Here is an 85,414-nt window from a genome sequence, read left to right as displayed (position 1 = left end):
GAGGTGTGGGGGCGGACTCCGTGGTTCAATCGAGGGATATGTGGCCCTCGTCACGAACCTCCCGGCCGTGGCTTCGGTGGTATCAGGGCGGGGTGTCCCCCGAGCTCGACATCCCCGATGTGCCGGTCACTCGGCTGCTCGATGACGCGGTGGAGAGGCACCCGCGGAAGACGGCGTTGGTGTTCTTCGGGCACACGATGGACTACCGGGAGTTGCGCGAGGCGGTTGACCGGTTCGCGGCGGGGTTGCATCGGCTGGGGGTGCAGCCGGGCGATCGGGTGGCGTTGATACTGCCGAACTGCCCTCAGATGGTCATCGCGTTCTTCGGTGTGCTGCGGAGGGGCGCCATTGCGGTGCCGCACAATCCGCTCTACACGGAGGAGGAGATGGCGCAGCAACTCGCGGACTGCGGTGCGCGGGTGGCGGTGGTGGTGGACCGCGCCTACGGAACGCTGCGGGCGGTGCGGAACGAGGTGCCGCTGGACCATGTGGTGGTCACCTCGATGGTGGACTACCTGCCGCGGATGAAGAGGCTTGCGTTGCGGCTGCCTCTGTTGCAGACGCAGCGGATGCGAGCGAAATTGACCGCGGAGGTGCCCAATGAGCCGGGCACCATGCGTTTTGCGGAGTTGCAGCAACCGGCGCATCGGCGCGTACGGCAGTACCGGGTGGATCCGGGGACGCACCTGGCCACCATCCAGTACACGGGCGGGACTGAGGGACGGCCCAAGGGCGCGATGCTCACCCACAGGAATCTGGTGGCGAACGCGTTCCAGCAGCAGGCCTGGGATACGGGAAGCCGCGACGGGCACGAGGTCACGCTGGCCGTGCTCCCACTCTTCCACTCGTTCGGGCAGATGAGCTGCATGGTCGCCGCGTTGATGCGGGCCGGGAAGATCGTGCTGCTGCCGCGTTTCGATGGGAAGCAGATCGTCAAGGCGCTGCGAAAGTATCAGCCGACGATCTTTCCTGGCGTGCCGACGCTGTACGGGTTGGTCCTTGATGATCCGCGGTTGCGGGCGGACGATCTGGCGTCGGTACGGATCTTCCTGTCGGGCGGCACGGAGCTTCCCGAACGGACGCGGGATCGGCTCGAGTCGCTGGGCGGCGACCGGCTGGTGCAGTGCTACGGGCTGACCGAGGCCTCGCCGGCTGTGACCGGCAACCCGCTGGGCGGCGGCGCCAGGAACACCACGATGGGCGTACCGCTACCGATGACGGACGCCGTGATCGTCGACCATGAGGAGCCGACGCGGGTTCTGCCGTACGGGGAGCCGGGCGAGCTGGTGGTACGGGGGCCGCAAGTCTTCGCCGGGTACTGGAACGCGCCACTGGCTACCGCCCAGGTGCTGTCCAAGGGGTGGCTCCGGACCGGTGACATCGCGTTCATGGACGAGATCGGTTTCGTCACGATCCTCGAACGGCAGCGCGACATGATCAAGGTGAGCGGGTTCAGCGTCTTTCCGCACGAGGTGGAGGAGGTGCTGCGCCGCCATGCCGCCGTCTTGGACTGCGCGGTGGTCGGGCTTCCCGACGAACGGCGCGGTGAACGGATCGTGGCGTACGTGGTGGAGCACCCTGCCTACCCGTTCTCGGCGGACGAGCTCCGGCGTCATTGCGAACGCTCGCTGAGCCACTACAAGGTCCCGAGTGAGTTCCTCCCGCGCACCGAGCTCCCCCGTAACATCATCGGAAAGGTCCTGCGCCAGCGGCTCCGTTCTGGCACGGGCAGCCCCCGCTACTGAACGACCGACGCAGACGCTCGACGTACGCGCTCGACGTACGCGCTCGACGTACGCGCTCGACGTACGCTGACCGGCGTCCGACGGCGGGCATCCAACGCCGAGCGCCCGACAATCGACGGCCCGCGTGTAACGGCTCGCGGCCCAACGAGCCTTTAGCCTGCGCCGACTCCACCTCAGAGCGGCCCGAAGGTGTCGTTTAGTCGAGGCCTTCGGTTGACGTGTTGTCCGTATGTGGAAGGGCCTCTGACCTTATCCGGCACATCGCTGGCCGCATGCGGACCTCGCCGTCCCAATCGCCACGGACTTCCTCCATCGTTCCAAAGCAAGCGCCGTACCCCGGGGCTTGCATGGGGGCAGAGAAGGGGATTCGCCCGTGGCCATACGCATCTTTTCCCGCCGCAGAGCATCAATCTCCACGAGCCGCAGCGCATGGTTTTCCGCGCGTCGCTGGCCACTATTCTCCGTGGGCCGCAGATTGCCGATACCAACGCGCCGCGCACACACATCGCCAGTGTCCGCGCACCGCGCACGCAGATTGCTGACGGCCGCGCGCCGCGAACGCAGATTGCCGATGGCTGCACGCCGCGCAAGTAGGTTGCCGATGCCTGCACGCCGTACACGCTCATTGCTGACGCCCGCGCGCGGCGCACGCTCGTTGCTGAGGTCTACGCGTCGGAGGCCGTTCGTGGCCGCCGCGCTGAGCCTGGCCTTGCTGGGGGCGTTGCTGGTCGCCGGGATCGGGATGTCGCGGCCCGCCAAGGCCGCGGTGGTCCTTCCGGCCAACTTCCAGGAGAAGACGGTCTTCTCCGGGTTGAGCCAGCCGACCGCCGTGCGGTTCTCCCCGGACGGGCGCGTGTTCGTGGCGGAGAAGAGCGGGCTCATCAAGGTCTTCGACTCGCTCACTGACACCACGCCTGAGATTTACGCGGACCTCCGGCAGCAGGTCTTCAACGGGTGGGATCGCGGCCTGCTCGGCCTGGCCCTGCACCCCAACTTCCCCGCAGACCCCCGCGTCTACGTGCTCTACACCTACAACGGCGTCATCGGCGGCACCTATCCCAGGTGGCCCTCGGCCGACGGGAGTAACGACCAGTGCCCCGACCCTCCCGGCGCCAACAACGAGGGGTGCGTCGTATCTGGTCGCGTCTCCGTTCTCAGCCCTGCCGTGCAGGCGCGTGCCGGAGCCCTCAGCACTCGCGCCCAGGCAGGCCCGGTCACCGAACGCGTACTCGTTGAGGACTGGTGCCAGCAGTTCTCCAGCCACTCCATCGGCACACTGGCGTTCGGCAAGGACGGCAAGCTGTACGCGGGCGGCGGGGACGGCGCGAGCTTCAACTATGCCGACTGGGGTCAGAAGAACAACGCGTGCGGCGACCCGCCCTCACCCGCAGGCACCCCGCTCACGGCCCCTACCGGCGAAGGCGGTGCCCTGCGCGCCCAGGACCTTCGTACCGCCGGTGACCCTGCGACCCTCGACGGCACCATCATTCGCATCGATCCCGACACGGGTGCGGGCGCCGCAGGCAACCCGCTTCCCAACGGGGGCGTGAACGTGCGGCGCATCATCGCGTACGGCCTGCGCAACCCCTACCGGTTCACGATGCGGCCGGGCACGAACGAGATCTGGATGGGCGACGTCGGCTACACGACCTGGGAGGAGATCAACCGCCTCACCGAGCCGTTCACCACGATGCGCAACTTCGGATGGCCTTGCTATGAGGGTGCGGGCCGTACACCCGGCTACGACGCCGCCAACCTCAACATCTGCGAAAACCTCTACTCGGCAGGGGCAAGTGCCGTCACAGCGCCGTACTTCGCGTACAACCACAGCGCGAAGGTCGTGCCCAACGAGGCGTGCGGCACCGGCAGTTCGTCCAGCAGTGGCGTGCAGTTCTACGCCGGAACGACCTATCCGGCGCAATACAGGGGCGCGCTGTTCTTCACCGACTACTCGCGCAACTGCGTGTGGGCGATGAAGCCGGGCACCGACGGGCTGCCCGACAAGACGAAGATCGAGACGTTCGCGTCCGGCTCGGGTGGGATCGTGGACCTGCAGAGCGGGCCGAACGGCGACATCTTCGGCGTCGACATCGTGAACGGCCGGATCGTCCGGTACGTCTACAACGGCGTCAACAACCCGCCGGTCGCGGTCATCAAGACGGACGTGACCAGCGGCCCGACGCCGCTCACCGTTCACTTCGACGGGTCCACCTCCAGCGACGCCGACGGCAACGTGCCGCTGACCTACGCCTGGGACCTGGACGGCGACGGCGCGTACGACGACTCCGCCGACGCCAAGCCGACGTTCACCTATCCGACCAAGGGCCGTGTCACGGTCGGGCTCAAGGTGACCGACACGCGCGGCGCGTCCGACACCACCACGGCCTCGATCGTCGCGGGCTCGACGCCGCCGACGGCGACCATCACCACGCCCACGTCCGACCTCACCTGGAAGGTCGGCGACAAGATCGACTTCGCCGGTACGGGGACGGACGCCGAGGACGGCACGCTCAGCGGCGACTCGCTCAGCTGGAAGATCATCATGCATCACTGCCCGAGCGACTGCCACGAGCACGTCATCACCGGGCAGAACGGCGAGACCGGCTCGTTCACCGCACCCGACCACGAGTATCCGTCGTGGATCGAGCTGCGGCTCACCGCCACCGACTCCGACGGGCTGACCGACACCAAGAGCGTCGAGCTGCACCCGAAGACGACCAAGGTGACGCTCGCCAGCAACCCGCCCGGCATCCCCCTCACCCTCCTGGAGAACACTCAGGCCGCACCGTTCACCGGCACAACGATCACCGGGTCGACGGTCTCGATCTCCGCGCCCACCCAGACGCAGATCGTCGGCGACAAGGCCTACGAGTTCGTCGGCTGGTCGGACGGCGGGGCGTCCGCGCACAACATCGTCGCGAACGCCGACGCCACCCTGACGGCCAACTACCGGCTGAAGACCAACCTGGCGCTCAACCATTCGATCAAGGTCTCCAGCTTCGAGAAGGCCGGGCTGGAGGGCGCGAAGGCCGTCGACGGATCGACCATCACGCGCTGGTCGAGCGCCTTCACCGACCCGCAGTGGATCGAGGTCGACCTCGGCTCGGTCCGCAAGGCCGGCTACGTGCTGCTGCGCTGGGAGGCCGCGTACGGCAAGGAGTACAAGATCCAGACCTCGACGGGCGGCGGCGTCTGGACCGACGTCCACCATCGCACCAACGGCGACGGCGGGATCGACGTCATCCCGTTCACCCAGCGTGACGCCCGGTGGGTGCGCATGTACGGGATCAAGCGATCCACGCAGTGGGGCTACTCCCTCTGGGAGATGGAGGTCTTCGACCGCTGAGCTGACGCGCCGCCTACCGCTGGCCCACCCGGCCACCGCCGGTATGCCCGACCGCCGACCGGCCCGGCTACGGGGAACGCCGACCTGCCCGACTGCTGGGAAACCGGCTGCCAGCCCACCCGACCGCCGTCGCCCCGTCCCCGTCCGGGGCGACGGCTTCCCGGGCGCTATGCAGATGGTTGACTGTGCCAGTGCCCTCCCCCTCCCCCTCTCCCGACCCCTCTCCCGACCCCGACCTGCTTGCCGCTCTAACGGCCCTGGGCCGGGAACAGCCCGCCGCCCGCGACGGCGAGGCGTCGGTGCTCTACGACAGGCATGGCGTCCTGGTCGTACGGGTTGGGGACATCGTGGTGAAGGCGCATCAGGCCGACCGGGACGGCGGCCCCCTTCTCAAGCAGCGCATGGACCTGGCGGCGACGCTTCCCGAACTGCTCCTCCCGCCTCTGGGCGGCCCCCATGACGTCGACGGGCGCGTGGTCACTCTCTGGCCGTACGCGAGGCCGGTCGATCCCACGCAGGCACTTCCCTGGGCCGAGGCAGGCAGCCTTTTGGCCCGCCTGCACAACTCCCCGGTTCCGGCCGATGCCCCACCCTGGGGCCGTCCCACCCGCGTAACCCGCCTAATAGCCCGCCTGACCAGCCCCGCAGAGTCCCCCGAGGTTGCTGGCTTTGCCGCGTCCAACGTTCCTGCGGATCCTCCCGAAGTCCTCGGAGCCCCCGGAGCACCTGCTCGGCCGAGCAAAGCCTCCCGTTCGGCTGGCTCCGCCCAGGCCGCGATGTCCAGCCGCCCTGCAGAAGCGACCGGACCAGGCGATCTGGCAAGCGTTACTGCCCCCAACGAACCCGCCGCCCCTGCAAAGGCCACGGAACCCAGCCGGGCCAAGGGTCTTGGCCGCTATGCCTCGGCCGTTGAGGCGGTTGTTGGCGCGTACGCGACGCTGCCCGAGCGAATTCTTACCGGAGCGCCACTTTCGCCTGAACGGGCGCGGTTGCTTCACGGGGACTGGCATCTGGGCCAGATGGTGAACGATGACGGGGCGTGGCGGCTCATTGACGTTGAGGATCTGGGGGTCGGAGACCCGGCCTGGGACCTGGCCCGCCCTGCGGCGCTCTTCGCGGCCGGAGTGCTTCCGCCGGACGACTGGAGCCGCTTTCTGACCGCCTACCAGGAAGCGGGCGGTCCGGCGGTACCTGTGAACGGGGACCCCTGGCAGGCCCTTGACCTGCCCTCCAGAACTCTGGCGATCCAAATCGCCGCCACGTGCGTCATATCCGCGCGGGAGGGGGACCGACCGCTCGACGAGCCCGAAGAAGCGCTCGTCGAGGCGTGCACCAGAATCTCCAGGTCGAGGGCGCCCGGCATGACGTGACGTCCGGCCTGCTCTAGATTTACCCTCTACCAGGGGATTCCTTACGGAAGGACGACAAGGCGATGCACTGCCCTAAGTGTCGTGGCGTGATGCGGACTTACACCCGCAACGGCGTCCACATCGAGCAATGTGACAACTGCCGGGGCATCTTCCTCGACTACGGGGAGCTCGAGGCCTTGAGCAACATGGCGGCCCAGTACGCTCCGCCCCCGCCCGCGGCTCCTTCGTGGGGCGCGTCTCACGGGTCGGTGCACCACCATCACCACGGCGGCCACCACCGGCCGCCGCACCACGGCAGCGTCTTCCACATGCTCTTCTCCACCTGATCCGGACCCCGGATACAGCATCCGGACCCCGGATATGGAATCCGGACCACGGATACAGCGGCGCACCGGAGACAAGCGGATCGCCTGGAGAATCAGCTCAGCTGATGACGCTCCAAGGGGCAGCCTTCCCGTCCAGGAGGGCTGCCCCTTGAGCATGCTCACCCCTCAGGTGACGTCCCGCCGCGCGGTGACCGTCACGGCCACGATGGCGAACGCCGCCACGTAGCAGAGCAGCACGACCATCCCCGTGCTCTGGGAGAGCTCCGACCCCGGCAGAAGCCCTGCTGCTCGGCCGCTGGAGAACGGCAGCCACCGGCCCAGATCACCTATCAGCTGCCCGACGAGGCCCTCCACGAGCGCGATCCAGGCGAGCGCCGTGGCGATGGCGCCCGCCGGGCTCCGGATCAGCGCGCCGACCGCGACGCCGATGCCGGTGAACGCGGCGTTCCAGACGACGCCTCCGGCGAGAGTGCGCCACAGGTCGCCGTCGGACAGGTCGAGCGAGCCGCCCGCGATGGAGAACGCCACGGCGCTCGCGACCAGGGCCGTCGCCGCCAGCAGCACGCCGAAGATCACGCCCGCCCCCGCGTACACCGAGAGCTTGGCGACGATCACCCGGCCGCGGCGCGGCTCCGACAGGTAGGTGTCGGTGATCGTCCGATGCCGATGCTCGCCCGCCACGGCCAGGACCCCGAAGATCAACATGATCAGCGACATCAACCCGACGTGCGCGGCGGCCTTGCTCGCCGTCGCCGGATCGTCCACGTCCGCCCCGCCGGTCACCAACCCCGCGATCCCGATGACCACCAGCACCGGCCCCGCCGCGAACAGCAGCCAGGGCCCGCGCACGGTCCGCAGCTTCAGATACTCGTTCACCATGAGCACCCTCATCACGCCGACCTCCCCTCAGCCGCCTCGCCCGCCGCCCCACCAGCAGCCCGCCCGCCCCCGTTTCCGGCCGGGTCGCCAGTTGGCTGCCCGGACGTTCTCCACGTCGGCTGTCCGGCCGCGTGCTCAGGCGCCTTTTCGGAGGCTGTGCCGGACGGCTCGGCTGGGGTGCCTGTTAGGCGGAGGAAGGCTGCTTCCAGGTCGTCGAGCTCGGCCAGGGGTCCGGCGTGCCTCAGTTGGCCCTCGTTCACGATCACCACGTCGTCGGCGGTCTGGGCCACCTCGCTGAGGACGTGGCTTGAGATGAGCACGGCGCGGCCCTCGGCGGCCAAGTCGCGGAGGAGGCTGCGCAGCCAGGCGATTCCGGCCGGATCCAGGCCGTTGGCAGGCTCGTCCAGCAGCAGGATCTCCGGGTCTCCGAGCAGCGCGGCGCCCAGGCCGAGGCGCTGGCGCATGCCGAGCGAGTAGCCGCCCACGCGTCGGCCGGCGGCGTCCGTCAGGCCGACCTGGTCGAGTGCCTCGTCCACCCTGCGTGCGGGCATGCCGGTCACCTGAGCCAGCAGGCGCAGGTGGTCGCGGCCGCGCCGTCCCGGGTGCGCGCCGGTCGCCTCCAGCAGCGCGCCCACGACGCGGCGCGGTCTGGCCAGTTGTCCGTACGTCCGGCCGTTGATCAACGCCTCACCGGCGGTGGGCCGTATGAGACCGACCATCATGCGTAGCGTCGTGGTCTTGCCTGCCCCGTTGGGGCCGAGGAACCCCGTCACCCGGCCGGGCGCGACCGTGAACGTGAGCGCGTCCACTGCCCGCACCGACGAGCCGAAATCCTTGGTCAGTCCGCGGACCGACACTCCAGTCATCGTGTCCTCCTGCCCTTCGCTTCTCACCGCCGACTATCGGCCGCGACGGGTCCTGCAGTCGTCCGCCTGTCGCCCGGTTTCGCACGTACGGCAGACGCGGTACGAGGGGGCCCGGTCATCCGCGCCTGGAGTACCGCGACGGGACGATGCCGAGCGGAGTCGCGCGGCTTACGGTGATGGGGTGAAAGCCTTCGGCCGCCTGCAGATGGCCCTGCGAACGGGTCTGCATCTGGCCCTGCGAACGGGTCTGCATCTGGCCCTGCGGCGTCATCCGTTCGTCGCGCATGCCGCGCTGGCCGCCCTCCTGTTCGCCGCGACGATGCTGACCGCGGACGGCAACCGCAGCGTCGCGGCCTTCCTGGCGGCGGCCCTCGCGTACGGCTCGCTCCTCGCCCGGCGCCACCACCCGTTCCTCGTCCTCGCCGCCGCAACGGTCGGGGCGGGGGCGTTCATCGTGCTGACCGGGGCACGCGGGCTGGCGTTCGCCGCACCGATGATCGCGCTCTACAACGCCGCCGACACCACCGGCCGCCGCAAGTCCTTGATCTTCGGCTGGCTGGCGGTGCTCGGGCTGGCGCTGGCGCACGCCGCGTTCCGCCCCAAGCCGTTCTTCAGCTGGGAGAACGTCGCCCTCATCGCGCTCTGCGGGCTCGCGCTCGCCGCCGGGGACGCCGCCCGCAGCCGCCGCAAGTACATCGCCGAGGTGGAGGAACGGGCCCGGCGGGCCGAACGCGACCGCGAGGACGAGGCACACCGCCGCGTCATCGAGGAGAGGTTGCGCATCGCCCGGGACCTGCACGACGCGGTGGGCCATCACCTCGCGCTCATCAACGTTCAGGCCGGGGTCGCCGAACAGGTGCTCTCCGACCGGCCTGACCTGGCCAAGGCCGCGCTGGCACAGATCCGCCGTTCGGGGCGGGCCGGACTGTCCGACCTGAGCGAGACGATCGGGCTGCTGCGCGGACCGGACGAGCCGACCGCGCCCACCCAGCCGACCGCCGGTCTGGCCAGATTGGAGGAGCTCCTCGAGTCCCTCGCCCGCTCAGGCCTGCAGGTCGACCGCCTCGTCACCGGCTCGGAACACCGCCTGCCACCCGCCGCCGACGTGACCGCCTACCGAGTCGTTCAGGAGTCGCTCACCAACATCCGCAAGCACGCTGAAGGCTCCACCGCCCTCGTACGGCTCACCTACGAGACCGACGCCCTGCGCATCGAGATAGAGAACGGCGCCCGTACGGCACCAGCTCCCACTCCAGCTCACCCCGCCAATCCCACCTCCGCGTCGCCCGCGGCCGCTCCGGCCATCACCCCCGTTCTGGCCGCGGACTCCGTTCCGTCCATCGACGCCCGCGCCAGCACTGGCATCGGCACTAGCCACGGAAGCGGCGCTGGGACCGACACCGGAGGCGGACATGGCCATGGGATCGCCGGGATGCGCGAACGGGTCGCGGCGCTCGGCGGGTGGATGGAGGCCGGCCCGATGGCGGGCGGCGGTTTCCGGGTGGCGGTACGTCTCCCCGCGTCGACCGAGACGGGCTCGGTCTCGTGACCGTTCGGGTCCTTCTGGCGGACGATCAATCCCTCATGCGCGCGGGCTTCACCGTGCTCATCAACGCGGCGCCCGACCTGGAGGTGGTCGGCGAGGCCCGCGACGGTCTGGAGGCAGTGGCCCTCGCACGCAAGACGCGGGCGGACGTCGTACTCATGGACATCCGGATGCCCGGCACCGACGGCCTCGCCGCGACGAAGATGATCACTGAGGACGAGGACCTGGCGGGCGTCCGCGTCCTGATCCTCACCACGTTCGAGATCGACGAGTACGTCTTTCGTGCCCTCCGCGCCGGGGCGAGCGGCTTCCTCGGCAAGGGCGCGGAGCCCGTCGAACTCCTCGAAGCCATCCGGGTGGTCAGCCGGGGCGACGCCCTCCTCTCCCCGACCGCCACCCGCACCCTCATCGCCCGCTTCCTGGCCCAGCCGGACCATGCCGAGCCGCCCTCCCCCGAACGCCTGGCCGTCCTGACCGACCGTGAACGCGAGGTCCTCGTCCAGGTCGCGACCGGCCTGACCAACGACGAGATCGCGCGGCGCCTGGTCGTCAGCCCCGCCACGGTCAAGACCCACGTCAACCGCGCCATGGTCAAGCTCGGCGCCCGCGACCGGGCCCAGCTCGTCGTGATCGCCTACCAGTCCGGCCTGGTCCGCGCGCGCTGAGCTACGGGCCGCGCCGACTTAGGCACGGCCGCACAGCTGAGCCACGACCCCATGGGCTGAGGCACAGCAGCGCGGGATGAGCTACGGCCGCACGCCAGCGCCGCCGGTGTGGAACGTGACTTCAGTGGGATTTCATTGGGGCGGGTTACCTTCCGACGATGAAGACGCGACTGACGGCGGTTGCCGTCGGGGTCATGACCGCGCTTTCCGCCGGGCTCACCACCACACCGGCGCACGCGGATGAAACGACGTACTACGTGGCGGTGGGCGACTCGCTCTCGGTCGGCGCCCAGCCGGGCAAAGGGCCGACGGACGAGGGCTACACCGACAACCTCTACGCGGCGCTCAAGGCCAAGAATCCCGGCCTGAAGCTCGTGAAGCTGGGCTGCGGCGGGGAGACCACCTCGACGATGCTGAACGGCGGCATCTGCACCTACTCCGAGGGCTCGCAGATGAAGGCCGCCGAAGCGTTCCTCAGCCAGCACAAAGCGCAAGTCCGCTACGTGACGCTGGACGTCGGCGCCAACGACACGGCCTGCTTTCTCGACGGCGACATAGCCTGCGGCCTCAAGGGCATCGGCACCATCATCACCAACCTGCCGCAGATAGCCACTCGCCTGAAGAAGGCCGGCGGCGACGCACCCACATACGCGGCGATGACGTACTACGATCCCGGCCTCGCTACGTGGGTCACAGGCGGGCAGGCCATAGCGATCGCGTCCGTGCCGCTCGTCGACGTCTTCAACACCTGGGAGCAGACCGTCTATCGCGTGGGCGGCTTCAAGGTCGCAGACGTCAACGCCACGTTCGCCACGCATGACTTCGCCACCAAGGTCACCCTGCCGACCTACGGCGAGATCCCCCTGAACGTCGCGCGCATCTGCACGTGGACCTACCAGTGCGCCAAGAACGACGGGCATGCCACTCCGGAGGGGTATCGGCAGATCGCCGATACCTTCCTCCTGGCGGTGTCGTAAATCCCCTAGAGACGCGGGTCCACGGGCTCCGACTCCAGGGCCAGCACGCCGAAGACGGCCTGGTGGACCCGCCACAGGGGCTCTCCCCCGGCCAGCCGGTCCAGGGCCTCCATTCCGAGGGCGTGCTCGCGCATCGCCAGGGAACGCTTTCGGCCGAGCGACCGGCCACGCAGGCGCTGCAGGTTCTCCGGCTCTGTGTAGTCCGGGCCGTAGATGATGCGCAGGTACTCCCTGCCGCGGCACTTGATGCCCGGCTGCACCTTGCGATCCTCGGGGAACGGTCCCAACGGCTTGACGACCATGCCTTCTCCCCCTCCCGCGGTCAGTTTCTCCCACCACTCCACGGCTGCGTCGGTCTTCGAAAGGTCGACCACAAGCGACTCGGTCACAGCCACCAGCCCCGACGGATCGGCGGCAGCTAGGCGATCCGCGATCCCCATGTGCCAGCCATGCTCACGAAGCGATGCCCAGTTGTTCCCCTCGGCGGCGAGCACCTGGAAGGGAGCGAGCTTCAGCCCTTCCAGCCCGTTCACCGGCCAGCAGTAGCGGGCGTACGCGTCGCGGAAGAGCCCCGCGTTGACGGCTCGGCGCTCAACGTCCTCACGCAGTCCGCCCACATCAAGCCCTCGCGCGGCAGCACGACCCAGCACATCGGACGCCAGAGGCAGCGCGGCACGGGCTGCGGCACCCGTCGCGGCGTACTGCGTGCGGATCAGGTCCATCGCCTTGGCCGACCAGGGCAGCAGCTCGCAGTCCAGGGCCAGCCACCCCGTTTCCAGCTCGTCCCACAGCCCGGCCCCGTCCACGGCTGCGCGAAGAACGGAAAGGACCTCTTCCGTACGGGCCGGGTCGCGGAAGAAGGACCGGCCCGTACGGGTGAAGACCGCGCCCGTCGTACCGTCCTCAACCCCGAAGCGCGAAGCCGCGACGGTCGCGTCGCGGGTGATGACGGCCACCGCCCGCGAGCCCATGTGCTTCTCCTCGCAGATGACCCGGCTCAGCCCGGTGTTGAGGTACGTGGCGAAGGCCTCGGCCGGGTGCTCCAGGTATCCCTCCAGCGAGGAGGTCTCGGGCGGGGCCATCGTGGGCGGCAGGTACACCAGCCAACGCGGATCCGCCGCGAAGCGGCTCATCACCTCCAGCGCGGCGAGCGCGTTCTCCTCCCGTACGGCCACCCTGCCGAGCAGGCGTGTCTCCACCCCGTCGTTCGACAGAACGTCGGAAATCTTGAGCACGTCGCTCTCGCGATGCCCGCCCGAAGCCGAAGCCGAAGGCCCGGCACCCGACGCTTCTGCGCGCAGCGGCCTCGTCGGCTCGTACCAGACCTGCTTCGCCGGCACGGAGACCAGCTCACGTTCCGGATAGCGCAGCGCGGTCAGCTTGCCGCCGAAGACCACCCCGGTGTCCAGGCAGATCGTGTTGTTGATCCACTCGGACTCGGGCACCGGCGTGTGCCCGTAGACCACCATCGCCTTGCCGCGATAGTCGTTCGCCCACGGGTAACGCACCGGCAGGCCGTACTCATCGGTCTCCCCCGTCGTGTCGCCGTACAGCGCGAACGACCGGACGCGGCCCGACGCGCGCCCGTGGTAGGCCTCCTTCAGCCCGGCGTGCGCGACGACCAGCTTGCCGCCGTCCAGCACGTAATGGCTGATCAGGCCGTCCATGAACCGCAGCGCCTCGTCGCGGAATTCGTCCGGCTCGGCGCTGAGCTGCTCCAGCGACTCGGCCAGCCCGTGCGCGACCCTGACCTTCTTGCCGCGCAGCGCCCGTACGAGCTTGTTCTCGTGGTTTCCGGAGACGCACAGCGCCGTTCCGGCCTCGACCATGCCCATCACCAGGCGCAGCACGCCCGGCGTGTCCGGTCCGCGGTCCACCAGGTCGCCGACGAAGACCGCCGAACGGTCCGGGTGGCGCGCGCCGTCGGCCCGGCCGAGCGCGTCCCGCGAGATCTCGTAGCCGAGGTCGGCCAGCAGCTCCTCCAGCTCGGCGCGGCAGCCGTGGACGTCACCGATGACGTCGAACGGGCCGGTGACCTCGCGCTTGTCGGTCCAGCCCTTCTCGTAGGAGATGGTCGCCGCGTCGATCTCCTCGACGCTCGGCAGCACGTACGACCGCTTGAACTCCCGCCCGAGCGACCGCAGCCCGCGGCGCAGCTCACGCCGCTGCCGGGGCACGACATGATCGGGCAGAACACGTTCGGGCCGCCCGGCGTTGCGTTCCACCGCGACCCGCTCGGGCACGTCCAGCACGATCGCGACCGACAGCACGTCCTGCTCCTTGGCGATCTGGAGCAGCGACTGACGGGCCTTCTGCTGAACGTTCGTCGCGTCGACCACGGTCAGCAGCCCGCGCCGCAGCCGCGTCCGCACGATGTAGTGCAGCAGGTTGAACGCGTCGCCGGTCGCGCTCTGGTCGTTCTCGTCGTCGGACACCACGAACCGGCAGTAGTCCGACGAGACCACCTGGCTCGCCTTGAAGTGCGTGCGCGCGAAGTGCGACTTGCCGGAGCCGGACACGCCGACGAGCACCACCAGCCCCATTTCGGGCAGTCGGATCTCGGTCGTCATCGGGTGAACACCCCCAGCTGCGTCGGCGAGCCGACCTCAGGATCGTCGTCGCCCACGGGCACGTGCCGGACGCGGTAGCCGTGGGCGACGGCGACCCGTGCCGCCCAGGCCTGGAACTCGGCCCGGGTCCATTCGAAGCGGTGGTCCGGGTGGCGCATGGCGCCCTCCGCGAGCCCCTCGTACCGGACGTTGTACTCGGAGTTCGGCGTGGTCACGAGCACCACGCGTGGCCGCGCGTCGCCGAACACGACCCGTTCGACCGCCGGCAGCCGGGGCGGATCGATGTGCTCGATCACCTCCATCAGCACCGCCGCGTCGAACCCGCGAAAGCGTTCGTCCGCATAGGTCAGTGCGCCCTGCAGCACCTCCACCCTGGGCAGCCGCGCGGGCGAGTACTCGTCCGGCAGCCCGCGCCGATGCGCGATCAGCAGCGCCCGCTCGGACACGTCCACGCCCACGATCCGCTGGAAGTACCGGTCCTGCTTCAGCCGCGCGACCAGCTTCCCGGTCCCGCACCCAAGATCGATGACCCGCGGCGCCTCCTCAGCGTGCAGCGTCTCCAGAACGGCCTGAATCCGCCGCTCAGCCAGCGCCACCGGCACCCCAGCCGCGCCCTCGCCCGCCGCCGCGACGCCTTCCCGACCGACGCCCGCAACGCTCGACTCAGCACCCTGCTCAGCGTCTGCCGGGACGCTCGTCGCAGCGTCCGGCGCGGCGCTGGACAGGGCGCCCGGCGGAGCGTAGGGCTCGGTGTTGAGGTCGGCGCCGGGTTCGGCGGCTGTGGGGTCGAGGGGCGGTGGTTCTTCGTCGAGGGGGTCGCGGTCCAGGGCGTCCTCGGGGGCGTCGTCGGCGTCGGCGAGGCGGCCGAGGGCGGCACGGACGAGGCCTCGGCGGTTGGCCAGGTAGCGGCGGGTGATGCCGGCGCGGTCCGGGTGGGCGGCCAGCCAGCCCTCGCCGGCGCGGATCAGCTTGTCGACCTCGTCGGGGGCGAGCCAGTAGTGCTTGGAGTCGTCCAGGACGGGCAGCAGGACGTACAGCTGGTTCAGCGCGTCGGCCAGGCGCACCTCGCCGGTGAGACGCAGCGACACGTACCGTGAGTCGCCCCACTCGGGGAACTCCGGGTCCAGCGGAACGGGCGTCGCCTCGACCTGCCAGCCGAGCGGCTCGAAATAGGCGACGGCCCGTTCGGCGCCACCCCGGCATGGCAGCGCGGGCAGTGTGATCTCCAGCGGGAGCGGGGAATCCGCGAGCGAGGGGCGCGCGTCGCAGCGGCCGCGCATGGCCGTACGGAAGACACCGGCCATGGCGGAGGCCAGCAGCGACGAGGCCGCGTAGGGGCGGTCGTTGACGTACTGGCTCAGGGAGAAGTCCGGCGTGCCCCGGCGGCGCGTGCGCACGAGCTTGACCGGGTCGACGTCCAGGAGAAGCGCCACCGTGCAGCGCGCCGCCTCCGCGTCGGGGTAGAAGACGTGGGCGGTGCCGAAGGCCTGCGTGAACGACTGCACCCGGTCCGGATGCTTGTGCAGCAGGAACCCCAGGTCGGTGGCCGGGGACATCGTTGTCGTGATCGTCAGGAGCACGCCTCAAGCATGGCGGATCCGGCCCCTGCTCCCTCAAATGGTTTTGCTAGGGAACGGCGGGTCCGCTGATGAACTTGCCCCTGGTGTCGTAAGGCCAGCCGTTGATCCGGCAGCCCTTCAGGCCGAAAATCTGCTGTTGCATCACCGGCGCAAGGCGACCCTTACCCGCGCAGGTCATGTGCTTGAAGCCGAGGCGATGGCCTACCTCGTGGTTGATGACGAGCGCGTGGTAGTGCGCGGGCTGCCCTCTATAGAACGTGGTGAGCAGCAACCAGCGGCGGAGGTTGACCACGACCTGCTTGCCGACGCTGCAGTTGACCTCGCCGTCGGTGTCGAGACCGCCCGCGCCGCAGAGTTTGTCGACCGTTCCAGGCGCCGCCAGCCGCACCACGAAGTCATATGGGCCCGAGTCCACGCGCCGGAACGACCACTTGCCGCCCGCCGTCCAGCCGCGCGGGTCGGCCAGGATGCGGTCCACGCTGAGCGCGAACGCCTTGGGGCTCTGCCTCAGCCCGCCCTCCGCCTCGACCATGTAGCGCAGCAGCTTGCCGTGCCCCGTCGTACGCGCTCCGGCGGCGGCCGGGCGGATGAACTTGCCGGTGCCGACCTGCGGGATGTACGGCGGGACCTTGGGCGTGACGACCGGCGGGCGCGGCGGCGCGGAGTCCGCGCTGCCGTCCGAGCCGCTCCCGTCGGGGCTCTTGTCGGTGCGAGGCGAGGACGAACGCGAGTCCGACGTCGGCGCCAGGAAGAGGAAGCCGAGCGCGCCGAGCCCGATCAGCAGGACGACCGTCACCGCGAGCGCGATCAGGCTCCGGCCGAGAATGACGCTGCGCCCCGCGCCCTTGAACGCGTTGTCGAGGTCGCGCCCCATGCCGACGCCCGTGTCGTACATCCCGCGCGGCCGCGGCGGCGGGACGACGTCCGCCAGCGGATCGTGCCCGAAGTCCTCGTACGGATCACGCGAATACGGGTCCATCGGGGGAAGCGGCGGCGGCGTGCGCCTCCGATCCGTGCCGGACCGGCGGCGCCGACGACCCTGGCGCGATCGTGGGGGCTGCATGGCGGTGAAAAGCATGCCAGAAAAGCGCGCTGATGTGATCATTTTGCGCCAGGCGTTTGCGTCGCACCTCTGGACAGCGCCGAGATGCCCCTAAATGCACCCCCGAACCACCCCTGTTCAGCCCTTGACGGCGTTGGGGGGCGGGGTGAGCGTGACCGGGGCGCCGTACTGGGCGTAGTTGACGACGTTCTTCCCACCGGACTCGGCCATGCGCAGGGGGTACGGCTTGCCGGTGGCGGCGATGTACATCACCGAGTGGTCGCCGCCGTCCATGAGCCGGATCACCTTCTGGCCGCCGAGCATGGCGGGCTTCAGCTTGACGACCTTGCCCTTGGGCTTGAGGAGTCCCTTGGCCATCGCGCCCAGGGAAAGGAAGTCCGAGCCGGGCATGCCCTTGGCGTTCAGTACCTTCCACTTGTTGCCCATCTTGCGGACCATGGCCTTGCCTCCGGCGGCCATCCACAATTGCTGCCCGCGCACGTAGACCTTGCCGCCGACGAACACCATCTCCATGGTGACGTTCTTGCCGCCCATGGGGCCGCGCAGCTTTCCCTTGGCACCCTTGGCGGTGAGCGTCATGTCGACGGCGAGGAGTTCGCCGCCGTCCTTCTTGCTGCCCTTCATGCGCATCGACCCGGCGGCGCGTACGGCCTGGGCGGCCTGCGCGAGGATCACCTTCGGCGGCTTGCCGGCCAGCCCGTTGTCAGCCGCCGCCGCAGGCGCCCCGTTCTGCGGGGACGTGGGCTGCGTCGTCGGCTGGGTAGTCCCTGAGCCGTTGGATTTGTTGTTCTGTTTCTTTCCGGCCTTGCATCCCGCGACACCGGTCGACGACACGGCGAGGATCAGGGCGAGGCCCGCGTACTGCACGTACTGAACGCGTCGAGCCACAAAGGAACGGGACATGGGGGCTTCCTCCCGATAGCGGAAGGAAACACACCTACACCACGCGTCACACGTATGCGATCACTTCGGATATATCGGTCAATCCCCGGTGGAGGACCCTCCACCGGGGGCTGAATCGCTCCCGGCGGCACTCTCCGCGAACGAGGCGATGCCGCGCACGATGATGTCGAGGCCGAACTCGAAGCGCTCGTCGCCGCCGTCATCGGTGAGGTAGTCGACCATGCCGACGATGTTGGGGAAGCGCTCGACCGGCAGGCTGGCGAAGTACTTGCGGATCTGGCCGATGTACTGCTCGAAGTACTCGTGCGGACTCTCCCCGTCCTTCAGCTTCGACAGGTACATCGAGTCCTCGACGCTGTTGGCCTCCAGGTAGAGGCCCAGGGTGTCGACCGCGAGCGCGGCCACCCTCTTGGGCACACCGCCCACCCTCATGATGGCGAGCTGGTTCTCGGCGATGCGGAGCGCGTTCGGGCCGGTCGGCACCGTGCCGAGGCTCGCTCGCGCGATGTCGCGGTGCGCGGCGTACACCCGCTGCGCCGAGCGCATGACCTCCTTGACCTGCTCCTGCCAGCGCTCGGGATCGGGCTCGACGAGCTCGACCTCTGCCACGATCTGGTCGAGCATGAGGTCCAGCAGTTCCTCCTTGTTGGAGACGTGCGCGTAGAGCGAGGCGGGCCCGGTGTTCAGCTCCTGGGCGACGCGGCGCATGCTGACGGCGTCCAGGCCCTCGGCGTCCAGTACGCGGATCGCGGTCTCGACGATCAGGTCCTGGCTGAGCGGCTGCCGGGCCGGGGCGGTCGGGCGCTTCTTGCGCCAGGGCGGCGTCGGGATCTCATGCTCGTTCGCATCGGTCGCCGGCATGGCCACCCCTCTCAATCCGTGATCACACAGAGGCAAAAACGCGATACATCTTGACTTCCGGCTGACGCGATATATCTTCTCTACAGGAGAGAGGATCCGGCCGGCCTTCACTCTCGACCTCCAACGAACATCGTACTTGACACGATCACCGTTCCCAACGTAGAACGGTGTTCGTACACAACGAACACCGTTCTTAATCCTCCCGGGAGGCTCCGATGAGCACCTCGACCGACACCGCTCCGGCCGCCGGGGCCGGGCTCGGCGAAACCCTCTACAAGTGGCGCTGGGCCGCGCTTTTCGTGATCCTGGCCGGCGAGATCCTTGACCTGCTGGACGCGCTGATCACCACGATCGCCGCCCCGACCATCCGCGGCGACCTCGGCGGTTCGGCCGGCACCATCCAGTGGCTCGCCGCCGGTTACACGCTGGCGATGGCCGTCGGCCTGCTGACCGGCGGGCGCCTCGGCGACCTGTACGGCCGCAAGCGGATGTTCCTCATCGGCGCCGCGGGATTCACCATCGGCTCACTGTTGTGCGGGCTGGCGCAGAACCCCGAGATGCTGATCGGCTCCCGGATGCTGCAGGGCCTGTTCGGCGCCGTGATGCTGCCGCAGGGCCTCGGCATGATCAAGGAGATGTTCCCGCCGAAGGAGATGGGCGCGGCGTTCGGCGCGTTCGGCCCGATCATGGGCCTGTCCTCGGTCGGCGGCCCGGTGCTGGCCGGTTTCCTGATCGACGCCGACCTGTTCGGCGCGGGCTGGCGCATGATCTTCCTGATCAACCTGCCGCTCGGCGTCGCCGCCGTTCTCGCCGGACTGAAGTTCCTGCCCGAGTCCAAGTCCACGCACGCCGCGCGGCTCGACCTGGTCGGCGCCGTACTGGCCGCCGTCGGAGCGGCACTGATCATCTACCCGCTGGTCCAGGGCCGCGAGCACGACTGGCCCGCCTGGACGTTCCTCATGATGGCCGGCTCGGCCGCGGTCTTCGCCCTCTTCACCTGGTACGAGCTGCGCACGCAGCGCGCCGGCCGCGACCCGCTGATCATGATGAGCCTGTTCCGCAAGCGCGGCTTCAGCGGCGGCCTGGCCCTCGGCCTGGTGTTCTTCACCGGCATGACCGGCTTCGCGCTGGTGTTCGGCCTCTACACCCAGCTCGGCCTGCACTACTCGCCGCTCAAGGCCGGCCTGGCGCAGATCCCCTGGTCGGTCGGCATGATCATCGGCTTCGGCCTCGCCCAGGCGGTGCAGAAGTTCGGCCGCAAGGTCATCCACGTCGGCACCGTCATCATGAGCCTCGGCGTCGTCGGCATCGCCGTCACCCTGCACCAGGTCGGGATGGACGTCACGCCGTGGCAGCTGGCCCCCGCGCTGGTCGTCACCGGCCTCGGCATGGGCCTGCTGATGGCCCCGTTCTTCGACACCGTCCTCGCCGGCGTCGAGCCGCACGAGACCGGCTCGGCGGGCGGCACGCTCACCGCGATCCAGCAGCTCGGCAGCACCCTCGGCGCCGCGGTCCTCGGCACCGTCTTCTTCAACACGCTCGGCAACGACTTCACCTCTGGCGTGAAGTTCGAGCACGCGATGTACGTGACGCTCTGGGTCACGGTCGGCCTGCTCGCGGCGAGCTTCGTCGTCACGTTCCTCCTCCCCAAGCACGCCAGGACCGAGGAGGAGCTCGAGGAGACGGCGGCCTCACCCGCGACCTGATCCGCAGCCCTGATCCACGGCCTCACCCGCTGCCTGATCGCTGCCTCACCCGCTGCCTGACCGGCACCGCGCAGGAAGGCGCCCCTCGCGAATCTCGCGAGGGGCGCCTCTCTGCCATGTCAGAGCCGGTTGAGGACCTCGAAGGCCAGGAGCTCCAGGTGGTTGAGGTCGTCCAGGTCGAGGACCTGCAGGTAGACGCACTCGGCACCCAGCTCGCCGAACTTACCGATCTTGTCGACGATCTCGGCGGGCGTACCGGCCAGCCCCTCCTCGCGCAGGCTCTCGGGGTCCCGGCCGATCGCCTCGGCCCGCTTCCTGTACTCCCCCTCGTCCCGCCCGCAGCACACGACCTGGGCGACCGAGTAGGTCATCGGCTTGGTCCGCCCGGCCTCCTCGCACGCCGTACGGACGCGCCCGAACGCGAGCTCGGTGTCGTCCAGCTTGTGGAACGGCAGGTTGAACTCGTCGGCGAACCGGGCCGCCAGCCGCGGCGTCCGCTTGGCGCCGAAGCCGCCCAGCAGCACCGGCGGACCGCCGGCCTGGGCGGGCTTGGGCAGCGCGGGCGAGTCGGCGAGCGTGTAGTGCTTGCCCTCGAACGAGTAGGTCTCGCCCTTGGGAGTCCCCCATAGCCCGGTGACGATCTCCAGCTGCTCCTCCAGCCGCTCGAACCGCTCGTTCAGGCTGGGGAACGGGATCCCGTACGCGGTGTGCTCGGCGTCGAACCACCCGGTCCCGATGCCGAAGTCCACCCGCCCCCCGCTCATCTGGTCGACCTGTGCGACGGAGATGGCCAGCGGACCCGGATACCGGAACGTCGCCGCCGTCATCAGCGTCCCCAGCCGGATCCGGCTGGTCTCGCGGGCGAGCGCCCCGAGCGTGACCCAGGCGTCCGTGGGCCCGGGCTCCCCGGACATATCACCCATCTTCAGATAGTGATCGGACCGGAAGAACGCGTCGAACCCCAGGTCCTCCGTGGCCTTGGCCACCGACAACAATGTCTCGTAGCTAGCCCCCTGCTGGGGCTCGGTGAAGATCCGAAGACGCATGCCCCCATCCTGGTACCCGCGCCCCACCACCCCGAGCCCAACCCCCCCCCGACAACGCCAAACCCCGCCCCGCACACAGCGCGCCCAGCCCCGTTCACCACCCAGGACCGACCGTCGGCCACGCCTGATTGCAGCTGGCGGCAGGCGGACCTGGTCAGTCGTGGCGAGGGGTTTTAGACGTGGCTAGGCGCGGCCAACCGGAGTTGGCCGCGCCTAGTCGTGTTCAGCGCCTGATCGTGTTCAGCGCCTGATCGTGTTCAGCGCCTAGTCGTGTTCACTTTGCTCAGTCGCGGTCAGCGCCTGGTCGTGTTCAGCCTTGCTCAGTCGCGGCGGGAGCGGCGGCCGAGGCGGGTGAGGATGAGGCCGACGCCGATCAGGCCCAGGGCGCCGTCGAACATCGCGCCGGACTCGGCGCCCGTGCGGGGCAGCTCGTTCATGCCGCCGCCCGGGACGCCGCCGTGCCAGATCGGGGCGCCGGGACGCTGGGACGGGCGCTTGGCGGGGCGCTGGCCCGGGCCACCAGGGCGGTGAGCCTTGACCTTGCCGGGCTTCACCTTGTTGAGCGCCATGCCCGCCTTGGCTGCGGCGGGCAGCTTCAGCTTGGTCCGGGCGGTGGCGGAATTGTTGGCCAGGTTCAGCTCGATCGTCTTGGTCGTCACGTCCGACGGCCACTCGACGACCGCGCCGGGACGGACCTTCTGGCCCGGCCGGACCCTGATCTTGAACGTCCGCTCTTCACCTGCCGACAGCGAGCCGACGCTGCAGACGAAGCTCATGCTGCGCTGCAGGCAGCCGTTGCCGGACTCGATCACGTCGGTCGGCGACGAGGACTGCTCGGTGCCCGACTCGCCACGGCTGGACGCGCAGGCGGCGTGGTTCTCGTTGCCGTTGTCGACGGTGCCGTTCGACCCGGTGCTGTTCGGCCCGGTGCCGTTCGACCCCGTGCCGTTCGACCCCGTGCCGTTCGGTCCAGTGCCGTTCGGGCCGGTGCCGTTCTCGCCCGTGGTGCTCTGGCCGTTCGACGGCTGGCCGTTGGTGCTCTCACCGTTCGAGCTCTCACCGTTCGAGCTCTGACCATTGGGGCTCTGGCCGTTGGTGCCAGTGCTCGTCCCGGTGCCGTTCTGGCCGTTCTGCGGCATGCCCGCGCAGAACTGCGTGCCCGAGTGGTCGACGCCGGTCTGGCTCTGGCCGTGGACGCACGCGGAGTGGCTGCCCTGGCCGTTCGTGCCCTGGCCTGTGGTGCTCTGGCCGTTCGGCATCGACTCGCTCTCACCGGCGCAGACCTCGCCAGAGCTGTGCTTCACGCCCGCCTCACTGTGCCCGGTCGCGCACGAGCCGCTGACGTTGCCGTGCGGACGGCCGCCGCCGTGGCTCTCGCCGGCGCAGGCCTGCGAGCTCCCCCCGCTCACCTTCAGCGGCAGCGCGGACTGGACCTCGACACCCACCGCGGCGGACGGGCCGTTGTTGCGGACCGTCACCTCGTACGGGATGGCCTGGCCGGGGCGGATCGCCGACGGCGCGGTCTTGGTCACCGAGATGTCGGCGGTGTCGGCCACGGCCACCTGCGGGAACGCCTTGGAGACCGAGGAACGCGCCCAGCTCACGGTGGCGGCGGCGTTGATGGCCTCGCGCGGCTTGACCGCGGCGCCGACCTTCGCGGTGATGACGCCGGCCACCGTCTGGCCCGGCTTCAGCGAGCCGAGCTGGCAGACCGCCGTGTTGCCCGCGAACGAGCAGTTGGCCGCGCCGGAGACGAACTCCAGCGACTTCGGCAGCGGCGCCTTGAGGATCGCCGGTCCCGCGCGCATCGGCCCCTTGTTGGTCACCGCGAACGGCCAGTTGTACGTACGGCCGGGCAGGATCGGCGCCTTCGGGCCGGTCGTGTCGATGACGAAGCGACCGGGCCGCACGGCGTGGCCGTTCCGGTGCCGGTGCGACGCCTTGTAGTGCTTCTTGGCCCCGACCCGTACCGGGCCGTCGGCCCTGGCCGGTTCGTGGACGCCGAGCACCGGGATGACGATCCCGAGCAGCGGTGTCGCGATCAGCACGATGAGACCACGGGCTCGAGTGCGCCCCCTTGCCTTCTGGATCATGATGGTCCCCCCGTGACCTGGCCAGACAGCTTGATCGACTCCGTTCTAACCCGGCCCGGAATGATCTCCTAGCGCCGTGGCGGCGTGTCGTTACAGCCGGTGACGTCAACCTTTGGTCAAGCGCGGGGGCCCTGGTCGCGGGGTTCTTCCAGACTCTGGGCCGCCAGCCGGGCCGCATTGTGGAGAACGCGGGTCTGGATCTCCAGCTGATCGAGGATGCGCCGCTGCTGCCGGCGGATGTCCCACACAACCCTGACGACCACCGCGCCGAACGCGACGAAGACGGCGTCGAAGGCCAGGGCCGCATCGCCGCGGAGGGCGAGGGCCAGCGCGACGGCTCCCGCGCAGACCGCCACCAGAACACTGGCCGCACGCATCTCAGGCGCTCCTTCGGGGGGACTTCTGACCTGGACCGGCACTGGAAGTATGCCCCGGAGTCAGGAGCGCAACAACCGGTCACATCCGGAAATCTCACCCGACGCCGGAAATCAGCGCCCTTCGGGCTCCCCGTACAGCGCCCGCAGGAACGCCAGCGCCATCCGCCGCTTGTCGCCGGCGTCGGCCTGGAGATCGGCGAAGTAGGCGTTCAGCTCGGACAGCTCCCGCAGCGCCAGCGACATGTCCTCGCTCGCCGACGGCACCGGCTCCAGCCCCTCCCCGATCCTGACCAGGTCGCCGGGCCGCCAGTCCAGGGCCGCCTCGATCGCACTCCGGGTCCGCGCCTGCGGCCAGCGCTCGCCGGCCTCCAGGTTGTAGATGGTCTTGACCGTGACCCCCGCCCGCTCGGCGAGCTGCTCCTGGGTCAACCCCATCGACCCGCGCCGCGCCACCACGTACTTGGCGACCCGTTCACGGTCCAGCTCTCCGCCCATGCGACCAGGATGCCGGAAACATTAAGGAACATCCAGTAAGCGAGAGACGAATATTTCCTTCAAGCCACCCAACCCCGTCGCCCTATCACCGGCCACCCAAGATCCGGCCGCCGCACCCGGCACCCCGAACTCCACGACCTTCCTGACGACGAGCTCCGACAACGCTCCATCGGATATCCATTTCCCTCCACTTGCACGATGTTCAAGTAGAGGGGCCCAACTTGCACAATGTTCAATATCTTTCTTGAACTTTGTGCAAGTCAATATTTCTTCCTGTTTCTTACCGGTTACTACTTGAAATCTTACGGATACCTACCTAATCTCTGTTAATGGGTCCGCACGAAGGGTGGGGCGACGGTGACAGAGAAAGGACCGCTGACCATGGAACTGGCGCTCTCGGAGCTGCGCCGCGGGATCGACGTCCGATTGGCCGGTCTCGAGGGGCAACTGGCACTCTGCTGCCAGCGCAACGAGTTGAACGAGCGCCAGGCGATCGACCAGTCCAGGCTGGTCGACGAACTCGAGACCCGGCTCTCGACAGCCGAGCGAGAACAGGTCACGCGGGGCCAGCTCGACAACCGCTTCCGGCAGACCGTCGCCCTGCTCTCCCTCGTAGCCACCACCGCCTCCGTGGCGGCGGGCGTGCTCGTCGCACTCGTCGGCCGCTGAGCAGACTGCATTCATCCGCACAACGGCCGCACGATCGGTGCCGGGGGCCGCAGCGCCCCCGGCACCGACTCCCGCCGGGGACCCCTCCCCCGGCCCCCGGCACCGTTCAGCGCATTCGGCCTCTAGCCCAGCGCCCCACAACATCAGCCGCCCGACACCCGGTCCGCCAATGATCGAGACGCCTGGTGCCGAGCACTCCAACTCAACGCCGACGCCCAGCGCGCGGCTCGGCCCGGCCCAGAGCGCGGCCCGGCCCGGCCGCACCACGTCAGGCGCGCGGCGCCCGGCCACCGACGTTCGATCCATGGCTCCCCATGACCTCAGGCGCTCGGTGCCCCGATGTCCGGCCATCGATGCCCCCATCGACCCGATGTCCAATCCCAGCGACGGGCGGTCGGCGTCGCCTGTTCGACGTCTGGTGCTCGTCCGCGATGACCAGCGGGCGGTCAGCGGCGTCGCGAGCGGTGGCCGGGTGGCGTTGGGGGACGTCAGAGAGCTTTTTTCAGGTCTTATATTGACGCGTGAATTATCTCGTCTTACGCTCCGGGCGACCGTTAGGCGAGTCCCGTGGGGGCGGCCCGCCACCGCCTCGAGCCGTCCCGCTCCCGCTCGCTTGGCTGGGCGCGGACGGAGGAAGGTAGCCACTTCGATGGCCCTCCGCCTCACATGCCGCCGGTTCTTCACAGCCGCGGCCGCTCTCGCCCTCGCAGTTCCCCTCACCCTGTTCGGCGTGTCCGGTCCGGCTAGCGCCGCTGCGCCTGGGCCCGTTGTCTGGAACGACGACTTCAACGGGCCGGCCGGGTCCGCTCCTGACAGCTCTCACTGGGGGTACGACACCGGTGGCAGCGGCTGGGGCAACAACGAGCTCGAGTACTACACCAACAGCAGGTCCAACTCGGCGATGGACGGTGCCGGGAACCTCGTCATCACCGCCCGCAAGGAGAACCCCGGCGGCTACAGCTGCTGGTACGGATCGTGCCAGTACACGTCGGCTCGTCTCCTGACCGCAGGCAAGTTCACCCAGCAGTACGGCCACGTCGAGGCCCGCATCAAGATTCCGCGCGGGCAGGGCATCTGGCCGGCGTTCTGGATGCTCGGTAGCAACATAGGCAGCGTCGGCTGGCCGCAGAGCGGCGAGATCGACATCATGGAGAACATCGGCCGCGAGCCGGGTACCAACCACGGAAGCCTGCACGGTCCCGGGTACTCGGGCGGCAATCCCCTCACCGGCACCACCACCTTGCCCGGCGGCGCCGCTCTCGCCGACGCGTTCCACACGTTCGCCATCGACTGGGACCCGAGCGGGATCTCGTGGTCGCTCGACGGCAACGTCTACGAGCGCCACACACCGGCCGACACCAACGGCAACCAGTGGGTGTTCGACCACCCGTTCTTCATCATCCTGAACGTCGCGGTGGGCGGTAACTGGCCCGGCTCCCCCGACGGCAGCACGTCGTTCCCGCAGCAGATGCTGGTCGACTACGTGCACGTGAACGCGGCGTCCAGCAGTGGCACCCCGACCGGCCAGATCACCGGCTACGGCGGCAAGTGCGTGGACGTCTCAGGTTCCAACACCGCCGACGGGACCCAGGTGCAGCTCTGGACGTGCAACGGCACCGGCGCCCAGCGCTGGACGGTCAACACCAACGGCACCCTGAGCGCCCTCAACAAGTGCCTCGATGTCGCCAGCGGCGGTACGGCCAACGGAACGAAGGTCCAACTGTGGACCTGCAACGGCACCGGCGCCCAGAAATGGACCTACTCCGGCGGCCAACTCGTCAACCCGCAGTCCGGCAAGTGTCTGGACGCGACCGGCCCAAGCTCAGCCGACGGCACACCGTTGCAGATCTGGGCCTGCGCCGGAAGCGCCAACCAGCACTGGAACCTGCCCTCCTAACCCCCAACGCACGGCCCGCGCGGCTGGCCCATCTTCTGGCCCAGCCGCGCGGTCCTGCTGCAGGAAAGAACGCCCCCACCCGCGCAGCGTCAACGAGGGTCTGGTGAGAGGCCTGACCAGCCTCGGTCCAGCCATAGTCGGTGAGCCACCCCCACGTGCCGCCGCGCACCACGCCCGCCCACCTGGTCGCTGACCCGCATAGTGAGCTAGCGCGCATGTTCGCCTGCCCCGCATGATCCGACCCACGCCCCCGTTGGCCATACGTTCCTCGCCCGCATCGCCCCCGGCGCACTGGTCCCTAGCGCGCAGATCCCGGCCCGCACGGTCGCTGGCGCACAGGTCGCTGGCCCGCACCTTCGCTGGCGCGCACGGTCCCTGCCCGCACGCGCACGGTCCCTGGCCCGCATGGTCCCTGACGCGCGTGGTCGCTGGCCCGCACCATCGCTGACGCGCACGGTCGCTGGCCCGCACCATCGCTGGCCCGCATGGCCGCTGGCCCGCACCATCGCTGACGCGCATGGCCGCTGGCCCGCACCATCGCTGGCCCGCATGGCCGCTGGCCCGCACCATCGCTGGCCCGCATGGCCGCTGGCCCGCACCATCGCTGGCCCGCATGGTCCCTGACGCGCGTGGTCGCTGGCCCGCACCATCGCTGACGCGCACGGTCGCTGGCCCGCACCATCGCTGGCCCGCATGGCCGCTGGCCCGCACCATCGCTGACGCGCATGGCCGCTGGCCCGCACCATCGCTGGCCCGCATGGCCGCTGGCCCGCACCATCGCTGGCCCGCACCATCGCTGACGCGCACGGTCGCTGGCCCGCACCATCGCTGGCCCGCACCATCGCTGACGCGCACGGTCGCTGGCCCGCACCATCGCTGGCCCGCACCATCGCTGACGCGCACGGTCGCTGGCCGCGGGGTTGTTGGCTTGCGCGGCTGCTGGTTAGGAGGTGTGCCAGGGGTAGCGGGCGGTGTCGCGTTCGCAGTAGTCGGGGTCCATGTAGATGTGGAGGCGGTGGATGCGGCCGTCGGTGAACTCGAAGACGTCGCACCAGCGGCTGTTGTCCCAGGTGCCGCCGTCGGGGAGGGAGCCTGCGGAGGTGCCTTCCAGGACGACGGTGTCGCCTTGGGTGATGATGTTGAGGCCGTCCAGGTCGTGCTTGATGCCGGCCAGGCCGCTGCCCACGTCCGCGAACATGCGGCGGACCTCTTCGAGGCCGGTGGCCACGCCCCATTTGGGCAGGAAGACCACCGCGTCGTCGGTGAAGAGCTCGAAGAGGTCGCCGCCGGTGTCCAGGCGCCGCAGGTACTCGATCGCTATTTCCGGATTGTCCGCCATGTCCCGAGTCTGAACGGGACGCGTGGCCGATCAAGCGGCTGGCCGGAAGCGGATCTAGCCCTTGACCAGGGTCGCGAGGACCTCCACGTGCTGGGTCATCGGGAAGGCGTCGAAGCCCCGCAGGGACTCCAGGGTCCAGCCTCGTTCGCTGAAGTAGCCGAGGTCGCGGGCCAGGGTGGCGGGGTCGCAGGAGACGTAGGCGATCTTGCGGCCTGCCAGCCGGGCGATCTGGTCGACGACGTCCTTGCCGGCGCCGGAACGGGGCGGGTCCAAGACGACGATGTCGGCGCCGCGGACGCGGGTGCCGCGGTGGTGGCCGCCGCCGCGCTTGGTCTGGGAACGGTCGGAACCGTCGGCCTTGCCGAACTCCAGGTCGGCGATGACCTCCTCGACCTGGCCGCGTTCGATGGCGACGTTCTTGAGGTCCTTGAGGTTGAACTTGGCGTCACGGACGGCCTGGCCGTCGGACTCCACGCCGACGACGAGACCGTCGCGGCCGACTCGTTCGCCCAGGCCCGCGGCGAAGAGTCCCACGCCGCAGTAGAGGTCGAGGGCGATGTCGCCGGGCTTGGGCTCCAGCGCCTCGAGGACCGCGTCCGAGAGCAGCTGGGCGGCACCCGGGTGAACCTGCCAGAAGCCGCTGCCGCTCACCTGGAACATGCGGCCCGAAACCTCTTCCCGCACGTACGGGAGGGAGCTGCCGGGCTCGGGCTTGCCGCGGATCAGGCGGACCGGGACGGGCAGGCGGGGCACGCGGGCGCGGCGCTTGCCGCGTTCGCGGACGACGACCAGGCGGTCGCCGGTGGCGTTGGAGACGATGCCCTCGACGGAGGACGCGCCGGGCCAGCGGCTCGTTTCGATGCCCATCTCCTCGACGCCCGGGTGGGCGATCAGGCACTCGTCGATGGGCTCGATGGTGTGCGAACGGTGCTTGCGCAGGCCGACCGACCCGTCCTGGACGGCGAACTGCACGCGGGTGCGCCAGCCGAGGCCGGGGCCCGGGACGAACTCGGCCTCGACCGGGTAGGGCACCTCCTCGACCGTGACCGTGCGGGTGATGCCGGCGACGCGTTCGAGCTGCTCGGCGATCACCGCGGCCTTCAGGCGGCGCTGGGCCGCGAGCGAGGCGTGCTGCCAGTCGCAGCCGCCGCAGCGGCCCGGGCCGGAGAACGGGCAGGGCGGCACGACGCGGTCCTCGGAGGCCTCGATGATCTCCACGGCGTCGGCGCGCAGGAAGTTCTTCGTGCGGTCGGTGATCTCCGCCCGGACCCGTTCGCCGGGCAGCGTGTGCCGGACGAACACCACGCGGCCCTGGTGCCGGGCCACGCAGAAGCCGCCGTTGGCGACGTTGCCGACCTCCAGCTCCACAAGGTCGCCCACCTCGGGCTCCGGGAGGTCACCGGGACCGCGTTCCGCAGAGGCGCCGGTCGCCCGCTCCTGAGCGGCTCCCGCCTCGGGCAGCTGAGAAGCACCGGCCTCCTGCCCCTGAGAGGCAGTGGCCTCAGCCTCTTGAGAGGCGCCGGCCTCCCGCTCCGCAGAGGCGCCGGTCTGCCGGGCCTGAGGAGCGCCGGTTTCCTGCCCTTGGGGGGCGCCGGGCTCCTGTTCCGCGGGTTCGGGCAGGTCGTCGGGTCCGAGATCAGTCACGTTCCGAAACGATACCGCCACCAGCGCGCACCCCGTCCTGATCGGGGGTCAGGCGGGGCGGGCGGCGGGACGCGCCGGGGCCGGGCGGCTCGACGCGGCCCTTCAGGCGGTCGGAGGAGTGGAGCTGCCAGGCGACGCTGGTGACCATGACCCCGGGCTGGAAGAGCAAGCGGCCCTTCAGGCGCAGGGCGCTCTGGTTGTGCAGCAGGTGCTCCCACCAGTGGCCGACCACGTACTCGGGGATGAAGACCGTCACCACGTCGCGCGGGCTCTTGCGGCGCAGGCTCTTGACGTACTCCAGCACCGGGCGGGTGATCTCGCGGTACGGGGAGTCGAGGATCTTGAGCGGCACGGGGACGTCGAGGGCGTCCCACTCCTCCTGGAGGCGCTGGGACTCCTGGGCGTCGACCGCGACGGTGACGGCCTCCAGCGTGGACGGCCGGGTGGCGCGGGCGTACGCGAGGGCCCGCAGGGTCGGCTTGTGGATCTTGGAGACGAGCACGATGCCGTGGTTGCGGGCGGGCAGCGCCACGTCCTCGCCGGAGGGCACCAGCTCCTCGCTGACCCGGTCGTAGTGCCGCCGGATGCCGCGCATCAGCACGAACAGGACCGGCATCGCCAGGCAGACGATCCAGGCGCCCAGCGCGAACTTGGTGATCAGCACGACGACCAGCACGATCCCGGTCAGTGTGGCGCCGAACGCGTTGATGCCCCGGGAGGTCTTCATCCGCCGCCGCTGCGCCGGGTCCTCCTCGGTCGCCAGCAGCCGGTTCCAGTGCCGGACCATGCCGATCTGGCTGACGGTGAACGAGACGAACACGCCGACGGTGTAGAGCGGGATCAGCTTGCTGACGTTGGCGTCGTAGGCGTAGATCAGCAGCCCGGCCATCGCGGCCAGGATGATGATCCCGTTGCTGAAGGCCAGCCGGTCGCCGCGGGTGTGCAGCTGGCGGGGCAGGTAGCGGTTCTGGGCGAGCACCGAGCCGAGCACCGGGAAGCCGTTGAACGCGGTGTTGGCGGCCAGGAACAGGATCAGCGCGGTCATCGTGGTGACCAGCACGAACCCGGGGGTGAAGTTACTGAAAACGGCGTGCGCCACCTGCGCGATCACCGTGTCGGCGTCGGTGACCTCCTTGCCGCTGGTGTTGAACATGTGGCTGCCGAGGTCGGGCTCGGCGAACTTGGCGTCGGTGATGTAGGCCAGCGCGGTGACCCCGCCGAACATGGTCATCGCCACGATGCCCAGTAGCAGCAGGGTCTTGGCGGCGTTCTCGCCCTTGGGCTTCTTGAACGCCGGGACACCGTTGCTGATCGCCTCGACACCCGTCAGCGCGGCACATCCGGAGGAGAACGCCCGCAGCAGCAGGAACACCAGCGCGAAGCCCCCGACGCCCATCTCGGAGCCGCGGATCTCGTAGTGGGCGGTCTCGGCCTTCAGGTCGGTCCCCAGCCCCATCCGGGCGAAGCCCCACAGCAGCATGGCGATGACGGCGAACATGAAGAGATAGGTCGGGACGGCGAAGGCGAGCCCGGCCTCCTTCAGTCCCCGCAGGTTGGCGATGGTGAGCAGGACGACGATGAGGAGCGCCACCAGCACCTCGTACGGCTGGAGGAACTTCAGCAGCGAGCCGAGGTTCTCCACGCCGGAGGACACCGAGACCGCGACCGTCATGACGTAGTCGACCAGCAGCGCGCTGGCGACCAGCACGCCCCAGTTGGAGCCCAGGTTCTCGGTCGCGACCTCGAAGTCGCCGCCGCCGCTCTGGTAGGCCCGGACGTTCTGACGGTACGAGGCGACCACGGTGAGCAAGATCACCACCACTGCCGCGGCGACCCAGGGGGTGTAGTGATAGGTCGCCAGCCCCGCGACGCTCAGCGCGAGCAGGATCTCCTGGGGGGCGTAGGCCACCGAGGAGAGCGCGTCACTGGCGAAGATCGGGAGCGCGATCCGCTTGGGCAGGAGCTGTTCGCTCTGCTGCGCGCTGCGCAGGGCGCGGCCTAGGATGAGCCGCTTTACAAGGTCGGGTGCCTTTGACACGAACGAGACTCTAGCCTCTCGCCTTAACGCCACGTTTATGCGCCCGCCGCGCCGCGCGCCGGTCCCCCGAACCACTCCACGCCCGGGACCCGAAGTGGTGCGCCGGGGGCGTGGGTGGTGCACGGCCGAGGCCTGAGGTGGTGCACGGCCGAGGCCTGAGGTGATGGACGGCCGAGGCCTGAGGTGATGGACGGCCGGGGCTTGGGGTGGTGCTCTGCGGGGGCTTCGGATGGGCGTGGAGTGGGGTGTCGGGCCTGGCTGGGTAGTAAGTGGCTGGGCGGATGTGTAGTTTTGCAGCCCGGTAAGGATCATTCGGAACTGACGGATCCTCGGGCGCGGGGAAGGAATCGGGTCGTGCATATCGTGATCATGGGATGCGGGCGCGTCGGGTCGACGCTCGCCCACATCCTTGAGGACAAAGGCCACTCGGTGGCCATCATCGACCAGAGCCCCGAGGCCTTCCGCCGCCTGCGCAGCGGCTTCAAGGGCAGGCGGATCACCGGGTTCGGCTTCGACCGGGACGTGATCGCCGAGGCCGGGATCGAGCAGGCCTCCGCCTTCGTGGCGGTGAGCAGCGGCGACAACTCCAACATCATCTCGGCCCGGGTGGCGCGCGAGACGTTCGGCGTGGACAACGTGGTGGCCCGCATCTACGACCCGCGCCGCGCCGAGGTCTACCAGCGGCTCGGCATCCCCACGGTGGCGACCGTCCGCTGGACGGCCGACCAGATCCTGCGCCGCCTGCTCCCCGAGGGCACCGAGCCGCTCTGGCGCGACCCGACCGGCGAGGTCGTACTGGCCGAGCTGGACACCGGCCACATCTGGGTCGGCCAGAAGGTGGCCGCGCTGGAGGAGGCCGCAGGGACCCGCGTGGCGTTCCTGTCCCGGATGGGCGAGGCCCTGGTGCCGGCGCCCGACAGCGTCATCCAGGACGGCGACATCGTGCACATCATGGCCCGCGCGGACGATGTCGAGCGCATCAACACCGCGGTCGCCAACCGGGTCGAGGAGGATCACTGATGCGGGTCGCGATCGCCGGAGCCGGGGCCGTCGGCCGCTCCATCGCGCAGGAGCTGCTGGAGAACGGCCACGAGGTGCTGCTCATCGACAAGAGCCCGAAGGCCATCAAGGTGGAAATGGTGCCGCGGGCCGAGTGGCTGCTGGCCGACGCCTGCGAGATCGCCTCGCTCGACGACGCGGCGCTCGAACGCTGCCAGGTCGTGGTCGCCTCCTCCGGCGACGACAAGGTCAACCTGGTCGTGTCCCTGCTCGCCAAGACCGAGTACGGCGTTCCCCGCGTGGTCGCCCGCATCAACCACCCGAAGAACGAGTGGCTGTTCAACGAGTCGTGGGGCGTGGACGTCGCCGTCTCCACCCCGCGCCTGCTGTCGGCCCTGGTCGAGGAGGCCGTCAGCGTCGGCGACCTGGTCCGGCTGATGACGTTCCGGCAGGGCGAGGCCAACCTGGTCGAGCTCACCCTGCCCGAGGACGCGCCCCTGGGCGGCGAACGGGTCGGCTCGGTCACCTGGCCGCGCGACACCGCCCTGGTGGCGATCCTGCGCGAGGGCCGCGTCCTGGTCCCGTCCGCCGACGACACCCTGGAGCCCGGCGACGAGCTGATGTTCGTGGCCAGCCAGGATGTCGAGGACGAACTCGCCGAGCTGCTCAATTAGGTTTTGCGGCCTCGGCCCGCTCGCCTAGCGGCTCGCGGGCCGAACCGCAAAAGCGGCGAGCGCGACATCGCTTCGCGATCTGTCGCCGGGCCCTCGCCTTCGGCCTCGGGCCCGGCGGCAGGTAGCGCGCTCGCGTGCGTGGTTGATGCCCGGTGGTCAGCGGCTAGCGGTACTCGGAGAGGCGTGGGCGTACGGCTAGGAAGACCAGGCCGGCCACCGCCAGGAGTGCGGCGGGCGGGATCCAGGTCCAGGCGCTCAGGCCGTCCTCACCCGCGTGGATGGACTGGTCGAACGCTCGCTGGTTGATGTCGGTGACCTGCACCAGAGCCTTGTCGTACTGGTCGAACGCCCAGTTGGAGTTGCCCGGCTTGTAGCTGGTGTTGAAGTCGACCGCGCTCTTGAGCTGCCCGATTCCTACCCGCCGCCGCATCTCGCGGTCATCTCGCTGGTAGATCTGGAGGGCGGACAGGGCATCGTCGGCAGCCTCACGTTCTCCGGCGAAGGTGATGTTGTGGAGCTCCCGCCCCATCAGCCCGGTGAAGGCCACCTTGGGGTTGGCGGAACGGTAGAGCCCGATCGTCGTGGCGAATTCCTGGTCGTAGTCGTAGACGCTCCCGGCGTTCGGCAGCCCGAGCAGGTCCTGGGACTTGTCGTAGAAGGCCAGCTGGTACTGGGCTCGGCGGGCCGGGTCGACCATGAAGCGGCTTTCGTCGGCGTTGGCGTCGTAGCTGATCGCGCGGGCCCGGGCCAGGACGAGCACCGAGTCGAACGCGTCCTTCTTGGCTCGCCGCAGGTGTTCGGACTCGGATCCGAGCATGCCCAGCGCCGTCAATGTCAGGACCACGACGCCCGCGGTGGCCAGGGCCAGCAGCGGGTTGATCCGGCGCCGTAGCCGACGGGCGAGGTAGGCCTGCAAGCCGACCAGGACTGAGGCCAACAGCGCCCCTACGACGCCGGTGGCGATCATCGCGTAGTCCGTGGCGGTGTGCTTGCTCTCGTACGTGTGCTCCAGCGCGTCGGCGTTGGCGGTACGCAGCTTCTCGGCGGCGGGCAGGACCTGCTGCTTCATCATGTCGGTCGCCTGGCGGTAGCGGGCGAGGGCGTCGGCGGGCGGCTGGGCGGCCGGGTGGGGGTGCTGGCCGTCCAGCAGGATCGCCTCGGCGGCCAGGGCCTGGTACTTGCCGAACCCGTCGAGCACCGCCCGCAGCGCCTCGGCCGCGGCACGGTCGCCGCCCGCGATCGAGGACGCCTGCTGCAGGTCGCGGTCGGCCTGGGCGCGGCGCTGGGCGTAGATGTTCAGCGCCTGGTCGCGGCCGACGCCGAGCCCCTGCTCCTTGCCGACCAGGAGCACGTTGGCGACCTGCGCGTCCATGTCGTTCAGCGCGAAGTAGAGGTCGGAGGTGGCCACGACCTGCGGCCCGGCGCGATGGCCGATCTCTCTGAACGCGCCGCGCAGCCCGCCCGCGCCCACCTCGACGACGGTCGCGAACACCAGCGCGAGCAGCACCGACACCGCGGCCAGAACCCGGATCCTGCGCGGCGTCGTCCAGCCGCGCGGCCGTCCCGTCTCGGGGTCCCGCCGGACCGGCGGGACCGGGAGGTCGACGGCGTCCAGGTCGAGCGACGTCACAGTCATCGACGTCTCACCTTTCTCAGATCATCGTCTTCGGCCGCACGGCGTTGGCACGATCCACGAGCGCGAGGCGTTCGGCCGGGCCATGCGCCAGCCGGGCCAGTTCGCGGTATTCGCCTTCGAGGGCGGCGCGCAGGTCGTGCTCGTTCAGGCCGGCGCCCAGAACGGTCGCCCCATTCGCCGAGCCGCCCTGCGTCAGGACTTGGGCGAGGGAGCTTTCCAGCAGGAGTGCCGCTAGGCGCCCGTGGCGTTCGGGGTCGAGGCCCAGCAGCTCAAGACGTTCGGACGCCTCGACCAGCTCGTCCTGGCGGAGGTCCTTCGGCTTGCGTCCGCGCAGTACGGCGAGCACCGCGCCGACCTGCGCGTCCACGTAGTGGCTGGACGTCGCGGGCACCGACGCGAGGGCCTTGACGGCGCCGGCACGGTCGCCCTGCGCGAGATGTGCGCGTGCGAGCCCGAACGCGGCGCTGACGTAGGAACGGTCGGTACGCCAGACCAGGTCGTAGAAATGCCGGGCCCAGCTGTACTCGCCGCGCAGTTCGGCGCACACGGCCAGGCCCAGCTTGGGCGCGGCCTCGCCGGGCAGCAGGCCGTAGACCATCTCGAACCCGTGGGAGGCGAGGTCGGGGTTGTTCTCGGCGAGGGTGGCCAGGGCGAGGTACCAGTTCCTGCGCCAGTCGTCGCCGCCACCGGCGAGCAGCTCGCGGGCACGTTCCAAGCTTCCGGCCTCGATGTGTGCGCGGGCCAGCCGCAGCTCGACCTCCACCGACGACACCTTGGGCTTGGACAGCTCCCGGATGATGGCCTCGGGCCGGGCCGCGGCGAGGCCCGCCAGATAACCGGACGCCGGGTCGTCGCCGTCGACCAGCGGGAGCGGCAGGGCGGCCATCAGCTCCGCGGCCTCGGGCGTGGCGACACCGCGGGTCCCGGCGACGCGCAACTCGGGCCCGAACCGGTCGGAGACCGCGGGCCGTGGCCGCCCGTCCTCGCCCGCGAGCGTCTCGCGCAGCACGCCGGTCAGCTGGTCGGCCATCTCGGCGGCGCTGGAGAACCGTTCGGCGGGCTCGGCGTGGGTGGCGCGGCGCAGCAGGCGGTCGAACGAGCCGTACCGCGCCAGCACGTCCACGTCCTTGCGCGGCGGGAGCGAGAACTCGTACTGATGGGTGTAGCCGGTGAACTCGAAGCTCATCACCGCCATCGAGCGGGCCACGGTGTAGAGGTCGGACTCGACCGACGGGCCGACGTCGGCGATCTCGGGAGCCTGGTAGCCGACCGTTCCGTAGATGGGGCCGTCCACCTCGTCGATCGGCCGGACGCCACCGAGGTCGATGAGCCTCAGCTGCTCCTCGGTCTGGATGGCGTTGTCGGGCTTGAAGTCGCAGTAGACCAGGCCGAGATCGTGCAGGTAGCCGAGGGCCCGCAGCACTTCCAGCCCGTACGCGATGACCTGCGGGAGCGGCAGCGACTCCCCCGACTCGTGGCGCCGCTCCAGCAGGATCTCCCGCAACGAGCTCCCGCCGACGTACTCCATGACGATGTAGCCCGCGCCGCCGTGCTGAACGAAGTTGTAGATCTTGACGACGTTCGGGTGCTCGACGGCGGCGAGGAAGCGGCGTTCGGCCAGGGCGGCGGCCATCGCGTCGGGGTCGCCGGAGTCCAGCAGGCCCTTCAGGACGACCCAGCGGTCGCTGACGTTCTTGTCCTTGGCGAGGTAGATCCAGCCGAGGCCGCCGTGCGCCAGGCAGCCCAGCACCTCGTACTGCCCGCCGACCAGGTCGCCGGGGAGCAGCTTGGGCGCGAACGAGTAGGCCGCGCCGCACTTGGAGCAGAACCCTTCCGTACGGCCCGGACGGTCGCCGCGCCCGCGCCCGACCGCCGCGTCGCAGCTGCCGCAGTAACGCTTGTTCTCGGGAACCTCAGGATCGGCCATGACCGCCGCGGCCGGATCGCGATACGGCACGGACGGCACCTCGACCAGGCCCGCGCCCAGCATCCCCCGCCGCGACGGCCCGGACGTCCGCCCCGACGTGCGCCCCGACGTGCCGGTGCGGCCCGAACCGCGCGATCCCATGGACCCCGACCCTGCGAGCCCTGGCTTCGGCGGCGTTCCCGAGCCGCCGGAGCCGGCGCGGCCGGAGCCGCGGAAGCCTGGGCGCCATGGCGCGGAGACGCTTGAACCCGCGGTACGGGGAGCCGCCGCGAGCGCAGTCGGCGCAGGGGCGGGGATGCCGCAGACGTCGCAGTAGCCGTCGGCGATCCTGCCCCGGCAGCTGGGCTCGCCGCAGGGATCACCGGCCGGGGCCGGGGGCAGGCCGCAGGTGTCGCAGTAGCCGTCCTGCACGCTGCCCGGGCATCCCGGGTCGGAGCACCGCACTGGGCCGCTCACGTGCACTCACTCACCTTCCGGAAATGACCCGCGTGCGGGTCGGCGCACTCGACGATCACGTCGGGGACGGCGGAGGCGTGCGACCGCAGCTGGTCGATCACGCGGGTCAGGGTCGCGTCCACCAGGTCGGAACGGGCGGTGTCGAGGGACGCCGACAGCCGGTCCAGGCGCGGCGCGTCGATCCGGCCTCCGCGCCACAGCGAGAGCGGGTCGTTCGCCACGGTCCGGCGAACGTCGTCGAGTTCGGCGCCGAGCCGGTCGAGGTCGCCGCGTTCGCCCAGCTCGCCCGCGATCTCCTCGGCGGCGCGCCAGCTCTCCTCGGCGTCGACCAGCCGGCCGCTGAGCGCGCACCAGGCCGTGGCGGCCTCGGCGGCCAGGGCCTCGCCGCGGGCGTGGCAGGTCTCCATGCGGGCCCGCAGGCCTTCCAGGGTGCAGTGATCAGTGCGGCGCCGAGGACCGGTGGCCTCGCGCCGCGAGCCTCCTTCCCCGCAGAGCTCGGCGGCCGGGCCGGTCAGGAGCCTGGTGAGCTCGGCCAGTTCGGCGCGGCCAGGCCGCGGGCGGCGGCCGCGCACCTCCCACGCGTCGTTCAGGACGCGCTGGAAGGCCAGCAGGTCCACGCGCACCTCGGCGAGCGCGACGGTGACGTCCGCCCAGCGGCGTTCGGTGACGCCGGTGAGCGCGGAGCCGTCCAGGAGCTGGTAGCCCGGGTGTTCGCGCAGCTCACGCATGGAGCTGCGGATCCGGTCCTCCGCGTCCTGGAACCGTACGAGCGCACGGTCGATCTCGTCGCGGTCCATCATGGATCCGCGCATTCCCCGTTCAGTCATCTCAGGTCTTCGCCCCACAGCAGGACTATTCAGCGGTGATCGTAAATCCCGGATCCCCTGGTGCGCGCTTTTCTTTACGGCTCCCTAACGGGGAGAACGCCGCGCACTTCCGGGCGCAATTTCGCAGCACTGCGAGACCCCCGTGCGACGTGCGCACGGGCGGCTTGGTAGAGCTGGAGTGAGTGTGTGTGTTCCCTGTAACGCTGGGAGAGCGAGGGGGTCCTAAATGTGCTGCGGCGGATTCACTTCGCCTCCTGGTCGAGAACGTGGACCATCAATTCGCCGACCAGACTTCCCGGCACACCTAGGAGGACTTTAGCGCGCCCTTTGCGCGGCGCCTAGAGCCTTGATTTGGGATGATCGTCCCTTGTGATCGCCGTCCCGGACCGAAACCGGGGGCTCGACCGAAACCCGCCTGACCCGCCCTGACCCGCCTCGGCTCGTCAGGACGCGGGAGTCTCGGGGGCGGAGCCCGCGGTGGAGCCGCCGGTGGAACCGCCGCGCAGCGGGGTGCGGCCGCGGGCCAGCACCCAGATCATCGCGGCGAACGCGGCGACCTGCAGCGGCCAGCCGAGGGCGATCTTGCTCGCGCCCAGCCAGCCGACCTGTCCCGCCAGGTAGAGCGGGTACTGCACGACCACCCGGATGACGCACGGCGCCACCAGCAGCCAGGTGAGCCGCGAGCACAGCTTCACGATGCCGGGGTCGTTGCGCCAGGCGGTCGGGTCGCCGGTGACCGAGCCGATGATGAAGCCCACGATCGGCCAGCGCACCACGATCGAGAAGATCATCGCGACCGCGTAGGCGGAGTTGTAGAGGATGCCGGGCAGGAACGCGTCCTCGGCCTTGCCCGAGCGGAGCGCGAAGAAGGCGGCGATCGCGATGCCGACCAGGCTGTTGATCACGAACTGCGGGGTGGACTTCTGCGCCACCCGCACGATCAGCAGCACCACGGCCGCGACCACGCCGACGATCAGCGAGAGCTTCAACTGGTCGGTGATCACATAACAGAGCGTGAAGCCCGCCGTGGGGATCGCGGCCTCGATCACGCCGCGCACGCCGCCGAGCGCCTTGGTCAGCTGGGCCCGCACCGCCGCCTCGACGGTGTCGTGGGCGCTGAGCGCGTCCTTGGGCTGCTGCTCCGAGGGCTCCTGGGACGTCTCAGCCTTCCGGGACTCCGCGCGCTCGGCGGAGACCGCCGGGGACGCCGTGGCCTCGGCGGGCTTGCCCGCGGCGCCGACGCCGCCCCGTTCGCCGCCCGTCTCCAGCTCGCTCAACGCTTGCCCCTCCGTCTGCGATACGCCTTGTGCGGCACCCTGGCATGCCCGCCCGTCCCGCTCAAGGGTCCCAGGTCCTGTTACGAGGAGCCGCGGAGCTCGTAGCGGGGGTTGAACATGACCTTGCGGCCGTCCTGGAGGCTCACCAGTCCCTCGGCCCGCAGCCGCCGGCCCGGGTCGATCCCGGCGATCTTGCGGCGGCCCAGCCAGACCAGGTTGATCACGTCGGTGCCGTCGTACAGCTCGGCCTCGAGCGCCGGTGCGCCGCCCCGCGGACGCAGGGTCACCGTACGTAGCGTACCCGCGACGCAGTGACGCTTGCGCGCGGAGCAGTCCAGGATGGGCGTCGCGCCCTCCTCGCCGGTGGTCTTCTGGAGCTCTTCGGCCTCCAGCTCGGCCTTGCTGGAGGCCATGCGGCGCAGGAAGCGCCGCAGGCCACCGCGCCCGCGATCGGGTTCGGCGCCCTCATCAGTCTTCGGCGTCGCACTGGCCGAAACCTCGTCCATGATTTGAAGCGTAGGGCATCGGCAAAGGAAACGAACCGCCTGGCACCACCCCAATCGACCCGATCACCGTCAAGCCGAAGGATCACGGGCGGTAAGCGCTCCGGCGGGCATCGAATCCGGCTCACCCGCCCCACCCGAGCCGCCCACGCCACCTGGCGCAGCCGGGCCGCCCACGCCGCCCAGGCCACCCGCGTCATCCCGGCCGCCCGGCGCATCCGAGCCGCCCGGCTCGCCCCCGCTGTCCGGCGCGTCCGGCTCGGGGAGGTGGTCGTCGACGGGCTGGGTCGCGGCGGCTTCCTCGGCGCCGCGGGCGGCTGCCGAGCCGAGTTGCCAGGGAACGCTGGTCACCATCACGCCGGGCCGGAAGAGCAGGCGTGCCTTGAGGCGCAGCGCGCTCTGGTTGTGCAGGAGCTGCTCCCACCAGTGGCCGACCACGTACTCGGGGATGAAGACGCACACCACGTCTCGCGGGCTGCGGCGCCGGATCCGGGCGACGTAGTCCAGGACCGGCCCGGTGATGTCGCGGTAGGGCGAGTCCAGAACGACCAGGGGCACCGGGATGGCGCGCCCGCTCCACTCCCCCTCCAGCGCCTCGGTCTCGGCGGCCGACGAGGCGACCGTCACCGCCGTCAGGGTGCTGGGCCGCGTCGCGCGGGCGAACGCCAGTGCCCGCAGGGCAGGGGTGTGCAGCTTGGACACCAGCACCACGCCGTGGATACGGCTGGGCAGCGTCACCCCCTCGTCTCCAGGGGTCAGCTCGACCGCCACGCGGTCGTAGTGCCGCCGGATCGCCTTCATCAGCAGGAACAGCAGCGGCATCGCGATGCAGACGATGTAGGCGCCCTTGGTGAACTTGGTGATCAGGACGATGACCAGCACGAGGCTGGTGAGCGTGCCGCCCAGCCCGTTGATCAGCCGGGACCTCCGCATCGCCGACCGCGCCCGCCCCGCCGCTTCCGGGATCAGCCTGGTCCAGTGCCGCACCATGCCCCACTGGCTGAGGGTGAACGAGACGAAGACGCCGAGGATGTAGAGCTGGATCAGCCGGGTCGTACTGGCGTCGAACGCCCAGATCAGCAGCGCCGCGAGCAGCGTCAGGATGACGATGCCGTTGCTGAAGACCAGCCGGTCGCCGCGCCGCGCGAACTGCCGGGGCAGGAAGCCGTCCTCGCCCAGGATGGAGGCCAGGATCGGGAAGCCGTTGAACGCGGTGTTGGCGGCCAGCACGAGGATCGCCGCTGTGAACGCCTGCACCATGTAGAACAGCGGCGAGTCGTCCCCGCCGAACACCGCCGCCGCGACCTGGGCGATCACGGTCTTCTGCTCGTAGCCCGCCGGTATCCCGGTGAGCCGGCCCAGATGCTCGGCGCTCACGACCCGCACGTGCGCGGCGATGGCCAGCGCGGTGATCCCGGCGAACATGGTGATCGCGAGCGTGCCCATGATCAGCAGCGTGGACGCCGCGTTCCTGCTCTTCGGCCGCTTGAAGTTGGGCACCCCGTTGCTGACCGCCTCGACGCCCGTCAGCGCGGTGCAGCCCTGGGCGAACGCCCGCAGCGCCAGGACGACGACGAGCAGGCCGCTGAAGTCGTGCGTCGGGTGGATGCCGAACGAGGCGGACTCGGCGCGCGGCGCGTCCCCGAACAGGAACCGGAACGCGCCGACGCCGAGCATCACCAGCACGCTCGCCACGAACCCGTACGTCGGGATGGCGAACGCGGCGCCCGACTCCTTGACGCCGCGCAGGTTGATCACCGCCAGCAGCGTCACCAGGCCGATCGAGATCTCGACCGCGTACGGGCCGAGGCCGGGGAAGGCGGAGGTGATGTTGGCGACCCCGGCCACCACCGACACCGCGACCGTCATCACGTAGTCGATCAGCAGCGCGCTGGCCGCGATCAGCGACGGGTTCACGCCGAGGTTCTCCCGGCTGACGGTGTAGGCGCCGCCGCCGTTCGGGTAGGCGTGGCAGGTCTGCCGGTACGAGGCGACGACCACGATGAGCAGCAGGACGACGCCCGCGGCCACCCACCAGGCGAGGTAGAGCATGGCGAGCCCGCCCAGGCTCAGCATGAGCAGGATCTCCTCGGTCGCGTAGGCGACGGAGGAGAGCGGGTCGCTGCAGAAGACCGGCAGCGCGAGCTTCTTGGGCAGCAGCGTGTCGCCCATCTGCTCGTTGCGCAGCGGGCGCCCGACCAGGAAGCGCTTGGGAGCGCGGAGAAGGGGGTTCCTCACCGTCAAATGGAACCGGGTAAAACCCGCCTTATCGGGCGTTGCTAACGCCCCGTTGACGCGAAGGCGGCCGATCTTAACGCGTTCTTAGCGCCCCTCGTTTCCGCCCTCTTAACGCCCGCCTTGCGCCCGCCCTGCGCCCGTCCGGACGCCCGCGTTCTCGCCCTCTCAGCGCCCGCGTTCTCGCCCTCTCAACGCTCTTCGGCCGGGGCCTCGTGGCCCTGGATCTCGAAGCGGTAGCCCATGCCCGGCTCGGTGATCAGGTGGCGCGGGTGGGCGGGGTCGGTCTCCAGCTTGCGGCGCAGCTGGGCGAGGTAGACCCGCAGGTAGTTGGTCTCCTTCTCGTACGAGGGACCCCACACCTCGCGCAGCAGCTGCTGCTGGCTGACCAGGCGCCCGGCGTTGCGGACCAGGACCTCCAGGATGTGCCACTCGGTCGGGGTGAGCCGCACGTCGGCGCCGTCGCGCACCACCCGCTTGGCCGCCAGGTCCACGCTGAACGCGTCGGTCTTGATGACCGCGGCCTCCTCGACCGGGGTGGCGCGGCGGACCGCGGCGCGCAGCCGGGCCAGCAGCTCGTCCATCCCGAACGGCTTGGTGACGTAGTCGTCGGCGCCGACGTCCAGCGCCTCGACCTTCTCATCGGAGGCGTGCCGGGCCGACAGCACGATGATCGGCACGCTCAGCCAGCCGCGCAGCCCCTTGATCACCTCGGTGCCGTCCATGTCGGGCAGCCCGAGGTCCAGCAGCACCACGTCGGGGTGGTGGCGGGCCGCCAGGTCCAGCGCGGTGCGCCCGTCGGGCGCCGCGTCCACCTGGTACCCGCGCGCCTTCAGGTTGATCCGCAGCGCCCTCACGATCTGCGGCTCGTCCTCGACCACCAGAACGCGCGTCACGGCTCCCCCTCTTCGTCGCCCACGCCCACGCCGTCGTCACTGCCGTCGCCGGTCCGCCCCGATGATCCCAGCGGCAGCGTGAACACCATGGTCAATCCGCCCCCGGGTGTGTCCTCGGGGGCCAGCGAGCCGCCCATCGCCTCGACGAAGCCGCGGGCCACGGCCAGGCCGAGCCCGACGCCGGTGCCCTTCGGCGCGTCGCCGAGCCGCTGGAACGGGGCGAACATCCGTTCCTTCACATTGTCGGGCACACCGGGCCCTCGATCGACCACCCGCAGCTCGACGCGATCCGGATCACGCCCGAACCGCAGCTCGCTGGCCGTGACCAGCACCGGCTCGCCCTTGCGCCCACCGCCCCAGCCGTCAGGCGCGGCCCCGTGCCCGCCGGTGTAGCGGACCGCGTTCTCCACCACGTTCGCCAGCGCCCGCTCCAGCAGCCCGGCGTCCACCAGCACCGGCGGGAGCGTCTCGGGCACGTCCAGCCGGACGCTGTCCTCGGGTACCCCGGCCAGCGCCGCCGGCAGGACCTCGTCCAGCGCGACGGGCCGCAGCAGCGGGGTCACGACACCGGTCTGCAGGCGGCTCATGTCCAGCAGGTTGCCGATCAGGCCGTCGAGCCGGTCCGCCGACTCCTCGATCGAGGCCAGCAACTCCGCCTCGTCCTCGGGGTCCCAGTCCACGTCGGTCGCCCGCAGGCTGCTGACCCCGGCCTTGATCCCCGCCAGCGGCGTGCGCAGGTCGTGCGACACCGCCGCCAGCAGCGCCGTACGGATCTTGTTGCCCTCGGCGAGCCGCCGCGCCTGTGCCGCCTCCTCGGCGAGCTTGCGCCACTCCAGAACGGCCTCGGCCTGGGACGCGAACGCCGACAGGATCCGCTGGTCACCGGCGGGCAGCACGCGTCCCGCCAGCGCCAGCACGGACGTGTCGTTCACCGTGGCGGTCGCCTCCGCCGCCTCCGGGTCGGCGGGCGGATCCACCCCGGTGGACCCGACGCTGGTCCAACCACCGTCCGCGCGTTCCAGCAGGGCCGCAGCCCGTACGCCGAACGTCTCGCGAACCCGTTCCAGCAGCGCGGGCAGCGCCTTCTCGCCGCGCAGCACGCTCGTGGCCAGGAAGCTCAGCGTCTCGGCCTCGGCGCGGCTGCGGGCGGCCTGCCGGGTACGCCGCGCGGCCAGGTCGACCACCGACGACACCGCCACTGCGACCGCCACGAACACCATGAGCGCCAGCACGTTCTCCGGCTGGGCGACGGTCAGCGTGTGGAGCGGCGGCGTGAAGAACCAGTTGAGCACCAGGAACCCGACGACCGCCGCCGCGACGGCCGGCCACAGCCCGCCGACGAGCGCGACCCCGACCGTGAGGCCGAGGAAGAGCAGCATGTCGGTGCTCAGCCCAGGCCGCCCGCCGGTCAGCTCCAGCGTCACCGCCAGCAGCGCGGGCCCGAGGATCGCCAGTCCCCACCCGTACGCGCGCCTGCGCAGGCTGAGCGGGCTGCCCGCCATCCGCACCAGGCCGCGTCCCTTGCCGACGTGCTCGTGGGTGACCAGGTGTACGTCGATCTCGCCGGACTCGCGGGCCACGGTGGCGCCCACGCCGGGCCCGAACACGAACTGCCAGCCGCGCCGCCGCGACGACCCCAGCACGATCTGGGTGGCGTTCACGCCGCGCACGAACTCCAGGAGCGCGGCGGCGACGTCGTCGCCGACCACCTGGTGGTAGGTCCCGCCGAGGTTCTCGATCAGGACGCGCTGGCGGGTCAGGGCCTGCGGCGACGTTCCCTCGGTCAGGCCGTCGCTCTTGGTGACATGGACGGCCAGCAGGTCGGCGTGCCCGGCGCGGGCGGCGATGCGCGCGGCGCGCCGGATCAGGGTGTCGCCCTCGGGGCCGCCGGTGAGGGCGACCACGACCCGTTCGCGTGCCTCCCAGGGCTCGGTGATGCCGTGCTGGTCGCGGTAGCGGGCCAGGCCCTCGTCGACGCGGTCGGCGACCCACAGCAGCGCCAGCTCGCGCAGCGCGGTGAGGTTGCCGACCCGGAAGTAGTTGGCGAGAGCGGCGTCGATCTTCTCCGGCGTGTAGACGTTGCCGTGCGCCATGCGCCGCCGCAGCGCCTCGGGGGTCATGTCGATGAGCTCGACCTGGTCGGCGCGGCGGACCACCTCGTCGGGCACGGTCTCGCGCTGCGGGACCCCGGCGATCCGCTCGACGACGTCGTTCAGCGACTCCAGGTGCTGGATGTTGACGGTCGAGATCACGTCGATGCCCGCCTCGAGGATCTCCTCGACGTCCTGCCAGCGCTTGTCGTTGCGGCAGCCCGGCACGTTGGTGTGCGCGAGCTCGTCGATCAGCGCCACCTCGGGCCGGCGCGCGATCACCGCGTCGACGTCCATCTCGCTGAACTCGGCGCCCCGGTAGGCCTGGGTCCGGCGCGGCACGACCTCCAGGCCCTTGATCTGCTCGGCGGTGTGCGCGCGGCCGTGGGTCTCGACGAAGCCGACGACCACGTCGGTGCCCCGCGAGCGGCGGCGGTGGCCCTCGCCGAGCATGGCGTAGGTCTTGCCGACGCCAGGCGCCGCGCCCAGGTAGATGCGCAGCGTGCCCCGTGCCCCCACGGTGATCACCCTCCCCGCAGTGACATGCCCTCTCCCGGCCGGGCGGAATCTACCAGGGGGTCCGTCCGTGTCACCCAATCGAGACATCGCAACTTCGGCGGCTCGCCGACCGAGTGGGCGTGAGACGTCTACTTTGACCCCCGTGCACACTGTCCGTAGGTGAATCACTACACAGTGCGTTTCATGGGGTGGAGTGGGGCAAATCGACGGGGGCGGGGTCTCGATGGGGAGCAGGGTGGGCGGGCGTACCGCCAAGATGGGCGGACGTACCGCCTGGGTGGCGTGTGCGGGCTTCGCCGCGCTCATGACATGTGCGGGGGTCGTCTCGGTGGCGTCCTGCGGGGTCGGCCACGCGCGCGGCGGGCGGGGACCGGCGCCGGTGGTCGAGCAGGCGGACGATCCGGGCACGACCCCCGATCCGGCCGCCGCGATCCGCATCACCCCGGGCGACGGCGCGGCGAGCGCCCGGCCGGACAAGGGCGTGGTGGTCACCGCCGTCCGGGGAACGCTGAGCAAGGTCGTCGTACGGGGAGACGGCGCGCGGGAACCGGGCAGGCTGTCCAAGGACCGGCGTACGTGGCGGGGCCGGTGGACGCTGCGGCCGGGCACCGCCTACGCCGTGGCCGCCGTCGGGACGGACGAGAAGGGCGCGCCGTCCAGGGCCACCGCCCGGTTCCGTACGCTGCGCCCGGCCGCCACGTTCGCGGTCGCCGACGTGACGCCGCGTCCCGGCGAGACCGTCGGGGTCGGGATGCCGGTCATGGTGACGTTCAACCGGGCCATCACCGACCGGGCCGCCGTGGAGCGGTCCCTGGAGCTGAAGATGAGCCGGCCGGTGACCGGCGCCTGGAACTGGGTCGGCCCGCAGCAGGTGATCTTCCGGCCGCGCCGCTACTGGCCGGCGGGCGAGCGGGTCACGCTGGCCGCGCACACGGCGGGCGTGCGAGTCGCGCCCGGCGTCTACGGCGCGGCGGACAACCTGACCGCGTTCCGCGTCGGCCCCGCCCGCATCAGCTCCGTGGACGTCCGCCGCCACCGGATGGTCGTGCGGGTGAACGGGGCGGTCGTGCGTTCGGTGGGCATCAGCGCGGGCAAGGGCGGAAGCCGCGCGTACACCACGACCAGCGGCGTTCACCTGACGATGGGCAAGGGCGACCCGGTCATCATGACGTCGGCGTGGATGGGCGTCACCGACAAGAAGGACCCGCGCTACTACAAGCTGGAGGTCCACGACGCGGTGCAGATCTCCAGCAGCGGCGAGTACGTGCACTCGGCGCCCTGGTCGGTCGGCGCGCAGGGGCGCGCGAACGTCAGCCACGGCTGCATCAACGCCGCGCCCGCGTTCGCCAGGTGGTTCTACGCCCAGTCGGTGCGCGGCGACGTCGTCACGGTCACCGGGACCGACCGGACGCTGGAGCCGACCAACGGCTGGGGTTACTGGCAGCTGCCCTGGACCCGATGGCTGGCGGGCAGCGCCCTCAAGCGCCCGGTCACGCCGACTCCGACCCCGACGCCCTAGACGATGGCGCGGCCCTTGCGGACGCGGCGCCGGACGTCGACCAGGTAGACGTTCCAGGGAAACTCCCGCAGCGGGCGCGGCATCGCCTTGTTGGCCAGCGCGCTCACCCGCACGTAGCGGTCGAAGCGGGCCTGCTGCTTGCGCGTCCACGAGACGCCGAGCTTCTCCCGGTAGGCCTCAGGCAGGAAACCGACGGTCATGAAGAAGTGGAGCGGTCCGAGGGCGAGCCGTACCGGCGCGGGCAGGAAGGCCAGCCGGGCCAGGTCGAGCAGGTAGGCGCGGGTGACGTCGTCGAACTCGACCTTGCCCAGACCCTCCTGCCAGTACTTCTCGAACGCGTCGCGGTCTGCGGGCCACATGTCCTCGGTGACCTGAAGGGTCGTGCCGAAGCGGGCGCCGTGGCGATAGAACGCGTCGATCTCCCGCTGCTCGGGCCGCCCGTAGAGCTTGACGTAGACGTCCTCGGTGCCCCAGTACAGGCACGCCGCGACCCACAGCTGGAGCTCGCGGTCGAACGCGTTGTACTTCACCTCGTCGCCGGGGGCGGAACGGACCTGGCGGTGCTGCTTGTTCACCTCCAGGCGCATCGTCTCCTGCTCCTCGGGCGTGCCCTGCATGGCGACGACGATGTAGCTGAGCGTCGTGCGCAGCCGCTTGACCGGCCGCTTGTCGACGCGCCCGCTGTCGACCTTGCTCTCGGCGACGCCGCGCCCGACGGGCCGCCGCGACAGCTGCATGATGATGTTGGCGCTGGCCGCCGCGAGGGCGAAGCCGGTGACGGCGTCGCGCGCGATCAGCGGCACCTCGGGCCGCGCTCGCCGGTCGCGGGCCTCAGCAGGGAGATCGGGCTCGGGTGACTTCCGTGCCGCCGCTCCGGTCGCTGACATCGGGGCCTCGCCTTCGTTACGCACGGGTGGGACGCGATCACCACCATGCCAAAGTAAGTGCTCACTTGCAAAGTGGCCCGCGTCACAGGAGTGTCCTACTCCCCATCTAGACCTCGATCTGGGAGCCCATGATGACCGTGCGGTCGCGGGGCAGGCCGAACTGCTCGGCGGCGTCCGCGGTGATGTAGGAGGTGGCGATGAACAGCCGCTTACGCCAGGGCGCCATCGTCCGCGCCTTCCCCAGCTCGAGTTCGAGCTTGGACAGGAAGTACGACTCGTTCTCCAGGTCCAGGCGGCCCTCGGTCTGGTCCGGGTCCAGCAGCGCCAGCACCGCGGGGACGTTCGGGGTCTCCATGTAGCCGAAGCGCGCGGTGACGTGGATGATCCCGTCGTCGGAGTAGCCGAGGTCGTCGACGGTGATCCGCTGGTCGGCCGCGATCCGGGGCACCGGCTCGGTCTCGATCGCCAGGATCACCACATGGTCGTGCCGCACGTGGTTGTGCACGACATTGGCCCGCAGCGCCAGCGGCGCGGTGTCCTTGCCCCGGTTGAGGAAGATCGCCGTGCCCGGCACCTGCTGCGTCGGGACCTGTCCTGTGCGCACGTCCTCCACGAACTCGCGCAGCGGCCCCTCCTGGCGCTCGCGCTCCGCCGAGACGATCTTCCGGCCGCGCTGCCAGGTGGTCATCACGGTGAACGCGGTGAGCCCGATCAGCAGCGGCAGCCACGCGCCGTGCACGAACTTGGTCATGTTGGCCGCGACGAACAGCAGGTCAACCGTCAGCAGCGCGCCCGCGCCGATGCCGATCAGCCATCGCGGCGTGCCCCACCGCACCCGGGCGATGTAGAAGAACAGCAGCGTGGTGATGGTGATCGTTCCGGTCACCGCCATGCCGTACGCGAACGCCAGCCCCGCCGAGCTGCGGAACGCGAAGACCAGCGTGAGCACCGAGACCAGCAGCAGCCAGTTGATCCACGGCACGTAGATCTGGCCCCGGGCCGTCTCGGAGGTGTGCGCGATCCGCATGCGCGGCAGGTAGCCGAGCTGCGAGGCCTGGGAGGCGACCGAGTAGGCACCGGTGATCACCGCCTGGGAGGCGATGACGGTGGCGGCCGTGGCCAGCAGGACCATCGGCAGCCGTCCCCACTCGGGCACGAGCAGGAAGAACGGACCGCTGATGTTGGCCTTGTCGTCCAGGATCAGCGCGCCCTGGCCCATGTAGCTGAGGATGCACGCGGGGAACACCAGGACCAGCCAGGCCCGGGTGATGGAGCGGCGGCCGAAGTGCCCCATGTCGGCGTAGAGCGCCTCGGCACCGGTGACCGCCATCACGACGGAGGCGAGGGCGAAGAAGGCGATGTCGAAATGGCCGAAGAAGAACTCCAGCGCGTAGGCCGGCGACAGCGCCTTGAGGATCGCCGGGTGCTTGGTGATGCCGGCGATGCCGAACCCGGCGACCGCCAGGAACCAGACGATCATCACCGGCCCGAACACCCGGCCGACCTTCGCGGTCCCCCACCGCTGCACCAGGAACAGCATCAGGATGATCACCGCGGTGATCGGCACGATCCAGTCGTCCAGCGAATCGTTGACGGTCTTCAGCCCCTCGACCGCCGACAGCACGGAGATCGCCGGGGTGATCATGCTGTCGCCCAAGAACAGCGCGGCGCCGAAGATGCCCAGCCCGGCCAGCGTGGCGGCCACCCGCCCGCCGCGTTCCGCACCCCACCGCCGCAACAGGGTGATCAGCGCCATGATGCCGCCCTCGCCGTCGTTGTCGGCGCGCATGGCCAGCAGCACGTACGTCACGGTGACGATGATCGTCACCGACCAGAACACCAGCGACACCACGCCGAACACGTTGTCCGTGCTCACCGGCACCGGATGCGGGTCGCCGGGGTTGAACACCGTCTGCAGGGTGTAAATGGGGCTGGTGCCGATGTCGCCGAACACCACGCCGAGCGCGCCGACCACCACGGCCAGCCGCGCCGAGTCCCGCACGCTCGGCCCATGCCCCCCGGACGGCGCCTCGGACGGGCCTTCGGACGGGCCCTCGGCGGACCCTTCAGCCGCCTGACCTCGACTGGCCACAACAACCCCCACGCTGGAGACCCGGCACCTCAGGCCGGACGCACCCTGCCCAAAAGATCAATAACAGTCTGTCCGCGCTCGCAGCGCTGAACCTACCGTGCGACGTGATCTCGCGAACGAGCCCCTCCACATGCCGGGATATTCCGGACGCCGATGAGATTGTGGAGGGAGCGGAGTCTGTCCTTCTAGCAGAGCTCGTACACCAAGGAGACGGGATGACAGCGATGAAGCTGGGCGTGCACCTTCCGGTGGCGGGGGCGGACGCCTCGCCCGAGTCGATCGCCTCGATCGCGCAGGACGCCGAACGCCTCGGGCTGGACTCGGTCTGGACCTGGGACCGGCTGATGCGCCCGACCGTGCCGATCGCGATGGGCGGGCCGGGCGGGCCGGTCATGGAGGCGCCGGAGATGTTCGGCTCGGTCTACGACCCGCTCGAGACCCTGAGCTACGTCGCGGCCGTGACCAACCGGATCTCCCTGGGCACGAGCGTGCTCGACTCGCTCTTCCAGAGCCCGGTCGTCCTCGCCCGCAGGCTCGCCACGCTCGACCGGCTGAGCGGCGGGCGGCTGATCGCGGGCATCGGCCAAGGCTGGATGGAGCAGGAGTTCGACGCGGCGGGCGTCTCGATGAGGCGGCGCGGGGCCGGGTACGAGGAGCACACCAGGGCCATGCAGGCCGTCTGGGGTCCCGACCCGGTGAGCTTCGACGGCCGCTTCTACACGATCCCCGAGGCCGACATCGGCCCGAAGCCCGTCCGGCCCGGCGGCCCGACGCTGATCGCCGGAGCGGGCTCGCCCGCCGGGATCGAGCGCGCGGCGCGGCTGGGGGCGGGGCTGACGCTGGTCATCTTCGACTGGGACACGATCCGCGCGACGATCGAGGCGTTCCGTACCGCGGCCGCCGCCGAGGGCCACGCCCCGGCCGCGCTCCCGATCATGCTGCAGGTGAACGGGGCCGTCACCGCCAAGCCGCTCGACGAGCGCGGGCCCCTGACCGGCTCGGTCGAGCAGGTCGCCGCCGATCTGGAGACGGCCGCGGAGATGGGCGTCGAGCACGTCTTCTGGAACACCGCGGGAGCCGGCGAGCCGGGCGACCAGCTCCCCCTGATCGCCCAGCTCCGCCGTATCTGACGTCAGGCGCCGGCCGGGATCACCACGCCGGTGCCGCTGACCCGGACCCGGGCGTCGCCCTCGCGCAGCTCCACCCGGAGCACGCCGGGCCGCCCGAGGTCCTCGCCCTGGTGCAGGGTGAGGGTGACGGCGGGCGGGACCAGGTCCAGCTCGCGCAGGTACGCGCCGAACGCGGCGGCCGCGGCGCCGGTGACCGGGTCCTCCACCACTCCCCCGACCGGGAACGGGTCACGGACATGGAAGGTGGTCGGCGACTCCCGCCACGCCAGCTGCACGGTCGTGAGGTCGCGTTCGGTCATGTACGCGGCCAGGCCGTCGAAGTCGTAGTCCAGGTCGGCCAGCCGTTCGCGGGTGCCCGCCGCCAGCACCAGGTGCCGGGCGCCCGCGTAGGCGACGCGCGGCGGCAGGCTCGGGTCGAGGTCGTCCTTGCTCCAGCTCAGCAGGTCCAGGGCTCGGGCGACGTCGTCCTCGGAGATCTCCTCGACGTGCGGCTCGACGCTGGTCAGGGTGGCGACCAGCGCGCCGTCCTCGCGCTCGTTCACGACCACGGGGACGGTTCCGGCCGGGGTGGCGAACGTGAGGTCGCCCACTCCGATCCGCTCCGCCAGCGCGATGGACGTGGCGACGGTCGCGTGCCCGCAGAACGGCACCTCGGCCTTGGGGCTGAAGAAACGGAGCGTGAACGCGCGGCCCTGCGGCTCCAAGCCTTCGGGCGGCGCGGTCAGGAAGGCGGTCTCGGAGTAGCCGAGGTCGGCCGCGATCGCGAGCATGGCCGCGTCGTCGAGGGCGGAGGCGTCGAGAACGACTCCGGCCGGATTGCCGCCCGCCGGGTCGGTGGTGAACGCCGCGTAGCGGAGGATCTCATTGCTCAAAGTCGTCACGACGACAACGAACGCCGGAAAGGGCAGGTCTCTTCCCTAGCGGCGGAGGCGGGCGCGGGCCAGGTCGAAGAAGTAGCCGAGCTCGGGGATCTTCATGAAGCGGGCGAAGACGACGTACAGCAGGCCGCCACCGAGACCGCCGATGGTCAGCGCCAGCACGGCCGAGAGCCGTTCCTCGTGCATGTGACCGAAGCCGAAGACGACCGCGGCGGCGAAGACCACGCCCGGGATGGCCGCTATGTGCAGGACCAGCAACGTGCGCAGGATGCGGCGCGCGTCCATCCCGCCGAGGCGCCGCCGCAGCACGACCGCCGCGCACAGCCCGCCGACGACGTAGAACAACCCGTACGCCAGCGGCAACCCGACGACGACCTGCCGCGCCGAGACGAACGCGAGCAGGACGAACGCCGTCACCGACTGCACCACCCCGGCCGGGATCGCGATCAGGCCGGGCGTACGGGTGTCGCCGAGCGCGTAGAAGACCCGCATCAGCAGCTGATGGAAGGTGAACGGGATGACCATCAGCGCGAACACCATCAGCAGGATCCCGATCCGCCGCGCGCCGTCGAACGACGTGCTGCCGTGCGCGAAGACCAGCACCGCACCGGGCACGCCGAAGACCAGCAGGCCCAGCGACAGCGGCACCAGCAGCGTGGACGCCAGCCGCAGCCCCCGGGAGAAGTCCGCGCGCACCAGGTCGCGGCGGCCGTCGGCGACGTGCGCGCTCATCCGGGGCAGCAGCGCCGTGATGACCGAGACGGCGATGACCGCGTACGGGAGCTGGAAGACGACCAGCGCGAACTTGTAGACCGCCAGGCCGCTGCCCTCGACCTGGTGCCCGGCGTCCTGCGCGGCGCGGTCCCCGGCTCGCGTCGCCACGTTCGCCGTGACGAGCACCCCGATCTGGACCACGACGACGTACAGCATCATCCAGCCTGCCGTCCGCACGGCCTCGCCGAAGCCCGCCCCGCGCAGGTCGAGCCGGGGCCGCCATCGGAACCCGGCCCGGCGGAGCGTCCAGGCGAGGATGACGCCCTGGATGACCGTGCCGAACGCCGATCCGAGGCCCATCAGGGTCAGCTGCGCGTCGGTGACGGTCTCGGCCGTACGGCCCGTTCCGGCGATCCACAGGAACATCAGCGCGGCGGCCATGGTGATGAGGTTGTTGGCCACCGGCGCCCACATCGGTGCGCCGAACCGGCTGCGGATGTTGAGCATCGTCCCGGCCAGGCCGCTCATGCCGATGAAGAAGATCTGCAGCAGGAGCAGCCGGGTGAGCAGGATCGTGACGTCGCGCTGGCGGCCGGTGTAGCCGCCCGCGTACAGCGAGATCAGCCAGGGCGCGGCCAGCACGCCCACGATCGTGAACACCACCAGCGCGAGCAGCACGGCGGTGACCAGGCGCTGCTCGGTGGCCGCGCCGCCGTCGGTGTCGATCTTGCGGCGGCGGACCAGGAACGGCACGAAGACGCTGGCGAGCATCCCGCCGAGCAGCAGTTCGTAGACGGTGTAGGGGATCATCTCGGCGGCCTGGTAGGCGTCCCCGAGCAGGGCGGTGCCCAGCGCGGCGCCGATCACGGCCGTCCGCATGAACCCGGTGACCCGGGAGAAGACCGTGCCGACCGCCATGACAGCGCTGGACCGGGCGAGGCCGGTCGGGCGCTGCTCGGCCGGTGGACGCTGCGCGGCGGTGCCGATCTCGTCGCCCTCGGAGCCCGGCCGGTCGGCCGTCCCCGGGCCCGCCAGCTCGGTCGGGTCGTGAACGGGCACCAGGCCCGGTTCAGGATCGAGGGACGGCTCGGCCCGTTCGGCCACCTCGATGACCTCCGGCATGGTCACGCGCCGATGGTCATGATGCGTGTGTTGTTGTTCGTGTTGTTCGTCGTTCCGGTCCCCGCGCACCGGCACCACCGCCCAACAAGCCCTGAATGTGAAGTATGACTTGACTTGTGACGGGCGGCCTCCGGCAAATGTTTGAGATCCGCTGCCCAGGCCAGACCGTTGTTATCATTCACGAAATCCTGAAGGACGTGAATCTTGGTCGAGGACGAGAAGCTGCTCCGGTTCGTCGAGGGCTTCGCGGTGTTCCTGAACGACATGGGCATCCCGCGGATGCCCGCGCGGGTGTTCGCGTTCGTCCTGGCCGGTGACGCCGAGGTCTACGGCGCCGCCGAGCTCGCCGAGGGCCTGAAGGTCAGCCCCGCCGCGATCTCCACCGCCGTGCGCTACCTCGTCCAGACCGGGCTGCTCACCCGCGAGAACCGGCCCGGCCGGCGCGGCGACCAGTACCGCATCTTCGACGACGACGTCTGGTCCACGATCATCAAGGCCCGGGAGCCACTGCTGCGGCGCTCCGAGGCGTTCCTGGCCGACGGCATCACGGTCATCCCCGAGGGGCCGGGCGCCCGCCGCATGCGCGAGACGCTGGAGTTCTTCCGGTTCGTCTGCGACGAGCTCCCCGCCCAGGAACAGCGGTGGAAGAAGCACCTCGAAGCCCACCGGGACTCCGTGGAGGGTTCCGGAGACGAAGAAGCGGAGTGACCTGACCGGTCACTCCGCTGGTCTCCGCTCGCCTGGTCTTCAGCGTTCTCCCATCGCTCAGGCCGCCACCGCCTCGACCGCCCGGGTCCGGATCGCCCGGCGGGCCGCGCCGTACACGGTGACCATGGTCAGCGCGGCGGCGAGCACGACCACCCCGGCGTAGATCAGGGGGGTTCCGTCCGGCGTCGCCGAGTCCAGCCGGTTGCTGGCGTACGGCAGGATCGTGAAGAGCGAGGCGAAGGTGCCGAGCACCACGCCCGTCCCGGTCAGCACCGCGCCCTCCACCGCCACCATCCCGAGCACCTGCTTCGGCGTCGCACCGGCGAGGCGCTGCTGGCCGAACTCACGGCGGCGGTACGTGGTGGCCGCGACCAGCGTGTTGATCAGCATGATCGCCGTGAACAGCACGATCATCCCGATGACCACGAAGTTGAGCGTCTCGATGCCCTTCTGGTCGGCGGTCTTGGCCAGGCCCGCCGCCGCCATCGCGGCGTTCTCGGTGCTCTGCATGTAGAGCGTGCCCGTGCCGATCGCCGTGAAGAGCACGATCGGGGTGAGCGCCGAGGCCAGCTGGCCGGTCCGCTGCCGCAGGTTGGACACCGCCAGGTGCCCGGCCGCGCCGCCGAACAGCTCCAGCGGCACCGCCACCAGCCGTACGACCAGGCGGATCATCACCGGCCCGAGCAGCGCCATCCCGATGGAGGCGTAGATGCAGGCCTGGCCGGCGGTGGACATCGCGTCGCTGCCCGAACCGCGCATCACAGTCGCAGTGACGACCGCCAGGTCGAGGCCGAGCAGCGTGAACAGCACCGCCCCGACGATCCGCTTCTTGCTCATCTTCGACGAGCCCGCGGCCGCGTCCGCCACCGCCTCGGTCACCCGCACCCGGGTGGCGCGCCGCACCGTGATCAGGGCGGCGACCGTCGAGGCGACGAACGTGATCCCGAGCCCCATCGGCACCGAGATCGCGCCGAACGAGAACCCGACCGACTCATCGACCTGCCCGGACGACTTCAGCATCTCCAGCAGAGCCGCACCACCCAGCACCGCCGGCACGATCGCCAGCGCACCGGCCGCCAGCGCGAGCAGCGCCGTCTCACCGACGATCAGCCGGCCGATCTGCGCCGGGGTGGCGCCGACGCTCTTCAGCAGCGCCATCTCCCCCGCCCGCTGCCGCACCGACAGGGTGAGCGTGGAGACCACGGCGAAGACCACCAGCAGCAGCCCCCACCCGCCGACCACGCTCGCCATCGTCACGAGCGTCTCCCGGCTGGCCGCCGGAACGTCCCCGGAGGCCGTGTCGAACATCGAACCGAACGCCATCACCATCGTCGCGCCGAGGAACATCGCGAGGAAGCTCGCCACGAACCCGCCCGCCCGGTGCCTCAGTGACTTCAGAGCAAGACCGAACATGTCACACCCCCACCAGGTCACCGAGGTGCGTCATCTGGGCGGCGACGGCATCCGCCGTCGGCCGGGGCATGTGCCCCACGATCCGCCCGTCCGCCAGGAAGAGCACGGCATCCGCATAAGAAGCCGCCACCGGATCGTGCGTCACCATCACCACGGTCTGCCCGTACACCTGCACGGCCTCCTGCAGGAGCACCAGCACGTCCCGCGCGCTCCGCGTGTCCAGGGCGCCCGTCGGCTCGTCCCCGAACAGAACACTCGGCCGGCTGACCAGCGCCCGCGCGATCGCGACCCGCTGCTGCTGACCACCCGACAGCTCCGACGGCCGGTGGTCCAGCCGGTCCCCCAGCCCGACCCGTTCCAGAACGGCCCGCGCCCCCGCCCGGTCGATCTTCCGCCCCGCCAGCTTCAGCGGCAGCGTCACGTTCTGCATGACCGTCAGCGTCGGCAGCAGGTTGAACTGCTGGAACACGAACCCGATCCGGTCCCGCCGGAACTTGGTCAGCGCCGCCTCGCTCCCGTCCGCGATCTCCTCACCGTCCACGAACACCCGGCCCGACGTCGGCCGGTCGAGCCCCGCCGCGCACTGCAGCAGCGTGCTCTTCCCCGACCCCGACGGCCCCATCACCGCCGTGAACGACCCCTGGGGCAGCACCAGCGACACGTTGTCCAGCGCCGTCACCCGCGTCCCGCTCTCGCCGTAAACGCGGCTCACCGCGTCCAGCCGTAGCGCCTCCGCAACCATTTCTTACCTCCCTCGGCGGCGCCCCTTGCGCCGACAAGAAAGAAGTTATGAGCTGCGCGAAGCCGCCCCCATGGGTCCAACTCTCCAAGCCAGGTAGACAAAACCCCACCCCCGATCAGTGGGGCGAGGCCACGCCTGCCCGAACCGATCGTCGTGAAGGCACCAGCTGTCACGTCCACCCAAGGGCGCGGCATCTTCATCGTGGATCAGCTGGTGGAGAGTTGGACCGTCGAGAGCCTGGCCGAGGGCGGGAAGCTGGTCCGGGTCACGATGGCGGCGCCGTCATGACCGCGTACGGCCCAGGTCTGTGGCAGGCGACACAGACTGTCCAAATCCTGCGACCTAGCCTTCACCTGTGCGCGTTCAACACCCACCCTGCCTACTGCGACGCTATCCATGATTTGAGGGGGTCGTCTCTTCTCATTCCTTTCCGTGATTTGAGGGAGTACGTGGCCGTCACCTAGTGGGCGACGCGTCTCCTGACCACTCTGAAGCCTGCGTTATTGCAGGTCATCGCCTATATCTAGTTCAGGAGAGGCCCGAGAAGGCTCGGCCATAACCATTCTTGGCGACGCTGGTCGCTCAGGGCGTTCCCACTTACCGTCGGTTCCAGGGCGCAGGACTAGGGCGCGGAAAGGAACCGGCGGCGACATGACCGACGACGGCAGGCGCGACAGTGACATCGAACGCCACGACGACAGGCGGGCCGTACGGCACCGCCAGATGGACTTCTTCGTTCTCATCGTGATCTCATGCTCGATCGCGCTCCTGGCTCTCGTCGCCGTACGCTCGCCGGAAGATCTCAACACCGCGTTCGGCTATCTGACGGGTGTCGCGGGTCTGCTCGCGATCGTGCGCCGGGAGAACTGAGATGGCCACCCCGCAGCCCGGCCTGCCCGGCGGAAAGCCCTTCTGGGAAAGGCTCAGCCCCCAGGACCGCGACGCACTGAGCGAGATCTCCTCGGAGGAGAGCTTCGCCCCCGGCGCCTGCGTGTGCAACGAAGGAGAGAACGCTTGGTTCGCTCTGGTCATCATCGACGGCTGGGTGAAGGTCTCCAACATCTCCGTTGACGGGCAGCCTGTGCTTCAGGCATTGCGAACGCGAGGTGATCTCGTGGGCGAGAGTGCCATGGCCGAAGGCTGCGAGCGCATCTCGACGGTCACCGCCGCGACGAAGGTCCGGGCGCTCTCCGTTCCGTCCGAGGCGTTCAGACAGTTCCTTCACGAGTCGGAGGACGCCGACATCGCGCTCCGGCTCACGTACCGCGACAAGCAGATCGAATCGGACTGGCGCTGCCTGCGGTTGGGCGGCGCGAGCGTGAAACAGAGGCTGGCCCAGCTTATGGTCAGCACGGCAGATCGATCTCGTGTGGAGCCGGTCGACGGAGTTCTCAAGCTGGAGCCCCCGCTGACCCAGGACGACCTCGCGCAGTTGGTGCGGGCTGCCCGGTCAGGCGTCGAGTCCGCCCTGCGCGAATGGCGCGCGCGCAGCATCGTCCAGACATCGCGCCGGAGCGTCACCCTGATCGACATTCCCTATCTGCGCAGGCTCGCCGCCCACTAAGCGTTGGGCAGGGGCTTTGAGGCCTGGTCAGGGGCGGTCTAGGGAGGTGTCTTCCAGGTCTAGGAGGCGTTGGACGTCGCGTTGGGTGGACTCGCTGATCTCGCCGGACTCGTGGAGGCGCTGGAGCTCGTCTGTTTCGGCGGCGATGAGGTCTCGACGGAGCCTGCGGTAGTCGGCTAGAACGCTGTCGACCTTGTGGGCGTCGCCGTTGACCCGCAGTTCGCCTCGTTCGATGCGGTCTTGGAGGCCTACGCGCAGGCGTTCTAGGACGACTTGGGAGGCGGCCTCTACGTCTTCGAGTTCTTCCAGGCGGGCTAGGGCGGCTTGGGCGGTACGCAGGCGGGCCAGGGCGTATTCGCGTTGGGTGGCTGAGGTGGGGACTACCAGACCGGCGAAGCGGACCAGGGGGGCCAGGGTGAAGCCTTGGACTACTAGGGAGATGACGATGACGGCGGTCGCGAGGACTACGACCAGGTCGCGGTGTGGGAGGGGGTCGCCGGCGTCGGTCAGGAGGGGGATGGCCAGGGCGGCGGCTAGCGGGACTACGCCGCGGGCGCCTGCCCATGAGACCACCGCGGGGGTCTGCCAGGAGGGGCGGCGGCCGCCTCGCCAGGCTTGCAGCCAGGAGAGTGGGAAGACCCAGACGACTCGTACGGCGATGAGCGTCAGGGCTATGAGGAGTGAGGCGATCAGCCACGATTCGGAGGATCGGTTCAGCTCGCGGATCAGGGTGGGGAGCTGGAGGCCGATGAGGCTGAAGACGACGCTTTCCAGCAGGAAGATGACCGTGCCCCAGACCGCGCCCAGCTGGAGGCGGATTCCGGCGTTGGTGAGGGCGGGTGCTTGGCGGCCGAGGATGACGGCGGTGACCACTACCGCGGTCACGCCTGAGGCGTGGACGGATTCGGCCAGGACATAGGAGGCGTACGGGGTGACCAGCGCGATGACGGTCTCCAGGACCGGGTCCTCGGTGCGCCGGCGGATGAACGCGATGACGGCTGCGACGATCCCGCCTGCGATGACGCCGCCGCCTGCCAGCAGTGCGAACTCGGCAGTTGCGTGGCCCCAGGAGAAGGAGCCTGCGACTACTACGGCAACTGCGAGCTTGTAGAGCAGGAGCGAGGTGGCGTCGTTGAACAGGCTCTCGGCCTGGACGAGGGTCTGGACCTTGGGCGGCAGTGACAGGCGGCGTCCGAGCGCGGCGACCGCCACCGGGTCGGTGCTGGCCAGGACCGTGCCCAGAAGAAGGGCTGTTGTCGCCGACATGTTGGTCACGGCGTGGGCTACGAAGCCGACCGCGGCGGCTGAGGCCAGGACCAGCCCTACCGCTAGGAGGCTGACCGGCTTCCAGACCTGCCGCAGTGACTGCCACGACATCTCCTCCCCCGCCGCGTAGATCAGCGGGGGGAGGACGACGAGGCTGACCATCTCGGGTGGGACCCGTACGTCCGGGAGGCCGGGGATCAGACCCACGAGAACGCCGGCGACCACCAGGAGGGAGGGGGCGGGGACGCGCAGGCGTTTGGCGCTGACGGCCACGACGGTCGCCAGTACGACCAGCCCCAGCACGATTTCGACAGCGCGCACGTCAGGTGCCTCCGGTTTCGGCGGTCAGGAACAGACTCGCCGACCAGACTTCCCGGCACACCCTGTCGAGACCGTACCAGGACCGTAAAGCACCTGATGATTCGTTATCGGGCGCGCAGGACGGAGTGGCCGACGACGGCGCCGATGATGGACAGGCCCGCGCCGAGGAGGGCGCCGAGACCGGCGACCACGGCGGCGATGCCGTTGTGCTGAATGCCGAGCGCGGCGAGACCGCAGATGATCATCGCCAGGCCGCCCGCGATCGTCCACGGCTCGGCCGCCCGGTGGACGGTCAGCCAGGCCTCGTCGCTCGCGAGGGTGGTGGCGGTCCGGATGCCGGCCTTGCGGTTGCGGCCGAGCTTGCCCTGGCCGGTGCGCCTGCCCACGACGGCGATCATCACACCGGCGAGGACGATGATGGTGCCGAAGACGTAGTGCTGCACTGCTTCATGTTCTCTCTGTGGGGGTCCATCGGGAAGCGGAGCCGCGAGACGACGCTGCCGGTATCGCGGCGGAGCGCGTGGGAGAGGACGGCGCCGCGCTGGTTCTGCAGGACGCGTTCCCAGACGTGCTCGGGTTCGACCTCGGGGATCAGGACGAAGACGTGCCGTTCGCGGACGTCATTGACGTACTCCACGATCGGCTCCACGAGACGGCGGCGCTCATCGTTGATGAGGGAGAGCTCGACGTCGGGGGCCCACGCCTCCCACTCGGCGACGAAGCGCGCGTTCTCCTCCTCGTCGTCGGGGTGGACGACCCGGACGGCGACGACGCGGTCGCCGAGGCTGAGCGCGGCGGCGAGGGCCTGCTGGGTGAGGAGGCTGACGCCGCCGATCGGGACCACGACCAGCGACCTGCGTGGCCGGGGCGGCGGCGGGGTGCGGCCGAGCTGGAGACGGTCGCCGATCCTGGCGTACGAACGGTGCACCCATTCCATGAGCACGACCATGAGCGGGAGGGCGACCAGGATCAGCCAGCCGCCGTCGGCGAACTTGGTCGCGGTGACGACGACGGCGGCGATCGCGGTGAGCACGGCGCCGAAGGCGTTCAGCGCCAGCTTGCCGTGCCATCCGGGCGTGCGTTCGGTCAGCCAGTGCCGGACCATGCCCGCCTGCGACAGCGTGAAGCCGACGAAGACGCCGATCGCGAACAGCGGGACGAGCGTGTTCATGTCGCCGTTCGAGGCGGCGAGCAGGATCCCCGCGGTGACGGCGAGGAAGCCGATGCCGTAGCGGTGGACCTGACGTTCGGCGCGCAGGGCGAACAGGTGCGGCAGGTTGTTGTCCTTGGCCAGCAGCTGCGCGAGAACGGGCAGGCCGCCGAACGAGGTGTTGGCCGCCAGCGCGAGCAGGATGACGGTGGCGAACTGCACCACGTAGAAACCGGCACCGTGCCCGACGGCCGCCTCGGTGACCTGGGAGAGCACGGTCACGCCCTCGACCGGCCTGATCTCGAACTTCTCGATCAGCAGCGCGATGCCGACCAGCATCAGTGCCAGCAGGCCGCCGAGCGCGAGCTCGGCGTGCTGGGCCCGCTTCACGCGCGGCCTCTTGAACGAGGGGACGGCGTTGGCGATGGCCTCGACGCCGGTCAGCGCCGCGCAACCGTTCGCGAACGCCTTGAGCAGCAGCAACACCCCGACGGACTGCAGGGTCTGCGCCTGGTGGTGGGCCTGCTCGACGGTCACGGCCGAGTCGCGCAGCAGGCCGACGACGATGACCAGGACGATCGCGCCGACGTAGATGACGGTCGGGGCGATGAACAGCCGCGCGCTGTGCGCGATGCCCCGATAGTTGATCGCGGTGATGAGCGCGAGGACGGCGAGGCAGATCCAGACGGTGCAGGGCAGCAGCCCGGGGAACGCCGAGGTCAGCGCGGCCACGCCCGCCGCGACCGAGACCGCCACGTTCAGCACGTAGTCGACGATCAGTGAGGCCGCCGCGACCAGCGCGGACCGGCGCCCCAGATACTTCTTGGAGACTCCGTACGCGCCCCCGCCCTCCGGGAACGCGGCGATGACGTGCCGGTAGGAGAAGACCAGGACGGCCAGCAGACCCGCGATGGTGAGGGTGACCGGAAGGGTGCAGCCCATGCCCGCTCCCCCGGCGACCGCCAGGACGATCACGATCGCCTCGGGCCCGTACGCGACGGACGCCATGGCGTCGAGCGAGAGCGCGGCGAGGCCTCCGATGACGGTCAGTCGATGACGTTCGGCCTGATCAGGAGGTTCCTCGGGGGCGGCGGTGCGGAGGGAGGTCATCGGTTCTCTCATGGCTCGAAGCGGTAGCCCATGCCGGGTTCGGTGATGAAGTGGCGGGGGCGCGAATGGTCGACCTCCAGCTTGCGGCGCAGGGAGGCGAGGTAGACCCGCAGGTAGTGGGTCTCCTTGAGGTGGTTCGGGCCCCAGACCTCGGCGAGCAGCTGGCGCTGGGAGATCAGCTTGCCGGGGTTGCGCAGCAGCAGCTCGACGATGCCCCACTCGGTCGGGGTGAGGTGCACGCCCTTGCCGTTCTCGGCGGTGACGGCCTTGCGCGCGAGGTCGACCACGAACGAGCCGACCTGCACGGTCGGCGACACCTCGTCCACCGGGGCGCGGCGGGTGATCGCCCTGATCCGGGCGAGCAGCTCGTCCACGCCGAACGGCTTGGTCACGTAGTCGTCGGCGCCCGCGTCCAGGGCGTCCACCTTGTCCTTGCTGCCCGCCCGGCCGGACAGCACGATGATCGGGACCTCGCTCCAGCCGCGCAGCCCGCGGATGACGTCGACGCCGTCCAGGTCGGGCAGCCCGAGGTCGAGGATGACCAGGTCGGGATGCCAGTCGGCGGCCCTGGTGAGGGCCTGCCCGCCGTCGGGAGCGACCCGTACGTCGTACTCGCGGGCCCGGAGGTTCAGGCGGAGGGTCGCCAGGATCTGCGGCGAGTCGTCGACCACCAGCACTCGTGTCATGAACTGCTATCCCCGATCGTGGTCGTGGCCGATCCGGTCCCGCCACGCGGCGACGCGGTCGAGCATCACCGGATCGGCGAGATTCGGCTCGGCGAGCTCGGCCGAGTCGGAGGCGGCCGGGTCGGAGGCGGCCGGGTCGGCGGGCTCGGCGCGCTTGGCGGGCTCGGCCTGTTCGCGGCGGTGGGTGGGCAGGTCGACGACCATGGTCAGGCCGCCGCCCGGGGTCTCCTCGATGCTGATCGAGCCGCCCATGGCCTCGGTGAGGCCGCGGGAGAGGGCGAGGCCGAGGCCCACGCCGGTGTCGTTGTCGCGGTCGCCGAGCCGCTGGAACGGTTCGAAGACCCGGTCGCGGTCCTCGTGCGGAATGCCGGGGCCGCGGTCGATGACGCGCAGTTCGAGGCGGTCGGCGTGGGAGCTGGCGGTGACGAGCACGGGCCCTTCCGGCGGGTTGTAGCGGACGGCGTTGGCGATGAGGTTGACCAGCACCCGTTCCAGCAGCGCGGGGTCGGCCACCATCTCGGGGAGTCCCTCGGGGATGGCGGTCTCGACGTCGGCGGACTCGAGAGGTTCCAGGTCGGCGAGCGCGCGGGGCACGATGTCCTCGGCCGCGACCGGTTGCGCGGTGATGCCGAGCGAGCCCGCCTGCAGGCGGCTCATGTCCAGGAGGTTGGCGACCAGGCGGTCGAGGCGGTCCAGGGACTCGGCGGCGGTGGAGACCAGCTCGTCCTGGTCCTCCTCGCTCCAGCTGACGTCGGGGCTGCGGAGGCTGTCGACGGCGGCCTTGGCGGAGGCCAGCGGCGTACGGAGGTCGTGGCTCACCGCGTTCAGCAGGGCGGTGCGCATCTTGTCGGCGGCGGCCAGCGGGCGGACCTGCTCGGCCTCCTCGGCCAGCCGCTGGTGGCGAAGCGCCACGGCGGCCTGGGCGGCGAACGCCTCCAGGACCTTGCGGTCGGACGCGGGCAGGGCACGGCCGCGCAGGACCAGGGCGAGGGTGTCGTCGACGAGGATGTCGGACTCGCCGTCGTCGGGGCTCGTGCAGGGCGTGCCGCCCGCGGTCGCGACGATGATCCAGCTGTCGGGGTCGCGGTTGGTGACCGGGGTGGCCGGTTCGTCCGGGTCGCGTTCCAGGAGCGTGACGCATTCGAGGGCGTACGTCTCGCGGAGGCGTTCCAGGATCGCGGCGAGGGCGCTGTAGTCGCGGCCGCCGTCGGCGTCGCCGCGCAGGATGTCGCCGGCCAGCGTGGACAGGATCTGCGAGTCGGTCTGCGCCTGGGAGACCTGTCTGCTCTTGCGCGCGGTCATGTCGACGATCGTGCTGACCGTCACGCCGACCACCACGTACACCACCAGCTGGAAGAGCGCCTCCGGGTCGTGCACGGTGAACCTGTAGATCGGCGGGGTGAAGTAGTAGTTGAGCAGCAGCGACCCGGCGATCGCGGCGAACAGCGCGGGGAAGAGACCGCCGAGCAGCGCGACGCCGATCACGGCGGCCTGGAAGATGAGGATGTCGCTGGCCAGCGTCACCTGCCCGCGCAGGTGGCTCAGCACGATCGTGAGCAGCGGCAGCAGGACGACGGCGAGGACGAAGCCCGCCTTGCGTCGCTTGGCGGGGACTCCCCACGCCGCGCGCAGCGCCTTCCACCGGCGGCCCTGGTTGACCTCCTCGTGGGTGACCAGGTGCACGTCGATGGGGCCGGAACGGGCCGTTGTCGTGACGCCGACGCCGCGCGAGAAGAGCTGCGCGACGCGGCCGCGCCGGGACGCGCCCAGTACGAGCTGCGTCGCGTTCACCCCGCGCGCGAAGTCCAGGACGGCGTCCGGCACGTTCGTTCCGGCGACCTGGTGGTAGCTGCCGCCCAGGCTCTCGACCAGGGCCCGCTGCCGGGTGAGGTTCGCCGGGTCGGAGTCGGTGAGGCCGTCGCTGCGCGTGACGTGCACGGCCAGCAGGTCGGCGCCCTTGCTCCGGTCGGCGATGCGGGCGGCCCGGCGGACCAGGGTGTCGCCCTCGGGCCCGCCGGTGAGCGCGACCACCACGCGTTCCCGGGCCTCCCACGTCCGCCGGATGTCGTGGTCGGCCCGGTAACGGTCCAGCTGGTCGTCGACCTTGTCCGCCAGCCACAGCAGCGCCAGTTCGCGCAGCGCGGTGAGGTTGCCGACCCGGAAGTAGTTGCCGAGGGCGGCGTCCACCTTCTCGGGGGCGTAGATGTTGCCGTGCGCCATCCGGCGCCGCAGCGCCTCCGGCGTCATGTCGATCAGCTCGACCTGATCGGCGCGGCGCACCACCTCGTCGGGCACGGTCTCGCGCTGCGGCACGCCGGTGATCTGCTCGACCACGTCGTTGACCGAGTCGAGGTGCTGGACGTTCACGGTCGAGATCACGTCGATCCCGGCCTCGAGGATCTCCTCGATGTCCTGCCACCGCTTGTCGTTGCGGCTGCCGGGCACGTTGGTGTGCGCGAGCTCGTCGACGAGCGCGACCTCCGGGGCCCGCGCGATCACCGCGTCGACGTCCAGCTCGCTGAACGTCGCGCCGCGGTAGTCCATCAGCTTGCGCGGAACGACCTCGAGGTCCTCGACCAGCGCCGCCGTCTTCGGCCTGTTGTGGGTCTCCACGAAGCCGACGACCACGTCGGTGCCGCGTACCCCCCGCCGTGCTCCTTCGGAGAGCATGGCGAAGGTCTTGCCGACGCCGGGTGCGGCGCCCAGATAGATCCGCAACCGCCCTCGGGGCATCACACCTCCTCATCTCGATTCGCCGGGTCGTCCGACCGAGCAGGGCGGGCCGTCCCCGCGGCACGGACGGCGGGTGCCGGCCGTGCCGCAGGGACGGGAGCGGCCCGCCCACCCCTGGTGGAAGGCTCAGCTCTGGAACGGGTACCTGGCGTCCAGTTGGGCGTTGAGCTTCACCACGTTCACGCGCGGCTCGCCCATGAAGCCCAGGTCACGGCCGCTGGTGGCGGCCTTGACGAGCTTCTCGACCTGCGCGGGCGAGATGTGCCGGGCCGCCGCGATCCGCTTGATCTGGATGTCGGCGTAGGCCGTCGAGATGTGCGGGTCGAGGCCGCTGCCGCTGGCGGTGACCGCGTCGGCCGGTACGGCCGGCTTGGTCGGCGCGTCGCCCTTGATCGGTACGACCTGGCCCGCGGCGTAGTCCTCACCGAACTTGGCCAGCTCGACCTTCACGCCCTTGTACTCGGAGACGAACGGGGTCTTCACGACGCCCTGCTCCTCGTTCAGGCTGACGACCCGGGTCGGCTTGGACACCTTGCCCTGGGAGTCGCGCGGGCCGAACAGGGACAGCACCGCGCCCACGCCACCGGGGGTGCAGAACGGCCGGGAGCCGTCCACGCCCTCCAGCTCGCCGATGGTCTTGCTGTTGGTGCAGACCGTGGTGAGCAGGCTGGTCTTGGCGTTCTCGTCCTCCTCGCCCGCCGCGACGAGCTTGGGGTCGGGCAGGGTGTCGACGGTGTCCTCGGGCCCGAGGTTGCCGGCCGAGGTGCCGGTCGGGTTGTAGGCGGTGCTGTCGGGGTTCACGTCCTTCTGGACGGGACCCTCGATGGTGGAGGACGGGCGGCTCTGGAAGTACTGCTTGAGCGCGTTGCCGTCCTTGTCGGTGAACGACTGGCCGATGAGCTCGCTGCCCACGGTCTTGCCGTTCACCTTGAGCATCGACCCGTCGGCCTTGTCCTTCAGCCCCGGGATCTGGGCGACCCCGAAGACGGCCAGCGGATAGATGATGCCGGTGATCACGGTCAGCACGGCGAGCGCACGGACCGCCGCCAGGTGCTGGCGGATCCAGCTTGGTAGACGCATATCAGGACATCCCCGGAAGGAACTGGACGACGAGGTCGATGATCTTGATGCCGATGAACGGCGCCACGATCCCGCCGATGCCATAGACGTAGAGGTTGCGGCTGAGCAGCTTGGACGCGCTGCTCGGCCGGTACTTGACGCCCCGCAGGGCGAGCGGGATCAGCGCGATGATGACCAGCGCGTTGAAGATGACCGCCGAGAGGATCGCCGACTGCGGGCTGTGCAGACGCATGATGTTGAGCGCGTCCAGGCCCGGGAACAGCGCCACGAACATCGCGGGAATGATCGCGAAGTACTTGGCGATGTCGTTGGCGATCGAGAAGGTCGTGAGGGCGCCCCGGGTGATGAGGAGCTGCTTGCCGATCTCCACGATCTCGATGAGCTTGGTGGGGTCGGAGTCCAGGTCGACCATGTTCCCGGCCTCTTTGGCGGCCGAGGTCCCGGTGTTCATCGCCACACCCACGTCGGCTTGGGCGAGGGCGGGCGCGTCGTTGGTGCCGTCACCGGTCATGGCGACCAGCCGGCCGCCCTCCTGCTCCTTCTTGATCAGAGCAAGCTTGTCCTCCGGCTTGGCCTCGGCCAGGAAGTCATCGACCCCGGCCTCATCGGCGATCGCCTTGGCGGTCAACGGGTTGTCACCGGTGATCATCACCGTCCGGATCCCCATCCGCCGCATCTCATCGAACCGCTCCCGCATCCCCTCCTTCACCACGTCCTTGAGGTGGATGACGCCGAGGACGCGCACGTCGCCGTTCTGCTTCTCGCCGACCACCAGCGGCGTGCCGCCTGAGGCCGAGACGCCGTCGACGATCTGGCTCAGCGAGGCCGGGACGGTGCCGCCCTGCTCGCGTACCCAGTCGGCCACCGCGCCCGCCGCGCCCTTGCGCAGCCAGCGGTCCGGCTTGCCGTCGCCGAGCTCGTCGAGGTCGACGCCCGACATCCGGGTCTGCGCGGTGAACGGCACCCACGTGGCGTGCGTGAGCTCGCCCGGCGTGCGTTCGCGCAGGCCGTAGCGCTGCTTGGCGAACACCACGACCGACCGGCCCTCGGGGGTCTCGTCGGCGAGGCTGGACAGCTGCGCCGCGTCGGCCAGGTCCTGCTCGGAGACGCCGTCCACCGGGAGGAACTCGGCCGCCTGCCGGTTGCCCAGCGTGATCGTGCCGGTCTTGTCCAGCAGCAGGGTGTTGACGTCGCCCGCGGCCTCGACCGCGCGCCCGCTCATCGCCAGCACGTTCCGCTGAACGAGCCGGTCCATGCCCGCGATGCCGATCGCGCTCAGCAGCGCGCCGATCGTCGTCGGGATGAGGCAGACCAGCAGCGAGACCAGCACGATGCCGGTGACGCCGTGCGTGTCGAGCGACAGCGTGTTCGCCACGCCGGGGTTGTTGCCCTTGGAGTAGATCGCCAGCGGCTGCAGCGTCGCCACGGCCAGCAGGAAGATGATCGTGAGCGCGGCCAGCAGGATGTTGAGGGCGATCTCGTTCGGCGTCTTCTGCCGGCTGGAGCCCTCGACGAGCGCGATCATCCGGTCGATGAACGACTCGCCCGGCTTCTGCGTGATCTGCACGACGATCCGGTCCGACAGCACCTTGGTGCCGCCGGTGACGGCCGAACGGTCACCGCCCGACTCCCGGATGACCGGGGCCGACTCGCCGGTGATCGCCGACTCGTCCACGCTGGCGATGCCCTCGACGACGTCGCCGTCACCGGGGATGATCTGCCCGGCCTCGACGACCACGTGGTCGCCCTGCTTCAGCTCGGGCGCGCCGACCTCCTCCTCGTTCAGGCCGGTGGCGCCGGTCGCGCCGGGCCGCCAGCCGATGAGGCGGCGGGCCACCGCGTCGGTCTTGGCCTTGCGGAGCGAGTCCGCCTGGGCCTTGCCGCGCCCCTCGGCGACGGCCTCGGCCAGGTTGGCGAAGACGACCGTCAGCCAGAGCCAGACGGTGATCAGCCAGGCGAACACCGACGGGTGGATCGCGGCCAGGACCGTGGTCCAGACCGCGCCGATCTCGACGATCAGCATGACCGGGTTGCGCCACAGCGTGCGCGGGTCGAGCTTCTTGCAGGCGTCCGGCAGCGACTTCAGCAGCTGCTTCGGGTCGAGCAGGCCGCCCTGGATCTTGCCGCCGCCCTTGGAGGCGGGCGGCTGAGACGAGGGGCTCGGCGCCTCGACTGTCTGGGTGGTCATCAGTGGAGTCCTTCGGCCAACGGCCCGAGCGCGAGCGCCGGGAGGAAGGTGAGCGCGATGAGGATGAACGTCACGCCGACGACCAGGCCCACGAACTGGGGCTTGTGGGTCGGGAGCGTGCCGTCCGACTCGGGCGTGTGCCCCTGTCTGGCCAGCGAGCCGGCCAGCGCCAGCACGAAGATGATCGGCAGGAGCCGCCCGAACGCCATGCACAGGCCGAGCGCGGTGTCATAGAAGACGGTGTTGACGGTGATGCCGGCGAACGCCGACCCGTTGTTGTTGGAGGCCGAGGTGAACGCGTAGAGCACCTCGGACAACCCATGTGGACCGCTGTTCAGCGGCCCCGCCTTCCCCGCGTCGGTCGCCATCGCGACCGCGGTACCGACCAGCACCAGGATCGGCGTGATCAGGAAGTACATCGAGGCGAACTTCATCTCCCGGCTGCCGATCTTCTTGCCGAGGTACTCCGGCGTGCGGCCGACCATGAGGCCGGCGACGAAGACCGTGATGATCGCCAGGATCAGCATGCCGTACAGGCCAGAACCCGTACCGCCGGGCGCGACCTCGCCGAGCATCATGTTGATGAGCGGCACCATGCCGCCGAGGCTCGTATAGGAGTCGTGGAAGGAGTCCACGGCACCGGTCGAGGTCAGCGTCGTCGCGCCGGCGAACGTCGCCGAGTTGGACACCCCGAACCTGGCCTCGGTGCCCTCGGTGGCGGCACCGACCGCGGTCGGGACCGTTCCGTGGTGCATGAGCTGGAACGCGTTGACCGCCACCACGCTGATGATCGCGATGGTGGCCATCACCGAGAGGATCGCGTAGCCCTGGCGATTCTGGCCGACCATCCGGCCGAACGTGCGGCACAGCGCGAACGGGATGACCAGGATCAGGAAGATCTCGAACCAGTTGGTCCAGGTCTGCGGGTTCTCGAACGGGTGCGCGGAGTTGACGTTGTAGAAGCCGCCTCCGTTCGTGCCGAGCTCCTTGATGACCTCCTGGCTGGCGACCGGCCCGCCGGTGATGGCCTGGTGGCCGCCCGCGACAGTGTTGATCACATGGTCGGCCGGGTTCCAGAAGTTCTGGACCACGCCGCCCGCGACCAGGATGAGCGCGCCCACGAACGCGATGGGCAGCATGATGCGGATCGTTCCGCGCACCAGATCCACCCAGAAGTTGCCCAGGTCACCGGTCCGCTTGCGGGCGAACCCCCGTACCAGCGCCATCGCGACGCAGATGCCGACCACGGCCGACACGAAGTTCTGCACCGCCAGGCCGAGCATCTGGACCAGGTGGCCCATCGTCTGCTCGCCCAGGTAGGACTGCCAGTTGGTGTTGGACATGAAGCTGACCGCGGTGTTCCAGGCCTGGTCCGGCTTCACCGGCGTCATGCCGATGCTGAGCAGGAGCTTGTCCTGGACCCGCTGGAGCAGGTAGACGAACAGCACGCTGATGGCGGAGAACGCGAGCACGCTGCGCGCGTACACGCCCCAGGTCTGCTCGGTGTCGGGCTTGACGCCGATGAGCTTGTAGACGACCTTCTCTACGCGCGAGTGCTTGGTACCGCTGAAGACCCGGTACATGTAGTCGCCCAGTGGCCGGTACGCGATGGCCAGAGCGACGACGAGGGATCCGATGAAGATGATCCCCGCGACGGTCGTACTCATTTAGAAGCGCTCCGGGTACAAGAGGGCGGCGATGAGGAAGACGATCAGGCCGGCGGCCAGGATGAGGCCGACCAGGTTCTCGGCGGTCACAGCTTCTCCACGCCCTTCACCAGCAGGCCGAGCAGGACGAAGACCGCCACTGTCAGCAGGACGAAGGCCAGGTCAGACATCGTTGTTGGTTTCCTTTGTCGAATGACCGGGGACCGGAACGGCCCGGAAACGCGCCGCGGTTTCGCGCTGGCGCGGTACTGGACGGCGATAGGGACCGTCCGTAACCCCCGAGATGTGATGTACCCCTTCAAAGGGAGACATGGACTGAGCTGGGGAAATGTCCCCAATGTCCTCGCCGGACCGGCCGGACGACAGGACCTTGCCCGCGACGCCCGCAGCCAGGCCGAGCCCGACCAGCAGACCCGCCCGCGCCAGGTCGTCCAGACCGGGGACCGCCAGCTCGCCCGTCTTGGAGACGTCGAACCCGGTGGTCACCGCCCAGGCGACCGCCCCGAGCGCCCCGCCCGCCGCGACCGGAGCGCACAGCGCCCAGCCCACGACCGAGACGGCGACCGCGGCGAACGCGAACTGCCACGCCGCGTCCTTGAGTACGACCGCGAGCACGAAGGCACACAGAGCACCCCCGGCCAGCGGCCAGGCGGACTGTTCCCAGCGGTCCATGTCAGCCTCCTCAGTGGTCATCACATGAGCCCCGAATTCGGGGGCTCGCATGGAGTAAAGCGCCGCCGAATAGGCGTTTTGTGCACCCTTGACGGGTTCTTAGCGCCGCCCGAACGACGCTTAACACCGCCCTAACGGCGGGCTCAGCCGGCGTCGCGGCGGAGGAGGTCTTCCTCGGTCTCCCGGCGGATCATCAGCCGGGCCCGGCCCTCGCGTACGGCCAGCACGGGCGGCCTGGGGACCAGGTTGTAGTTGGAGGCCATCGAGTGGTGGTAGGCGCCCGTACAGGGGATGGCGAGCAGGTCGCCGGGCCGGATGTCGGCGGGGAACTGGGCGTCCTTCACCAGGACGTCACCGGCCTCGCAGTGGCGGCCCACGACGGTGGCCGTTCGGTCGCCGCCCAGGCTTTTGCGGCCGATGAGGCGGACCGAGTAGCGGGCGCCGTAGAGGCCGGGTCTGGGGTTGTCGCTCATGCCGCCGTTGACCGCGACCAGGAGGCCGCCTGAGGCGGCGTGCTTGACGCTCACCACGCGGTAGACGGTCACCCCGGCTCGCGCGGCGATGGCACGGCCTGGCTCGATCGTGATCTTCGGGACGGGCAGGCGGTTCTCGTCGCAGGCCTCGCGGAGCACGCGGTGCAGCCGGTCGGCGAGCGCCTGGGGATCGAGCTCGGGGTCGCCCTCCCGATAGGGGACGCCGAAGCCGCCGCCGAGGTCGAGCTGGGGCAGCGTGATGCCGTGCGCGTCCCGTACTGCGGCCAGCAGCCCGATCATGCGGCGGGCGGACAGGTCGAACGCGTCCAGGTCGGTGATCTGGGAGCCGATGTGGCAGTGCAGGCCGACCAGCTCCAGGCGGCGCTGCGCGATGACCCGCTGGATCGCCTCCGCGGCGGCGCCAGAGGCGAGCGAGAAGCCGAACTTCTGGTCATCAGTGCCGGTGCTGATCGCCTCGTGCGTGTGGCCGTCAACGCCCGGCGTCACCCGGACCATCAGGCGTGGGCGTGGGGTCGTTCCTCCGGCGGCCATCGCGGCCAGTCGTGTGATCTCGCTGAACGAGTCGACGACGATCCGCCCCACGCCGTATGAGAGGGCGGCGCGCAGGTCGTCGGGGGTCTTGGCGTTCCCGTGCATGAGGACCTTGCGCGCCGGGAAGCCGGCCGTTCGTGCGACGGCGAGTTCGCCTGCCGAGCACACGTCCAGGGACAGGCCCTCGGACGCGATCCATCCGGCCATGACCCGGCAGAGGAACGCCTTGCCCGCGTACGCGACGTCGGCCTCCGGGAACGCCCGCGTGAAGGCACGGCAGCGACGCCGTACGTCCTCCTCGTCCATCACGTGAAGCGGCGTGCCGAACCGCTCGGCCAGCTTCGCCAGTCCGATCCCGCCGACGGCCATGTCGCCGTCCTGGCGCGGGTACGCCGTGACCGGCCAGACCGACTCCTTGACCTGGGTGACCACCACGTCGAGCTCCTTGTTCATGCGGCGACCCGCCGCGACCGACTCACCAGCACCGGGTCCGTCTGGATCCGGGTCACCGCGAGCGGGCGGAGCATGGCGCGCAGGGCCGGTTCGGCCATCGCGATCCACCGCTGCCCGTCGCCCAGCGCCGCCCGCAGGCGCACCTCGCTGGTGAAGGCCAATCCGACCCGTTCCCCCGAGTCCGCCCGGGCGGTGCGCACCGACACCACACCGCCCGCGCACTCGCGCACCGGAACGATTAACCGCTCGTCCACCCGACCCGCCCTTCCGTGACGTTTCGTCCAGCTCTCATCACGCTAGGGCGGTTCCGCGAGGATGATCCTTTTCGCTACGCGATGCTTACGGCGAGGCCCCTGACCCTCACGAGCCCCTAACAAGGTCGGCGAAAATGGGGGGCATGGAACCGGTACCTGAGGACTGGGGGCGGGCGCTGGCCATCGCGGCGCACCCCGATGATCTGGAGTACGGCGGGTCGACCGCCGTCGCCAAGTGGACCTCGCAGGGCAAGGACGTCGTGGAGGTGCTCGCGACGCGCGGCGAGGCGGGGATCGACTCGATGGACCCCGACGACGTGGCGGCGATCAGGACCCGCGAGCAGATCGAGGCGGCGGCGCACGTCGGCGTGGACACGGTCGAATTCCTCGACCTGCCCGACGGCATGCTGGAGTACGGCCTGCCGCTCCGCCGCGAACTGGCCCGCGCGATCCGGCGGCACCGCCCCGAGGTGGTGCTGTCGGTCAACTTCCGCGAGACGTTCACCGGCGGGGAGGGCTTCAACATGGCCGACCACCGCGTGCTGGGCCTCGCGGTCGCCGACGCGGTGCGCGACGCCGCCAACCGGTGGGTGTTCCGCGACCTGGAGATGGAGCCGTGGCAGGGCGTGCGGTTCGCGCTGTTCGGCGGATCGCCGCAGGCCGCCCACTACGTCGACGTGACCGGGCACCTGGAGGCGGGCATCGCCTCGCTGCGGGCGCACAAGATCTACTTCGACAACCTCGGCGCCGACTTCGACCCGGAGGGATTCCTCCGCGGCCTCGCCGAACCGGCCGGTCAGGAGGCGGGCGTCCCGCAGGCGATCCCCTTCGAACTCATCGAGCTCTAGTGATTGGCGTTCGGCCGCTTGCCCTTGTTGGCCTTACCGCGCTTACGGGCACGACGCTTGCGGGTGCGCTTCGACATGGCTTGATTGACCACCCGTACGCGACGCCTGACAAGACCCAAATGTGACTTACATCACCAATCGCGTCAGGGCGGTGGCCGCGGCGGCGGCCACCATGACGACGATCATCGGCGCGCGCAACGTCACCGCGATCACCGCCGCGCCGATGCCGACGACCTTGGCGTCCACGTGGAAGTCCCCGTCACCGGCGAACGTCTCGTACGCCACCAGGGCCGACAGCAGCACCGCGGGCAGCAGTGCGATCACCGGAACGACCCGCGCCGGCAGCTCGCGGCGCCCGAGCGCGGCGGGCCCGGCGCCCTTGATGACGAACGTCCCGACCACCAGCAGCCCGATCGTGATCCAGACCGTCACGCCGACTCCTCCTCCCGCACGGCCTCGTCCGGCCCGGTCGTGCCCGGTCTGGTCGCGTCCGGCTCGGTCGTGCCCGGCCTGGTCGCGTCCGGCTCGGCCGCGTCCGATCCAGGCTTGGCCGGCCCGAGCGTGGCGGATCCGGGCTTCGTGCGTTCCGGCTCGGGGATCAGGCCGATCAGCGCCACCGCCGCGGCCGCGATCACCGGGACGCCGGGCGGCAGGAACGCGGCGCCGCCCAGGGCCACCGCGACGGCCAGAACGGCGGCCACGCGAGCCCTGGGGTTGCGCAGTTCGCTCCCCAGCAGCGCGATGTAGAACGCGGGGAAGATCGCGTCGATGCCGAACGCGTTCGGGTCGGGCAGGGCCTTCCCGGCGAAGACGCCGAGCGCCGTCCCGCCGACCCAGCCGCAGAACTGCACGGCGGTGGATCCGAACAGCAGGTTCCGGTCGTACTTCCCGTGCTCATCGCGGGCCAGGATCAGGCCCGCGTCCACGATCGCCGAGCCCTGCGTGGCCCGCCACAGCCGTCCGCCCCTGAACGAGGGCGCGAACGCGAATCCCATGGGCAGGAAACGGGCGTTCATCAGCAGCCCGGCCCCGCTGGCGGCGAACGCGCCGCCGCCTCCGGCCAGTACGCCCACCGCCGCGAACTGCGAGCCGCCGGCGAAGACCACGGCCGACATCACGATGGGCGCGACCACCCCCATCACCGGCGCGGCCAGCACTCCGAACGACAGCCCGAGGGCGAGCGTGGGGGCGAACAGCGGCACGGCCAGCCGGGCACCGGCGCGCAGCGTCGCGGGCATACAGCGAACCTCCCATAACCATCTATCCCAGATAGGTGGTTATCCTCGCATGCGGCCCGCGACGCACCAAATCGACCGGAGAAGGAAGATCAGCGGGAGGGATCGCGGCTGAACAGCTTCTTGGACCACAGGTAGCCGAGCACCAGGGTCCCCACGCACCAGCCGATCGCCTGGGCCGGGCTGTTGTGGAGCGGCGTGCCGAGCAGCAGGCCGCGCAGGGTCTCGATGAGCGGGGTGAACGGCTGGTACTCGGCGAACCAGCGCAGGGCCGTGGGCATCGAGTCGGTGGGCACGAACCCGCTGCCGAGGAACGGCAGCACCAGCAGGGGCATCGGCATGTTGCTCGCCGACTCCGGCCCGCCCGCCGCCAGGCCCATCCCGACCGCGAGCCAGGCGATCGCGTACGTGAAGAGGGCGAGGAGGCCGATGGCCGCCAGCCACTCCACGGCGTTCGCGTCCGGCCGGAAGCCGATCAGCAGGGCGACGCCGGTGACGACCGCCATGGCCAGCAGGGTCATGATCAGGCTGCCCAGCGCGTGCCCGGTGAGGATGGAGGAACGGGCGATCGCCATCGTGCGGAACCGGGCGACGACGCCCTCGGTCATGTCGGTCGCGACCGACACCGCCGTCGCCGTCGCGGCGCCGACCGCGGTCATCAGGATGATGCCGGGGGTGACGTAGTCGATGTAGGCGCCGCGGCCTCCGTGCCCGCCCAGGCCGCCCGGCACGCCGTGGCCGCCCAGCCCGTCGCCGAGCGTGCTGCCGAACACGTACACGAACAGCAGCAGGAAGATCACCGGCATGCCGACCATCGAGACCGACATGGACGGGTAGCGCAGCAGGTGCTTCAGGTTGCGGCGCAGCATGGTCATCGAGTCGCGCAGCGGCTGCGGGGTGGCGGCGGTCGCCCGGATCGGGACCACCGTGGCCGTCTGGGCCGTCTGGGCCGTCTGCGTCGTCATCGGAGGTCGCCCTTCGCGGTGTGCCCGGCGCCTGCCGGAACGGGGTCGGCGGCGGCGGTCGGCTGCCCGGTGAGGGCCAGGAACACGTCGTCGAGGTCGGGGGTGTGCACGCTCAGGTCGGTCACCTGGATCGACTCCTGTTCCAGCAGGCTGATCAGCACCTTCAGGGAGCTCAGCCCGGCGTCGCTCGGCACCTTCAGCGTGAGCGCCTCCGTGCCGGGCGCGGACTGGCTGATCACCTGGGTGGCCTCGTGCAGGTTCGCGGCGTCGGGGAAGCGCAGCAGTACGTGGGAGCCGGGGACGCGGCGCTTCAGCTCGGCGGCGGTGCCCTCGGCGATGATCTTTCCGCCGTCCAGCAGCGCGAGCTTGTCGGCGAGCTGGTCGGCCTCGTCCAGGTACTGGGTGGTGAGGAAGATCGTGACGCCGTCCGCCACCAGGTCGCGGACGATCTGCCACATGGTGCGGCGGCTGCGCGGGTCCAGGCCGGTGGTCGGCTCGTCAAGGAAGATCAGGCGCGGGCCGCCGACCAGGGTCATCGCCAGGTCCAGGCGCCGCTGCATGCCGCCCGAGTAGGTCCCGGCCACCTTCTTGCCGGCCTCGACCAGGTCGAACTGCTCCAGCAGGCGGTCGGCGACCGTACGGCCCTCGCGGCGGCTCAGGTGGTGCAGGTCGGCCATCATCAGCAGGTTCTCGCGGCCGGTCAGCAGCTTGTCGACCGCCGAGTACTGGCCGGTCACGCCGATCGACCCGCGCACCGCACCGGGGTCGCGGCTCACGTCGTGACCGGCGACGACGGCGGTGCCCTCGTCCGCGCCGATCAGCGTGGACAGGATCTGGACCGTGGTGGTCTTGCCCGCCCCGTTCGGACCCAGCAGGGAGAAGATCGTCCCCGCCGGGATCTCCAGGTCGATGCCGTCGAGCACGACGTGGTCGCCGTACGACTTGCGCAGCCCTCTCACGAGGATGGCCGGCGCTTCGGCGGTGTTCATGGGCCCTCCGAGGGAGTGCGATCGCGAGCACGCGATCGAGGGAGCGTGGTCGAGCGCGGTCGTTTCATTCGTGCCGCTCTGAACGCTACGAGGCACTCCGACGCCACGTCAACGCAAAATGACGTCAGATTGACGCCATAAATGACGTCTTCCCAGCTCACCGCACCGGCACAAACCTGGAAAGTGGTGCAACGACCTGCCGTTGAACGCAAAAGGGCGCCACCCCTGGTCGGGGTGACGCCCTTACGAAAGGCCTATGAGGTCAGCGGACCTCGGTGATCTCCGGGCCGCGCTCGAAGGGGTTGAAGGTCTCGACGGCCTCCTCGCCCTCCTCCTCGCCCGCCTCGGAGAACTCCTTCGGGATGGAGAGCGACAGCAGCTCGCGGGGCGGCATCGGCTCCTCGCCGCGCACGACCACGATGTTGCGGAAGACGTCCTCGAGGACCTGCCACTGCTCCTCGTCCTCGATCGCGGCGCCCTGCACCACGGCCTGGAGGAACCAGCGCGGGCCGTCCACCCCGATGAAGCGGATCAGCTGCGGCGCCCAGCCCTGCTCGATGAACTCGGCCGGGATCTGCTCCTTGACCTCGTCGGGCATCTCGGCGAGGACCTCGTCGGTCAGAGCCGCCGGGACCATCGCGATGAGCTCGGGGCCGAACGGGCCCTCGCCCTCCTGCGTCTGGCCCTGGGCCTCCTCCTCGATGTCCTTGGCGGTCTCCCGCCGGACGTCCTCCCAGATGCCGCTGCGCTTCGGTGCGGCGAACGCCTGCAACTGCATGGCGCTCTCCTCGTACTGCACCAACACCGCGACCGGGCGCCCGTCGAGCGGGTTGCCCTCCTCGTCGACCTCGGTGGCCTCGAAGTTGACCTGGAAGCCGAGGCCAGGCGCGACCGGCACCTGGAACGCGCCGAAGTCCAGGCGCTGCAGGTCCGGGTAGCTCTCCTCGGAGTCCCAGGGGCCGCCCTCGCCCGCTTCCGCCTTGCCAGGAGCCTCGTCCTCGGCCACGTCCTCGTCGACCGCGTCGACCTCGTCGGTCAGCTCGGACTCATTCGCGGGCTCCTCAGCCTGCTTGCGACGTCCAAAAGCCACGACTCACGCTCCTTCTTTACTGTGCTCATTATCCGCGAACCCGCCCGTCGAGCCGAATCCATTGGCCCCGCGGAGCGATCCGGGAAGCTCGGTGACCTCGTGGAACACGGCCTGTTCCACGCGCTGCACGACCATCTGCGCGATGCGGTCGCCGCGCCGGAGCCGCACGGTCGCGCGAGGGTCGGTGTTCAGCAGGGTCACCTTGATCTCACCCCGATAGCCGGCATCGACCGTACCGGGTGCATTGACAATGGTCACCCCAAACTTAGCGCCCAAACCAGAGCGCGGGTGAATGAAAGCGGCATAGCCGTCCGGCAGCGCGATCGCCATGCCCGTGGGCACCACCGCGCGTTCACCGGGCGGCAACTCCACGTCGGCCGCGGCGACCAGGTCCGCGCCCGCGTCGCCGGCGTGCGCGTACGACGGGACCGGCAGCTCCGGGTCGAGCCGCTTGATCAGCACATCCACCTTGCTCAACGGTTCCACCTCACGGTCAGGGGTCGCCACGCCTGCAGCGGCACGGCCGGGATCGGCGCGGGCCCGGACGCGGGGCGCCGCCCGCGCCGTGGGAGCGGCCAGACGACAATACCGAGAGCCCGATCACGGACCGTCACCAAAACGCCGCCGCGCACATGTCCGCTCGCCCGGCGACCGGCGCGATGACCCTCCCCCGCAGGGTACTTCAACCGCAGTGACCCCCGTCACGACCGCCCGGTCAGGACCCCGTCGTCACGACCGCTCGGACGGCCCGGGCCGAAAGGTCCATACCTCGGGATCTGAGCGAAGCCAAGATCCGGCGGGTGAGAACCTGCCTTACCTGGCCGGATGCGGAAGGTTCACCCCATGGAGGGCGCAGGTCGCGTAGCGTCACACCTGTCACTCGACGTTCCCACATTCACGGGGGGTCACGGTCTTGCGGCGACAGGTAACTCATCGGTCCCTCGACGGAATCCGGGTCCGGCTGTCCGGCCCGCACGATCTCTCCCGCCCCTCCACGTCGGTCGCCAAGATCGCTGCGGCCGGACGGCTGCACGAGATCTCCAGCGGCACCGTCGCGGACGCGCGCGCCTGGGCGAGCGACGTCGGCATGGAACGCTTCGACGAGGAGTTCCGCGTGCAGGGCGGGCGCCTGCGGGTCGGGCGGACGCGGACGCACGATCCCGACTCCGGCATCGCCGATCCGGTGCTGCTCGCGGTCTGGGAGGGGCGGCGGCACGCGGTCTTCACGCACCTCTACCACGCCCGCCCGGCCGACGCGGTCGCGTTCTTCGGCACGCTGCGGCTGACCGAGCACGACGACGGCGTGATCGCCGTGCCGCGCGGGCGGGCCGTACGGCCCGAGCCGGCCGAACTGGTCAAGGAGGTCCCCGGCCTCGGCCTGCTGGAGATCACCGCGCTGACCGGCCTGACCAAGCGGCGGCTGCCGTCCTGGCAGGGCGCCAAGGTCGCGGGCGGCGAGCTCTTCCAGGACACGATCGAGGGCCAGGGCCCCTACTTCCTGCTGGCCACCAAGGCGCTGCTGGTCACCGTGCTCCCCGAGGAGGAGCGGGTGCGCGAGGCGCTGAGCGGCCTGCAGGGGCTGGCGGTCGAGGCGGTCGCCCGGTGACCGGCCTGCTGGCCGGCATCGCGATGATCGCCGTTCCGCTGGTGCTGCTGGGCGCGCTGGCCGGGCACCTGCGGCGGCCCGGGGTGCTCCCGGCCGCGCTGCGGGCGCATCGGACCGTTCCCCGTTCGCTGGTCGTGCCGGTCGCGGTGGCGGCGGTCGCGGCGGAGGCGTTGCTCGGCCTCGTTGCGGCGGCCGGGGTCGTGCTGTGGCAGGCCGGGCTGGTGCGCGGCGCGCTCGCCGGGGCCGCGGTGCTGCTGGCGATCTACGCGCTGTACGGGGCGTACGTGCGGCCGCGCGGCGTTCCGTGCGGCTGCGCGGGAGATCTCAACGCGCCGATGACCGGCTGGGTCGCGGGGCGCGCGGCCGTTCTGGCGGCGCTCTCGGTGGCGGGCGCGGTCTGGGGGCTGCCGGACGACACCGATGCCCTCCCGCTGGCCGTCACCGTCATCGCGGGCGCGGTGTTCGCGGTGATCTTGTGGACGCTCCCCCAGGCCATGATCGAGACGAAGGTGGCGCGATGAGCTTCCAGACCAGTGCGCTGCTGCTGTCGTGGGTGGCGATCCTGCTGCTCGCGCTGGTGGTCGCCGGGCTCGTACGGCAGGTCCACGCGCTGAGCCGGGGCGTGCCGCAACGGACCACGCTCGGCCCGGCGCCGGGCACTCCCGCGCCGGCGTTCGACCGGCTCGGCGCGGGCCTGCTGCTGTTCCTGGACCTGGACTGCGGCGTCTGCACCGAGGTCCTCGGCTCGGCCGGCGAGCTGGGCCGCCCGTTCAAGGCGATCTTCGCCGAGGACGGCCCGACCGCGGTGCCGCCGGGCGTCTCGGTGCTGACGGGTGAACGGCACGGGCTGTTCGAGGCCTACGGCGTGCCCGCCACGCCGTTCGCGGTGATCGTGGACGGGGACGGCCGGGTGCGCACGGCCGAGCCGGTCGGGTCCCCCGAGGCCCTTCGGGAGCTGATGGAGTTGGAGGTCGCGCGATGATCGAGCTCGAGGACATTCCCCCGCTGAGCGGCCCCCGCCCGCCCGGCGCCGAACGAGTGCGCCGCCGCTTCAGCGGCCCCGCTCCGGACCCCGACTCCGCGCCGATCCGCCGGAACGTGCTGCGCGGCATGGTCGCGGCAGGGACCGGCCTCGGGCTGACCGCGATCGGTGTCTTCCCGCAGGCGCGGCAGGCCATCGCGGCCGGTTACAGCCTGCGCGGCTACTACGACATCTATCCGCGATGCCCCGCCTATGCCCACAACCACAACTGCTCCCCCGGCTGCGGGCCGAGCCTGGTGTGCCCTACGTGCTGCCGTACGAGCGGCAAGTACAAGGGCTTCCACAGGTCGGGCGTCTCCGACCCCCACAAGTACAAGCTGCGCCCCAACCAGTGCTACGGCGGCAAGTGGGACGGCTGGATCTGGGCGTACGCGCACAGCTGCGGCAACTGCCGTAAGGGTGTCACCTGGCGCTGCCACGACGGCTGGAAGAAGTCCAAGGGCGGAAGCTGGTACAAGACCATCTGCCGTAAGGCCATGGCGTGCAAGAACTGACCGCCGCGCGCAGGGCCCGGTCCTTGGCGACCGAACCCCTGCTGCCGGTGGCCGCGCTCGCCCTGCTGGCCGTCGCGGCGGCCGCGCTGAACGCGACGGTCATGTGCTGGGCGTCGGTAGGGGCGCTTGCGGGCTTCGCGCTGTCCGGCTCGGTTTGAACGCGTAACTCGGAGGCCGTCCTCTTCTCGCCAGGTTGGCGGGCCCCTGTACGGCAGGGCGAAGTCCTTGCCGTTTTCACCCTCGGGCTGCTGCTCGGGGGCACCCTCAGCGCCGCGGTGGTGTGGCTGCTGTCCGGCCTGTCCGAGCCCCTCCCCGCGTACACCAGGACCGCGCTGATCCTGACCATCGCCGCTGTCGGAGCGGCGCGCGAGGCGGGACTGTTCGACATCCCACTGCCGCAGAACGCGCGCCAGGTCCCACAGGAGGTGCTGCAGTTCCGCCTGCGCCGGGGATCGCTGCAGTTCGGCTTCGAGCTCGGTACCGGCGTCCGCACCTACGTGTCCGCGAGCACCCCGTACGTCCTGGCACTCGGCCTGCTGCTCAGCCACCAGGGCATCGCCGCCACCGCCGCCGTCGGCACGGCGTTCGGCGCGGGCCGCGCCCTCAGCGCCGCGCTCACCCTCTGGTCCCGCGACCCCGACCGCGACACCGCCATCGCCGTGCGCATGCCGTGGATCAAGAACATCACCGCGTTCACCGCGCTGGGCTCGCTCGCGATCCTGCTGCTCGCGTAGCCTGGTGATATGTCGTTGATGATGTTCGCCGCCCTGCTGCGGCTCATCGACGTCCTCCCGGGCGACATCGTGCTCACGCTCGCCACGCTGACCGTCGCGAGCCTGCTCTTCCTGGCCGCCCGAACGCTCACCCGCGGCGAGCACCGCGCCGCCCTCGCCAGGACGCGCACCACGCTGCGCGAACGCACCCTCCGCACGGCGTTCCTGCCCCAGTGCGACCCCGACGCGGCGGGCCGCCCCCGCCCCAGAGCCCCCGGCTCGACGATCGCCGCCTGAGCGGATCCACCCGCCTACGCGGCACGCACCGATCGTCCTTTCACTTTTCACTCCTAGCCGGAGGGCTCATCACTCATGTCCGTCTTCAGCACGCCCATAGCCATCGCGTACCACCTCGTCACCGGCCTGGCCGACGTCCTGCACCCGTTCGCGGGCGGCCTGGCGACCGTCGCGGCCATCGTCGTCTTCACCGCCATCGTCCGCCTCTGCCTGGTCCCGTTCGCGGTCTCCCAGGCCCGGGGTGAACGGTCTCGAGCCAAGCTCCTGCCTCAGATGCAGGCCATCCAGAAGAAGCACGCCAAGAACCCGCAGCGACTTCAGCGCGAGATGGCCGCGCTCTATGAAAAGGAGGGCACTCCGCTGGCGGGCTGCCTGCCCACCCTGCTGCAGATGCCGTTCTTCTTCGTGATGTACCGGCTCTTCATGTCCGCCACGATCGCGGGCCACCAGAACGCACTCCTGGCGCACACCCTCCTGGCCGCGCCTCTGGGCCAGAACTGGATCAGCACCCTGGGAATGGGCTTCTTCTCCCCCGCATCCGCGGTCTTCCTAGGCCTCTTCGCACTCCTGGCCCTGGTCGCCTACGTCTCGTCCCGCCGCATCAAGGCAGAGGGCCCGATCGGCAACATCACCAAGCTCCTCCCGTTCACCACCTTGGTCATGGCCGCGTTCGTCCCCCTGGCCGCCGCCGTCTACCTCCTCACGACGACCACCTGGACCGCGATCGAACGCGGAGTGTTGCAGCGCCGCATCGTCACCGCCTGATCGCTTGACACCGTCCTCAGAGCCTCTGTTCCATGGAAACCGAACGTCGTTCTGAGGACGGTGGCATGGCAACAACCCTTGAAGTGGACCTGTCGGACCTGGAGTTCTGGGGGCTCCCCCGGCGCCATCGAGAAGAGGCCTTCACCCATCTCCGGGCCCTGGACCACCCGGCCTTCTTCCCCGAGCTCAAGCTGCCGTTCATCAAGACCGGCGCGGGCTACTACGCCCTGGTCAAGCACGCCGACGTCGTCGAGGCCAGCCGTACGGCCGAGGTCTTCTCCAGCGAGCCGTGCTCCAACAGCATCGCCGACCTCCCCCGCTACATGGCCCGCTACTTCGGCTCCATGATCAACATGGACGACCCGCGCCACGCGCGCCTCCGCCGCATCGTCTCCCGCGCGTTCACGCCCCGCGTCCTCACCAAGCTGGAGGAGGACCTCCAGCGCACGGCGACGCGCATCGTCGACGACCTCATCGCCAAGGGCCCCTGCGACTTCGTCACCGAGGTGGCGGCCCGCCTCCCCGTGCAGGTCATCTGCGACATGATGGGCATCCCCGAGCACCTGCGCCCCATGGTCTATGACCGTACGAACATCATCCTGGGCCTGGGCGACCCCGAGTACACCGGCGGCCGGGAGTTCATCAACAGCGGCATCACGCGCACCGGCATGCTCTACGGCCTGACCATGGGCATGAAGGCCGGCTACGAGCTCAACCACCTGGCCATGAAGCTCGCCCGCAAACGCCGCCGCGATCCCGGCGACGACCTGGTCTCCGCCCTCGTCTCAGCCAACGTCGACGGCGAGACCCTCACCGACCAAGAAATCGGCAGCTTCTTCATCCTCCTCGTGGTCGCAGGCAACGAAACGACCCGCAACGCCATGTCCCACGGCCTGAAGCTCCTCACCGACAACCCCGCCCAGCGCGACCTCCTGCTCTCCGATTTCGAGGCGCACATCGCCCCCACCATCGAAGAGATCCTCCGCATGGCCACGCCCGTCATCCAGTTCCGCCGCACCCTGACGCGCGACCACACGATGAACGGCCACGACTACAAAAAGGGCGACAAGGTCCTGCTCTTCTACAACTCCGCCAACCGCGACGAAGAAGTCTTCAAGGACCCCGACACCTTCGACATCACCCGCTCCCCCAACCCCCACGTCGCTTTCGGCGGCCCCGGCCCCCACTTCTGCCTGGGCGCCAACCTCGCCCGCCGCGAGATCACCGTCATGTTCCGCGAGCTCTTCACCCGCGTCCCCTCCCTCCGCACCGACGGCCCGCCCGACCGCCTCTACTCCAACTTCATCAACGGCATCAAGCACCTCCCCTGCACCTTCTGAGAGAGACCGACGGCCCACTGAGGCCCTGAGCAGGCCAAATGCGGCATAACCTTGCCTGCCATGGGACTGTTTCGCAAGAAGAAGGACGACGAGGCCGTCGATCCCGAGGAGCGCTCGCCTCAGCCGGGGATCAAGTACAAGGACCTCATGGTCATGAACGAGCTCATGAAGCTCGGTGCGGACCTTTCCCAGCCCCGGCACGTGAACTACTTCTTGTACGCGCCAGATTCTCGGTCGGCTGAGGCGATGGCAGTGGAAGCCCGCGAACACGGCCTGCTCGCCAAGACCAGCGGGTCTGTCCCAGACCCTCCGGGCCAGTGACTCATCAAGTGCGAGACCACCGCCGCGCTGGATCCGGACACCTGCCCAGCAGCCACCCGCAAGGGTCGTTGTGCGCAAGTGCGTGCACATCACCAATGCGGAGGTTGCCGTGGCTCTAGAGTTCATCGGCAAGGACGACACCAGCAAGAACCAAGGGTCGCCAGCGGTTTTCGTCGATCGCGCGACGGGAGAACTCGTGTTTCAAGGCTGGACCGAGACCGACATGGCTGTCCTGGCCGAGATCTCGTCGTACAGCAGGACCGCGGCCAACGAATCATCGGTGCGGGTACCGGCG

At 70.2% G+C, this 85,414-nt stretch carries 77 protein-coding genes (1 of these 77 cut by a window edge); 30 read left to right on the top strand and 47 right to left on the bottom strand.

Annotation, left to right across the window (positions count from 1 at the left end; translation table 11 throughout):
* Positions 1 to 92: 92 nt before the first annotated feature.
* From J4573_RS43460 to J4573_RS43445, 4 genes are all read left to right on the top strand, one after another.
* A complete protein-coding gene (locus tag J4573_RS43460) occupies positions 93 to 1,745 on the top strand; it encodes an AMP-binding protein (RefSeq protein WP_307797386.1) in 1,653 nt (550 codons plus the stop codon).
* 685 nt (positions 1,746 to 2,430) lie between these two features.
* Entirely contained in the window at positions 2,431 to 5,091 is a 2,661-nt protein-coding gene (locus J4573_RS43455; RefSeq protein ID WP_208262078.1) for a PQQ-dependent sugar dehydrogenase, read from the top strand.
* Positions 5,092 to 5,390: 299 nt separating this feature from the next.
* Positions 5,391 to 6,461 carry an aminoglycoside phosphotransferase family protein gene (locus J4573_RS43450; protein ID WP_208262077.1) on the top strand — a complete coding sequence of 357 codons (1,071 nt, stop codon included), beginning with the start codon at positions 5,391 to 5,393 and terminating at the stop codon, positions 6,459 to 6,461.
* Positions 6,462 to 6,523: 62 nt separating this feature from the next.
* Positions 6,524 to 6,787, top strand: coding sequence for a TFIIB-type zinc ribbon-containing protein (locus J4573_RS43445; protein WP_208262076.1), 264 nt, complete (start codon positions 6,524 to 6,526; stop codon positions 6,785 to 6,787).
* Positions 6,788 to 6,952: 165 nt separating this feature from the next.
* Here the strand turns inward: J4573_RS43445 and J4573_RS43440 are convergent, their stop codons facing one another.
* On the bottom strand, positions 6,953 to 7,678 hold the full coding sequence (locus tag J4573_RS43440) for an ABC transporter permease (RefSeq protein WP_243774548.1): 726 nt from the start codon (positions 7,676 to 7,678) through the stop codon (positions 6,953 to 6,955).
* On the bottom strand, positions 7,678 to 8,532 hold the full coding sequence (locus tag J4573_RS43435) for an ABC transporter ATP-binding protein (RefSeq protein WP_208262074.1): 855 nt from the start codon (positions 8,530 to 8,532) through the stop codon (positions 7,678 to 7,680). The genes J4573_RS43440 and J4573_RS43435 overlap by 1 nt, the downstream gene beginning before the upstream one ends.
* A 181-nt stretch (positions 8,533 to 8,713) precedes the next feature.
* Here J4573_RS43435 and J4573_RS43430 point away from each other — a divergent pair, with 181 nt between their 5' ends.
* The 3 genes from J4573_RS43430 to J4573_RS43420 all read left to right on the top strand — a co-directional run bounded on the left by J4573_RS43430 (position 8,714) and on the right by J4573_RS43420 (position 11,720).
* On the top strand, positions 8,714 to 10,081 hold the full coding sequence (locus tag J4573_RS43430; RefSeq protein WP_208262073.1) for a sensor histidine kinase: 1,368 nt from the start codon (positions 8,714 to 8,716) through the stop codon (positions 10,079 to 10,081).
* Positions 10,078 to 10,743, top strand: a complete 666-nt coding sequence (locus J4573_RS43425; RefSeq protein ID WP_208262072.1) for a response regulator — start codon at positions 10,078 to 10,080, stop codon at positions 10,741 to 10,743. The genes J4573_RS43430 and J4573_RS43425 overlap by 4 nt, the downstream gene beginning before the upstream one ends.
* Before the next feature lie 158 nt (positions 10,744 to 10,901).
* Complete coding sequence (locus J4573_RS43420; protein ID WP_208262071.1) at positions 10,902 to 11,720, top strand: SGNH/GDSL hydrolase family protein; 819 nt, start codon at positions 10,902 to 10,904, stop codon at positions 11,718 to 11,720.
* A gap of 5 nt (positions 11,721 to 11,725) precedes the next feature.
* Here the strand turns inward: J4573_RS43420 and J4573_RS43415 are convergent, their stop codons facing one another.
* From J4573_RS43415 to J4573_RS43395, 5 genes are all read right to left on the bottom strand, one after another.
* Positions 11,726 to 14,290: a polynucleotide kinase-phosphatase gene (locus J4573_RS43415; RefSeq protein WP_208262069.1), complete on the bottom strand. Its 2,565-nt coding sequence runs from the start codon at positions 14,288 to 14,290 to the stop codon at positions 11,726 to 11,728.
* Positions 14,287 to 15,870 (bottom strand): 3' terminal RNA ribose 2'-O-methyltransferase Hen1, encoded by a 1,584-nt coding sequence (locus tag J4573_RS43410; protein ID WP_208262067.1) that lies wholly within the window; start codon positions 15,868 to 15,870, stop codon positions 14,287 to 14,289. The genes J4573_RS43415 and J4573_RS43410 overlap by 4 nt, the downstream gene beginning before the upstream one ends.
* Positions 15,871 to 15,916: 46 nt before the next feature.
* Positions 15,917 to 16,849 carry a DUF3152 domain-containing protein gene (locus J4573_RS43405; RefSeq protein WP_243774499.1) on the bottom strand — a complete coding sequence of 311 codons (933 nt, stop codon included), beginning with the start codon at positions 16,847 to 16,849 and terminating at the stop codon, positions 15,917 to 15,919.
* A 201-nt stretch (positions 16,850 to 17,050) separates the two neighbouring features.
* Positions 17,051 to 17,836, bottom strand: a complete 786-nt coding sequence (locus J4573_RS43400; protein ID WP_208262066.1) for a hypothetical protein — start codon at positions 17,834 to 17,836, stop codon at positions 17,051 to 17,053.
* Between the two features lie 78 nt (positions 17,837 to 17,914).
* Positions 17,915 to 18,697, bottom strand: a complete 783-nt coding sequence (locus tag J4573_RS43395; RefSeq protein WP_208262065.1) for a TetR/AcrR family transcriptional regulator — start codon at positions 18,695 to 18,697, stop codon at positions 17,915 to 17,917.
* 215 nt (positions 18,698 to 18,912) lie between these two features.
* On the opposite strand from J4573_RS43395, the gene J4573_RS43390 reads away from it, so the two are divergent.
* Complete coding sequence (locus J4573_RS43390) at positions 18,913 to 20,403, top strand: MFS transporter (protein ID WP_208262064.1); 1,491 nt, start codon at positions 18,913 to 18,915, stop codon at positions 20,401 to 20,403.
* Between the two features lie 119 nt (positions 20,404 to 20,522).
* Here J4573_RS43390 and J4573_RS43385 read toward each other — a convergent pair whose 3' ends face one another.
* The 4 genes from J4573_RS43385 to J4573_RS43370 all read right to left on the bottom strand — a co-directional run bounded on the left by J4573_RS43385 (position 20,523) and on the right by J4573_RS43370 (position 24,414).
* Entirely contained in the window at positions 20,523 to 21,449 is a 927-nt protein-coding gene (locus J4573_RS43385; protein ID WP_208262063.1) for an LLM class F420-dependent oxidoreductase, read from the bottom strand.
* A gap of 320 nt (positions 21,450 to 21,769) precedes the next feature.
* Positions 21,770 to 23,497, bottom strand: a complete 1,728-nt coding sequence (locus tag J4573_RS43380) for a DUF11 domain-containing protein (protein ID WP_208262062.1) — start codon at positions 23,495 to 23,497, stop codon at positions 21,770 to 21,772.
* Between the two features lie 161 nt (positions 23,498 to 23,658).
* Complete coding sequence (locus tag J4573_RS43375; RefSeq protein ID WP_208262060.1) at positions 23,659 to 23,919, bottom strand: hypothetical protein; 261 nt, start codon at positions 23,917 to 23,919, stop codon at positions 23,659 to 23,661.
* Between the two features lie 111 nt (positions 23,920 to 24,030).
* A complete protein-coding gene (locus tag J4573_RS43370; protein WP_208262059.1) occupies positions 24,031 to 24,414 on the bottom strand; it encodes a helix-turn-helix transcriptional regulator in 384 nt (127 codons plus the stop codon).
* Between the two features lie 381 nt (positions 24,415 to 24,795).
* On the opposite strand from J4573_RS43370, the gene J4573_RS43365 reads away from it, so the two are divergent.
* Together J4573_RS43365 and J4573_RS56430 are read left to right on the top strand one after the other, a co-directional pair.
* Positions 24,796 to 25,083 carry a hypothetical protein gene (locus tag J4573_RS43365; protein WP_208262057.1) on the top strand — a complete coding sequence of 96 codons (288 nt, stop codon included), beginning with the start codon at positions 24,796 to 24,798 and terminating at the stop codon, positions 25,081 to 25,083.
* A 730-nt stretch (positions 25,084 to 25,813) separates the two neighbouring features.
* Complete coding sequence (locus J4573_RS56430) at positions 25,814 to 26,980, top strand: lectin (RefSeq protein ID WP_307797383.1); 1,167 nt, start codon at positions 25,814 to 25,816, stop codon at positions 26,978 to 26,980.
* Positions 26,981 to 27,923: 943 nt separating this feature from the next.
* On the opposite strand, the gene J4573_RS43355 is transcribed toward J4573_RS56430, so the two are convergent.
* From J4573_RS43355 to J4573_RS43345, 3 genes are all read right to left on the bottom strand, one after another.
* Positions 27,924 to 28,319 (bottom strand): nuclear transport factor 2 family protein, encoded by a 396-nt coding sequence (locus J4573_RS43355; RefSeq protein ID WP_208262054.1) that lies wholly within the window; start codon positions 28,317 to 28,319, stop codon positions 27,924 to 27,926.
* A gap of 54 nt (positions 28,320 to 28,373) precedes the next feature.
* On the bottom strand, positions 28,374 to 29,699 hold the full coding sequence (locus tag J4573_RS43350) for a class I SAM-dependent RNA methyltransferase (protein ID WP_208262105.1): 1,326 nt from the start codon (positions 29,697 to 29,699) through the stop codon (positions 28,374 to 28,376).
* 256 nt (positions 29,700 to 29,955) lie between these two features.
* On the bottom strand, positions 29,956 to 32,001 hold the full coding sequence (locus J4573_RS43345) for an APC family permease (protein WP_208262052.1): 2,046 nt from the start codon (positions 31,999 to 32,001) through the stop codon (positions 29,956 to 29,958).
* 354 nt (positions 32,002 to 32,355) lie between these two features.
* On the opposite strand from J4573_RS43345, the gene J4573_RS43340 reads away from it, so the two are divergent.
* A complete protein-coding gene (locus J4573_RS43340) occupies positions 32,356 to 33,021 on the top strand; it encodes a potassium channel family protein (RefSeq protein WP_208262050.1) in 666 nt (221 codons plus the stop codon).
* Entirely contained in the window at positions 33,021 to 33,674 is a 654-nt protein-coding gene (locus J4573_RS43335) for a potassium channel family protein (protein WP_208262048.1), read from the top strand. Before J4573_RS43340 ends, J4573_RS43335 begins: the two co-directional genes overlap by 1 nt.
* Before the next feature lie 163 nt (positions 33,675 to 33,837).
* Here the strand turns inward: J4573_RS43335 and J4573_RS43330 are convergent, their stop codons facing one another.
* The 8 genes from J4573_RS43330 to J4573_RS43295 form a co-directional block, all read right to left on the bottom strand.
* Entirely contained in the window at positions 33,838 to 35,310 is a 1,473-nt protein-coding gene (locus J4573_RS43330) for a GlnX family signal transduction membrane protein (RefSeq protein ID WP_208262046.1), read from the bottom strand.
* Between the two features lie 16 nt (positions 35,311 to 35,326).
* Positions 35,327 to 37,300: a serine/threonine-protein kinase gene (locus J4573_RS43325; protein ID WP_443606386.1), complete on the bottom strand. Its 1,974-nt coding sequence runs from the start codon at positions 37,298 to 37,300 to the stop codon at positions 35,327 to 35,329.
* Between the two features lie 389 nt (positions 37,301 to 37,689).
* Positions 37,690 to 38,520 (bottom strand): hypothetical protein, encoded by an 831-nt coding sequence (locus J4573_RS43320; protein ID WP_208262045.1) that lies wholly within the window; start codon positions 38,518 to 38,520, stop codon positions 37,690 to 37,692.
* Between the two features lie 443 nt (positions 38,521 to 38,963).
* Positions 38,964 to 39,797, bottom strand: coding sequence for a DUF3159 domain-containing protein (locus tag J4573_RS43315; RefSeq protein WP_372443014.1), 834 nt, complete (start codon positions 39,795 to 39,797; stop codon positions 38,964 to 38,966).
* Positions 39,798 to 39,877: 80 nt separating this feature from the next.
* Positions 39,878 to 40,303 carry an OB-fold nucleic acid binding domain-containing protein gene (locus tag J4573_RS43310; protein WP_208262043.1) on the bottom strand — a complete coding sequence of 142 codons (426 nt, stop codon included), beginning with the start codon at positions 40,301 to 40,303 and terminating at the stop codon, positions 39,878 to 39,880.
* A 69-nt stretch (positions 40,304 to 40,372) separates the two neighbouring features.
* Complete coding sequence (locus tag J4573_RS43305; RefSeq protein WP_307797380.1) at positions 40,373 to 42,538, bottom strand: APC family permease; 2,166 nt, start codon at positions 42,536 to 42,538, stop codon at positions 40,373 to 40,375.
* 188 nt (positions 42,539 to 42,726) lie between these two features.
* Positions 42,727 to 43,431 carry a response regulator gene (locus J4573_RS43300; RefSeq protein ID WP_208262041.1) on the bottom strand — a complete coding sequence of 235 codons (705 nt, stop codon included), beginning with the start codon at positions 43,429 to 43,431 and terminating at the stop codon, positions 42,727 to 42,729.
* The gene (locus J4573_RS43295; protein WP_307797379.1) at positions 43,428 to 46,040 is read right to left on the bottom strand and encodes a sensor histidine kinase; all 2,613 of its coding nucleotides are present in this window, start codon (positions 46,038 to 46,040) and stop codon (positions 43,428 to 43,430) included. Before J4573_RS43295 ends, J4573_RS43300 begins: the two co-directional genes overlap by 4 nt.
* Before the next feature lie 223 nt (positions 46,041 to 46,263).
* Between J4573_RS43295 and J4573_RS43290 the strand changes: the two genes are divergently transcribed.
* On the top strand, positions 46,264 to 47,559 hold the full coding sequence (locus J4573_RS43290; protein WP_208262038.1) for a L,D-transpeptidase: 1,296 nt from the start codon (positions 46,264 to 46,266) through the stop codon (positions 47,557 to 47,559).
* Here the strand turns inward: J4573_RS43290 and J4573_RS43285 are convergent.
* Entirely contained in the window at positions 47,556 to 48,446 is an 891-nt protein-coding gene (locus J4573_RS43285; RefSeq protein ID WP_208262036.1) for an oxygenase MpaB family protein, read from the bottom strand. The genes J4573_RS43290 and J4573_RS43285 overlap by 4 nt on opposite strands.
* Before the next feature lie 106 nt (positions 48,447 to 48,552).
* Positions 48,553 to 50,448, bottom strand: coding sequence for a potassium transporter Kup (locus J4573_RS43280; protein ID WP_208262034.1), 1,896 nt, complete (start codon positions 50,446 to 50,448; stop codon positions 48,553 to 48,555).
* A 305-nt stretch (positions 50,449 to 50,753) separates the two neighbouring features.
* On the opposite strand from J4573_RS43280, the gene J4573_RS43275 reads away from it, so the two are divergent.
* Entirely contained in the window at positions 50,754 to 51,668 is a 915-nt protein-coding gene (locus tag J4573_RS43275) for a TIGR03619 family F420-dependent LLM class oxidoreductase (protein WP_208262033.1), read from the top strand.
* Between the two features lie 2 nt (positions 51,669 to 51,670).
* Here J4573_RS43275 and J4573_RS43270 read toward each other — a convergent pair whose 3' ends face one another.
* Entirely contained in the window at positions 51,671 to 52,549 is an 879-nt protein-coding gene (locus tag J4573_RS43270) for a PhzF family phenazine biosynthesis protein (RefSeq protein WP_307797376.1), read from the bottom strand.
* Positions 52,550 to 52,585: 36 nt separating this feature from the next.
* Positions 52,586 to 54,382, bottom strand: a complete 1,797-nt coding sequence (murJ, locus tag J4573_RS43265) for a murein biosynthesis integral membrane protein MurJ (protein ID WP_208262099.1) — start codon at positions 54,380 to 54,382, stop codon at positions 52,586 to 52,588.
* A 204-nt stretch (positions 54,383 to 54,586) separates the two neighbouring features.
* On the opposite strand from murJ, the gene J4573_RS43260 reads away from it, so the two are divergent.
* The gene (locus tag J4573_RS43260) at positions 54,587 to 55,090 is read left to right on the top strand and encodes a GbsR/MarR family transcriptional regulator (RefSeq protein ID WP_208262032.1); all 504 of its coding nucleotides are present in this window, start codon (positions 54,587 to 54,589) and stop codon (positions 55,088 to 55,090) included.
* A gap of 57 nt (positions 55,091 to 55,147) precedes the next feature.
* Here the strand turns inward: J4573_RS43260 and J4573_RS43255 are convergent, their stop codons facing one another.
* Entirely contained in the window at positions 55,148 to 56,503 is a 1,356-nt protein-coding gene (locus tag J4573_RS43255) for an FtsX-like permease family protein (protein ID WP_208262031.1), read from the bottom strand.
* 1 nt (position 56,504) lies between these two features.
* Positions 56,505 to 57,245: an ABC transporter ATP-binding protein gene (locus J4573_RS43250; RefSeq protein WP_208262030.1), complete on the bottom strand. Its 741-nt coding sequence runs from the start codon at positions 57,243 to 57,245 to the stop codon at positions 56,505 to 56,507.
* Between the two features lie 153 nt (positions 57,246 to 57,398).
* On the opposite strand from J4573_RS43250, the gene J4573_RS55715 reads away from it, so the two are divergent.
* From J4573_RS55715 to J4573_RS43240, 3 genes are all read left to right on the top strand, one after another.
* On the top strand, positions 57,399 to 57,533 hold the full coding sequence (locus tag J4573_RS55715; protein WP_279575786.1) for an ATP-binding protein: 135 nt from the start codon (positions 57,399 to 57,401) through the stop codon (positions 57,531 to 57,533).
* 363 nt (positions 57,534 to 57,896) lie between these two features.
* Entirely contained in the window at positions 57,897 to 58,115 is a 219-nt protein-coding gene (locus J4573_RS43245; RefSeq protein WP_208262029.1) for a hypothetical protein, read from the top strand.
* Between the two features lies 1 nt (position 58,116).
* The gene (locus J4573_RS43240; RefSeq protein ID WP_208262028.1) at positions 58,117 to 58,809 is read left to right on the top strand and encodes a Crp/Fnr family transcriptional regulator; all 693 of its coding nucleotides are present in this window, start codon (positions 58,117 to 58,119) and stop codon (positions 58,807 to 58,809) included.
* A 27-nt stretch (positions 58,810 to 58,836) separates the two neighbouring features.
* Here J4573_RS43240 and J4573_RS43235 read toward each other — a convergent pair whose 3' ends face one another.
* The 12 genes from J4573_RS43235 to J4573_RS43180 form a co-directional block, all read right to left on the bottom strand.
* Positions 58,837 to 60,396 carry a Na+/H+ antiporter gene (locus J4573_RS43235; RefSeq protein ID WP_208262026.1) on the bottom strand — a complete coding sequence of 520 codons (1,560 nt, stop codon included), beginning with the start codon at positions 60,394 to 60,396 and terminating at the stop codon, positions 58,837 to 58,839.
* 104 nt (positions 60,397 to 60,500) lie between these two features.
* Positions 60,501 to 60,839, bottom strand: coding sequence for an SdpI family protein (locus J4573_RS43230; RefSeq protein WP_208262024.1), 339 nt, complete (start codon positions 60,837 to 60,839; stop codon positions 60,501 to 60,503).
* Positions 60,794 to 62,656 carry an APC family permease gene (locus J4573_RS43225; RefSeq protein ID WP_243774498.1) on the bottom strand — a complete coding sequence of 621 codons (1,863 nt, stop codon included), beginning with the start codon at positions 62,654 to 62,656 and terminating at the stop codon, positions 60,794 to 60,796. Before J4573_RS43225 ends, J4573_RS43230 begins: the two co-directional genes overlap by 46 nt.
* Before the next feature lie 8 nt (positions 62,657 to 62,664).
* Entirely contained in the window at positions 62,665 to 63,342 is a 678-nt protein-coding gene (locus tag J4573_RS43220; RefSeq protein WP_208262020.1) for a response regulator, read from the bottom strand.
* 6 nt (positions 63,343 to 63,348) lie between these two features.
* Positions 63,349 to 66,075: an ATP-binding protein gene (locus tag J4573_RS43215; protein ID WP_208262018.1), complete on the bottom strand. Its 2,727-nt coding sequence runs from the start codon at positions 66,073 to 66,075 to the stop codon at positions 63,349 to 63,351.
* Between the two features lie 126 nt (positions 66,076 to 66,201).
* Entirely contained in the window at positions 66,202 to 67,155 is a 954-nt protein-coding gene (locus tag J4573_RS43210; RefSeq protein WP_208262016.1) for a potassium-transporting ATPase subunit C, read from the bottom strand.
* A gap of 1 nt (position 67,156) precedes the next feature.
* Positions 67,157 to 69,343, bottom strand: coding sequence for a potassium-transporting ATPase subunit KdpB (gene kdpB, locus J4573_RS43205; RefSeq protein WP_208262014.1), 2,187 nt, complete (start codon positions 69,341 to 69,343; stop codon positions 67,157 to 67,159).
* Positions 69,343 to 71,010, bottom strand: coding sequence for a potassium-transporting ATPase subunit KdpA (gene kdpA, locus J4573_RS43200; RefSeq protein WP_208262012.1), 1,668 nt, complete (start codon positions 71,008 to 71,010; stop codon positions 69,343 to 69,345). Before kdpA ends, kdpB begins: the two co-directional genes overlap by 1 nt.
* Entirely contained in the window at positions 71,011 to 71,100 is a 90-nt protein-coding gene (gene kdpF / locus J4573_RS43195) for a K(+)-transporting ATPase subunit F (protein ID WP_208262011.1), read from the bottom strand.
* Between the two features lie 72 nt (positions 71,101 to 71,172).
* Entirely contained in the window at positions 71,173 to 71,682 is a 510-nt protein-coding gene (locus J4573_RS43190; protein ID WP_208262010.1) for a hypothetical protein, read from the bottom strand.
* A 143-nt stretch (positions 71,683 to 71,825) separates the two neighbouring features.
* Positions 71,826 to 73,160, bottom strand: a complete 1,335-nt coding sequence (gene lysA / locus J4573_RS43185) for a diaminopimelate decarboxylase (RefSeq protein ID WP_208262009.1) — start codon at positions 73,158 to 73,160, stop codon at positions 71,826 to 71,828.
* Positions 73,157 to 73,414, bottom strand: coding sequence for an SAV_915 family protein (locus tag J4573_RS43180; RefSeq protein ID WP_208262008.1), 258 nt, complete (start codon positions 73,412 to 73,414; stop codon positions 73,157 to 73,159). Before J4573_RS43180 ends, lysA begins: the two co-directional genes overlap by 4 nt.
* Positions 73,415 to 73,557: 143 nt before the next feature.
* On the opposite strand from J4573_RS43180, the gene J4573_RS43175 reads away from it, so the two are divergent.
* Positions 73,558 to 74,262 carry a PIG-L deacetylase family protein gene (locus J4573_RS43175; protein WP_243774497.1) on the top strand — a complete coding sequence of 235 codons (705 nt, stop codon included), beginning with the start codon at positions 73,558 to 73,560 and terminating at the stop codon, positions 74,260 to 74,262.
* On the opposite strand, the gene J4573_RS56840 is transcribed toward J4573_RS43175, so the two are convergent.
* The 7 genes from J4573_RS56840 to dut form a co-directional block, all read right to left on the bottom strand.
* Entirely contained in the window at positions 74,259 to 74,339 is an 81-nt protein-coding gene (locus tag J4573_RS56840; protein WP_372443016.1) for a 50S ribosomal protein bL37, read from the bottom strand. The genes J4573_RS43175 and J4573_RS56840 overlap by 4 nt on opposite strands.
* 49 nt (positions 74,340 to 74,388) lie before the next feature.
* Positions 74,389 to 74,694: an AzlD domain-containing protein gene (locus tag J4573_RS43170; RefSeq protein ID WP_208262006.1), complete on the bottom strand. Its 306-nt coding sequence runs from the start codon at positions 74,692 to 74,694 to the stop codon at positions 74,389 to 74,391.
* A complete protein-coding gene (locus J4573_RS43165) occupies positions 74,691 to 75,500 on the bottom strand; it encodes an AzlC family ABC transporter permease (RefSeq protein ID WP_208262004.1) in 810 nt (269 codons plus the stop codon). The genes J4573_RS43170 and J4573_RS43165 overlap by 4 nt, the downstream gene beginning before the upstream one ends.
* A gap of 89 nt (positions 75,501 to 75,589) precedes the next feature.
* Positions 75,590 to 76,372, bottom strand: coding sequence for an ABC transporter permease (locus tag J4573_RS43160; protein ID WP_243774526.1), 783 nt, complete (start codon positions 76,370 to 76,372; stop codon positions 75,590 to 75,592).
* Between the two features lie 86 nt (positions 76,373 to 76,458).
* On the bottom strand, positions 76,459 to 77,451 hold the full coding sequence (locus J4573_RS43155) for an ATP-binding cassette domain-containing protein (protein WP_208261999.1): 993 nt from the start codon (positions 77,449 to 77,451) through the stop codon (positions 76,459 to 76,461).
* 262 nt (positions 77,452 to 77,713) lie between these two features.
* On the bottom strand, positions 77,714 to 78,541 hold the full coding sequence (locus tag J4573_RS43150) for a DUF3710 domain-containing protein (protein ID WP_208261998.1): 828 nt from the start codon (positions 78,539 to 78,541) through the stop codon (positions 77,714 to 77,716).
* 3 nt (positions 78,542 to 78,544) lie between these two features.
* Positions 78,545 to 79,018 (bottom strand): dUTP diphosphatase, encoded by a 474-nt coding sequence (gene dut, locus J4573_RS43145; RefSeq protein WP_243774496.1) that lies wholly within the window; start codon positions 79,016 to 79,018, stop codon positions 78,545 to 78,547.
* 436 nt (positions 79,019 to 79,454) lie between these two features.
* Between dut and J4573_RS43140 the strand changes: the two genes are divergently transcribed.
* The 11 genes from J4573_RS43140 to J4573_RS43095 form a co-directional block, all read left to right on the top strand.
* The gene (locus tag J4573_RS43140; RefSeq protein ID WP_208261996.1) at positions 79,455 to 80,147 is read left to right on the top strand and encodes a hypothetical protein; all 693 of its coding nucleotides are present in this window, start codon (positions 79,455 to 79,457) and stop codon (positions 80,145 to 80,147) included.
* Positions 80,144 to 80,668: a MauE/DoxX family redox-associated membrane protein gene (locus J4573_RS43135; RefSeq protein WP_208261994.1), complete on the top strand. Its 525-nt coding sequence runs from the start codon at positions 80,144 to 80,146 to the stop codon at positions 80,666 to 80,668. The genes J4573_RS43140 and J4573_RS43135 overlap by 4 nt, the downstream gene beginning before the upstream one ends.
* Positions 80,665 to 81,129 carry a thioredoxin domain-containing protein gene (locus tag J4573_RS43130; protein ID WP_208261993.1) on the top strand — a complete coding sequence of 155 codons (465 nt, stop codon included), beginning with the start codon at positions 80,665 to 80,667 and terminating at the stop codon, positions 81,127 to 81,129. The genes J4573_RS43135 and J4573_RS43130 overlap by 4 nt, the downstream gene beginning before the upstream one ends.
* Complete coding sequence (locus tag J4573_RS43125; RefSeq protein WP_208261992.1) at positions 81,126 to 81,683, top strand: hypothetical protein; 558 nt, start codon at positions 81,126 to 81,128, stop codon at positions 81,681 to 81,683. The genes J4573_RS43130 and J4573_RS43125 overlap by 4 nt, the downstream gene beginning before the upstream one ends.
* Positions 81,684 to 81,706: 23 nt before the next feature.
* A complete protein-coding gene (locus J4573_RS55710) occupies positions 81,707 to 81,841 on the top strand; it encodes a hypothetical protein (RefSeq protein ID WP_279575785.1) in 135 nt (44 codons plus the stop codon).
* Positions 81,842 to 81,958: 117 nt separating this feature from the next.
* Entirely contained in the window at positions 81,959 to 82,417 is a 459-nt protein-coding gene (locus J4573_RS43120) for a hypothetical protein (RefSeq protein WP_208261991.1), read from the top strand.
* A gap of 9 nt (positions 82,418 to 82,426) precedes the next feature.
* Entirely contained in the window at positions 82,427 to 82,693 is a 267-nt protein-coding gene (locus tag J4573_RS43115) for a DUF6412 domain-containing protein (protein WP_208261990.1), read from the top strand.
* A gap of 75 nt (positions 82,694 to 82,768) precedes the next feature.
* Positions 82,769 to 83,458, top strand: coding sequence for a YidC/Oxa1 family membrane protein insertase (locus J4573_RS43110; RefSeq protein ID WP_208261989.1), 690 nt, complete (start codon positions 82,769 to 82,771; stop codon positions 83,456 to 83,458).
* Positions 83,459 to 83,523: 65 nt separating this feature from the next.
* Positions 83,524 to 84,798 carry a cytochrome P450 gene (locus tag J4573_RS43105; RefSeq protein WP_208261987.1) on the top strand — a complete coding sequence of 425 codons (1,275 nt, stop codon included), beginning with the start codon at positions 83,524 to 83,526 and terminating at the stop codon, positions 84,796 to 84,798.
* Positions 84,799 to 84,858: 60 nt separating this feature from the next.
* Complete coding sequence (locus J4573_RS43100) at positions 84,859 to 85,119, top strand: ribonuclease E inhibitor RraB (protein ID WP_208261985.1); 261 nt, start codon at positions 84,859 to 84,861, stop codon at positions 85,117 to 85,119.
* A 70-nt stretch (positions 85,120 to 85,189) separates the two neighbouring features.
* A protein-coding gene (locus J4573_RS43095; RefSeq protein WP_243774495.1) for a hypothetical protein crosses the window boundary here: on the top strand, positions 85,190 to 85,414 show its 5' portion. It continues 60 nt past the right edge of the window; the window shows 225 of its 285 coding nt (coding positions 1-225); the start codon lies at positions 85,190 to 85,192; its stop codon lies beyond the right edge, outside the window.

It is taken from the genome of Actinomadura barringtoniae (genome assembly GCF_017573505.1).
GTDB lineage: Bacteria > Actinomycetota > Actinomycetes > Streptosporangiales > Streptosporangiaceae > Spirillospora > Spirillospora barringtoniae.
Note: the sequence above shows the minus strand (reverse complement) of the source record. Positions and strands in the feature narration are given on the sequence as shown.

Bases quoted from the DNA above. Each gene is read 5' to 3' on its own strand.
- J4573_RS43445 (WP_208262076.1), top strand. From the start codon at position 6,524: ATGCACTGCCCTAAGTGTCGTGGCGTGATGCGGACTTACACCCGCAAC.
- J4573_RS43440 (WP_243774548.1), bottom strand. From the start codon at position 7,678: ATGAGGGTGCTCATGGTGAACGAGTATCTGAAGCTGCGGACCGTGCGC.
- J4573_RS43435 (WP_208262074.1), bottom strand. From the start codon at position 8,532: ATGACTGGAGTGTCGGTCCGCGGACTGACCAAGGATTTCGGCTCGTCG.
- J4573_RS43420 (WP_208262071.1), top strand. From the start codon at position 10,902: ATGAAGACGCGACTGACGGCGGTTGCCGTCGGGGTCATGACCGCGCTT.
- J4573_RS43415 (WP_208262069.1), bottom strand. From the start codon at position 14,290: ATGACGACCGAGATCCGACTGCCCGAAATGGGGCTGGTGGTGCTCGTC.
- J4573_RS43405 (WP_243774499.1), bottom strand. From the start codon at position 16,849: ATGGACCCGTATTCGCGTGATCCGTACGAGGACTTCGGGCACGATCCG.
- J4573_RS43400 (WP_208262066.1), bottom strand. From the start codon at position 17,836: ATGTCCCGTTCCTTTGTGGCTCGACGCGTTCAGTACGTGCAGTACGCG.
- J4573_RS43395 (WP_208262065.1), bottom strand. From the start codon at position 18,697: ATGCCGGCGACCGATGCGAACGAGCATGAGATCCCGACGCCGCCCTGG.
- J4573_RS43390 (WP_208262064.1), top strand. From the start codon at position 18,913: ATGAGCACCTCGACCGACACCGCTCCGGCCGCCGGGGCCGGGCTCGGC.
- J4573_RS43385 (WP_208262063.1), bottom strand. From the start codon at position 21,449: ATGCGTCTTCGGATCTTCACCGAGCCCCAGCAGGGGGCTAGCTACGAG.
- J4573_RS43375 (WP_208262060.1), bottom strand. From the start codon at position 23,919: ATGCGTGCGGCCAGTGTTCTGGTGGCGGTCTGCGCGGGAGCCGTCGCG.
- J4573_RS43370 (WP_208262059.1), bottom strand. From the start codon at position 24,414: ATGGGCGGAGAGCTGGACCGTGAACGGGTCGCCAAGTACGTGGTGGCG.
- J4573_RS43365 (WP_208262057.1), top strand. From the start codon at position 24,796: ATGGAACTGGCGCTCTCGGAGCTGCGCCGCGGGATCGACGTCCGATTG.
- J4573_RS43355 (WP_208262054.1), bottom strand. From the start codon at position 28,319: ATGGCGGACAATCCGGAAATAGCGATCGAGTACCTGCGGCGCCTGGAC.
- J4573_RS43335 (WP_208262048.1), top strand. From the start codon at position 33,021: ATGCGGGTCGCGATCGCCGGAGCCGGGGCCGTCGGCCGCTCCATCGCG.
- J4573_RS43330 (WP_208262046.1), bottom strand. From the start codon at position 35,310: ATGACTGTGACGTCGCTCGACCTGGACGCCGTCGACCTCCCGGTCCCG.
- J4573_RS43325 (WP_443606386.1), bottom strand. From the start codon at position 37,300: ATGCTGGGCGCGGGCCTGGTCGAGGTGCCGTCCGTGCCGTATCGCGAT.
- J4573_RS43320 (WP_208262045.1), bottom strand. From the start codon at position 38,520: ATGACTGAACGGGGAATGCGCGGATCCATGATGGACCGCGACGAGATC.
- J4573_RS43310 (WP_208262043.1), bottom strand. From the start codon at position 40,303: ATGGACGAGGTTTCGGCCAGTGCGACGCCGAAGACTGATGAGGGCGCC.
- J4573_RS43290 (WP_208262038.1), top strand. From the start codon at position 46,264: ATGGGGAGCAGGGTGGGCGGGCGTACCGCCAAGATGGGCGGACGTACC.
- J4573_RS43285 (WP_208262036.1), bottom strand. From the start codon at position 48,446: ATGTCAGCGACCGGAGCGGCGGCACGGAAGTCACCCGAGCCCGATCTC.
- J4573_RS43275 (WP_208262033.1), top strand. From the start codon at position 50,754: ATGACAGCGATGAAGCTGGGCGTGCACCTTCCGGTGGCGGGGGCGGAC.
- murJ (WP_208262099.1), bottom strand. From the start codon at position 54,382: ATGCCGGAGGTCATCGAGGTGGCCGAACGGGCCGAGCCGTCCCTCGAT.
- J4573_RS43255 (WP_208262031.1), bottom strand. From the start codon at position 56,503: ATGTTCGGTCTTGCTCTGAAGTCACTGAGGCACCGGGCGGGCGGGTTC.
- J4573_RS43250 (WP_208262030.1), bottom strand. From the start codon at position 57,245: ATGGTTGCGGAGGCGCTACGGCTGGACGCGGTGAGCCGCGTTTACGGC.
- J4573_RS43245 (WP_208262029.1), top strand. From the start codon at position 57,897: ATGACCGACGACGGCAGGCGCGACAGTGACATCGAACGCCACGACGAC.
- J4573_RS43240 (WP_208262028.1), top strand. From the start codon at position 58,117: ATGGCCACCCCGCAGCCCGGCCTGCCCGGCGGAAAGCCCTTCTGGGAA.
- J4573_RS43225 (WP_243774498.1), bottom strand. From the start codon at position 62,656: ATGACCTCCCTCCGCACCGCCGCCCCCGAGGAACCTCCTGATCAGGCC.
- J4573_RS43220 (WP_208262020.1), bottom strand. From the start codon at position 63,342: ATGACACGAGTGCTGGTGGTCGACGACTCGCCGCAGATCCTGGCGACC.
- J4573_RS43215 (WP_208262018.1), bottom strand. From the start codon at position 66,075: ATGCCCCGAGGGCGGTTGCGGATCTATCTGGGCGCCGCACCCGGCGTC.
- J4573_RS43210 (WP_208262016.1), bottom strand. From the start codon at position 67,155: ATGCGTCTACCAAGCTGGATCCGCCAGCACCTGGCGGCGGTCCGTGCG.
- kdpB (WP_208262014.1), bottom strand. From the start codon at position 69,343: ATGACCACCCAGACAGTCGAGGCGCCGAGCCCCTCGTCTCAGCCGCCC.
- kdpA (WP_208262012.1), bottom strand. From the start codon at position 71,010: ATGAGTACGACCGTCGCGGGGATCATCTTCATCGGATCCCTCGTCGTC.
- J4573_RS43190 (WP_208262010.1), bottom strand. From the start codon at position 71,682: ATGGACCGCTGGGAACAGTCCGCCTGGCCGCTGGCCGGGGGTGCTCTG.
- lysA (WP_208262009.1), bottom strand. From the start codon at position 73,160: ATGAACAAGGAGCTCGACGTGGTGGTCACCCAGGTCAAGGAGTCGGTC.
- J4573_RS43175 (WP_243774497.1), top strand. From the start codon at position 73,558: ATGGAACCGGTACCTGAGGACTGGGGGCGGGCGCTGGCCATCGCGGCG.
- J4573_RS56840 (WP_372443016.1), bottom strand. From the start codon at position 74,339: ATGTCGAAGCGCACCCGCAAGCGTCGTGCCCGTAAGCGCGGTAAGGCC.
- J4573_RS43165 (WP_208262004.1), bottom strand. From the start codon at position 75,500: ATGCCCGCGACGCTGCGCGCCGGTGCCCGGCTGGCCGTGCCGCTGTTC.
- J4573_RS43160 (WP_243774526.1), bottom strand. From the start codon at position 76,372: ATGACCATGCTGCGCCGCAACCTGAAGCACCTGCTGCGCTACCCGTCC.
- J4573_RS43155 (WP_208261999.1), bottom strand. From the start codon at position 77,451: ATGAACACCGCCGAAGCGCCGGCCATCCTCGTGAGAGGGCTGCGCAAG.
- J4573_RS43130 (WP_208261993.1), top strand. From the start codon at position 80,665: ATGAGCTTCCAGACCAGTGCGCTGCTGCTGTCGTGGGTGGCGATCCTG.
- J4573_RS43125 (WP_208261992.1), top strand. From the start codon at position 81,126: ATGATCGAGCTCGAGGACATTCCCCCGCTGAGCGGCCCCCGCCCGCCC.
- J4573_RS43115 (WP_208261990.1), top strand. From the start codon at position 82,427: ATGTCGTTGATGATGTTCGCCGCCCTGCTGCGGCTCATCGACGTCCTC.
- J4573_RS43110 (WP_208261989.1), top strand. From the start codon at position 82,769: ATGTCCGTCTTCAGCACGCCCATAGCCATCGCGTACCACCTCGTCACC.
- J4573_RS43105 (WP_208261987.1), top strand. From the start codon at position 83,524: ATGGCAACAACCCTTGAAGTGGACCTGTCGGACCTGGAGTTCTGGGGG.
- J4573_RS43100 (WP_208261985.1), top strand. From the start codon at position 84,859: ATGGGACTGTTTCGCAAGAAGAAGGACGACGAGGCCGTCGATCCCGAG.